Source organism: Roseomonas marmotae, from assembly GCF_017654485.1.
GTDB classification, from domain to species: domain Bacteria; phylum Pseudomonadota; class Alphaproteobacteria; order Acetobacterales; family Acetobacteraceae; genus Pseudoroseomonas; species Pseudoroseomonas marmotae.
Genome location: NZ_CP061092.1, coordinates 1 through 112,455 on the forward strand (window position 1 = coordinate 1; position 112,455 = coordinate 112,455).

Annotated in this window: 97 protein-coding genes and 17 pseudogenes (1 of these 114 only partly in view); 55 read left to right on the top strand and 59 right to left on the bottom strand. The window is 65.5% G+C overall.

The window, feature by feature from the left end; translation table 11 throughout:
- Window positions 1-378: 378 nt before the first annotated feature.
- Complete coding sequence (locus tag IAI58_RS16900; RefSeq protein WP_208776092.1) at window positions 379-1,041, top strand: ParA family protein; 663 nt, start codon at window positions 379-381, stop codon at window positions 1,039-1,041.
- Window positions 1,038-1,424, top strand: coding sequence for a hypothetical protein (locus IAI58_RS16905; RefSeq protein ID WP_207451502.1), 387 nt, complete (start codon window positions 1,038-1,040; stop codon window positions 1,422-1,424). Before IAI58_RS16900 ends, IAI58_RS16905 begins: the two co-directional genes overlap by 4 nt.
- Window positions 1,425-2,325: 901 nt before the next feature.
- Here the strand turns inward: IAI58_RS16905 and IAI58_RS16910 are convergent.
- Window positions 2,326-3,912, bottom strand: coding sequence for a tripartite tricarboxylate transporter substrate-binding protein (locus IAI58_RS16910; protein ID WP_336512706.1), 1,587 nt, complete (start codon window positions 3,910-3,912; stop codon window positions 2,326-2,328).
- Window positions 3,913-4,667, bottom strand: a protein-coding gene (locus tag IAI58_RS16915) for an IS5 family transposase (protein ID WP_208776015.1) whose coding sequence is annotated in 2 segments (ribosomal slippage) — window positions 3,913-4,334 and window positions 4,334-4,667 — 756 coding nt in all. Because the reading frame shifts where the segments join, the coding sequence is not laid out codon by codon here.
- A gap of 151 nt (window positions 4,668-4,818) precedes the next feature.
- On the opposite strand from IAI58_RS16915, the pseudogene IAI58_RS16920 reads away from it, so the two are divergent.
- The 10 genes and pseudogenes from IAI58_RS16920 (at window position 4,819) to IAI58_RS23510 (ending at window position 12,385) form a co-directional block, all read left to right on the top strand.
- Window positions 4,819-5,583 (top strand): annotated as a pseudogene (locus IAI58_RS16920) (IS5 family transposase).
- A gap of 288 nt (window positions 5,584-5,871) precedes the next feature.
- Window positions 5,872-6,276, top strand: coding sequence for a hypothetical protein (locus IAI58_RS16925; protein ID WP_207451342.1), 405 nt, complete (start codon window positions 5,872-5,874; stop codon window positions 6,274-6,276).
- A 74-nt stretch (window positions 6,277-6,350) separates the two neighbouring features.
- Window positions 6,351-6,584, top strand: coding sequence for a hypothetical protein (locus tag IAI58_RS16930; RefSeq protein ID WP_207451340.1), 234 nt, complete (start codon window positions 6,351-6,353; stop codon window positions 6,582-6,584).
- A gap of 145 nt (window positions 6,585-6,729) precedes the next feature.
- Entirely contained in the window at window positions 6,730-7,200 is a 471-nt protein-coding gene (locus IAI58_RS16935; protein ID WP_207451338.1) for a terminase small subunit-like protein, read from the top strand.
- An 819-nt stretch (window positions 7,201-8,019) separates the two neighbouring features.
- A complete protein-coding gene (locus tag IAI58_RS23500) occupies window positions 8,020-8,292 on the top strand; it encodes a DUF1643 domain-containing protein (RefSeq protein ID WP_419555859.1) in 273 nt (90 codons plus the stop codon).
- Between the two features lie 118 nt (window positions 8,293-8,410).
- Entirely contained in the window at window positions 8,411-9,805 is a 1,395-nt protein-coding gene (locus tag IAI58_RS16945; protein ID WP_207451334.1) for an amidohydrolase family protein, read from the top strand.
- Window positions 9,806-9,822: 17 nt separating this feature from the next.
- Complete coding sequence (locus IAI58_RS16950; RefSeq protein ID WP_208776095.1) at window positions 9,823-11,397, top strand: ABC transporter substrate-binding protein; 1,575 nt, start codon at window positions 9,823-9,825, stop codon at window positions 11,395-11,397.
- A gap of 89 nt (window positions 11,398-11,486) precedes the next feature.
- A pseudogene (locus IAI58_RS23505) lies at window positions 11,487-11,546 on the top strand (imidazolonepropionase-like domain-containing protein); the annotation flags it as partial.
- A 21-nt stretch (window positions 11,547-11,567) separates the two neighbouring features.
- A pseudogene (locus tag IAI58_RS16955) lies at window positions 11,568-11,747 on the top strand (transposase); the annotation flags it as partial.
- Window positions 11,748-11,902: 155 nt separating this feature from the next.
- Window positions 11,903-12,385 carry an amidohydrolase family protein gene (locus IAI58_RS23510; RefSeq protein WP_408906222.1) on the top strand — a complete coding sequence of 161 codons (483 nt, stop codon included), beginning with the start codon at window positions 11,903-11,905 and terminating at the stop codon, window positions 12,383-12,385.
- On the opposite strand, the gene IAI58_RS16965 is transcribed toward IAI58_RS23510, so the two are convergent.
- Window positions 12,271-13,185: a LysR family transcriptional regulator gene (locus IAI58_RS16965; protein ID WP_207451316.1), complete on the bottom strand. Its 915-nt coding sequence runs from the start codon at window positions 13,183-13,185 to the stop codon at window positions 12,271-12,273. The two genes, IAI58_RS23510 and IAI58_RS16965, sit on opposite strands and share 115 nt — an antisense overlap.
- A gap of 319 nt (window positions 13,186-13,504) precedes the next feature.
- Here IAI58_RS16965 and IAI58_RS16970 point away from each other — a divergent pair.
- Window positions 13,505-13,675: pseudogene (locus IAI58_RS16970) on the top strand (transposase); the annotation flags it as partial.
- Window positions 13,676-13,784: 109 nt separating this feature from the next.
- Here the strand turns inward: IAI58_RS16970 and tnpC (IAI58_RS16975) are convergent.
- Window positions 13,785-14,648, bottom strand: a complete 864-nt coding sequence (gene tnpC, locus IAI58_RS16975; protein WP_208776096.1) for an IS66 family transposase — start codon at window positions 14,646-14,648, stop codon at window positions 13,785-13,787.
- Between the two features lie 35 nt (window positions 14,649-14,683).
- Window positions 14,684-15,855, bottom strand: a protein-coding gene (locus tag IAI58_RS16980; RefSeq protein WP_208776098.1) for an IS3 family transposase whose coding sequence is annotated in 2 segments (ribosomal slippage) — window positions 14,684-15,591 and window positions 15,591-15,855 — 1,173 coding nt in all. Because the reading frame shifts where the segments join, the coding sequence is not laid out codon by codon here.
- Window positions 15,856-15,949: 94 nt separating this feature from the next.
- On the opposite strand from IAI58_RS16980, the gene IAI58_RS16985 reads away from it, so the two are divergent.
- From IAI58_RS16985 to IAI58_RS17010, 4 genes are all read left to right on the top strand, one after another.
- Complete coding sequence (locus tag IAI58_RS16985) at window positions 15,950-16,771, top strand: IS5 family transposase (protein ID WP_208776004.1); 822 nt, start codon at window positions 15,950-15,952, stop codon at window positions 16,769-16,771.
- Between the two features lie 1,364 nt (window positions 16,772-18,135).
- Window positions 18,136-18,324, top strand: a complete 189-nt coding sequence (locus IAI58_RS16995) for a CsbD family protein (protein ID WP_237182708.1) — start codon at window positions 18,136-18,138, stop codon at window positions 18,322-18,324.
- Window positions 18,325-18,379: 55 nt separating this feature from the next.
- Window positions 18,380-19,324: a hypothetical protein gene (locus IAI58_RS17000; RefSeq protein WP_237182709.1), complete on the top strand. Its 945-nt coding sequence runs from the start codon at window positions 18,380-18,382 to the stop codon at window positions 19,322-19,324.
- Window positions 19,325-19,692: 368 nt separating this feature from the next.
- Window positions 19,693-20,670 carry a Bug family tripartite tricarboxylate transporter substrate binding protein gene (locus IAI58_RS17010; RefSeq protein ID WP_207451248.1) on the top strand — a complete coding sequence of 326 codons (978 nt, stop codon included), beginning with the start codon at window positions 19,693-19,695 and terminating at the stop codon, window positions 20,668-20,670.
- Between the two features lie 386 nt (window positions 20,671-21,056).
- Here IAI58_RS17010 and IAI58_RS17015 read toward each other — a convergent pair whose 3' ends face one another.
- Window positions 21,057-21,878 carry an IS5 family transposase gene (locus tag IAI58_RS17015; RefSeq protein ID WP_208776004.1) on the bottom strand — a complete coding sequence of 274 codons (822 nt, stop codon included), beginning with the start codon at window positions 21,876-21,878 and terminating at the stop codon, window positions 21,057-21,059.
- Between the two features lie 268 nt (window positions 21,879-22,146).
- On the opposite strand from IAI58_RS17015, the gene IAI58_RS17020 reads away from it, so the two are divergent.
- The 3 genes from IAI58_RS17020 (at window position 22,147) to IAI58_RS17030 (ending at window position 23,371) form a co-directional block, all read left to right on the top strand.
- Entirely contained in the window at window positions 22,147-22,458 is a 312-nt protein-coding gene (locus tag IAI58_RS17020) for a hypothetical protein (protein WP_207451251.1), read from the top strand.
- 77 nt (window positions 22,459-22,535) lie between these two features.
- Window positions 22,536-22,724 (top strand): excalibur calcium-binding domain-containing protein, encoded by a 189-nt coding sequence (locus IAI58_RS23395; protein ID WP_336512709.1) that lies wholly within the window; start codon window positions 22,536-22,538, stop codon window positions 22,722-22,724.
- A gap of 59 nt (window positions 22,725-22,783) precedes the next feature.
- Window positions 22,784-23,371: a hypothetical protein gene (locus tag IAI58_RS17030; protein ID WP_207451255.1), complete on the top strand. Its 588-nt coding sequence runs from the start codon at window positions 22,784-22,786 to the stop codon at window positions 23,369-23,371.
- A gap of 495 nt (window positions 23,372-23,866) precedes the next feature.
- On the opposite strand, the pseudogene IAI58_RS17035 reads toward IAI58_RS17030, so the two are convergent.
- The 5 genes and pseudogenes from IAI58_RS17035 to IAI58_RS17055 all read right to left on the bottom strand — a co-directional run.
- Window positions 23,867-24,163: pseudogene (locus IAI58_RS17035) on the bottom strand (HNH endonuclease); the annotation flags it as partial.
- A complete protein-coding gene (locus IAI58_RS17040) occupies window positions 24,163-24,480 on the bottom strand; it encodes an HFCD family protein (RefSeq protein WP_207451257.1) in 318 nt (105 codons plus the stop codon). The gene IAI58_RS17040 and the pseudogene IAI58_RS17035, both read right to left, overlap by 1 nt.
- Window positions 24,480-24,836 (bottom strand): hypothetical protein, encoded by a 357-nt coding sequence (locus tag IAI58_RS17045; protein ID WP_207451259.1) that lies wholly within the window; start codon window positions 24,834-24,836, stop codon window positions 24,480-24,482. The genes IAI58_RS17040 and IAI58_RS17045 overlap by 1 nt, the downstream gene beginning before the upstream one ends.
- Window positions 24,836-25,552, bottom strand: coding sequence for a recombinase family protein (locus tag IAI58_RS17050; protein WP_207451261.1), 717 nt, complete (start codon window positions 25,550-25,552; stop codon window positions 24,836-24,838). Before IAI58_RS17050 ends, IAI58_RS17045 begins: the two co-directional genes overlap by 1 nt.
- 472 nt (window positions 25,553-26,024) lie before the next feature.
- Window positions 26,025-26,360 (bottom strand): hypothetical protein, encoded by a 336-nt coding sequence (locus tag IAI58_RS17055; RefSeq protein WP_207451263.1) that lies wholly within the window; start codon window positions 26,358-26,360, stop codon window positions 26,025-26,027.
- Window positions 26,361-26,524: 164 nt separating this feature from the next.
- Here IAI58_RS17055 and IAI58_RS17060 point away from each other — a divergent pair.
- Window positions 26,525-27,289: pseudogene (locus IAI58_RS17060) on the top strand (IS5 family transposase).
- Between the two features lie 2 nt (window positions 27,290-27,291).
- Here IAI58_RS17060 and IAI58_RS17065 read toward each other — a convergent pair.
- Window positions 27,292-28,230: a LysR substrate-binding domain-containing protein gene (locus IAI58_RS17065; RefSeq protein ID WP_207451496.1), complete on the bottom strand. Its 939-nt coding sequence runs from the start codon at window positions 28,228-28,230 to the stop codon at window positions 27,292-27,294.
- A gap of 116 nt (window positions 28,231-28,346) precedes the next feature.
- Here IAI58_RS17065 and IAI58_RS17070 point away from each other — a divergent pair, with 116 nt between their 5' ends.
- The 3 genes from IAI58_RS17070 (at window position 28,347) to IAI58_RS17080 (ending at window position 30,332) form a co-directional block, all read left to right on the top strand.
- Window positions 28,347-29,213: a pirin family protein gene (locus tag IAI58_RS17070; protein ID WP_207451494.1), complete on the top strand. Its 867-nt coding sequence runs from the start codon at window positions 28,347-28,349 to the stop codon at window positions 29,211-29,213.
- A 124-nt stretch (window positions 29,214-29,337) separates the two neighbouring features.
- Window positions 29,338-29,973, top strand: a complete 636-nt coding sequence (locus tag IAI58_RS17075; RefSeq protein ID WP_207451492.1) for a hydrolase — start codon at window positions 29,338-29,340, stop codon at window positions 29,971-29,973.
- A gap of 62 nt (window positions 29,974-30,035) precedes the next feature.
- A complete protein-coding gene (locus IAI58_RS17080; RefSeq protein ID WP_207451490.1) occupies window positions 30,036-30,332 on the top strand; it encodes a putative quinol monooxygenase in 297 nt (98 codons plus the stop codon).
- Between the two features lie 311 nt (window positions 30,333-30,643).
- Here the strand turns inward: IAI58_RS17080 and IAI58_RS17085 are convergent, their stop codons facing one another.
- On the bottom strand, window positions 30,644-30,943 hold the full coding sequence (locus IAI58_RS17085; protein ID WP_207451488.1) for a hemerythrin domain-containing protein: 300 nt from the start codon (window positions 30,941-30,943) through the stop codon (window positions 30,644-30,646).
- 202 nt (window positions 30,944-31,145) lie between these two features.
- Complete coding sequence (locus IAI58_RS17090) at window positions 31,146-32,174, bottom strand: IS110 family RNA-guided transposase (protein ID WP_207446459.1); 1,029 nt, start codon at window positions 32,172-32,174, stop codon at window positions 31,146-31,148.
- Between IAI58_RS17090 and IAI58_RS17095 the strand changes: the two genes are divergently transcribed.
- Together IAI58_RS17095 and IAI58_RS17100 are read left to right on the top strand one after the other, a co-directional pair.
- A complete protein-coding gene (locus IAI58_RS17095; protein WP_408906195.1) occupies window positions 32,112-32,714 on the top strand; it encodes an IS5 family transposase in 603 nt (200 codons plus the stop codon). The two genes, IAI58_RS17090 and IAI58_RS17095, sit on opposite strands and share 63 nt — an antisense overlap.
- Window positions 32,715-32,990: 276 nt before the next feature.
- The gene (locus IAI58_RS17100; RefSeq protein WP_207446457.1) at window positions 32,991-33,842 is read left to right on the top strand and encodes a pirin family protein; all 852 of its coding nucleotides are present in this window, start codon (window positions 32,991-32,993) and stop codon (window positions 33,840-33,842) included.
- Window positions 33,843-33,863: 21 nt separating this feature from the next.
- On the opposite strand, the gene IAI58_RS17105 is transcribed toward IAI58_RS17100, so the two are convergent.
- Window positions 33,864-34,763 (bottom strand): LysR family transcriptional regulator, encoded by a 900-nt coding sequence (locus IAI58_RS17105; RefSeq protein ID WP_207446455.1) that lies wholly within the window; start codon window positions 34,761-34,763, stop codon window positions 33,864-33,866.
- A gap of 157 nt (window positions 34,764-34,920) precedes the next feature.
- On the opposite strand from IAI58_RS17105, the gene IAI58_RS17110 reads away from it, so the two are divergent.
- Window positions 34,921-36,048, top strand: coding sequence for an NAD(P)-dependent alcohol dehydrogenase (locus IAI58_RS17110; protein WP_208776102.1), 1,128 nt, complete (start codon window positions 34,921-34,923; stop codon window positions 36,046-36,048).
- Window positions 36,049-36,076: 28 nt separating this feature from the next.
- Window positions 36,077-37,156: an MBL fold metallo-hydrolase gene (locus tag IAI58_RS17115; RefSeq protein WP_207446453.1), complete on the top strand. Its 1,080-nt coding sequence runs from the start codon at window positions 36,077-36,079 to the stop codon at window positions 37,154-37,156.
- 84 nt (window positions 37,157-37,240) lie between these two features.
- Here IAI58_RS17115 and IAI58_RS17120 read toward each other — a convergent pair whose 3' ends face one another.
- Together IAI58_RS17120 and IAI58_RS17125 are read right to left on the bottom strand one after the other, a co-directional pair.
- Entirely contained in the window at window positions 37,241-38,572 is a 1,332-nt protein-coding gene (locus IAI58_RS17120) for an IS701 family transposase (RefSeq protein WP_208776159.1), read from the bottom strand.
- A 158-nt stretch (window positions 38,573-38,730) separates the two neighbouring features.
- A complete protein-coding gene (locus tag IAI58_RS17125; protein ID WP_207451448.1) occupies window positions 38,731-39,336 on the bottom strand; it encodes a glycoside hydrolase family 16 protein in 606 nt (201 codons plus the stop codon).
- Window positions 39,337-39,819: 483 nt separating this feature from the next.
- Here IAI58_RS17125 and IAI58_RS17130 point away from each other — a divergent pair, with 483 nt between their 5' ends.
- The 3 genes and pseudogenes from IAI58_RS17130 to IAI58_RS17140 all read left to right on the top strand — a co-directional run bounded on the left by IAI58_RS17130 (window position 39,820) and on the right by IAI58_RS17140 (window position 44,304).
- Window positions 39,820-41,607, top strand: a complete 1,788-nt coding sequence (locus IAI58_RS17130) for an HlyD family secretion protein (RefSeq protein ID WP_208776104.1) — start codon at window positions 39,820-39,822, stop codon at window positions 41,605-41,607.
- Between the two features lie 5 nt (window positions 41,608-41,612).
- Window positions 41,613-43,049: a glycosyltransferase family 2 protein gene (locus IAI58_RS17135; RefSeq protein ID WP_207451451.1), complete on the top strand. Its 1,437-nt coding sequence runs from the start codon at window positions 41,613-41,615 to the stop codon at window positions 43,047-43,049.
- Window positions 43,050-43,171: 122 nt separating this feature from the next.
- Window positions 43,172-44,304: pseudogene (locus IAI58_RS17140) on the top strand (IS110 family RNA-guided transposase).
- 302 nt (window positions 44,305-44,606) lie between these two features.
- On the opposite strand, the pseudogene IAI58_RS17145 reads toward IAI58_RS17140, so the two are convergent.
- The 3 genes and pseudogenes from IAI58_RS17145 to IAI58_RS17155 all read right to left on the bottom strand — a co-directional run.
- A pseudogene (locus IAI58_RS17145) lies at window positions 44,607-45,592 on the bottom strand (DDE-type integrase/transposase/recombinase); the annotation flags it as partial.
- A gap of 539 nt (window positions 45,593-46,131) precedes the next feature.
- Window positions 46,132-46,977: an MBL fold metallo-hydrolase gene (locus IAI58_RS17150; protein WP_207451089.1), complete on the bottom strand. Its 846-nt coding sequence runs from the start codon at window positions 46,975-46,977 to the stop codon at window positions 46,132-46,134.
- A gap of 184 nt (window positions 46,978-47,161) precedes the next feature.
- The gene (locus IAI58_RS17155) at window positions 47,162-47,932 is read right to left on the bottom strand and encodes an SDR family NAD(P)-dependent oxidoreductase (RefSeq protein ID WP_208776161.1); all 771 of its coding nucleotides are present in this window, start codon (window positions 47,930-47,932) and stop codon (window positions 47,162-47,164) included.
- A gap of 69 nt (window positions 47,933-48,001) precedes the next feature.
- Here IAI58_RS17155 and IAI58_RS17160 point away from each other — a divergent pair, with 69 nt between their 5' ends.
- On the top strand, window positions 48,002-48,685 hold the full coding sequence (locus IAI58_RS17160) for a TetR/AcrR family transcriptional regulator (protein ID WP_237182948.1): 684 nt from the start codon (window positions 48,002-48,004) through the stop codon (window positions 48,683-48,685).
- Between the two features lie 870 nt (window positions 48,686-49,555).
- On the opposite strand, the gene IAI58_RS17165 is transcribed toward IAI58_RS17160, so the two are convergent.
- The 4 genes from IAI58_RS17165 to IAI58_RS17180 all read right to left on the bottom strand — a co-directional run bounded on the left by IAI58_RS17165 (window position 49,556) and on the right by IAI58_RS17180 (window position 54,202).
- Entirely contained in the window at window positions 49,556-50,131 is a 576-nt protein-coding gene (locus tag IAI58_RS17165; RefSeq protein WP_207451095.1) for a hypothetical protein, read from the bottom strand.
- A gap of 352 nt (window positions 50,132-50,483) precedes the next feature.
- Window positions 50,484-52,019: an ABC transporter substrate-binding protein gene (locus IAI58_RS17170; RefSeq protein ID WP_207451097.1), complete on the bottom strand. Its 1,536-nt coding sequence runs from the start codon at window positions 52,017-52,019 to the stop codon at window positions 50,484-50,486.
- Window positions 52,020-52,078: 59 nt separating this feature from the next.
- Window positions 52,079-53,116: a D-2-hydroxyacid dehydrogenase gene (locus tag IAI58_RS17175; protein ID WP_207451099.1), complete on the bottom strand. Its 1,038-nt coding sequence runs from the start codon at window positions 53,114-53,116 to the stop codon at window positions 52,079-52,081.
- 297 nt (window positions 53,117-53,413) lie between these two features.
- Complete coding sequence (locus tag IAI58_RS17180; RefSeq protein ID WP_207451101.1) at window positions 53,414-54,202, bottom strand: IclR family transcriptional regulator; 789 nt, start codon at window positions 54,200-54,202, stop codon at window positions 53,414-53,416.
- Window positions 54,203-54,678: 476 nt separating this feature from the next.
- Between IAI58_RS17180 and IAI58_RS17185 the strand changes: the two genes are divergently transcribed.
- A complete protein-coding gene (locus tag IAI58_RS17185; protein WP_207451103.1) occupies window positions 54,679-56,292 on the top strand; it encodes an ABC transporter substrate-binding protein in 1,614 nt (537 codons plus the stop codon).
- A 359-nt stretch (window positions 56,293-56,651) separates the two neighbouring features.
- Window positions 56,652-57,095: a hypothetical protein gene (locus IAI58_RS17190; protein WP_207451105.1), complete on the top strand. Its 444-nt coding sequence runs from the start codon at window positions 56,652-56,654 to the stop codon at window positions 57,093-57,095.
- Window positions 57,096-57,098: 3 nt separating this feature from the next.
- Here the strand turns inward: IAI58_RS17190 and IAI58_RS17195 are convergent, their stop codons facing one another.
- The 19 genes and pseudogenes from IAI58_RS17195 to IAI58_RS17285 all read right to left on the bottom strand — a co-directional run bounded on the left by IAI58_RS17195 (window position 57,099) and on the right by IAI58_RS17285 (window position 70,164).
- Window positions 57,099-57,320, bottom strand: coding sequence for a transposase domain-containing protein (locus IAI58_RS17195; protein ID WP_207451106.1), 222 nt, complete (start codon window positions 57,318-57,320; stop codon window positions 57,099-57,101).
- A pseudogene (locus tag IAI58_RS23105) lies at window positions 57,245-57,949 on the bottom strand (IS66 family transposase). Before IAI58_RS23105 ends, IAI58_RS17195 begins: the two are co-directional and overlap by 76 nt.
- Window positions 57,915-58,019: pseudogene (locus tag IAI58_RS23515) on the bottom strand (hypothetical protein); the annotation flags it as partial. The pseudogenes IAI58_RS23105 and IAI58_RS23515, both read right to left, overlap by 35 nt.
- A gap of 25 nt (window positions 58,020-58,044) precedes the next feature.
- Window positions 58,045-58,104: pseudogene (locus IAI58_RS23520) on the bottom strand (hypothetical protein); the annotation flags it as partial.
- A gap of 15 nt (window positions 58,105-58,119) precedes the next feature.
- Window positions 58,120-58,299: pseudogene (locus IAI58_RS23525) on the bottom strand (IS66 family transposase zinc-finger binding domain-containing protein); the annotation flags it as partial.
- Between the two features lie 54 nt (window positions 58,300-58,353).
- A pseudogene (locus tag IAI58_RS17220) lies at window positions 58,354-58,620 on the bottom strand (integrase core domain-containing protein); the annotation flags it as partial.
- Window positions 58,621-58,666: 46 nt separating this feature from the next.
- Window positions 58,667-59,887, bottom strand: coding sequence for an IS256 family transposase (locus tag IAI58_RS17225; protein WP_208776107.1), 1,221 nt, complete (start codon window positions 59,885-59,887; stop codon window positions 58,667-58,669).
- A 46-nt stretch (window positions 59,888-59,933) separates the two neighbouring features.
- Window positions 59,934-60,832, bottom strand: a pseudogene (locus tag IAI58_RS17230) (IS3 family transposase); the annotation flags it as partial.
- 135 nt (window positions 60,833-60,967) lie between these two features.
- Window positions 60,968-61,486 carry a helix-turn-helix domain-containing protein gene (locus IAI58_RS17235; RefSeq protein WP_207451397.1) on the bottom strand — a complete coding sequence of 173 codons (519 nt, stop codon included), beginning with the start codon at window positions 61,484-61,486 and terminating at the stop codon, window positions 60,968-60,970.
- 424 nt (window positions 61,487-61,910) lie between these two features.
- Complete coding sequence (locus tag IAI58_RS17240; protein WP_207451399.1) at window positions 61,911-62,195, bottom strand: hypothetical protein; 285 nt, start codon at window positions 62,193-62,195, stop codon at window positions 61,911-61,913.
- Between the two features lie 3 nt (window positions 62,196-62,198).
- Complete coding sequence (locus IAI58_RS17245; protein WP_237182723.1) at window positions 62,199-62,837, bottom strand: nucleotide-binding protein; 639 nt, start codon at window positions 62,835-62,837, stop codon at window positions 62,199-62,201.
- Window positions 62,838-63,740: 903 nt separating this feature from the next.
- Window positions 63,741-63,983: a hypothetical protein gene (locus tag IAI58_RS17250; RefSeq protein WP_207451409.1), complete on the bottom strand. Its 243-nt coding sequence runs from the start codon at window positions 63,981-63,983 to the stop codon at window positions 63,741-63,743.
- A gap of 1 nt (window position 63,984) precedes the next feature.
- A complete protein-coding gene (tnpC, locus tag IAI58_RS17255; RefSeq protein WP_207451413.1) occupies window positions 63,985-65,634 on the bottom strand; it encodes an IS66 family transposase in 1,650 nt (549 codons plus the stop codon).
- Window positions 65,635-65,692: 58 nt separating this feature from the next.
- A complete protein-coding gene (tnpB, locus tag IAI58_RS17260) occupies window positions 65,693-66,040 on the bottom strand; it encodes an IS66 family insertion sequence element accessory protein TnpB (protein ID WP_208776110.1) in 348 nt (115 codons plus the stop codon).
- Complete coding sequence (tnpA, locus tag IAI58_RS17265) at window positions 66,037-66,432, bottom strand: IS66-like element accessory protein TnpA (RefSeq protein ID WP_207450348.1); 396 nt, start codon at window positions 66,430-66,432, stop codon at window positions 66,037-66,039. The genes tnpB and tnpA overlap by 4 nt, the downstream gene beginning before the upstream one ends.
- Before the next feature lie 352 nt (window positions 66,433-66,784).
- The gene (locus IAI58_RS17270; protein ID WP_207450350.1) at window positions 66,785-67,672 is read right to left on the bottom strand and encodes a glycoside hydrolase 5 family protein; all 888 of its coding nucleotides are present in this window, start codon (window positions 67,670-67,672) and stop codon (window positions 66,785-66,787) included.
- Complete coding sequence (locus IAI58_RS17275) at window positions 67,672-68,433, bottom strand: TIGR04290 family methyltransferase (protein WP_208776112.1); 762 nt, start codon at window positions 68,431-68,433, stop codon at window positions 67,672-67,674. The genes IAI58_RS17270 and IAI58_RS17275 overlap by 1 nt, the downstream gene beginning before the upstream one ends.
- On the bottom strand, window positions 68,430-69,071 hold the full coding sequence (locus IAI58_RS17280; RefSeq protein ID WP_207450354.1) for a histidine phosphatase family protein: 642 nt from the start codon (window positions 69,069-69,071) through the stop codon (window positions 68,430-68,432). Before IAI58_RS17280 ends, IAI58_RS17275 begins: the two co-directional genes overlap by 4 nt.
- Before the next feature lie 10 nt (window positions 69,072-69,081).
- Entirely contained in the window at window positions 69,082-70,164 is a 1,083-nt protein-coding gene (locus tag IAI58_RS17285; RefSeq protein ID WP_207450356.1) for an inositol-3-phosphate synthase, read from the bottom strand.
- A gap of 436 nt (window positions 70,165-70,600) precedes the next feature.
- On the opposite strand from IAI58_RS17285, the gene IAI58_RS17290 reads away from it, so the two are divergent.
- The 9 genes from IAI58_RS17290 to IAI58_RS17330 all read left to right on the top strand — a co-directional run bounded on the left by IAI58_RS17290 (window position 70,601) and on the right by IAI58_RS17330 (window position 80,076).
- The gene (locus IAI58_RS17290; RefSeq protein WP_207450358.1) at window positions 70,601-71,713 is read left to right on the top strand and encodes an NAD-dependent epimerase/dehydratase family protein; all 1,113 of its coding nucleotides are present in this window, start codon (window positions 70,601-70,603) and stop codon (window positions 71,711-71,713) included.
- A 17-nt stretch (window positions 71,714-71,730) separates the two neighbouring features.
- The gene (locus IAI58_RS17295; RefSeq protein ID WP_207450360.1) at window positions 71,731-72,807 is read left to right on the top strand and encodes an SDR family NAD(P)-dependent oxidoreductase; all 1,077 of its coding nucleotides are present in this window, start codon (window positions 71,731-71,733) and stop codon (window positions 72,805-72,807) included.
- 51 nt (window positions 72,808-72,858) lie between these two features.
- Window positions 72,859-73,989: a glycosyltransferase gene (locus tag IAI58_RS17300; protein ID WP_207450362.1), complete on the top strand. Its 1,131-nt coding sequence runs from the start codon at window positions 72,859-72,861 to the stop codon at window positions 73,987-73,989.
- Window positions 73,986-75,098, top strand: a complete 1,113-nt coding sequence (locus tag IAI58_RS17305; RefSeq protein ID WP_207450364.1) for a CgeB family protein — start codon at window positions 73,986-73,988, stop codon at window positions 75,096-75,098. Before IAI58_RS17300 ends, IAI58_RS17305 begins: the two co-directional genes overlap by 4 nt.
- On the top strand, window positions 75,095-76,198 hold the full coding sequence (locus IAI58_RS17310) for a CgeB family protein (protein ID WP_207450366.1): 1,104 nt from the start codon (window positions 75,095-75,097) through the stop codon (window positions 76,196-76,198). The genes IAI58_RS17305 and IAI58_RS17310 overlap by 4 nt, the downstream gene beginning before the upstream one ends.
- On the top strand, window positions 76,198-77,364 hold the full coding sequence (locus IAI58_RS17315) for a CgeB family protein (RefSeq protein WP_207450368.1): 1,167 nt from the start codon (window positions 76,198-76,200) through the stop codon (window positions 77,362-77,364). The genes IAI58_RS17310 and IAI58_RS17315 overlap by 1 nt, the downstream gene beginning before the upstream one ends.
- Window positions 77,351-78,367: a UDP-glucuronic acid decarboxylase family protein gene (locus IAI58_RS17320; RefSeq protein ID WP_207450370.1), complete on the top strand. Its 1,017-nt coding sequence runs from the start codon at window positions 77,351-77,353 to the stop codon at window positions 78,365-78,367. Before IAI58_RS17315 ends, IAI58_RS17320 begins: the two co-directional genes overlap by 14 nt.
- A 120-nt stretch (window positions 78,368-78,487) precedes the next feature.
- Window positions 78,488-79,006 carry an NUDIX domain-containing protein gene (locus IAI58_RS17325; RefSeq protein WP_208776163.1) on the top strand — a complete coding sequence of 173 codons (519 nt, stop codon included), beginning with the start codon at window positions 78,488-78,490 and terminating at the stop codon, window positions 79,004-79,006.
- A gap of 470 nt (window positions 79,007-79,476) precedes the next feature.
- The gene (locus tag IAI58_RS17330; protein ID WP_207450374.1) at window positions 79,477-80,076 is read left to right on the top strand and encodes a PEP-CTERM sorting domain-containing protein; all 600 of its coding nucleotides are present in this window, start codon (window positions 79,477-79,479) and stop codon (window positions 80,074-80,076) included.
- A gap of 105 nt (window positions 80,077-80,181) precedes the next feature.
- Here IAI58_RS17330 and IAI58_RS17335 read toward each other — a convergent pair whose 3' ends face one another.
- From IAI58_RS17335 to IAI58_RS17345, 3 genes are all read right to left on the bottom strand, one after another.
- The gene (locus IAI58_RS17335) at window positions 80,182-80,586 is read right to left on the bottom strand and encodes a type II toxin-antitoxin system death-on-curing family toxin (RefSeq protein ID WP_207450376.1); all 405 of its coding nucleotides are present in this window, start codon (window positions 80,584-80,586) and stop codon (window positions 80,182-80,184) included.
- Window positions 80,583-80,810, bottom strand: coding sequence for an AbrB/MazE/SpoVT family DNA-binding domain-containing protein (locus IAI58_RS17340; protein WP_207450378.1), 228 nt, complete (start codon window positions 80,808-80,810; stop codon window positions 80,583-80,585). The genes IAI58_RS17335 and IAI58_RS17340 overlap by 4 nt, the downstream gene beginning before the upstream one ends.
- 69 nt (window positions 80,811-80,879) lie before the next feature.
- On the bottom strand, window positions 80,880-81,779 hold the full coding sequence (locus tag IAI58_RS17345) for a LysR family transcriptional regulator (protein ID WP_207450379.1): 900 nt from the start codon (window positions 81,777-81,779) through the stop codon (window positions 80,880-80,882).
- Window positions 81,780-81,939: 160 nt separating this feature from the next.
- Here IAI58_RS17345 and IAI58_RS17350 point away from each other — a divergent pair, with 160 nt between their 5' ends.
- Both IAI58_RS17350 and IAI58_RS17355 read left to right on the top strand, forming a co-directional pair.
- Entirely contained in the window at window positions 81,940-83,013 is a 1,074-nt protein-coding gene (locus IAI58_RS17350; RefSeq protein WP_207450380.1) for a tartrate dehydrogenase, read from the top strand.
- A gap of 50 nt (window positions 83,014-83,063) precedes the next feature.
- A complete protein-coding gene (locus IAI58_RS17355; protein WP_207450383.1) occupies window positions 83,064-84,044 on the top strand; it encodes a tripartite tricarboxylate transporter substrate-binding protein in 981 nt (326 codons plus the stop codon).
- 51 nt (window positions 84,045-84,095) lie between these two features.
- On the opposite strand, the gene IAI58_RS17360 is transcribed toward IAI58_RS17355, so the two are convergent.
- Complete coding sequence (locus IAI58_RS17360) at window positions 84,096-84,413, bottom strand: hypothetical protein (protein WP_207450385.1); 318 nt, start codon at window positions 84,411-84,413, stop codon at window positions 84,096-84,098.
- A 463-nt stretch (window positions 84,414-84,876) separates the two neighbouring features.
- Between IAI58_RS17360 and IAI58_RS17365 the strand changes: the two genes are divergently transcribed.
- The 3 genes from IAI58_RS17365 (at window position 84,877) to IAI58_RS17375 (ending at window position 89,298) form a co-directional block, all read left to right on the top strand.
- The gene (locus IAI58_RS17365) at window positions 84,877-85,791 is read left to right on the top strand and encodes an SMP-30/gluconolactonase/LRE family protein (protein ID WP_207450387.1); all 915 of its coding nucleotides are present in this window, start codon (window positions 84,877-84,879) and stop codon (window positions 85,789-85,791) included.
- Window positions 85,792-85,906: 115 nt separating this feature from the next.
- Window positions 85,907-87,724: a S9 family peptidase gene (locus IAI58_RS17370; RefSeq protein WP_207450388.1), complete on the top strand. Its 1,818-nt coding sequence runs from the start codon at window positions 85,907-85,909 to the stop codon at window positions 87,722-87,724.
- A complete protein-coding gene (locus IAI58_RS17375) occupies window positions 87,721-89,298 on the top strand; it encodes an ABC transporter substrate-binding protein (protein WP_207450390.1) in 1,578 nt (525 codons plus the stop codon). Before IAI58_RS17370 ends, IAI58_RS17375 begins: the two co-directional genes overlap by 4 nt.
- 30 nt (window positions 89,299-89,328) lie before the next feature.
- Here IAI58_RS17375 and IAI58_RS17380 read toward each other — a convergent pair whose 3' ends face one another.
- From IAI58_RS17380 to IAI58_RS17410, 7 genes are all read right to left on the bottom strand, one after another.
- Window positions 89,329-90,543: a methyltransferase domain-containing protein gene (locus tag IAI58_RS17380; RefSeq protein ID WP_207450392.1), complete on the bottom strand. Its 1,215-nt coding sequence runs from the start codon at window positions 90,541-90,543 to the stop codon at window positions 89,329-89,331.
- A 264-nt stretch (window positions 90,544-90,807) separates the two neighbouring features.
- Window positions 90,808-94,164, bottom strand: coding sequence for a glycosyltransferase family 4 protein (locus IAI58_RS17385; protein ID WP_208776115.1), 3,357 nt, complete (start codon window positions 94,162-94,164; stop codon window positions 90,808-90,810).
- A 119-nt stretch (window positions 94,165-94,283) separates the two neighbouring features.
- Window positions 94,284-95,621, bottom strand: a complete 1,338-nt coding sequence (locus tag IAI58_RS17390) for an HlyD family type I secretion periplasmic adaptor subunit (protein ID WP_207450396.1) — start codon at window positions 95,619-95,621, stop codon at window positions 94,284-94,286.
- 2 nt (window positions 95,622-95,623) lie between these two features.
- Window positions 95,624-97,363: a type I secretion system permease/ATPase gene (locus IAI58_RS17395; RefSeq protein ID WP_207450405.1), complete on the bottom strand. Its 1,740-nt coding sequence runs from the start codon at window positions 97,361-97,363 to the stop codon at window positions 95,624-95,626.
- Between the two features lie 48 nt (window positions 97,364-97,411).
- Complete coding sequence (locus IAI58_RS17400; protein ID WP_207450398.1) at window positions 97,412-99,274, bottom strand: hypothetical protein; 1,863 nt, start codon at window positions 99,272-99,274, stop codon at window positions 97,412-97,414.
- 5 nt (window positions 99,275-99,279) lie between these two features.
- Entirely contained in the window at window positions 99,280-99,591 is a 312-nt protein-coding gene (locus IAI58_RS17405) for a helix-turn-helix domain-containing protein (protein WP_207450400.1), read from the bottom strand.
- A 279-nt stretch (window positions 99,592-99,870) separates the two neighbouring features.
- On the bottom strand, window positions 99,871-101,841 hold the full coding sequence (locus IAI58_RS17410; RefSeq protein ID WP_207450402.1) for a DUF4214 domain-containing protein: 1,971 nt from the start codon (window positions 101,839-101,841) through the stop codon (window positions 99,871-99,873).
- A gap of 442 nt (window positions 101,842-102,283) precedes the next feature.
- On the opposite strand from IAI58_RS17410, the gene IAI58_RS17415 reads away from it, so the two are divergent.
- Window positions 102,284-103,162, top strand: a complete 879-nt coding sequence (locus IAI58_RS17415) for an alpha/beta fold hydrolase (protein WP_207450403.1) — start codon at window positions 102,284-102,286, stop codon at window positions 103,160-103,162.
- On the opposite strand, the pseudogene IAI58_RS17420 reads toward IAI58_RS17415, so the two are convergent.
- Window positions 103,157-103,360: pseudogene (locus tag IAI58_RS17420) on the bottom strand (IS5/IS1182 family transposase); the annotation flags it as partial. The gene IAI58_RS17415 and the pseudogene IAI58_RS17420 sit on opposite strands and share 6 nt — an antisense overlap.
- Before the next feature lie 78 nt (window positions 103,361-103,438).
- Here IAI58_RS17420 and IAI58_RS17425 point away from each other — a divergent pair.
- Window positions 103,439-104,769 (top strand): annotated as a pseudogene (locus IAI58_RS17425) (IS701 family transposase).
- 64 nt (window positions 104,770-104,833) lie between these two features.
- A complete protein-coding gene (locus IAI58_RS17430) occupies window positions 104,834-105,640 on the top strand; it encodes an IS5 family transposase (protein WP_208775912.1) in 807 nt (268 codons plus the stop codon).
- Window positions 105,641-105,665: 25 nt separating this feature from the next.
- On the opposite strand, the gene IAI58_RS17435 is transcribed toward IAI58_RS17430, so the two are convergent.
- The 4 genes and pseudogenes from IAI58_RS17435 to IAI58_RS23110 form a co-directional block, all read right to left on the bottom strand.
- A complete protein-coding gene (locus IAI58_RS17435) occupies window positions 105,666-106,997 on the bottom strand; it encodes an IS701 family transposase (RefSeq protein WP_208776159.1) in 1,332 nt (443 codons plus the stop codon).
- Window positions 106,997-107,260: a transposase gene (locus IAI58_RS23530; RefSeq protein WP_207451208.1), complete on the bottom strand. Its 264-nt coding sequence runs from the start codon at window positions 107,258-107,260 to the stop codon at window positions 106,997-106,999. The genes IAI58_RS17435 and IAI58_RS23530 overlap by 1 nt, the downstream gene beginning before the upstream one ends.
- A gap of 143 nt (window positions 107,261-107,403) precedes the next feature.
- Window positions 107,404-108,460: pseudogene (locus tag IAI58_RS17445) on the bottom strand (IS5 family transposase).
- A 26-nt stretch (window positions 108,461-108,486) separates the two neighbouring features.
- Window positions 108,487-108,741 (bottom strand): transposase, encoded by a 255-nt coding sequence (locus tag IAI58_RS23110; RefSeq protein WP_408906221.1) that lies wholly within the window; start codon window positions 108,739-108,741, stop codon window positions 108,487-108,489.
- A gap of 176 nt (window positions 108,742-108,917) precedes the next feature.
- On the opposite strand from IAI58_RS23110, the gene IAI58_RS17455 reads away from it, so the two are divergent.
- The 4 genes from IAI58_RS17455 to phnC all read left to right on the top strand — a co-directional run.
- Window positions 108,918-109,703, top strand: coding sequence for a DeoR/GlpR family DNA-binding transcription regulator (locus tag IAI58_RS17455; RefSeq protein ID WP_207451189.1), 786 nt, complete (start codon window positions 108,918-108,920; stop codon window positions 109,701-109,703).
- Window positions 109,704-109,789: 86 nt separating this feature from the next.
- Window positions 109,790-110,611 (top strand): HAD-IIB family hydrolase, encoded by an 822-nt coding sequence (locus IAI58_RS17460; protein ID WP_208776117.1) that lies wholly within the window; start codon window positions 109,790-109,792, stop codon window positions 110,609-110,611.
- Complete coding sequence (gene phnD / locus IAI58_RS17465; RefSeq protein ID WP_207451193.1) at window positions 110,608-111,693, top strand: phosphate/phosphite/phosphonate ABC transporter substrate-binding protein; 1,086 nt, start codon at window positions 110,608-110,610, stop codon at window positions 111,691-111,693. The genes IAI58_RS17460 and phnD overlap by 4 nt, the downstream gene beginning before the upstream one ends.
- Before the next feature lie 15 nt (window positions 111,694-111,708).
- Window positions 111,709-112,455, top strand: partial view of a phosphonate ABC transporter ATP-binding protein gene (gene phnC, locus IAI58_RS17470; protein WP_207451195.1) — the 5' portion only. It continues 33 nt past the right edge of the window; 747 of the gene's 780 nt are visible here — the first part of the coding sequence; its start codon is at window positions 111,709-111,711; its stop codon lies beyond the right edge, outside the window.

Genomic DNA, 112,455 nt, shown 5'->3' on the forward strand with positions numbered 1-112,455 from the left:
AAACAGATGTTATAATTCCCTTCAGTCTTAACTGCCTCAACGCCTCAACGCCTCAATGCCTCATTGCCTCATTGCCTCACTGCCTCACTGCCTCACTGCCTCACTGCCTCACTGCCTCACTGCCTCACTGCCTCACTGCCTCACTGCCTCACTGCCTCACTGCCTCACTGCCTCACTGCCTCACTGCCTCACTGCCTCACTGCCTCACCGCGTTAAGGCGTTAAGGCGTTAAGGCGTTATACACCAGCCAAACCGTTGATATTACGGTTGATTTCGCTCAGTCCAATTCTTGTACAAAACGCCTTGAAGCGAGTAGGAGTTGCTGCTAAGTTACTTTAAGGCCATGGTGCCCCATCGCTTTCAAGCAGGAAGGCATCCATGGCAACCATCTCCGTCGCGAGTGACAAAGGAGGCCCGGGGAAAACCACCACGGCCATCCTGATCGCATCCGAACTGGCCCTCGACGGCTACCGTGTCACGGTCCTCGACACCGACGTTAATCAGCAGGCCGCCGCATTCGGCCGGAAGGCCGAGATTGTCGGATTGACGGTGGTCGGCGACGTTCGAGAGGACAACATCCTGGCTGAGTTACGTAAGGCGGAGGCGGCGAGCGAGATCGTCATCGTCGATCTACCGGGCGGATCCTCCACGCTGGCGCTGAAGGCCATGCATCGCAGCCACTTTGTGCTCGTGCCGACGCAGGCGGCGCTGCCGGACGTGAAGGCGGCGATGAAGACCATCGCTCAGATCGACGACGCACAGGAACTGTCGCGCACGCCCATCGCACGCGCCATCATCTGGACCCGCGTCCTGCCAGGGTTCGAGAGCCGCGGCGCCCGGCACGTGCGCCAGTCGGTCGAAGCCGATGAGTCCCTGCCCATCCTGAAAGCGTCAATGATGGAGCGCGCCGCGTTCCGCGAGATCCACATCACGGGCAAGGTGCCCCGTCAGATCGACCCGGCCAGCGCGGCGTCTGCCAATGTCGCCGCCGTCACCGCCGAATTGCTCCAGCGTATCGCCCAGTTGGCCGAGGCCGCATGAACAAGCTTCCTCCGATCACCGACGAGATCCGCCAGGCCGGCAAGAAGCTGGACCTCAACCTGAAGCCGCGCCTGGAACTGGACGACGCCGCCATCGAGGCCAACTCACGCTCGATTGGAGAGCGCTACGGCTCAAACACGCAGATCTCGTCGGCCGACCCCGTGCGTCCGGCCGCTCGCCCTGCCGCCCCGCCACCCCCGGCGACGGCGCGACTCACTAGCGTGCGGTTCGACTGTCCCAACTACCTGGACAAGGAACTGGCGATCCGGGCGGCGGAGGAGGGAGTGACTAAGACGTACCTCATCCTCAAGGCGCTAGGCGAGGCCGGGTATCGGCTTGATCAGACCGACCTAGTCAAGGACCGGCGGCGCGTACGAAGGTAAGGCAACAGCGCCCAAAGGAATCATGTACAAGATGCCTTGTTACTTTTTATCCGTAAGGCAATTTTATTTTTAAGACTGGTGTGGGTGGACGCCTGTCGGCAGCCCGTCGGACCGGGCTGCCGGTGCCCGCATTGTCGTCGCGAAGAAGGACCAGCCGGTTCGACTGCGCAGGCGCGAGGCAATGGCAGGTCACCCGCGGCTCGATGGGGCCGACGTTGAGTTGGACGCCGAACCGCTGCCGAGGCTGCATAGTTCGCAGCACGCTCAGCTGATCCAGACCAGCCACCACGATCATGGCGCCGAAGGCACAGAAGCGGCAGAGCGGACAGATCGAACGGGGGGCCGGGGAGGGGAGGGGGCCGCGCTCTGCGGATCCAATCGGAAGCTATCCGGCGACAAGGCTTCTTCACAAGATTTTGGCGACAGCGCTAGCAGCAGGCGCTACCGCCACCACCGTCACCGGAGACGCCGACCGCTTCTCCAGAAACGAACGTATGGGACCTCAAGCGGCCCTCACCAGGCAGGTAGACGAGGTAGTGCACGAAGCCCGGAAGGCCAAAGAGTATCCCAACATCACCAGCAAGCCCATCATGGTGACCTCCGCAGATGCGCAAGGCGGGTTGAGCCTGACCTGCGTCTGCGCCTCGGCGGCTATGGCTGCCAAGTGTGGCGTTCGATCGACCCGGTCCGCGACAGCACGATAACCAACGATTATAGTTCCTGAGTCTAGCTGCGCTGACAGCTCAGCACAAAAGCTCGCAGGCCTTCCCATCCCAGAATCTCCCAGATCACCGCCGGCAACCCAGGGGTCATGGCAGCACGCCCTTTGTCGAGCTCCGCTGGGACTCCCCCCCGCGGGTCGCACTGATTGGCCTGCAATTCCTGCTTTGCCGGAGCCGCGTTAGCCGGCCCGCAACACGCCAGCGGCACGCAGCAACCGCTCGTATTCCTTGCCCTCTTGCCTGATCGTGGCGTCCACTTCCTCCGGCGTCCGCGCGTCGGGCTCGATCCCAAGATCGGCGAGGCGGCGAAGCACCTCCGGCTCCCTGGAGATGGTCAGCATGTGGCCCGACAGCAGGGAGACGACCTGCGGCGGCGTGCCGGCCGGGGCGAACATGCCGTTCCAGGTGGTGAAGATGGCGCCGGGAAAGGTCTCGGCGATGGTCGGCACGTCCGGAAGCTGTGGAACCCGATGCGCGCCGGTGAGCGCTATCGCCTTCACCGCGCCGGACTGAACAAGCTGCAGCATGTCCGCCGGCGAACCGAAATGCGCATGCACTCGGCCACTCACTAAGTCAGCAACGATTTGCGGTACGCCAGGATAGGGAACGATCGTCAGCTCGATCCCCGCAGCTGTCGCCAGGGTAAATGGCGCCAGGTGGCTGGAGGTGCCGAGGCTGGAGGATGCCGTGTTCAACCGCCCAGGATTGGCCCGTGCCCATGCCACCAGCTCCGGCAGCGTGGAGGGTGGGAACTCCTTGTTGACCACCAGCAGGATGCCGTTGCTGCCGACGATATTGACACCCATGAAGTCGCGCAGGGGATCGTAGGAGACGGATTGCATCTTCGGCGTGGCAGAGAACACGCCCGGTCCGGCAAAGAGCATCGTGTGCCCGTCACGCGCGCGGAGGACCGCCTCCGCGCCCAGCACGGCGTTTCCGCCCGGCCGGTTTTCCACCGGGAAGGGCTGGCTCAGAACGGCCGAGAGGCGGGCGCAGAACAGGCGGCAGAGCGTGTCCGTCGCTCCCCCCGCGCCATAGGGAACGATGACGCGGACCGGTCTCGACGGCCAGCCGCCCGTCTGCGCAAACGCTGGCGATGCCGCAGCCACGGCGGCCGCGAAGCCCAGAGCCCTTCGTGTGATCATTCTCTCGTTCTCCATCGAGCAGCAGACACAGAACCGCCACCGCGGCAGGGCGCCGAGGGCGTCAAACAAGGCCGCACTGCGCGATCGGCCACCCGCATCCCGTGCCGCCGCGTACTGAAGTCGCTCGTCTCCTCCACCCTCGCGCGGCCAGCTCCTGCCCGGGATGCACGGCGTCCGTCTGCCGAAGGCCCTGGCCTCAGCCTGCCTGGATGACGTTCTCGCCGCTCTTACTGAGAGAGGCCGCGCGCGGCCTCTGTGGTAAGCGGCGATATGGATCACCGCTATCGGCCTACGCTGCCGGTCATGTACGACGGCGGCAAGCATGATTTCGTCCAGCAGCCCTTCTTCCAGTGCCAGCGCGCAGCCATCCTGCCGCGCTGTGGCCCCTTTTGCCCGCAAGGTCGGCAGGTCGGTGATTGTCTTCGGCGTCGGCGGCCGGGGCCCGCTCCGCGCGAGAATGCTCTCCACCTCCTCGTCGGGCATGAGCGCCATCATGGCCCGCCCTCCGACGAACTGGCCAATAAAATGCGCCGGCCGACGAGGGTAGCGAAGAAGCTCTTCCATTCGCTCTGGAGCTGGGTGGCATAGATGATCGGCAGGTTGTCTAGGTAGGGGACTCATTCAGATCCACTCTGTGACGGCGGCGATCAGCGCGAGTGAGGCCAGGTAGTTCTGGGCCAGGCGGTCGTAGCGGGTGGCGACGCGCCGCCAGTTCTTGAGGCGGCAGAACAGGCGCTCGATCTGGTTGCGGCGCCGATAGGCCTGGCGGTCGAGTGGGTAGGGCCTGGTGCGGGTCGCGGTGGAAGGGATGACGGCCTTGATGCGGCGCTCCTTGAGCCAGCGCCGCAGGCTTTCGGCGTCATAAGCCTTGTCTGCGATGAGGCACTTCGGTGCGGCCACGGCCCCGAGCAGTGGCAGCGCCATGCTGATGTCGGCGGTGTTGCCCGGCGTCAGCGCGAAAGCGACCGGTCGGCCGCGATCATCGGCCAGACAATGGATTTTCGAGGTGCGGCCGCCGCGCGAGCGGCCAACCGCCTGCGTCCACTCCCCCCTTTTCCACCCGCGGCCGAGCGGTGCGCCTTCACGTGGGAGCTGTCCAAGCTGAGTTCCTGAGGTATCTCGCCGGAGGCGGCCATCTTCGCGAACAGGCGCTGCCACAGACCACGTCCGGACCACCTGTTGAAGCGATTGTAGATGGTGGTCGGCGGACCGTAGGCCGCAGGCACATCGCGCCAGCGGCAGCCGGTCTTGAGCACGTGCAGGATGCCGCTGATCACCCGCCGGTCATCCACGCGGGGCTTGCCTGGCCTGCCGCGCGGCAGGTGTGGCTCAATGGCAGCCCAAGCCTCATCCGACAGCCAGAACAACCGCGCCATCTCAGCCTCCTGAGCCGTTCAAACCCGTTCAGGAGATAAAACACCAGCAGCGCCAATAAGTTGTATGGGTTCCCTACCTAGGCTCAGGACCTATTAATGATCCTCTTGCGCTTTGATCCTGCTGTGATTCCATGGCGGCGGAGGTGCTGCCATGGCTGACCTGTTCTGGCTCACAAAGACACAGATCGAGCGGATCTCGCGCTACTTCCCGCTCTCGCATGGCGTGCCGCGGGTGGACGACCATCGGGTCGTCAGCGGCATCATCCACGTCATCCGCAACGGGCTGCGCTGGCGCGATGCGCCTGCCGAGTACGGCCCACACAAGACCCTCTACAACCGCTTCATCCGCTGGAGCCGCATGGGCGTCTTCAACCGCATCTTCGCGGGGCTGGCCGGACGAAAAGGGCAACCAGACCGGCTGATGATCGACGCCACTCACCTCAAGGCTCACCGCACGGCGGCCAGTCTGCTCAAAAAGGGGCTGTTCCCCGTCGTATCGGACGCTACCTGAGGTGGCCTGAATTCCAAGCTGCACGCCGTCACGGATGGTCAAGGCCGCCCGATCATCATGCTGCTCTCCGAAGGTCAGATGAGCGACCATAAAGGCGCAGCGCTGATGCTCGGCGCCCTACCGCCCGCCCGCATCCTGATCGGCGACAAAGGCTATGACAGCAACCGCTTCCGCCAGGCCCTGACCGCGCGCGGCATTGAGCCCTGCATTCCGTCACGCCGCGGACGCAAGCAGCGCATTCCGCATGACAGGATGCTGTATCGCCAACGGCACCGCATCGAGAACATGTTCGGCAGGCTCAAGGACTGGCGACGCATCGCCATGCGCCATGACCGCTGCGCCCACACCTTCATGTCCGCCATCTGCCTCGCCGCCGCCGTCCTCTTCTGGATCAATGAGTCCTGAACCTAAACCCGGCAAATTCCGACTATGGAGCTCTGATTTAGATATTTTCTGATCGATGACAAACTATGGGGATGAACACCTTGCCCAGGGCATGCGTCCCCGCGCCAGTCCAAGCTCCCGACCCACAGATCGAAGCCGAGCCGGCCGGCGACCCTACCGCCCTGGCCGCCGGCATGCGCCGTGCCCGCCGCGACGCGGCTGGCGCCCGATACACCAGCCGCACCACCACACGCGGCACCGGCATCATCATGCGCGTGGCTAGCATGTGCCGGCCTTCCGGCCGCGCTCATGCGCATATTTATCGTTCAATATCAGAAGAATACCGGCTTCATGCCGCGCATGGAGGAATTGCCGCTGCGGTCGATCCTGTGGGATACACCGCGTCCAGAAGATCGCTGGGAGCTTGTCCCCGCCGATGAGGCGGCGCGTGGACGCACGGCAACCGCACCGGACATCCCCGAGCTGGTGCCGCGCGGTCGACCCACGCATTTCCTGATCCGCAAGATGGAAGTCGGTGACGAGTTCTACGAGCGGCTGTGCGATAGCGAGGACTGGAGGCAGGATCAGCGTCGGATCTGGTCGGCCATCAGCTACCACACCAAGACCCTGCCGGGCCCGAAGTCGAAATTCGTCTGCCGCCGGGAGGCCGCGGCTTCACCGAGGCTTCGCCTGCACCAGGATCAAGTCGCTTGAACGCCCACACGCCCCCAGGGAGGGCCAGGCGCCCCCCTTGCCGCAAGGGACCCAGGAAGCGCGCGGAGCGCCATATGCAGCGCGAGCTGATCCGCTGGTTCGAGCCATCCAAGCACCTACATGTCGTCGCCATGCATGTGCCGGTGGAGAACACCTCCGGCGCCGGCATCGCCGGCCACCGCGCCAGAGCCATGGATGGCGTGCTGGCCAGATATCTATCGAAGTGTTCGGCGGCCTTGCCGGGACAACCTCTATCAGACGGGAAGAGAAGTTCGTTAAATGCCTCCGCCTGTTTGAATCAGACCTGAGGCCTGGCGGGATCCTCAATGAGTCTCGTTCAAAGAGACTTGGTATGAGACGGTGCAAAGGCCCGCTCCCACCGACATCCGATGCGGATGGCAGCAGCAACGAACGAAACCATCGCCCATCTCGTGGCATGCATTGGAGAACAGTATGAGCAAGCGACCTGCGCGCCTCGGACGGCCCAGCAGCTATACGCCGGAACTCGCTGCCAGCATCTGCGCTCGGATGGCAGATGGACAGACACTGACTGCCATCTGCCGTGAGGATGGCATGCCGGACCGTGCCACGGTATTTCGGTGGACGGAAACCTATCCAAATTTTTGCAGCGCATACGCACGCGCGCGCGAGGCACAAGCGCATGCCCTTGCAGAACTTGCGTTGCTCGAGGCGATGAGGGCAGGCGCGGACCTCGATCCAGCCGCCGCCCGCGTGCGCTTTGACGCAGCTCGGTGGTTAGCCGGGAAAGTGGCGCCGCGCTTTTATGGTAACCGGGCCGACCAGACGCAGCAGGTGGCAGCCGAGAACTCTCTTGTCCTCCTGCTTAGCCAAATAGGCCAGCGTAGTGCCATGCCAGTGGCTAACTTTGGCAATCCAGCCATTGAGGTGCCTGAGGAAAAATAGCGGAGGTTGGGCGCCTGTGGCGGCAGAGCGGCGAGCCTGGCTTTAAGCCATCTCCCTGCCCGTCGGTCAGGCTGCCCAAGTCCTCCAGCATCATCCCAAAAGGTAGCAGGAAATTGTCAACGGCTACCTTGCCTACCCGAGCCGCAGGACGGCGGGCGCCATATCGCCATGTTGCAAGGCCACCCAAAGGCAGCTCGGCACAGAGCCGCTGCCAATGGAGTTGCTGGCGCAGCACATCATGCAAGAGCCGACCTACCAGATCGTGCCGGGCCTGCAAGAACTCGCTCATGCGTAACCAGAAAGCGGCTGGCTAGGGCAATGCCGGATGGCGGCTTTACGAAGCCTGGAATGAAGAAATTCTGGGGAGGGACGTGCATACCTGCAATGATGGCTGCGACCCTTGTCCTACCTGTTGGGGCAAGGCGATCGAAGACCGCGAGGTAGAGCACTGATGACTGGCCAGCAATCAACGCCACCACGTCGCATGGTGGTGGAAAAGTGGAATATACCGGAGGACGGGCCATGGCAGCCAGTGATGCCTTCTGGATGGGTGGAAGTGGCCGATGGAGTGTGGCGTTCGCCAGACGGCGAGCTGGTGCAGCCGATCACACTCTCCGAGGTGGGGGAAGGTAGATGAATCCTGAAACTACCAGAACAATACTTATCAGGAGCGAGGATCGCCACGACCCGGGTGGCCGCCGGCGACCCAAGTGGCCAGCGGATAGCAGCATCGACCCACGCTTCTCCGAGTGTGGACTTTATCGCAGTCAGCTTTGGGAAGTGTGGGACGTCCACCGCCCAATCTAGCTTTGGCTCATGATGAATCCATCCGTCGCTTGCACTGATTACAGTGATCCGACCGTGCAGAAGACTGGCCGCATCTCTCGTTTAGGGAATGCTGGCGGGCAGGTCATTGTGAATACAGCGTCGTACCGCAGTACAGACCCCCAGGGCTTGCTGTCCGTCGATGATCTCATTGATCCAGAAAACCAAGCGACCATCGCTCGCGTTGCGAGCGAACCTAGAGTTTCGAAGCGGATTATTAGAGAGCAGGACGAGCCCGCCCCTTTACGCCATATCATTATGCTATGACCGGCCGGCAACTGCGCATTGGACCAATCGGTCGTAAGCAGAGAGCATGGTTTTCAAGGTACCAGGACGCCTTGCAGCGGCCCGGGCCACGTGAACCCTTGCTGTGAGTAGTTGCAAAATGGATCTTCTCATTACCGACACTGTCGTCCTGACTTGCGACGATGAACGGCGTGTCATTGAACATGGAGCCATTGCGGTTCAGGGCAACCGCATCATGGCGGTGGGGAACACGGCTGACCTCGAGCGGGATTACCCTGGGCTGGAGCGCTTCTCCGCGCGTGGCCTGGCTGTACTGCCCGGATTCATCAACGCTCACACCCACACGGCGCTGACGGTGCTGCGTGGCACGGTGGAGGATTGGGACGGCAATGCAGTCTATGGCTACATGTCACCGGTCTCCTACGAGATGTCGGCCGAGGAGCGCGCCATCATGGTGCAGCTCGGTTGCCTGGAGGCGATCCGCAGCGGTTGCGCAACGCTGGTGGATCCCTGGCGGCATCTGACCTCCTATGTGCCAGCGATGGCGGCGACGGGCCTGCGGCTCTGGGTGTCCGAGAACTGCGCGGATATCAACACGCTGAAGATCCGGGCCGGTGACTATTCGGAGGATCGCGCCTTTGGACAGGTCTTCCTGGATCGGACGATCGAGGGGATCGAGGCCTATCACGGCATGAACAATGACCGTGTGCGCTGCCAGATCGCGGCCCATGCGCCGGATAACTGCACGCCCTGGATGCTCGACCAGCTCATGCAGCTGTCTCGTAAACATGGCCTGACCCGCACGGTCCATCTTGCCCAGAGCCTAGATGAGCTTGACGCGGTGAAGGCAGCCTATGGCCTGACTCCGGCCGAGTATCTGGATCGGGAAGGGTTCCTGGGGCCGGATCTGGTGGGTGCGCATTGGAGCTACTGCACGCCCTCGGATGTTGAACTCCTGGCCTCCCGCGGCACGCAGATGGTGCACTGCCCCGCCAATTCTTCCCGTCGTGGTCCGCATGTGGCGCCTGTGGGGCTGATCCGTGATGCCGGTATCAATGTCGCGATCGGCACGGATAATATGACGGAGGATATGTTCCACGCCCTGAAAATCGGTCTGATTCTGCATCGCGGTGGGCGCGGGCTGGAAAAGGAAGGCGGCGTGAATCCGCAGCCGCAGGCGCTGCTGGACGGCATCACCCGCAACGCCGCCCGCTCCGTGGGCGCGGAGGCCGAGATCGGCACGATCGAAGTCGGCAAGAAGGCAGATTTGACTTTCCTGGATCTGAACATGCCTTCCATGCGGCCCATCATCCGGCTGGTGTCCAACATCGTCCATTACGGCCATCCGGGCATCGTGCATTCAGTGATGACTGACGGCACCTTCCTGATGCGGGATCGCAAGGTCTTAGCGCTGGATGAGTCCTCGCTTTTGCAAGAGGCTCAGGCTGTCACGGAGCGCGTGTGGAAGCGCATGATGGCGAAGAACCCCGACATCGCGGCGCCGCCGGGCGGGCTGCAGTGGATCGACGCGTGAGCCGGAGGAAGCCTGCCATGCCCCCTTTCAAAAGAGCCCTGGCCTCTGCCATCCTGACTTGCGGATTGCTGGCTGCTCCGGCCAACGCCGCCGATGTGACCATCGCCGTGGGTGGTGCGTTCACCTCGCTGGACCCGCACTACCACAATCTAATTCCAAACAGCTCGCTCACGCAGCACATCTTTGATCGGCTTGTGAATCCGGATGCCAATTTGCGGCCGGAGCCCGCGCTGGCGCATTCCTGGGTCGCAGTGGAGCCGAATGCCTGGGAGTTCCGTCTCCGTGAGGATGCACGCTTCCACGACGGCACGCCTTTCACGGCGGATGACGTTGCTTTCACCCTCGCTCGTGTGCCGGAGGTCAAGAACGGCCCTGGTGGCTATGCGCTGTACACTCGCCCGGTGCGGGAGGTGGTGGTGGTGAACCCGCACACGGTGCGGCTTGTCACCCACTCCCCCGCGCCGCTGATTCCGGCCTTCATGGCGGCCCTGCCCATGGTGGGGCGGCGCAATGGCGAGGGTGCCTCCACCTCAGATTATAACAGTGGCAAGGCAGCGGTCGGCACCGGCCCATACCGGCTGATCTCCTACACGCCGGGGGACCGCGCGGTCTTCACGCGCAATGACCAGTATTGGGGCGGCAAGCCGCATTGGGAGCGTGTGACCGTCCGCCTGATCGCCAATGATGCCACGCGGCTGGCCGCTCTCAAGGCCGGGGATGTGGATCTGATCGATCAGGTTTCCACCCGTGATTCCGCTGAGCTCAGCAAGGACGCGCGGGCCGGTGTGTTCGTCATGCCCGGCGTCCGCAACATCTATTTGCACCTCGACATGTTCCGGAACGACACGCCCTTCGTGACGGATCTTCAGGGCAACCGCCTGCCGCAGAACCCTCTGCTCGATTTGCGGGTGCGGCGCGCGCTGTCCATGGCAATCAACCGGCAAGGTATCGTCGCCCAGGTGATGGACGGCCAGGCTTCGCCCTCCGGCCAGTTCCTGCCGAATGGCACGATGGGCAGCGACCCGTCATTGGCCCCGGATGCCTATGACCCGGTGGGCGCGCGGCGCCTGCTCGCCGAGGCAGGCTACCCCCAGGGTTTTGCCGTCACCTTGCACGGGCCGAATGATCGCTATGTGAACGATGCCAGGGTCCTCCAGGCTGTTGCTCAGATGTGGACGCGGATCGGTGTTCGGACCCAGGTCGAGGCGCAGCCTTCCAACGTCTATTTCACCCGCTCGGCACGCGACGAGTTCAGCATAGGTTTGCTGGGGTGGGGGACGGGCACGGGTGAGGCGGACAGCCCGCTGACCTCCCTTGTCGCGACACGTGATCCATCTCGGGGACGCGGTGCCTCCAACCGCTCTGGCTATAGCAGCCCCCAGCTCGATGGGCTGCTCGATCAGGCCTTGGCGACGCTGGACCCAGCGGCACGCGAGGAGACGTACCGGCAGGCGACGCGGGTGGCGATCAACGATCTCGCCATCGTGCCGCTGCACCACCAGATCAACATCTGGGCGGCGCGGCGAGGCCTGACCTATGATGCCCGCAATGACGAGCGGACCATGGCGATGTCGCTGCGGCCCGCGCAGTAACCGGGGACGGCTTCATGGCGACGCTCATCCACGACACCACCATCATCACCGGCAACGCGGCGGGGATGATCCACTACGACGCCGCAGTGATGGTGGAGGCGAGGAGGATTGTCGCCATAGGACCCACGGAGGCGCTGCGGACCCGCTTCCCGCAAGCGGCGCTGGTGGAGATGGAGCCGCTTCTGCCATCGCGGCCCAAGCACCCGCTGGGCTGCCATAACCCGCGGGGGCCGGACCGGACTGCGATGGACGCCATCTTCTTCGTGCTGCGCACGGGGTGTCAGTGGAATGCGCTTCGGGAGACTAAGCTCCGCTCGTCTTCCTCGGTTCACCGGCGCTTCCGTCGCTTTCAATTCCTGCCTCGCCGCGCGGCGGGGGCTGAGCCCACGAATCGGCCGGTTGCGGGACTGCGGCTGCAACATCTCCATCGGCACCGACAACATGGCCGAGGACATGGTGGACGCGATGCGCATCGCCATGTTCATGGAACGTGTCCGCACCATGGATGGCCGCCAACCTGCGCCGGAAGAAAGAGGTGCTGGGTTGGGCCACGCAGGGCGGCTACCGTGCCCTGGAGGTTCCAGATGGCGGCACGCTGGAGGCCGGTAAGCGCGCGGACCTCATCATGATCCGTACCGACCGGCCGCATCTCGTGCCTCTCATGCGCGTTGCTTCCAGTTTTGTGCATCAGGACCAGGGCGCGGACGTGCAATCCGTGATGTTCGATGGCGAGTGGATCATGCGGAACAGCCTGGTGCTGGCCATGGATGAAGCGACTATCGTCGCGGAAGCGGATTGCATTGCACGCCGCGCCTGGGCACGCCTTTTCACGGAGCGGCCGGATCTGCCTGTCCTGCCGGCTTCGCGCTGCGCCTATAAGGCGAGGGCAGGCGAGGGAGACAGGATCGGTTTGAGGGCCTGCTCCAGCAGGCTCAGCAAAAGTTTCCGCGCTCCGCTCGAAGGGGTCTGGGGATTCCATAGTGCATAGACCGCGAAATCGAAGGCGGGTTCGATAGGGCGGATTACGATGTCTGGGTTGCCATACATCGTCAAGGTGGTGAGTCCTCCACCGATGGCGAGGTAGCCGAAATTCCGCACGGCTTCGTAGCAGAGCAGAGGAGAGCCCAGCGTAACCCGGACATCGGGGCGGATTCCGGCGTGGGTGAACTGCTCCATGACCAGCCCGCCGATCGGGTCGTGCCCCGATCCGAGGATGCAAGGGTAGCGGGCATAATCCTCGAGATGCACGACCTCACGCGAGGCCAGTTCGTGTGAAGCTGGCATGATCGCGACGAAGCGTGACCGACCAAAGACTTTGGAATCGACGTTGGTGGGCGGCGCAAAGCCGGTTGCTAGGCCCAGATCCGCCGCGCGGCAGGACAAGGCGTAGAGTTGCTCCGCTTGCCCTTTGGTATCCAAGCCAAGTTCTAAACTGGGATAACGTTGGTGGAGGGTGGCCATGACACGTGGCATAATTATCGGGGCCAGAGTGTGGACACAGACAACAGCCATGCGTTCGCCGCCGCCATGGGCCAGTCGCTTGGCCACCGAACTGGTTTGTTGGACACGAAGGAAAATCTGATCGACGTCCTGGATCAGGATTTTTGCTTCGGCTGTCGGCTGGATCCGGCCATCCAGCCGATCGAAGAGTGCGTACCCAAGTTGATCTTCAAGGTGACGCAGCATTCGGCTCGCCGAAGGTTGGGACATCCCGACCCGGCTCGCGCCTCCAGTAACGCTGTTTGACCAGTAAATCTCTTTGAAGAGAGCAAGTGCACGAAGGTTCATAAAAATTCCATCATATATTATAATAATATCTTATGATTTCATACAATCATTCGTAGCATGGACTGCCTACTACTACTTGGACGCTATGTGAGAGCCCGCTTCATAACGGCTAATACCAAGTCCCTTTGATCAGAACCTATAGAGCGCTGGGGCAGCTCCTCACCGCTGCTGGAGGCAGCTACAGCTATGGGTTCTAATCACAGAAACTTGGTATTATACCAAGTCCCTGTGAACGAGAATCATTAGGCGGCGTGGACAAAGGTGCTTCACATCCTGAACCTGAGGTGATTCAAGGCTGCCTCCTGAAGGGAGGCAGCCAGTGCTGCGAGGTTTGCTGGCGGACGAGGAATGGGCCTTCTTCGAGCCCTTCGTGGTCGAGACCGGCCCTTTCCGCGGCCGCCCACCTGGCAGTCACCGCCGGGTGCTGGATGCCATCTTCTGGGTGGCGCGCACGGGCATTCCCTGGCGCGACCTGCCGCCTGAACTAGGCAGCGTGGACAAAGCTGATCCATAAGCGGATGGCGGCGAGTTGGACAAAGCCGAGGGCGACAGCACGGTTAGAACTGCGTTGACGGTGGGTGGCGGTTGAGCCTCGGCGGCTATGCCGCGATAGCGGATGCCGTAGCAGGGCTGCTGCGCTTCCACTGCCACGGCAGCAGCATGTCCAGTTCGGTAGCCTTGGTCTGCCCGGAGACGATGCGTTCCAGCACATCGATGAGCCAGGCCATCGGGTCGACACCGTTCATCTTGGCCGTCTGAATGAGCGTCATCGCAATCGCCCAGTGGCGGGCACCCCCATCGCTTCCGGCGAACAGCGCATTTTTGCGCCCGAGGGCGACGGGGCGAATGGCGCGCTCGACCACGTTTGTGTCCATCTCAATCTGGCCATCGTCGAGGAACGCCGTCAGGCCCGGCCAGTGCCGCAAGGCGTAGCGGATGGCCTTGGCGAGGTCGGAGGCGGCGGAGACGCGCTCCTGCTGTGCCTGCAGCCAAGCCTGCAGGGCCTCGACGATCGGCCGACTTCTCTCCTGCCGCGCTCGGTGTCGGTGTTCGGCGGAATGGCCACGGATCTGGCTTTCGACCGCATAGAGTGCCTGGATCTGGGCCAGCACCTCGGCTGCGAGCGGTGACTGGGTGGAGGCGTGGAATTCGTAGAAGGACCGCCGCATGTGCGCCCAGCAGAACGCCAGGCGGACCGAACCATCGGCGCGGTCGCCCGCCAGCCGTTTGAACCGGGCATAGCCATCGACCTGGAGCATGCCCTTGAACGCCGCCAGATGCCCGGCGGGGCGGGCGCCCTTGCGGTCCTCGGTATAGACATAGGCTGCCATCGGAGCGCCTGGGCCGCACCATGGCCGGTCATCGACCGCGTAGCACCAGAGCCACCCGGTCTTGGTCCGGCCACGGCCCGGGTCGAGCACCGGCAGCGTCGTGTCGTCGGCGAACAGCTTGGCCGTGGACAACTGACCAGCCCCCATCGACTGGTCCGGGCAAGATTTTAGTGGATCATGGGCAGTGGCGGGGTCGATGAACCGCTGGAACCGGGATGGGACATGGGCCCGGCTTCTCCTGGCATGATCACCTCCGGGGCGGGTGGTCTGTAGCCGAGCGAGGAATGAGGGCGAGCGGTGTTGTAGTGCACCCGCCACTGCTCGATCAGCACCCTGGCTTCGGCCAGCGAGTTGAACACCTCGCCGTTGAGCAGCTCATCGCGCAGCTTGCCGTTGAAACTCTCCACGTAGCCGTTCTCCCAGGGGCTGCCGGGATCGATGAAGGCGGTCTTCGCGCCCACGCCGTGTATCCAGCTCTGCACGGCCTTGGCCACGAGCTCAGGGCCGTTGTCCGACCGAACATGCGCGGGCGTGCCGCGGGCGATGAACAGGTCCGTCAGCACGTCGATGACGTCGAAGGAGTTCAGCTTGCGCGCCACCCGGATCGCCAGGCATTCGCGGGTAAACTCGTCCACCACGTTCAGCATACGGAGCTTGCGCCCGTCGCGCGTCCGGTCCTCCACGAAGTCGTAGGCCCAGACATGCTGCGGACGCTCGGGGCGCAGCCGAATGCAGGAGCCGTCGTTCAGCCAGAGCCGTCCGCGTTTGGGCTGCCGGCCCGGCACCCTCAGTCCCTCACGGCGCCAGATGCGCTCCACCCGCTTGTGGTTGCAGCACCAGCCCTCCACCCGCAGCAGCGCCGTGATCCGCCGGTAGCCGTAGCGGCCGTACTGCCGGGCCAGGCCAGTGATCGCCGCCGTCAGCGCCGCCTCGTCGTCCGGCAGACCTGGCGCCTGCCGCTGCGTCGAGCGATGCTGGCCCAGCACGCGGCAGGCGAAGCGCTCCGAGACGCCCAACGCCGCCCTGACATGCCCCACCGCCGCCCGACGACGCGCGGCGCTCAGAAGTTTCCCGAGGCGGCTTCCTTCAGCACCAGCTTCTCCAGCGTCAGATCCGCCACGGCCTTGCGCAGGCGGCCGTTCTCCTGCTCCAGCTGCTTCAGGCGCTTCACCTGGTCCAGCTTCAGGCCCCCATACTCCGACCGCCAGCGGTAGTACGTCGCCTCCGTGACCCCGATCACCCGGGCACCCTCGGCCACCGTCTTGCCCTGCGCCACCAGAACCTCGACCTGGCGCAGCTTGGCCACGATCTCTTCCGGCTTGTGCTGCTTCTTCGCCATCTCCGGCCCCTCTCCGCGTCCACCAATCTCAGAGCCCGTTTGAGAATGCTGCGGGTGAGGTGTTCAGGCGTCCTCGCGTGCCCAGATGGGCTGGATGTGGACCAAGGAACATCGCGCACGGCAGGCTGGCTTTGAGCGGCGCCGCTACCCGACCGATCTGACGGATCAGGAATGGCGGGTTATTCGGCCTCTGCTGCCGCCCAGCAGCACCCGCGGCAGGCGGCCAGGCGTTGACCTGCGCGAGGTGCTGAACGCGATCCGCTACCTGGCACGGGCCGGGTGTGGCTGGCGCATGCTGCCGGTCCATTTCGGACCATGGCAGACGATCTATTGGTGGTTCCGGCGGCTCGCACGACGGTTCCTGTTCGCCACTCTGCACAACATCGCGCTGATGCTGGATCGTGAGCGGGTGGGGCGCGAGGCCAGCCCTTCCGCCGGGGTTCTGGACAGCCAGACGGTCAAGTCGCCCCAAGCACTGGGCGGCGGCGGCTTTGATGCCGCCAAGCGCCTCAAGGGCCGCAAGCGCCACATTGCGGTCGACACTGATGGCCGCCTGCTGATGGTCAACCTAACGACGGCCGACGTGCAGGATGCTTCCGGGGCGGAGCAGATCGTCAAGGCGATCCGCAAGCGCTGGCCCTGGTTGAAGCACCTCTTTGCCGACGGCGCCTATGACCGCGGCAAGCTGATGAGCGCTGCCGCCTTCCATGACTTCGTCATCGAGGTGGTGCGCAAGCTGACGGACCAGCAAGGCTTCCAGGTGCTGCCACGCCGCTGGGTGGTGGAGAGAACCTTTGGCTGGATGACCCGCTGGCGCCGCCTGGTCCGCGACTATGAACGCCGCTGCGACGTCTCCGAAGCCATGATCCACGTCAGCATGGGCGCGCTCCTCGTCCGGCGCATCGCTCACCCATGACCATTCTCAAACGGGCTCTTAGAGGGCGCACGACAGCCGGTCCTCCAGGCGGCTACGCGCCACCTCATAGACGTGAGCGGCCAGCCTTCCAGCCGGACCTCGACATAGGGGCCGGCCATACAGGCCGTGGCGCCTGCATGGAGGCGCGCTTCGACCTGCCGCACCAATGGTTCCCAAGGCTTCGACGGAGGCCTAAGTTCGGTCTCGAAGCAAAGGTGATTCATGATTTCGCTGTCGGCAGCCTGCGCAACCAAGCCGCCACAACCCGCAGATCCGTCTGCTGATCGCGTTGCGCCTGGGTGCGGCCCCGGAGTCCGATGTAGTCGGCCTCTACTGTCTTTCAGCACCCAATCGGGACCCCACCCTGAATAACTCATAACCTGTTGGATCTGCTTGCAGATTATGTTGTGTGCCGGGGTCCCCGTCGGCGCCGATTGGGACCCCGCCCTCTGAGCGAAATCAGCAGAAACCTCAAAGGTATAGGAGCAGTTTTCACGGGGTCATGGTTGGACGCCTATTCACAGCCCGAGACCAGCCTGCCGCCGCTCGCGGCATTCCGGTTGGGCCGATCTCTACTTTCCAAAGGCAAGCCTATTCTGGGCTTTCTCACCGCGGCGGAGGGCAGTGGGCCATCCACGGTCGAGATCACGCGTGGCTTGGCGGCAATCCTAGGGTCTTACACGGAACTGCGGGGAACTGACGCATCCCGCGAGATGCTCCGGTTGTTCCTCGGCCCTCCTCGGCCCTTGTGCCGGTGCTAGAGCCGGAAGGACCGTGCCGGAACGGCCAGCGGTTGGTCGCGGGAGGTCGCGGAGGCCATCGAGATGACAGGGCACGAGAAGGCCATGACGAAACTGTGAACCGGCGAACTGGTTACCCGTAAGCGCACATATTGGCCTTTTTGCCCCAGTTGTCTGGGATCTCGATAACGGCCATGTGTTGTGAATGAAAAACCGGCCCGCCTGCGGCGGCCCGGTGCTGCCCTGGCAGCTTTGTCAGCGAGGTCGAGGGCCTGCCCCAGCGTGCGCAGGAGGTTCTTGGCTTGGTGTACCAGGGCCTCATGACCCGCCATCGCGAAAGGCTAGGGGTCGCCCGAAATAAAGTCCGCAACCACTTGGCAAGCCTCTACAAGCGCACGAACGCTCGCAGCCGCTTCGCCCTGATCGACTGGGCGCGCGAGCACGCGTCTTCAGCAAGGAAAGATGAGCGGAGAGGTCACGCGGCACTGACTAGTGTGATGGGAACAGAGGCCGGTGCAGATCAACCACCTCAAGCTGTGAACCTGTGACGCCTTTGCTGAACTTTTCCTGCCGAGGGCCGTTGAGGCGCCAGTGACCCCGCTACCCTGTCCGCAGGCCAGCGGCATGATGCCTCTCCATCAGGACGCCGAACATGACAACGATCACATTGCTGGCGCCGCCAAGGAAGCCATGGGCAAGATCACCGGTGACACCAAGACGCGGGTTGAAGTTGCGGCCGAGAAGACGGCGGGCAAGGTTCAAAGCAACGCCGGTGATGTGAAAGACACTCTGCGCGGCACCACGAAAAAATAGCGGCTCTTACCTGTGGTTCGTCCCAACGCATTAAATAAAGAGGGGATACTCGACAATGCAAACCAGCGTTTCAGGATCCGGCTACGAAGGGTCCGCCACGGCCGTGTTACCGGAAGGCGCGCCTTCTCTCCGCTCCCGCGTATCATGGGGCGCCGTGTTTGCGGGCGCCGTTGTGGCGCTGACCATTGGACTGATGCTGAACGCCCTAGGTGCGGGCATCGGGGCCACGACGGTCGACGCCGCAGCCCGTGACACCCCATCCGCCTCGTCCTTCGGCATCGGCGCCGCCATCTGGATGCTGGTATCCAACCTGATTGGTCTTGCAGTCGGCGGCTACACCGCCGCACGTCTGTCTGGCACTTCCGACAACACCGACGGCACGCTGCACGGCTTGGCCGTGTGGGGCACTACCTTCCTGATCTCGGCGGTGCTGCTGGGCAACTTGGTATCCGGCATTGCCACCACCGCCACCACCGGCGCCTCCAACCTGTTAGGTGGCGTTGCCCAGGGTGCCGGGTCTTTTGCCTCCGCCGCGGGGCAGCAGGTCGCGAACCGCACCAGCACCAGCACCTTGCAGTCGGCAAGCCAGGGCGTGGTTGACCGTATGCAGGGCGCGCTGAGCGGCTCGGGTGGTGATCCGGCGTCAATGACATCCGACCAGCGCAAGGCCGAGATCGGCACCCTAGCGACCCGCCGCGTGACCGATGGCCCGCTGTCGCAGCAGGACCGTGACCGCCTGAACCAGCTGGTCGCCGCTGAGTACGGGATCAGCCCGCAGGACGCCCAACAGCGCGTGCAGCAGGCTGAGCAGCAGGCGACCCAGGCGGCACAGCGAGCCGAGGAGACGGCACGCCGCGCAGCAGACGGCGCCGCGCGGGGTGCGTCAATCGCGGGCTTCTCGATCTTCGGCATCATGCTGCTCGGCGCCATCGCCTCGGTAATTGGTGCGCGCCGCGGCACCCGCGACCTGCTCGCGTTCCGAAACACGCGTGTCGCGTGACCCCGACAGTGGAGGACGAGGTGGTGACGCCGCCTCTCCCTCCGGCGCCCGACAGGGAGCGGAGCCGGTCGAGTAGGTAATCCCCTCGCCGGGGAAGTTCTCCGAGTCGGCAAGCGGACGGTGGAATCCGGCCGTGTGCACGTGTCGGTGAGCACGGAGATGGCAGAGGAGGTCGTCCGCGGGGCCTTGCGAATACGCCGCGCAGAAGTCGAGCGCGTCGCGCTTGGCCACGAGGTGAGCGAAGCGCCGCAAACCCACGAGGAGGGCGACTGCACTGCTACTCGGGAAAGCCACTGGTCATCGGGGCTGAAGCTCCGCATTCTTTCTTTTCCAAGAAAGAAACGAACAAGTCCGAAAGGAAAGTTTGCATGATCACACGCCGCACCGCCTTCACAGCTCTCGCTGGCGCCACTGTTCTGCTTCCGGCTGACATTCGAGCGCAGGATAATTATCCTGCGCGCAGCGTGACCATTCTGGTTGGCTTTGCTCCGGGCGGTGGTACGGACATCATCGCGCGACTGCTTGCGCCGTCGCTGCAGGCCGAATTCGGCCAAGCCGTTGCAGTAGAGAACCGCGCGGGCGCCAGCGGAACCTTAGCCGCTGCGGCGGTCGCCCGCTCTCGACCCGATGGCTATACGTTGCTGATGGGAACTGTGTCGACGCAAGCCGTCGTGGCGCCTCTCATGCGGAATCCGCCATACGATCAGGATAGCGATTTCACGCCGATCGCCCTTGCTGGCACGGTGCCGCTGGTGGCCGTTGTACCCGCCAACGCGCCCTACCAGGATCTGAAAGGTCTAATCGAATTTGCCCGCCAGAATCCAGGCAAATTGAACTATGCGTCTTCAGGCATTGCGACGCAACAACACCTGGCAGCGGAGATGCTGTGCCAGGCCGCTGGCGTCCAGATGACGCATGTGCCCTATCGTGGCACCGGCCCTGTCCTGAACGACCTGATGGCCGGGACGCTGGATCTGGCCATCGACACCTTGCCGACGCATCTGCCTCATCTGCGCAGCGGCGGCACGCGCGCGTTGGCCGTCACTACGGCTCAGCGGGTGCATACTCTGCCGGACGTTCCGACCGTGGCAGAAAGCGGCTTTCCTGGATATGAGATTACTGTCTGGTACATGCTCCTTGGTCCAGCCGGTCTGCAGCCGCAGGTGACGCAGCGTTGCGTCCAGGCCATCAACAAGGCGCTTCAGGACACTACTAACAGGACCCGGTTGGAAGAAGCCGGCTTTATGCCCGGCGGCGGAAGTGCTGCGGATGCGGCCGATCTCGTGCGGCGGGAGGCGGCCCGCTATGGCGCTCTGGTGCAACGCGCCGGCATTCGTGTTGACTGATTAGTCTTTTGTGGCAGGAGCACGGCGTGCCTTAGCGCAGCGGCGCGGCCCGAAACAGCATGCATTGAGACGCAGGCTGAGATTATTTGCATCTGGAGAAATGCCGCAGCAGGAATGCGACCCATCAGCACGTTCTCTGCCAGGGAGCCTTCCACTTGCCTGCGGTATCCGCCGCATGCCGTGCATGTTAATTGCCACTGAGAGCTGAGCCGATTTGGGTGAAGTTGCCATTGAAATTGACCCATGTTCGGACGCTAGCCTTGGCCTTGTGGGCAGGGGCAGCGTCTTTGCCATGCCCGTCGCCCCTTCACCTACGGTCGGGACTCATAACCAGCGCCCTCCTCAGGCGCCTGAATCACTTCACCTCAGAGCCCGTTTGAGAATGGTCATGGGTGAGCGATGCGCCGGACGAGGAGCGCGCCCATGCTGACGTGGATCATGGCTTCGGAGACGTCGCAGCGGCGTTCATAGTCGCGGACCAGGCGGCGCCAGCGGGTCATCCAGCCAAAGGTTCTCTCCACCACCCAGCGGCGTGGCAGCACCTGGAAGCCTTGCTGGTCCGTCAGCTTGCGCACCACCTCGATGACGAAGTCATGGAAGGCGGCAGCGCTCATCAGCTTGCCGCGGTCATAGGCGCCGTCGGCAAAGAGGTGCTTCAACCAGGGCCAGCGCTTGCGGATCGCCTTGACGATCTGCTCCGCCCCGGAAGCATCCTGCACGTCGGCCGTCGTTAGGTTGACCATCAGCAGGCGGCCATCAGTGTCGACCGCAATGTGGCGCTTGCGGCCCTTGAGGCGCTTGGCGGCATCAAAGCCGCCGCCGCCCAGTGCTTGGGGCGACTTGACCGTCTGGCTGTCCAGAACCCCGGCGGAAGGGCTGGCCTCGCGCCCCACCCGCTCACGATCCAGCATCAGCGCGATGTTGTGCAGAGTGGCGAACAGGAACCGTCGTGCGAGCCGCCGGAACCACCAATAGATCGTCTGCCATGGTCCGAAATGGACCGGCAGCATGCGCCAGCCACACCCGGCCCGTGCCAGGTAGCGGATCGCGTTCAGCACCTCGCGCAGGTCAACGCCTGGCCGCCTGCCGCGGGTGCTGCTGGGCGGCAGCAGAGGCCGAATAACCCGCCATTCCTGATCCGTCAGATCGGTCGGGTAGCGGCGCCGCTCAAAGCCAGCCTGCCGTGCGCGATGTTCCTTGGTCCACATCCAGCCCATCTGGGCACGCGAGGACGCCTGAACACCTCACCCGCAGCATTCTCAAACGGGCTCTCACATTCATCAACCGAGGTTGAGTACAGAACCTGGCCGGGAACGGCAGCACGAAGCAGAAGGTGACCCAACAAGATCGCGCGCGACAGGCATACATGGCTGCCATGCGACAAGAATAGTCGCGCGCGATTTAATAGCGGAGTATTAAAGACCCAGCGGCGCCCCAGGGCGCCACCCCAGAACCGCACACCAAAGGATCACGTCCATGTCCCGCTTCCTCACCGCCGCTGCCGCCGCCCTGATCAGCCTCTCCGCCGCCAGCGCCTTCGCCACCCCGCTGACCGTGCTCAGCCAAGGCGAGACCTTCGCCGTCCAGTATGACCCCAGCGACACCGGCAGCATCGTCGGCGGCGGCGCCGTCCGCGTCATGGGCCAGGGCGAGAGCCAGCAGATCACCCATGTCGAGGCCCGCTTTGCTCACCGGATGGCCGGTATCCCGGTCTTCACCGGCGGCTCGGAAGGGGGCATCGCCTACCTGCCCGCCGGAGCCTCCTCCTCGGTGATGGCCTCCCGCTGATCCAGCCATCCGCCACCACCCGTCACGACAGACGCCAGGGGACCCGCAAGGGCACCCTGGCGTTCTGCTGTCAGCCCATCAGCGGCGTTGCCGGCGCAGGTGCAGCGGCGAGAGGTGCTGAAGGAGGCCATGCCGGTCAGCAAGCTCGTCAGTATTGCGGTGAGATGCGCGACTGTGCCGAGGCACGCTTTTATCTGCAGCAGTGCGGGCTGCGGCGACTGGACGGCGATGGGGACGGGGTGCCCTGCGAGCGGCTCTGCCGTTAAGCTCGAGTTTCTGTTTTGGTCTTCTGGCGCCGTAACACCCCGGACGCCATGGAGGCGGCATGCTAACCCGTGCCGCAGATCCGCCCGACCTTCCCCAGCTGGAGGCGATGGCAGCGCAACTGGCGGCCAGCGGCCACTATCGTGTGCTGCGCCGGATCACGCCCCGACCCGCGGTGACGCCGCCCCCAGGCATGCCCACCCGGCTCGGCCTGCTGCTGGATCTGGAGACCACCGGGCTCGATGCCGCGCAGGACGAGATCATCGAGATGGCGATGCGGCACGGGCTGTTCTTCGAGGGACACCGGGCGCGGCACGACTGCGAGGCGACGCTGGAGATCCTGGCGCGGCCGCTGCCCGTCTCCGGCATGCCTGGCTTGGCGCGGCTGCTGGAAGGGGCACGGCAGCCGCGCTGGCGGATCTGGGCTGTGGAGGCGCCTTTCCACCACAAGGACCGCCTGAAGGCCCGCGGCTACCGCTGGAACGCGGAGGAGAAGGGGGCGGCGCAGCCGCGGGCCTGGTTCATCGAGGTGGCGGAGGCCGAGCGCGCGGCGGAATGCGCTTTTCTCTGCCAGGAGATCTATGGCCGGGAGCTGGAGCCGCTGATGCAGCGGATCACCGCCCTCGAGCGCTACTCGGTCCGCGGCTGAAGCCAATCGGCTGCGGCGGCGATCTGCGTTGCACCGCACCCCGAAACAACCTGCTCGGCTCTCCACACCAACGCGGTAGCGCGGCATGATGTCGGCTCTGGCGGATCGGCCGGCTCCCTGCCGAACGGTGGTGGGCTTTGACGCCGCGGCGGCGATGATCCAGCTGAGCCGGGCGCGGGTCGGCCGCCGCGCCACCCTCCACCACATACCCTTCGAGGCGGTCGCCTGCCAGGCGGCGTTCGAAGGCCGGTCAGCGGCCGAGGCAGCGCGGCTTCCTTTTATAGGCGGGAAAAATTCTGTGCGTGCGCCCCATAGCGGTCCCCCCCTCCCGACCCCCAGGGATCCGACCCCCCCAGGGGGGGCTGGGGCTGGGGGGTGGGGATGGAGGGGCCAGAGCCGGCCACGGCCGGCCAGAGGCGGGGCTGTGGGCCGGTCAGGGCCGTCGCTGGAGGGTGGCGGGGTGCGCTGCCGCTCGGCCCTGACGCGCGCCGTCTTGGCCGAGTGGCAGGCGCCGCAAAGGGCCTGCCCATTGGCCAGGGCGAGGGGCGCGCCGCCGTCCTGCAGCTCGACGATGTGGTCCGCATAGAGGCGGGTGCCGGTGCGGCCGCAGCCCGGCCCCTGGCAGCGCGAGCCCGCCCGGCGCAGCACCGCCGCAGCCCAGGCGCGATGCTCGGGCGTGCCGTAGTGGTTGCTGGCCTGCTTCGGCGGCGGCCGGGCGGTGCGCAGGTCGGCGGCCGGCAGCAGCTGCGTCGCCATCTTCAGCGGGGCGCGCCGGCGCGCCGGGTTGCCCATCAGCGCGCCGCGGCCGACAGCCGCGGCATCCGCACCAGCGGCAGCGGCGCCCGCACCAGGTTGCCGATTTGCAGCAGCCCGTCGATGCGGCGCCAGTCGTCGCGCAGCTGCCAGCTGTCGAGCAGGTAGATGCGGGTGCCGAGCGGCAGGCCGATGTGGAAGCTCGACCGATCCGCGACCGCCCGCACCTCCTCGCCCTCGGGCGTCAGGTAGTGGTCCAGGGCGATGCGGCGCCAGCCGAAGTCGAGGGTGGCGATCCGCTGCGCGACCGCCAGGCTGCGGCCCGCCAGCAGGGCGGGCCGGCGCGGCTCGGCCATCACTGCACCGCCAGGGTGGTGTAGCCGGCCCGGCCAGCCTTGCCCGGGATCACCTGGCCGATCATCTCGCGGGTGATCACCTGGTTCTGCCCTTCCGGGGTGGCCTCGGTGACCGAGAGGTTCAGGATGCGGGCGCCGGCATAGGCCACCGGCGCACCGTCCATCGCCGCCTCGAGCACCGGCTTCAGCTCCTTCAGCCGGCGCTCGATGCGCGAGGCGTCCTTCTTCAGCGTGGCGTATTCCTCGGCCGCTGCGATGATCTTCTTGTCCTTGATCACCGGGTGGTTGGTGCCGGCCGGCGCCGCCGTGGGGGCGGGCTCGGCCTTGGCAGCGCGGGGCTTGGCGGGGGTGGCCATCAGGGGGAAGTCCTCTTCAGGATGCGGGACACCTGCACGGGGTGCCAAACGTCACCGCCGGCAGGGGTGCGGATGCCGCGCGCGGTCAGCGCCTCGGCAATCTGCGAGGGGTTGGCGCAGCCGGCCTTCTGCGCCGCCAGGATGGCGGGCAGCACATCGCGGGCGTGCTGCGCGGCCTTGGCGATGCGGATCTGGGTGGCCTGGCTGACGGCACCGCCGTCGCCGGCACGGAGATGCGGGTTGCCGAGGCGCACGCCGCGCGCCTTGGCCGCCTGCAAGGCCGCCTTGGTGCGCGCCGAGATCATCTCGCGCTCATGCTCGGCCACGGCCGCCAGGATATGGATGGTCAGGCGGCTGGCATGCGGGTTGTCGCAGGCGACGAACTCGATGCCGGCCTCCATCAGGTTGGAGACAAAGGCGACGTTGCGGGCCAGCCGGTCCAGCTTGGCGATCACCAGCGTGGCGCGGCGCGACCGGCAGGCAGCGATGGCCGCTGCGATCTCGGGGCGGTCATTCTTCTTGCCGCTCTCCACCTCCCGGAACACGTCCAGGATGCGGCCCCCGGCGGCGCGCACATGGCGCTCAACCGCCTCCTGCTGGGCCTCTAATCCGAGGCCGCTGGCGCCCTGCTTGTCGGTCGAGACGCGGTAATAGGCGATGAACCCCGGAACGCCGTCCCCGCCCCCCAGCCGCTTCAGCGGGGTTTTGCGAGCCATTCTGGCTCCCGATCATGGGTCGGAGGGGGTGAACACTACGAAACGTCCGTTTGACGAAATGTGCAGGCCACCAGGCGCAGCCGGGCCGCTCATCCGCACACGGGCGTGGCCGCCGTTGTCACATCAGGCGGCGCCGGCGGCGCGGGAGTCGGCGTAACGACGAGCCCCAGCGCCTCCGGCGACAGCCCTTTCAGGGCTTCGCAGTTGGGGTGGTTGACCGCACAGATCCGCCCCTGCAGGCCCCGGCTGGCGGGGCAGGTGCAGTCGAACATCAGGCCACCGCCTCCAGCTGACGCGCGACGATGCCGCGCTGCTCCAGCGGAAAGCGCAGCCGGTCGAGCGCTTCCCGCCATAGGCGATGGTGCCCATGGTCGAGCCGCGGATCCGGCACTATCGCGGCGCGCGCCCACACGCGCTCCGCGGCGCCTCGGTGGGGAGGGGCATCGGAGGTTGTTCCAGGTGGGGCGCCAGCTCAGGGCCTGAACAGCAAAACGCCCGGCCTCGCTCGGCACCGGGCGCAGCGATGGCGGTGCGAAATTGCCACTGCGTGAGCGGCTGTGGCGTCCAGTCCTATCGCTATCCCAGCGCTGCGCCAGGTGGCGCAGCCCGACACCAGCGCCGCGGTGCGGGCGGCCTGACCGCGCAGCGTCAGCTCGCCCTGGCATAGGCTGATCAGCAGCGCGTCGCCGGGATAGCCGATCTCGGCCATCAGCCGCTGCCAGGTCACATGCGCCGCCGCCATGGCATCGCTCATCTCGGCAGGGCCGCTGCCGCTGCGGCCGATCAGTGCCATCTTCGCGGCCGGCATGCCGGCCGCGTCGCAGAGCGGCAGGGGCTGATCGGCCGTGGCGTGTTGCCAGTCGTGCAGCTAGCCGGCGTCCCACATGCGGTGGATCAGCTAGGCTCAGGACCTATTAACGAGTCTCTTGCGCTTTGATCCTGCTGTGATTCCATGGCGGCGGAGGTGCTGCCATGGCTGACCTGTTCTGGCTCACAAAGACACAGATCGAGCGGATCTCGCGCTACTTCCCGCTCTCGCATGGCGTGCCGCGGGTGGACGACCATCGGGTCGTCAGCGGCATCATCCACGTCATCCGCAACGGGCTGCGCTGGCGCGATGCGCCTGCCGAGTACGGCCCACACAAGACCCTCTACAACCGCTTCATCCGCTGGAGCCGCATGGGCGTCTTCAACCGCATCTTCGCGGGGCTGGCCGGACGAAAAGGGCAACCAGACCGGCTGATGATCGACGCCACTCACCTCAAGGCTCACCGCACGGCGGCCAGTCTGCTCAAAAAGGGGCTGTTCCCCGTCGTATCGGACGCTACCTGAGGTGGCCTGAATTCCAAGCTGCACGCCGTCACGGATGGTCAAGGCCGCCCGATCATCATGCTGCTCTCCGAAGGTCAGATGAGCGACCATAAAGGCGCAGCGCTGATGCTCGGCGCCCTACCGCCCGCCCGCATCCTGATCGGCGACAAAGGCTATGACAGCAACCGCTTCCGCCAGGCCCTGACCGCGCGCGGCATTGAGCCCTGCATTCCGTCACGCCGCGGACGCAAGCAGCGCATTCCGCATGACAGGATGCTGTATCGCCAACGGCACCGCATCGAGAACATGTTCGGCAGGCTCAAGGACTGGCGACGCATCGCCATGCGCCATGACCGCTGCGCCCACACCTTCATGTCCGCCATCTGCCTCGCCGCCGCCGTCCTCTTCTGGATCAATGAGTCCTGAGCCTAGCTTCGAGGGTGCAGCCCAGGCGGCACAATCTTTTCAGCGCGCGCGCGCTGGATGGCACATTCACGAGCAAGGAAATCGACCAACGCCCGCACTGATGGCAGGAGCCCGCGGCGCGATGGAAAAACGGCGTGAACAATGCCTGATTCTGGTCGCCAGCCCGGTAACACGTCGACGAGCCGGCCAGTCTCGACGTCCTCGGAGATGGATATCGTCGGCAACTGCACCACACCCGCTCCCGCCATCGCTGCATCACGGAGCACCGACATATCGTCGGTCACCAGACGCGGCGCATGTGGCACCGTCGCCACCTTGCCGTCGGCATGATGGAGTCTCCACGTGTGCTCGCGGGTCGGCCGCATCTGGTCAAGACTGGGCAAGCCATGAAGGTCGGCCGGCGATTGCAGCTGCTCGCGGATCAAGGTCGGAGCGGCAACTAGGCACTGAGCGCTCTCATCGAGCCGTCGCATGACCATGTCGGTCGAGTCGAGCGGGGGAACGCGCACACGAACCGCTAGGTCGAGGCCCTCGGAGATCACGTCGACGCGGCGATTGGTGCTCTCCAGAAGGATCTGGACACCGGGCTTGAGCATCATGAAGCGCGCGATCAGCGCGCCAAACTGGAACGACAGCAACCCGGTGGGGCAGCTCATCCGCACCACGCCGCGCGGCTCTCCCTGGACCTGCGCGGCGACCTGCTCGGCAGCTTCCGCCTCGACGAGCATTGCTACGCACCGATCGTAAAAATCACGCCCGACCTCGGTCACCGAGAAGCGGCGGGACGATCGGTTGAGAAGTCTAACGCCTAGCCGCTCCTCGAGAGCCAGGACACGGCGGCTGAGCAACGACTTCTGGACGCCGAGCGCGCGGCCGGCGGCCGAGAAGCCACCATGGTCCACCACGGCTGCGAAATAGCAGAAGTCGTTCAGATCCTTCATCGTCCTTTCGATAGGACGCTGCGTCTCTTTCCGCAACCTTTCCGTTCTATCGTCTCGCCGTAAACTGCACTCGACACGCACACGCCTTGCGGCGCATCGCAAATCGGAGAACGAACATGGCCCAAGTGATTGGCCGGTACGGTAACGAACGGCAGCATTGGGTAGGCGACGGTTTTCCCGTCCGTTCGCTATTTTCGTACAACGATCTGGGCGCGCACGTCAGCCCATTCCTGCTGCTCGACTATGCCGGGCCATATGTGTTCGCACCAACTCGGGAACAAAGGGGTGTCGGCAAGCATCCCCATCGTGGCTTCGAGACCGTCACCATCGTCTATGACGGTGAAGTCGAGCATCGGGATTCCGCCGGCAACGGCGGCGTGATTGGACCTGGCGACGTTCAATGGATGACCGCAGCAGGTGGGATCATCCACGAGGAGTATCACTCGCCCGGTTTCGCTCGAACGGGTGGTCCCTTCCGCATGGTGCAGCTGTGGGTCAATCTGCCCGCCAAGGACAAGATGGCTCCTGCCGGGTATCAAGGCATCTCGCAGGCCGACATTCCGGTTGTAACACTCCCGAAGGACGCGGGCACTGCGCGGATCATCGCCGGCGACTATCGAGGCACGACGGGCCCGGCTCGCACCTTCACGCCGATCAACGTCTGGGATCTGAGCCTGAGTGCTGGCGCAGACCTGAACCTCGATCTACCCGAAGGTCATACCGCCATGATCGTCGTGCTCACGGGGCACGTCACGATCGCGGAAAGCCAGACGGCCGGCGAAGCGGAGATGGTGCTGTTCGGCCGCGATGGCGGCAAGATCGCCGTTCGAGCTGACGGCGATGCCAAGCTGCTGGTGTTGACCGGCGAACCCATTGACGAGCCGATAGTCGGTTACGGGCCCTTCGTGATGAACAGCGAAGCGGAAATCCGCCAGGCGGCGGAAGACTTCAACGGCGGACGCTTCGTGTCCGCCGCAACATGATCAAGGGGCCGGACACACATCGCCTCCGGCCCCTTTTTCCTGCGGATCGGTAGGCACTCGCCCGTCCGCTTGATGAAGGGCGTCAGCGCGCCTTCGCATAACTTCAACAGCAAAGGGACCAGCCATGACTAGTGAAACAATCCGCAACCCGCAGACTGATCATCTTCTCACCCCCGACAATGCCGCCTTCATTATCATCGACTATCAGCCGGTCCAGGTCTCCTCAATCCGCTCGATGCCGCGCGATGAGCTGGTGTTCAACATCGTCAGCGCCGCCAAGGCAGCCCTGAACTACAATCTCCCGATCATCCACTCGACCGTGAACGTGCAAACCGGTCGCAACAAGCCGCCGATCCAGGAGCTGCAGGACGTGCTCGGCCACCTGCCAACCTACGACCGCACCTCGATTAACAGCTGGGAGGACGCCGGCTTCAAGGACGCGGTCAAGGCCCTCGGCCGGCGCAAGCTCATCATGACCGCGCTATGGACGGAGGCTTGCCTCACCTTCCCAGCGCTCGACGCGATGCAGGAGGGGTATGAAGTCTATGTGCCCATCGACGCGGTCGGTGGCACCTCGGTGGCCGCGCACGAGGCAGCGCTTCGTCGCGTCGAACAGGCCGGCGCGAAGCTGATCAGCCGGGTTCAGATGTATTGCGAACTCCAGCGCGACTGGGCGCGGGAAGCCACCGTTCCCGGCTTCATGGACGTCTTCGAGAGCTTTGACGGCTTCAATCCCGAGAAGGCCGCACAGGCCGCCTGACCGCGAACGCGGAAGGTGGCGGCGGCTCAACCGCCGCCACTCTTTTCGCAAGGAGATAGCAAATGAGTGAACTGTTCATTGTAGTTGGTCTGAAAGCGAAGACCGGCAAGGAGGATGAGTTGCGTCGAGATTTATCAGTGCTTGTCGAGCCATCGCGGGCTGAGGATGGCAACATCCGGTACGATCTGTTCGAAGATCAGGATGAGCCGGGCCGCTTCGTGTTCGTCGAGGCGTGGGCTTCTGTCGAGGCCCAAAACAAGCACCACGAGCGCGGACCGCATATCCAGCATTTCCACGCCAATGGCGCGAGCAACGTGGACCACCGCGAGTTCGCGCACATGCTGAAACGCGTCGCCTGACGCCAACCGTATAGCGGGCGCTTGACGTCAGCCTGGTTCCGCCCTGCGGATGGAGAGCCGCTGCTATTGGGTGCCTCCGCACTGTTGGGCACATCGAAGAAGCCCGGCTGATCCGCCATCGCTACCATCTCCGCTGACCAGCGGCCGTGAATCAGTTTCGCGTCTCAACAGCGAGGTTCTTCGAAGTGTCCCGTAGGCCCGGCGGTGCGTCCTGCGGATGTGCAGCTTCGCCGCTCCGCCATAAGCGGACCTTGGTGATGGCAGGACGGGTGCCGGCTTTCCGGGGAATGACGCCGCCCAAACCGCAGACGTTATGCCACCCTTACGAAAACAGCACGATAAGTCTTGGCCAATAGATCGGATAGTTGACGGTGCTCGGAATGCTCGATGGGCACATCTTCGCTGACGGGGCGGACTGCAGGATAGAAGATGTGGTCCTCGACATACTCGTGGATCTCGAGTTCCGAGGCGAGTATCCGCATGAGATCACGGCGCTGCGGATCATCACGGGGCGTGTTCTTGATCGCCTTGAAAAGCCGCAGCATCGGGGCCAACGTATGGCCCGCCCCGTCGGCAAGCGGTTTCTGAGATCTGGCGCAGGCAGTCTGCATCAACGTATCCGGTCTCAGGGTCGAGCCCTGGCCAAGATGGAGATCCGCGCGTCCCAGGCCTCATAAAGGGGCCGGCATCAGGTGCAATTTTGCGCCATAGGCTTGTGGGACACCGGTGACTGTCAGGCCATCTCACGTCCACCACCCGCAGACCTCCTACAGCCTCCTGAGCGCGGGTGCGTGTCAGGGGCCGATCTTGTTTCTAGGCTTTTGCGGGCTGCATGGCGACGAGCTCCGACCTGTTCCGCAGCAGGGCCCAGGCGATGCGCGCCATCTTGGCCGCGAGGGCAACCACGACCGTGTTGCCATGGGCGCGGGCGAGGAGACCTCGTAGCCAGCCGCCCAGGGGAGTTGCGGTCCGGGACAACGACGGCAGGGCTGATCGTGCTCCCTGGATCAGAAGCTTGCGCAGGTATTTGCTGCCGCGCTTGGTGATGCCGAGCAGCTTCGGCCTGCCGCCGGTGGTCGCCTGCCGCGGCACGAGGCCGAGCCAGGCCGCGAGGTCGCGGCCGCGCCTGAAGGTCTCGCCGCTGCCGATGGCGGCCACCAACGCGGTCGCGTTCAGCACACCGATGCCTGGGATCGTCGCCAGGCGCCGGGCCGCAGGATCGTTGCGGGCCATCCCGGCGAACTCCCCGTCGAGCGAGGCGATGCGCTCGTCGAGCCGCCGCCACTGCTCCGCCATGTCCTCCAGCAGCTGCCCCACCCTGGCGCTCACGAATGGAACCTCCGCGGCGAGGACGTCCGCCAGGGTGTCCCTGAGCTTGCGAACCCCCTGCGCGACGGTGATGCCGCGCTCGAGCAGGATGCTGCGCATCTGGTTCATCAGCGCGGTGCGCTGCCCCACCAGACGATCGCGCGCCCGGTGCAGGATCTGCACGTCGAGCTGCTCCTCGCTCTTGAGGGCGACGAACCGCATCGTTGGCCGGGTCGCAGCCTCAGCGATCGCCTCGGCATCCCGGTCGTCGTTCTTCTGCGCCTTGACGTAGGGCCGCACGTATTCCGGCGACATCAGGCGCACCTCGTGACCCTGGCCTGCCAGTTGCCGGCCCAGGTGGTGCGCCCCACAACACGCCTCCATCGCCACGATGCAGCCCGGCGCCTTGGCCGCAAAGGCCGCGATGCTCTCCCGCCGCATGCGCCGCCGCACCACCACACGGCCAGACGCATCCAGCCCTACCAGGCTGCAGCTGTTCTTGCCGAGGTCGATCCCGAGAACCTGAACGTCCATGTTCCGCCTCCCTTTCCGGTTGCCCCAGACAGGCTACGCGAAAGAGGGGCGGGCCATTCCATAAAGGGGAGCGCGGAGATCGGCCCCAACCCGACGGACCGCGGCAAGCCGGGCACCAAGCGTCACCTCGTCACGGACGCCCGCGGCAAGCCGCTGGGCCTGACACTCAGCGGCGCCAACCGCCACGACAGTCGCATGTTGGCCGCCACCCTGGATGCCGTGCCGCGCGTTCGGACTGGAGGACGGGGACGCCCTCACCGCAGGCCCGGCAAACGGCACGCCGACAAGGCCTACGACCATCGCCGCTGCCGAAGCGACTGCCATGCGCGCGGCATCATCCCGCGCATTGCCCGGCGTGGGATCGAGAGCAGCGCCTGGCTGGGCCGCCATCGCTGGGTCATCGAGCGTACCTTCGCGTGGCTGAACCAGTTCCGGCGCCTGGTGATCCGCTACGAACGCCGCGCCGACCTTCACCACGCGCTGACAACACTCGCCTGCGCCGTCATATGCCTGCGCCAGATCAGACGGTTTTGTCCTTAGCTTTAAGAAAGCCAATCCTTCGCCGTTCGTTCCGCTGGAGAATGACACAGAATGGACGGTGCCTGAGGTCGTCCGAGGGATCGTAAGCTGGTCCGCCCTCGAGCCGACATAACAGATGACAGGGTCCGTAGAAGCGTTCCGGAATCCGGAACTCTGCCTGCAAGACAACGCACCTAGCCCCGCCTGCTCCCTGGACCCGAGATTCATCACGTCGCTGACGACCTTTCAGGGCCTTTCCGCGACGCCAGATGTTCGCCCCAGACAAGGTTCTCGACGATGCATGACAGACAGATCAACGAAGCGACTGCCATACCCCCGCTCGGGCCCGGCTTTGCCGGTAATCAACACACGGCGGCCCTGGTGATCGCACCGGGTGACCTGCCGTCGACGGACCCGTTCTTCCTGATGGCGGACGACAACGTCACGACGGCGGGCCCGTTCGGCGAAGCCCATCCGCATGCCGGGCTAGAGACGGTCACCTTCATGTTGAACGGCTTCATGGAGGACGGCGCGGGACGCGTGGAAGAAGGCGACGTCGAGTGGATGACGGCCGGCAGCGGCATCATCCATAATGAGGAGACGGTCGTCTCGGCCGGGATGCGGCTGTTCCAACTGTGGCTCATCCTTCCCGAGCACGATCGGAACATGCCCCCCCGCGTTCAGATCCTGAAGCGCGACGAGATGCCGGTCCGCCTCGAACCCGGTGTCGAGGCCAGGGTCTACAGCGGTCGCTCAGGTGACGTAGCTTCCACGACCATGAACGCCGTCCCGGTGACCCTCATTGACATCCGCCTGCAGCCGGGCGCGGGCTTCGAGCAGGATCTTCCGGCGTCCTACAACGGCTTCGTGGTCGGACTGGAGGGCGAGGCGCTCGTTGGAGATCGCTCGTCGGTGATTTCTGTCAGATCCGTCGGCTGGACGCATCCTGTCGCCGAGGAGGGTGAGAGCCGACTGCGGCTGACCGCAGGTCCATTGGGCGCGCGCATCCTGGTCTACGCAGGCCAGCCCCAGAATATCCGGGTGGCCGCGCGAGGCCCGTTCATCGCTGGATCCGCGCAGGAGCTGGAAAGCTACTACCGAAGCTACCGTCACGGCGAGTTCCCGCATGCTGAGTCTCTTTCGGGATAAATCGGTCGCGACGAACGGCCGTCAGATCACGGGTCCGAACTTGTCGACCAGAAAGGCCACCAGCGCCCGCACACGGGCGATGCTGGCGCGCGCGGGCGGCATGAGGAGGTGCAGGCCGCCGCCCTCGTGGGGATGCTCGGGCAGGACATGCTCCAGGTCACCCTCCTCCACGGGACGTTCCACCATGAACCAGGGGAGGATGATGACGCCGAGCCCCGCGCAGGCTGCGGCGAGCATCATCTGCCCATTGTCTGTGCGCAGCCGCGAGTTGACCCGGACGTATTCCCACCCGTCCGGCCCTTCGAAACGCCACTGGTTCGTGGCGTTCTCGTAGAGAATGACGTCATGCCCCGCCAACTCGCTCGGGCGGGCGGGACGGCCGCGCGCGTCCAGATAGGTGGGGCTTGCCACCACCGCCGCCCGGACGGTTGCGAGCCGGCGCGTGATCAGGCTCGAGTCAGGCAGGTTGCCGATCCGCACCGCGAGGTCATAGCCCTCGTTGATCAGATCGGCCTTGCGATCCTCGAAACGTATCTCAAGCTGGATCTTCGGGTGCAGCGCGGCGAAGGCGGCGAGCAGCGGTGCCAGACAGAACTCTCCGAAGGCCAGAGGCACCGAGATGCGCAGATGGCCAGAAATCTCGGTCGTCAGTTGCCCGACGGCCTCTTGAGCGGATTCCAGTTCCGCCAGCGCCGCCGCCGCCCGGAGATAGTAGGTCCGCCCGGCATCGGTGAGCGAGGTGCCTCGCGCGGTCCGCGTCAACATCACCGCGCCCAGGGTCCTTTCAAGCTGGCTGACCCGGCGGCTGACGATGGACTTGGCGATGCCCAGACGTACGGCGGCCTGGGCCATGCTGCCTGCCTCCACGACACAGGCGAACGCCCGGACGTCCAGAAGGTCTACGGTCTTGGGTTCCGGCATTAGCAACTCTCCATTCCAGCGAGATGCACTTTAGGGACGTCGGCAAGCGTGGCTAGTTAGCAGAGCCGCAGCCCGACCCTAGCCCCCCGCAGGTTTCGGCACTTCGTGAGGAGAGCGCATTGCCGAATCTGTTCGAATCCAACTTGGAGGGCGGCGTTTGAGCGTCCTCGCCCGGGCCGCGGTCGTCGAGGAGAAGGACGCCGCCTTCACCTTCCGCAAGGTAATCGTCGAGGAGCCTCGTGCCGACGAAGTTCTTGTCCGCATGGTCGCGACCGGGATCTGCGCGACGGACGCCCATGTCCAGCACCAGCATCTTCAGGTGCCATTGCCGGCCATCCTCGGGCACGAGGGCGCAGGCGTCGTGGAGCGCGTCGGATCCGCGGTGAGCCACCTGAAGTCCGGCGACCATGTCGTGCTGTCCTACCACTCCTGCGGTCAATGCAAGCCCTGCCTCTCCTCCCACGCCGCCTATTGCGACCACATGTGGGAGACGAACTTCGCCGGCGCGCGTTTGGACGGATCAATCGGTGTCAGATCCGAGGACGTCGAGGGCCTGCACGCCCACTTCTTCGGCCAATCGTCCTTCGCGACCTACGCGCTGGCGCATGCCCGCAACACCGTCAAGGTTCCTGACGATGTTCCGCTGGAACTGCTCGGTCCGCTGGGCTGCGGTTTCCAGACCGGCGCCGGCGCAGTCCTGAAGGCGATGGCGGTCACCGTCGGGGCATCCATCGTTGTCTTCGGGGTGGGGGCTGTCGGACTGGCTGCCATCATGGCCGCCAAGGTCGCCGACGCCGCGACGATCATCGCCGTCGACGTCAGCGCCGAGCGACTGAACCTGGCCGTCGAACTCGGCGCCACCAACGCGATCAACGCGCGCGAGATCGCGGACGTCTCCGCGGCCATTCGGGACGTCGTTCCCAGAGGCGTCGAGTACGTCCTCGATACAAGCGGTCGCAAGGAGAACCTGGACGCGGGCGTCGCCGCATTGGCACCTATGGGACGCTTCGGCTTCGTCGCCTTCAACGATCATTCGGGCGCGGTTGTGGACGCGTCCCGGCTGATGGTCGGGCAGCAGTTGCAAGGGGTCATCCAGGGCGACGCCGTGTCCGCGCTGATGATCCCCGAGTTGATCGGCCTCTACCGCGGTGGCCGGTTCCCGTTCGATCGCCTGATTACCTTCTACGACTTCGCCGACATCAACCAGGCGTTCGAGGATGCCGGTGCGGGGCGCGTCATCAAGGCAGTGCTCCGGTTCGATCCCCTCTGTCCGCCTGACAGATAACTCACAGCCTTGAACGAGGAGACAGACGATGTGCGATAACCATCAGAAGCCCATCACCGCTACCGACACGCCGGCCTTCTTCGGCATCGACCGCTACGGCTTTCCGGAGGCGGGCGAGCATCCGCTCGACCCGCCTGAATACTACCCGCCGTATTTTTGGGGCGAGCGCTTCCGAAAGCTCGGCTACCACTGCGAGGAGCTGCGTGACGGGTTCTACTGGGTGACCAGCGGCGGTTACGACGCGGCCTTCGTCGTGACGGCCAACGGCGTCATCGCCATCGACGCGCCTCCGACGCTTGGTGAGAACATGCTGGCCGCTATCGAGGAGGTGACCGACAAGCCGGTCACCCATGTGATCTACAGCCACTGGCACACCGACCACATCGGCGCGGCCTCGATCTACGGGCCGGACGTCGAGATCATTGCCCACGAAATCACCAAGGAACTGCTCGAGCGCTTCCCCGATCCGAATCGGCCTGTTCCGACGCTGACGTTCGACAAGGCACATACCCTCATCGTCGGTGGAGTGACGTTAGAACTGTCCTACAAGGGCGAGAACCACTGTCCGGGCAACATCTTCATCTACGCTCCGGCCCAGAAAGTACTGACAGTGATCGACATCCTCAGTCCGGGTAGCGCCACCTTCATGCACTGCGATGCGTCCCAGAACATCACCGCCTGGTACGAGGCCCAGCACCAGATCATGGAATACGACTTCGACTTCCTGGTGGCCGGGCACCACATGAAATACGGAACACCAGAGCTGGTGAAAGAAGGCATAGAGTATTTCGCCGATGTCCTCGAGGGAGCCCAGTTGGCCATCGATCGCTACTCCCGATCGGACCGGTTGATCGACATCCTGCTGAAGCCTGGCCTCGATCGCTTCTGGGTCGGGTCGGAGAACTGGATCAACTCGATGGCCAACTACGCGACCAAGCACGTGCTCGAGAAGAAGACCAGCAACGGCAAGCTCTGGTCTGAGCGCCTCGCCGGCGTTACCACCCAGACCAAGTACCACGCCTACACAGTGCTTGAGTCGATCCGCCTTGAGCGACCGCGTCCGAACTACCGCCTGAGGGGCGAAAACTCTCCCCCGTTTTACGCCTGATCGGCCCTGGTCATCTGCCCCGTGACCAGTCCTTTGGACTGGTCCGGGCAAGATTCGAGTAGGGCATAGCACTACCTGGGCATTTTATGATGAGGTGACAGGAACCTGCGTCGGCAGTGCGGACATCGGATCGGCGTGACGAGATGGCTGAACAGGCGGTCGAGAATGGCGCGTCGCACGGCGGGCAGGCTTGGTGAGGGTGGCGGGCCCGGCATTGGGGGCCGCATTTTCCCCCCGCCTCGTCCGGCGGTGCGCGGCGAGGCGGAGGTGCTGCAGGTAGGCACAGGCGATGCAGCTCATCAACGCGTGTCGGTGCAGGCCTGTCCAGGACCGTCCCTCGAAGTGGCCGAGCCCGAGTTCCTGCTTCAGCTGCTGGTGCGCCTGTTCGCAGATCCAGCGTCCTTTGATGGTGGCCGCCAGCGCCCGCAGCGGTGTGTCGGCGGACAGGTTGCTCAGATAGTACTTCCGCTCGCCGCTAGAGCGCCATTCGCCGACCAGCCAGGCTTCATCACCCGGCAGATGCCGGTTGTTGCCCCAAACCGCGCCGTCGCCCACCCGGATGCGCGCCGCGGCGAACCGGGCCGCCAATGCGCCCTTGGTACCCTGCCGCCAGGCGATGCGGCGCCAGGTTTGCGAGGCCAACACCCTCTCCGCCTCTGCTGGCTCTTCGTTCGGCACTGGCTTACGAGCCCGTCCCTGCGGCGGCACCAGCTGCACGGCGGCGCTGTAGACCTTCTGGTTGCGCGGGATGCCCACCGCCCAGCGCAGATCCCGAGCATCCAGGCCCTGCCGGAACGCCGCACTTGCGCCATAGCCCGCATCGGCCAGCACAGTGCCGAACCGCACGCCCGCCGCCCTCAGCCGGTCGAGTTCGTCCAGTGCGATTTCGGCCTTGGTTCGCGGCGCCATCGCCGCCTCCGGCACGCCTGCCTGGGCACAGCGTGCAGGGTCATCGGTCCACTTCTCCGGCAGGAACAGCCGTAGACCGACCGGAACAGGCACCTCGCCCTGTGCCAGGGTGAGCGACACCAGCGATTGGCAATTGGCCTTCTTGCCGAGTTGGCCGCAGTACTGCGGCAGCACGCCGACTGACATCGTGCCTTTCTTAGGCAGCGCCGTGTCATCGATCACCAGCCAAGCCTGCGGACCGCCGACCAGCTTGTCGGCCTGCTGCGCCAGCACCGACCACAGCGGCGCATCATCCCAGGCGGGGCTGGCGATGAAGTGCTGCAGCTGGTCGTGGCCGCCCAAGCCAAGCCGGGCGGCCATCGGCTGCAGGCTCTTGCGCTCGCCGGGTCCGAGCAGACCCCGCAGGTAGAGCGGTGCCCAGGTGCGGCGGGTCTTGCGCCCCAGAACCTCCAGGAACGGCGCTAGCCAGCGATCCAGATCTGCTCCACCACCAAGGATGCTCGTCATCATCGTCGCCTCCAGCAGGAGGCGTCGCACACCATCAGATCATACGCAAACAAAATGCCCAGGTAGTGCTAACTCGCCGCCATCGCCAGCTACTGGTTATGAGGCCCCACCGTAAACCTGTATCCAGGTCAAGTAGAAAGCCGCCAGTGCACCGTCCTTTATCGGATAAGGCCCCCCTCATCGCTGCTCGAGATTGACGCTCGGGGAGGCGCAGGTGTGAACCTAACCCAATCTACCTGCACCACTGCAGTACCATTGGTTGTGAGGCCACCCCATTCAGGATTGTCGGTTGGCCAGATATTAAACACTAAGTGTGCAGGGGTGGAGGGAAGGATACCGCGGTGTTGGGCGACCAACATGTCGTTGACAAAGAATTCGACTCCCGTTTCCTGCCATTCGTACCTGAGCCTGACCCAAGTACCCGTAAAGGCCTTATCATGGATGTGCAGACTGTGTTCCTTGGTGTCTGGAGAAATCCAGGTCACGGTATGCAGTGCGGCAGGGTCGCGGCCCTCGAACTCGAAATCAATTTCTGTCCGCGAGCCATCTACGTAGGACATCATTGCGATGATCGTCCCGTTGAGATTCGGCAGCATTACCAACGCTTCGTAGGTCCCGAACCCAAAGCGCTCGCAGGTATAGGCCTCCGCTGCGGCCACTCTGCGATCCTGAACCCCTATCTTCAGCACAAGGTGCCCGTTTTCAACCGACACGGACGCCGCATCCCAGCGGCCACTCAGTCCGTCCTTGGCCCAGAACGGCATGTAGGAATCGCCGCTGATGCACCAACGGGACTTATTGAGGTCATCGAAGGAGTCTGCCCAGCCACCAGGGCCGGGGTCCGGAGGCGGTGATGGCGTCGACTGGCCGGAACTCCCAGGCTGCAGTGACAGCGAAGGAGCTGGTATCGCACTAGCCGCAACGGCGATGGCCAATGACAGTGTCGGCGTCCACCTCATGTCGACCTTGGCATTCGTATTTTCCTTCCGTCCATGGATTGTTGGGTCATCTTGCCTCCTCCGGCCAGTCCAAATTCCAAGCCTGTACTTTGCAAAAATAAATCATAATCTCTGCAATTGCTTGCGCGTTATCGTGTAAAGATCATAAATACTTCAAGGTAAGTTCCATCTGTGCGCGAGATATTAGGATTTTCCTACGTTATCACACAAACATCGGTTGCATTATCGAAACTATGTGCAGAATGTAAGCCCACGACTGCGAATCTGAATGTCCTGAAGGTCTTTAAAATGAATGGTATTGAAGCAAGCGATGTGCTGCGCGTCGCGGTGGTCAGCGGCCTTATTGGTTTTGGTGTCTTCTGTGCATCCTACAGCCTGGCCGTTTGGTTTCGGCGCAACAGGTCCAGGCCAAATAAGCTGACCCGCTTCAGCTTCTTTGCTCTGACTCTTGGTATTTTCGGCGCGGTCGGAAACTGGGCTTACAATGAGTTCAGTCAGCGTAACGGCATCGTCGGCGGCCAAGATTTGTTTGTCATTCATGCCAAGCGCAACGTGGCGGTCGAGAGACTGGTTACAGAAGGACAGGTCAAGAAAGGTGACAGCATCGCTGTTTTTCTTCCACCATCACTTGATGAGCAGTTGGCAGTGATCGACAGCCACATCAAGCAGGCTTATTCGAAGATTGAATACTTCAATCTTCGAACTTTGCCAGTGGATGCATTGTTGCTTCAAAAGCAGGCCCAAATCCGCCAGCAGATTCAACAAGTCCAGATGATGACGCTCGACATTCAAAAATCGCGCCGCGAAACGGAGCGTGCCTATCTGGATGCAACGACGCAACATGCTGAGAAGCGGAGCCAGAATGATCTTCAGATTGCGGCAGAGAAGCAGGCATTGGCAGCATCTACGCAACAGACCAGTATTGCGCAGACCGCCCTGAACCGTGCCTTAGATCTCCGGAACCGGGGTGGGATCGGCACAGTGGTCGCGGTAGAGGAGAAGGCTAGCAATCACCTGACTCAAAGCCTCGCTCTCAACCGCGCGCAGGCTAACCTCGCATCGCTTGCCGATTACCGCCGGGTACTGGACGAGAGCTACGGGCGTACCCTCGGTTCGCTCTCAGATCAAATGGCGAAACTCGACGGCGATTTAACGGCTAAGCAGCAGGCCGCGGCTGAATTGGCAGAGCAGGTGGTAGCCAACGAGGAGGCTGTCAGCAAGGATCGACAGCGCGCCGCAAACGAAACTGCGCGGGAGCGCGAAGCTGCTATGCACGAGCACGAAGCCTTGCGAGCCGAGCGCGCCAGCATGCTGGCCGTGACGCAGGTGAAGGCACCCTTCTCGGGCGAGGTGGTATACCGTCATCCTGCTCCCGGTTTTGCGCCAGAAAACACACCCGTTCTTGCACTCTCTGCAGGCAGCGGCTTCATCGCCCGGATCTGGGTTCCGACTGAAGAAATCGACTCGATCAAGGCAGCTGGCAAGGTCCAGCTTGCTCTTGAGCAGCCGATACTAAACAAATTCTTTCAGGGCGAATTTCGTCGCTTTGAGGAAGCACCTTATGAGAAAAATCGCGTCATCGCGGTTTTTGATGTCAAGCTTCCGCTCGAGGCCATCACCCTTCTTGCCGGCGCAGGAAACCCCGTACAGGCCAAGCTACTCTGGCGACCTGACCTAATGGCAAGCTATCCCTTCCGGGGAAGCTTAGTTCTCGCCATAGCAGGCTGCGTCGGAATGTTTGGGAGCGGCCTGCGGCGCAGGGCGACCGACGAGTTCCCACTTGCTGCCCAACTTGAGGAGGCCCTGCTTGAAGACCGCCTGCACGAGGCCGCTTTCCGCTTCCACGCTCTGCTGCGCCAGGGACGGCTTGATGACGACCCGGATCTTGTCCGCACTGTGATCCGCCTTGCAGAGCGTATAGGCGAACCAGCACTCAGCGCCTTGCGTGAAGAGATCGTGTTCGACGAAGAGTTCGAGAACGCGCTCCGCGAGTGGAGCCGCCGCAGTTATGACCCTGCTCTTATCGCTCTTCTCGACCAGGTCCGAAATTCTTCTGTTCTCACAGCCATATCTTAAAGACAATGGCAGAGGCGACAGCACCCGCCGGAGAGTTCCGGGCGAAGCCCAGAAGCTATCCTCGCTGGGTCATCAATTTTCTTGCGATCGTCACCTTCTTCTACGGCCTCGTGCTCAGTTTCACGTTGCCTTGGACCATTCATGAAACGCTCTTTTCCCCGGACACTGGACTTGCGAACCGTGGTCCAATAGCGGTGATCTTGGGCTGCGCTCTGATCATCATAGCGGCGCTGATCCTGCTCCGCTGGCTTATGGTGCAAGGATTAGCCTTCTATGAGCACGATCGGCTGCGCCGTAACCCTTGCCAAGCTCTCACGAAGGCGCCATTTGTCTCCATTCTTGTCCCAGCCTTCAATGAATCAGAGACAGTGATTGGAGCTCTGAAGTCTCTGATCGGTCTTGACTATCCGAACTATGAAGTCATTTTCGTTGATGATGGATCCACTGACGACACTTTTGTGAAGGCTTTTCCACTGGCAGGGCAGTATGCCAACTGCACTCTCCGCGTCTACACGAAGCCGAACGGGGGCAAGTGGAGCAGCCTGAACTTTGCCTATCACAAGGCGAAGGGAGATCTTCTCCTCTGCGTAGACGCTGACTCCGGGTTGGCTCAGGATGCTCTCCGCACCATGGTGCCCAGAATTCTTGAGCCGGGGGTAGTCGCTGTCTCGGGCCAAGTTACCATACGGAACCGTTACAACTTCCTTACGCGCCTGCAGGCCGCTGAGTACCTCCTCGGTAACGGTGGCATGCGCATGGCCCTGAGCGCATTAGGCGCTGTAACCGTCGTGCCTGGTCCTATAGGCCTTTACCGGCGCGAGATCATGGAAAGGGTTGCCCAGATCCCAGACACAGGGCCGACAGCCGCAGCCCACCAGGGCCCGGGGGCTGTGCAGGGCCCGCTGTCAGGGGAAACCTTCGCCGAGGATTTCCAGCTTTCGCTATCGGCGCTGGCGCTCGGTGGGCGTGTCGTCTACGAACCTCGGGCCTACGCCTACACGAAGTGTCCAGACGACATCGCTGCGCTCATGAGCCAACGCTACCGCTGGATGCGTGGAACCTGGCAAGTCTATGGGATCTACCTGCGGACTCTGCGAAAGCTTGTCAGATCGGAGAAGAAGGCACTGCTGCTACCAGTTGTAATGACTGTGCTCTACCCTCTGGACATCTATCTTGTCCCGCTGCTGAATTTTTTCTTCTGGGGTGCGATCGCAGCCTCGCTGGCCCTGGGTGAGTCGATGGGTTTCGTTATCGGCTGGATCTGCTCCGTGTCACTCCTGAATGTCATGACCGCGATGATCTACATCCTGGAGCAGGATGATGATGTTGCCCTGGCACCGCTGATCCCCATCCTCGATCTTTACCAGAGCATCCTGGTGAACAGCGCTTGGGTGATTGCTGCCGTTGACGAGGCCCGCGGTACCCGGATGCGCTGGTCGTAGTGAGCGTCCTCCACCTAGACCAGATGTCCGTCTGAGGCGGGGTGGCCCGCCTTGAACTGTGCAGGAATGACGAGGGTTGCGCCGCGTGGGCCGGCGCCTTGCCTCAGCACAGGAGACGGGCCGTGGGAGAGCATATCAGTTTTGTTTGGCTGGACGTGCGCAAGGCGACGACTGCCGTGTGTGTTGCGGAGGCCGGCCGGGATGGCGAGGTGCGGTTCGCGGGCGAGATCCCGAACGATCCCGTGGCTCTCGACAGGCTGGCGGCTCGGCTCGGCCGGGGCGGCCGGGCATTGCGCTTCGTCTATGGTCGAAGGCACTGCCTTCGACGGCCCATGCGGCTACGGAGTGTACCGACACCTCCGGAGCCGCGGCCATGAATGCGTGGTGGTCGCGCCGAACCTGATCCCGCGCAAACCTGGCGATCGGATCAAGACTGACCGACGGGACGCAACGGCACTCGCCCGCCTGCATCGGGCCGGCGAGCTGACGCCGGTCTGGGTGCCGGACCCAGAGCACGAAGCCATGCGGGATCTGGTCAGGGCGCGGGCCGACATGGTGGAGGCGCTGCGCAAGGCACGGCAGCGGCTGATGGGATTTCTGCTCCGGCACGGGCGGAGCTACGACGGCAAGCGCTGGACCTGGCCGCATCGCAAGTGGCTGATGGAGCAAACCTTCCCGCACCCCGCCCAGCAGGTCGCCTGCCAGGAATACCTCGATGCGGTGAACGAACTGGAGGCGCGCATTGAGCGCCTCACCGGCCGCATTCGTGATCTTGTGCCGGCCTGGGGCATGGCGCCCGTGGTTGAGGCATTGCAGGCAATGCGTGGCATCTCGCTGATCGTCGCCTCGGCCTTGGTGGCCGAAGTCGGCGACATGCGGCGGTTCGACAACCCTCGCCAGCTGATGGCATATCTCGGCCTCGTGCCGTCGGAGCATTCCAGCGGAGCCAGACGCCGCCAGGGCGCGATCACCAAAGCCGGCAGCGCCGCTTGCGCGGCGCATGCTGGTCGAAGGTGCCTGGACCTATCGGCTGCCCGCTCGAGTATCCGCGCAGATGAGGCCCCGCCTGGCTGGACTGCCGCGGGAGGTGCGCGAAGCCGCGTGGAAAGGACAGCTGCGCCTTTGCGCCCGGTACCGGCGCCTCCAGGCTGCTGGCAAGCGGCCGAAGGTCGTCGTGACCGCGATCGCGCGCGAGATGGTGGGGTTCGCCTGGGCGATAGGGCGCATGGTCGCGCCGCCAACCGTGGCGGCTTGAGGCATCCGTCAAAGAGACAGCAGAGGAGAAGTCGCCAAGCAGACGAGACACTCGGGCGAGGAGGTGGAACGGTCAGGGGAACCCTCGGCAGACACTACGGGGAGGCTTCGCACCGATCCCCGCCACTAGACAGAGGAAGCCCCGCGACGATCAAGGTCATGCGGTACCCAACCCGCGCATCAGAGCTTGATCAACCGTCGCTCGTCATCCGCCTCCTCACCCGAACGCCTCTGAATCGAGAGCAACGCCTGCACGGCGACTGGTGACGCGCGCCCACCCCTTGAATGGACGGGCATCAGAGCGTCCGGTTGTAAGACTTCCTTGGCATTCTCGGCGATGATGCGGGCCTTGGCGATGTCTTGCGGCCCGGCCTGCCCGGCAGGCTTGGTGCCGCGCGGCTTTCGTCGCGCGGCAAGGCGCTCGACGACAACCTGGTTTGGTGTCCGGCCCTGCAGGACGCGCTGCGCCGGGCGTTGTAGGCGGCGTTGAACCCGCGCAGCATCTGCTCAAGGTCGCGATGGGAAGAGATCGTGATGCCCAGCACTTCGCTCTCGATACGGCCGTTGAAGCGTTCCACCATGCCGTTGGTCTGCGGCGTATAGGGACGGGTGTGACGATACTCGGCACCCAGCTTGGCACAGGCCTTCTCGAAGGTCGGCGAGAAGCAACCGCCATTGTCGGTCAGCACATGGGTGATGCGGAATGGAAAGGCAGCCGCCGCCTCGCGCAGAAAGGAGACCGCGCTGTTCGTCGTCAGGTCGTCCTTCACGGCCAGATGGACGGAGCGCGAGAAGCGGTCGATGGCCACAAAGAGGTAGCGCTTGCGGCGCTGAAAATCGGCCGTTTGCAGCATGGGCAGCTGCTTGATATCAATATGAATGAAGCCGAAATCGTAGTCCTGGAACTTCTCCGCACCTCTGGCGGGACGCTCCGAGGCTGCGGGACGACGTCGGTTCAGCCCCTCGGCCTTGAGGATGCGCCAGATGCTGTCGCGGTTGAGGTGCGGCAGGAAGTGCCGGACGACGAAGGTCAGGTCGTCGAGGGCGAAGCTGGTCCTCTCGCGCAGCAGGCAGACCACCGCGCGCTCCCCTGCGGTCGCCTTCCAGGGCAAGCTATGGGGGCGGGCGGAGCGGTCCAGGCAGTCGGCGGGCCCGCGCTGGCGCCACTTGCGGATGGTCTCGGTGCTGACGCCGTAGCGCCGGGCCAGCAGTCCGGTAGGCGCCGAGGAGCGGCCGATCTCGGCACGGACGGCCGGAGTGGTGCGGGCATTCGCGTGGATCTGGTGCATAACTCACCTCCGCCCCAGGACAGCGCGTGGCAGGCACTCGAACCGGCGGCGATGGTCCAGGATCGCCAGACCAACCGGGTCCCAACAATGTTCCGCGACCAGACAGCTAGGCACGGAGGCATCACGAGGCAAGGAATGACGTCACCTCGGGGGGCGGAAAAGCTGATGGGCTCGCATCAGCTCTTTTCGAAGGTGGAACCGTGAGGCCACATTCTCCAGCGGATCTTACGAGAGAGCCGGCCTCGATGGGGAGAAGAGGCCGTGAGGGTGTCGGGACGGGACAAAGGGCAGGCTGACGTCCCACCTCGCGGTGGGCCGGGTGCCTGGGCCAGCGCGACCGTCGGCGTTCCCGTCAGCGTCCGCGGCTCAGGCCCGCCCCCCCAGCACCTCAATGGAGGGGGAGCGGGGGTCCATAGACCGCAGCCTGGGAAATTCGGGATCGTCAGTTAACTTGGCCGGCCAATCACCGTTCCAATGTCGTTGCAAGATAGCTTCTCGGTGAGAATCAACAGGCTCACGCTAAAGCGCCAGCTGAACATTCAGACGGCAGGTTTGGCAGATCTTGCTGCCGCCCATAAAGATCCTGGGTTCATCCGATCCGGATATCGCGCAAGCATCTCGTTGTAGAGATCGAGATGGGTCGAGGCCCTTAGCAACACGGCGTTGAAGTCCTGAATGTAGCGTCGTGTGGCGTCGATATGGCGCGGGGAGTTGTCCGGACTCGTGACCGCGTGTCCCGCGACAACCGCCTTGGGTTCCAAGGCTTCGATGACATCGAGCGCATGCAGCCACTCTGACCGCGCGGCTGCATCGCATTCAGCAAGATAAAGGTGTGTTTCATTATAGACGGCATCACCGGATACAACCAATCCAAGAGACGGTATGTGCAATGCGGTGGTCTCTGACGTATCGGTGTGGCCAAGAGGAACAATCAGCAGTTCCTCGCCTTCCAGTTCGAACCTGTCCCCTTCAAGGGCCTGTGGCGCCGCGAAGCTTGCTGGAAGCTGTCCCGCGAAACGTGGCTCCCAGAAGGACTTGATGAACGCGGGCTCGATTTGCTGCTTGATGGCCTCTGCCACCGGCCTCGCCGCGATGGCCCTTGCAGCCGGGAACCGCCCTAGCAAAAGGGCCAGCCCGAAATAGTGGTCGCCGTGAGCATGGGTGACATAGATCGTCGTGAGGTTCTTGCCGCTTTCCGCGACCCATTCGACCAGTTCCTTCGACTGCTGCACCGGCAGGAAGGTGTCGATCAGGACCGCGTCATTGTCTCCGGTGATCAGGGTGACAGTGTTGTTGACCCATGCGAGATCCTCCTTGCCGGGCGGAATCCCCTGGGTCGAGCTACCACGCTTCTTGGTCAGGATCTTCCAGTCTAGCTTGATCATTTGGCTGCCTTTCGAACGATTGAGGCAAGGTTCAGCTCATGAGGGGTGGACGCAGCATCGGCTGACAGCATCGCCCATGGAAATGTCGATCTGGCCCAGGCCAGGGCCGGCATGCCCATCCCTGGTCCGAGGATCGCTTCGGCTTCAAGCCCGCTTGCGACCGTGCTTCACCACTTCGTGAAGCTCAGACGTAGCGGTCGGCCGGCTTGCCGTTGGCGAAGTTCGGCCGCATCGCCAGGCGGGCGGCCTCGAACGCTTCCCATTGCCGGACATCAGGCAGCGGGGGGATGGTCACCGCCTCTCGCCGGTCGAAGCCGGCCAGAGCGGCGTCCACCAGGTCATCAACCTCCATCAGGCCATCGATCTCATCGATGTTGCGGCCAGAATGCCGCCAGATGTCGGTGCGGGTGGCGCCCGGCAGCACCGCCTGCACATAAACGCCGGCAGGCCCGAATTCATGAGCGAGGGATTGCGAGAAGGTGAGCATATAGGCCTTGGTAGCCCCGTAGATGCCCGAGGTGAGTTCGGTGGCAAGGCCAATCACGGAGCCGATATTGACGATCGCGCCCGTGCCGCGCGACGCCATGCCGGCAATGGCGGCGCGGGCCAGAAGGGTCGGGGCCGTCACGTTCAGCCGGATCAGCGCTTCCAACTCCGCATCGGCGACCTTCGCGAAGCTGGACGCGACATTCGCACCGGCATTGTTGATCAGAATGTCGATCGGCGCACCCGACCGGATGCGGTCCACGACCCGGGCGACCTGCGCCGGGTCCGTGAGATCGGCGGTGATCATCTCGGCCTGGATGCCGTATCGGGCGCGCAGGTCGCGGGCAAGCGCCTCAAGCTTATCCGCGCTGCGTGCAACGAGCACGAGATCGTGGCCACGGGCCGCGAGGCGATCGGCATAAACGGCGCCGATGCCGCCGGAAGCGCCGGTTACGAGAGCGGTGGGCATCATAATAGTCTCCCTGGTTGATCCTGACGGTCTGCGTCAGTAATAGATGATGATCGTCATCTTGATTAGATGTTTATCATCATCTATGTGTCAAGGCACGAGGAGTTAAACATGCGCAACAGCCAAGCCATGAAGGACAGGAACCGCCGCCGCATCCTCGACGCCGCCGCCCCCCTCTTCCGCGGGCGCGGCGTGCAGGGCGTGTCCGTCGCTGACGTGATGCAGGCGGCGGGAATGACCCATGGAGGATTCTACCGGCACTTCGCCGACAAGGACGATCTCGTTGCCGAAGCGCTCGTCAACAGCGCGGCACAGCGCGCGGAGGAGCGGCAGAAAGCCGGGCTGAACGATCTTGCGGCCTATGCCACGGCCTATCTCTCGCCCGCACACCGCGAACGGCGTGCCGAAGGCTGCATGTTCGCCGCGCTCGGTTCGGAGGTCGTGCGGGGGCCGGATGGTGGACGGCACGCCATGACTGAGGCGATGCGCAACCTGGTCGAGACGCTTGCCGAAACCGCTACTGGGCGGAATGCACAGGAACGCCGTCAGGCAGCGCTGGCCAGCTGGTCCGCGATGGTCGGCGCGCTGACCCTGTCGCGGCTCAGTGACGATGCTGCGCTCGCCGACGAGATTCTCGATGCCACCCTCAAGCTGATCGTCACTCGCCTGAGCCGCAAGGTGCCGCCGACCGGTCTGACGGCGGCAACGACCTCGTCATCGGCACCAGCCGAACCGCAGGATTCACCCTGCTAACCTTCGCAGCGCTTCGGTAGCGGTTCCCGTTTCAAGATCACCAGAGATGGATGCTTCCGCCCTGTTTGGCTCATTCCTCTTTGGCTCGATCGAGTGGCCGAATCGGGTCGTCATGAGGTCAGTGGCCCACTGTTCCAGCCTGTCCGGGATTCCGAGTGAGGCTTCGGCGGTTATCGGGCGAAGGGCGGTGTCGGTCTCATAGGCTGTGTGGCACGATTCAGCCTGGCGATCTGGCTGGATTAGGCTCTTGAGGAGGCGGCAGTCCGTTATCCACCAGGAGAGCCAAGTGCGACCCGCCCCAGCGCTGCAGCCGAGACGGTGCCAACCCAGCGCGACCAGCACCTCCGGACCATCGCGGAGCGCAATGCATGGGTGGGCAGAAGGCCTCTGCTTACAACACGCACGCTTTGGCCGAAGCGAACATCAGCAGACTCAAGCGCGCCATCGGCGGCGCGTTGCATTCGGGCACCGACGAGCACCGTGGGGCCGAGGTGGCCGTCGCTGTAAGGGCGCTGAACCGTATGCTTGCGCTTGGGCGCTCGAAATATGTCCGCATCGCGAGATCGTGCATGCCCCGCAGTTCGATGTGTTGAGAGGCCGGTCCATGCAACGCAGTCGAGCGGGTCCGATGTTCACAAACCACTTGCCGCTAACCTCCTGATTTGACCGTCGCGCCGCCGGCTTTTGAGAATGGCCGGCGTCTGGATCCACTCGGATCAACCCCTAGCTGTCTGGTCGCGGAACATTGTTGGGATCCGGTCGGGCTGGCTATCCTGGACCATCGCCGGTTCGAGTGCCTGCCACGCGCTGTCCTGGGACGGAGGTGAGTTATGCACCAGATCCATGCGAATGCCCGCACCACTCCGGCCGTCAGCGCCCAACCGTGCCAATGTTGCCGTCCAAAGGCGCGCCATAATGCACCGCACCAGGCTCAGAGCCATAGCGCAGGATGTACACCGGGCCGCCGGCATGGGCCGGCTGACCCTTCCCATACGTCACTCTGTAGCTGTCACTTCCAAGATTCTCGACAGTCGCGACATCCCCGCCGATGGCCGGTTTGCAGTTCATGTTGTAGGTGATCCCTCCACCTTCCCCGCCGGTATTGCCGGCTACCTCACAACTCATCAGCACTCCGGTTGTTTGGGCGCTGGCCGGGGCAAAGAAGCCTAGCGCAAGAGCCATGGGAGCGGCGCTCAGAGCGCTGCAGGTTCTCATCGTCTTCATCCTTTTCTTGTATGATGAACGAACGTCATTCGGGCGGCTATTCTCATCCCCTCCCGGCAGAGGAAGCTCAGAGGCTGGTGCCTGAACTCCGCTCGCGGCGCCAACCAGGGAGGACGCCTGTGCATGAAGGATGCAGGCAACCGAGCATCCGAAGATCCTCATCCGGGTCAGCCCCGAGTAGCCCTCATCGCCTGCTATGAAGATCAGGCTTTTCTGACTCATCGAGGCTGACGTCGCTTATGCCGTGCCGCGCCGCGCCCCGCCATTATGCTATGGTATTGCCGGTATCAGCCGTATGGACACTTCGAAGAAGCTGGCTGTTGAGATGCTGCGCCGCTTCAACAGCCCTGGGGAGTGGAAGCCGGGGAATGGCGGCTCAGCCTGGCTTCTCCGATGCCGATGAGCGGTATGCAGCCCTTTCTGCGACGGGAGGCCTCGATACCCCAGCTCGAGTTCAAGCTGGGGATCGATGACCCTTGGCCTGCATAACGCAGTACCGGACGCCGGGACGATCTGGCTCTACCGAGGACGGCTCGGACAGGCGCCCTGCAGGCATATGCGTCGCTCCGCCGTGTCAGCGTGTCCTGACCTCGACGGCCAGAACCTCCTCGTCGGCTCGTGCCTGGTAGCTGAAACGGGCTTGCCCGGCATTGACCGAGCGCAGCAGGCCAACGCCGATGATCAGGCTCTCGTCCACCGTGCGCTGCATCAGGCCACGCAGTTGCTGCGCGCGTGAGGCGTCGTCCAAGGTCGCACGGGCACGCTGGATCAGCGCATCCGTCTCCGGCGAGCCAAGCCCGGTGAAGTTCAGCGTCCCGAGGCCCGGCACCGTACCGGCAGAGTGCAGCTGCGAGCCGAGCAGATAGGAGGTCTCGCCTGTCAGGGAGCCGAAAGCCGTGACGAAGGCCCCGTATTCACGCTTGTTGCGGCGGGTCAGGAAGGTGGCCTGCGGCACGATCTCGACCGTGGTACGGATGCCGATACGCGTCCAGGCGGAAGCCATTGCCTGGCAGATCCGCGGCGTCCGGGTCGGAGAGCAGAACAGGTTCAGGCCAAAGCCCTGCGGGAAACCCGCCTCGGCCAGCAGGGCTCTGGCGAGGTTCAGGTCCTGGCCTGGCACCTGGCGGTCAGCAAGGCCACCGAAGATGAAAGGCGGCGCCGGCTGGTCCGTCGGGTCGGCATACCCCTCCATGATCTGCCGTGCGATCGCTTCCCGGTTCAGTGCCAGCGACATAGCGCGGCGGACCCGGATGTCACGCATGGGGTTGCGGCCTTCCGCCTCGACGCCAGGCGGGTTCGGCCGCTCCACGTCGAGATAGAGATTCGCCGCATAGACGGAAGGGCCGTCGAACAGGGCGAAGCGCTGGTCGCCCCCGATGCGGGGTGCGTCCTGCAACGGGACGTTGTTGATGAAGTCGACGTCACCCGCCAGCAGGGCCGCGACGCGGGCGCTGTCCACCGGAATGGGAACCAGGCTCGCGGTTTCCCAGGGAACCGTGCCACCCCACCATGCGTCGTTGCGGCGCATCACCAGCGGCGCGTTGGTGGACCAGCTTGCGACCCGGAAGGGGCCGGTGCCGATGGCGGCCGCGCCACTGTTGAACTCGGCATTGCCCTTCTCCGCGACCGAGCGCGGGACGATGAAGATCTGCGTCAGGTTCGTCGGCAGAATCGGCAAGGGCCCGTTGGTGCGAACGCGCAGGGTCAGATCGTCCACCGGCTCCACAGCCGTCACACCGGCCAGGTAGATGGTGTAGGGATTGGGGTTGCCCGGCACGCTTGGCACCCGCTGGAAGGAGGCCGCGACATCCGCCGAGGTCAGCGGGGAGCCGTCGTGGAAACGGACGCCGGGGCGCAGCCGGAACTCCCATGTCGTGTCGTCCAGCACCCGCCAGGACTGCGCCAGGCCAGGCTTCAGCTGCATCCGCGCGTCGCGGGTTACCAGCGTCTCATAGATGTTCCGCAGGGCGCCGGTATTGGACAGATTCAGCAGCCAGTGCGGGTCCAGCGTACTGGGCGGGGACTGGATCCCGATCCGCAGGTCCTGCGCCATGGCCGGCGCGGACAGCAGCATGGACAGGCCAAGGGCCAGTCGTGGCAGCATCTTCATGCCATCATCTCCTTGTTCATGCCGGCAGTCCGATTTCCGCAGGGCATCATGCAGGCCGGTCAGTAGAGCTGGCCGGGTGCCAGGACGTTACGCATCTCCGCAAGCCGGCCGTCGAGCCAGCACAGCAGATTCTCCCGGAAGATCGCCGCGATGCGCGCATTCTCGCGCGAGACGGTGCTGGCGGAGTGCGGGCTGATCAGCACGTTGGGCATGGCCCAGAGCGGGTCCTCCGGCGGCAATGGCTCGGGCTCCGTGACGTCCAGCGCGGCAAAGCCGACCTGGCCGTTGCCCAGGGCGGCGCGCAGCGCCGCGTGATCCACCACGGCACCGCGGCCGATGTTCACGAAGGCCGCGCCGGGGCGCATGGCGGCAAAGGCGCTGGCGCCGAACAGCCCTTCCGTCTCCGGCGTATGGGGCACGGTGACGACCACGGCATCGGCCGCCGGCAACAGGTCGAGCAGGCCGGACACCGGCGCGATCTGATCGAACAGCGCCGCATGGGAACGCTCCTGCCCGGGCCGGCGGACCAGTGCGACCACCCGCATGTCGAGCGCCTTGCCGATGCGGGCGCAGCCACGCGCCAGGTCGCCGCCTCCGATCAGCAGCAGCGTGCGGCCGGCCAGGTCCTCTCCGCAATAGCGTATCCAGCGCCTCGCCTCCTGCTCCCGCCGCAGGTGCTCCAGGCCACGGACATGCTGCAGAAGCGCCATGAAGACCCATTCCGCCAGCGGCCCCGCATGGACGCCGCGCGCGGTGGTGACGGTGACGCCACGCTCCGCCAGGCGGAGCTTCGCCGCCAGAGGTCCGACACCCGTGCTTGTCGCCTGGATCCAGCGGAGCCCCGGCATGCCGTCCAGCAGTTCAGCCGGCGGAAAATCCCACAGGATATCAGCCCGCGCCAGCAGCGCCCGCCAGGCTCGCTCCTGTGCGGCATCGCGGGTGAACGGCGCCCCTTTGTGGTCGGCGGTGTAGCGGACAGGCGGCAGCAATCCAGGCTCGTGCAGCACCTCCAGCCGATCGGGCGCGACCTCACGCAGGGCCGCGACATGCTCCGCCTCCAGTGGGCTCGCGATGACGATGGTCTGCCGCCCGCTCACCGCCAGGCCTCCGGCAAGAGGTCGTGCCCGGGTGCCGCAGTCTTCTGTGTCGGAGCGCTCGGCGCCGGCCTGCTGGCGCCGGTGGTCAGGATGCCGGCGCTCACGCCCGGGTCCACCTGGCCACGACAGCATCGGGCAATTGTCTCAGTCATGGCCGGCTCCTCTCCGCCGCGGATATGGTCACGCGCCGCCATGCTCGGCCCGGCCGTGTGTCCAGAAAAGGGGGCCGTAAGCCCGAAGTTTCCCGGTATGTGGAAAGCCGCTCCTGGTGGGAACGATAACGGCGTACCCGGCGGCTCAGCCGTGGCAGGCAGCGACGATCTCATCCGCAGTACGGCGCATCTCGTCGATCAGGCGGTGCGGGTGGATGGCGTCGATCTCCGGCCCGACGAGGCCAAGCGACAGCTCCGGCTCGCCCGCCGCAGCAGGGATCACCAGGCCGAGGGCGTTCACACCGGGATGCCGGAAGCTCTCGGTGACGGCAAATCCATCCTGGCGTGCCCGATCCATCCGGCGCCGCAACAGGTCGGGCGCATGACGGTGAAAGCGGCGGTAGCGATGGTCATTGGTATGCAGCAGCTCCTCGGCTCTGGCCATGTCCATGCTCGCCAGCAAGGCCACGCCGCCAGCGCCGATGCCGATCGGCAAGCGCGTGCCGACCGTTCCCCTGATGGCCATTCCCGAGGCCGGAGGAGTCACTCGCTTAAGATAGACGGTCTCCCAGGCGCTTCGCTGGTTGAGCACGGCGACAGCGCGGACACGGGCAGCAAGGTCGCGCAGAGGTTCCTCGGCCGCGGCGTAACGGTCCATCCGCGCTGCGGTGACAAGGCCGAGTTCAAAGAGCTGAGGCCCCAGCATGTAGCGCTTGCTGTCCAGCTTCTGCAGGAAGCCTTCTTCGACCAGGCAGGCGAGCAGGCGATGAGCGGTCGATGTCTCCAGTCCCGTGCGACCGACTAGTTCTGTCAGCCGGAGCCCAGTCTCATCGGCCGAGCCGACTTCTTTCAGAAGGATCAGAGCACGCCGAAGGCTTCCTGTTCCCTCCTGGCGGGAGCGGCACGATAGGGTCTTTGGCATCAGCGTAACCACCGGGCATTCCATACGATCTACTCTGGCTTCAGCCAGGATGAAGCAAGGGGGATGAGAGCACGCCGGCAATGCGCCGCAAACGCCCAATCCAGGGTGACTGCCCGCTGACGAGAGGGGCTTCACGCACGCCCTGGCGCCGCGCGCCGGCCGGCTGGTTTCCAAAACCGCCGCCCCCTGCCCTGCACAGGCTGTCCACCCGGTCATCCACAGCTCTGTCCCCGTGATCTGGGGACAAGTCCTGGCCGGTGCGGCGGGACAGGAACCCTTCGGTGCGGGGCCGGGCCTTCCAGGCACGCGTCAAGTGGATAGAAGCTGGCGGATCGGAGCTTACGCTCTGGCGGTGCCTCCCGCCTCATGTCCTGGTCCGGGCCGCGATACTGCCGCTGTCACCATGAAGATGGTAAGGTCTGGCATATCCGTTGCATGCGATAGCGCGTGCGGCAGAATCCGTCGCTCACCTCTGAGAGGCCACCATAATGCGTATTTCCTTGGCCAGCCGGCACGGGCTGGCACGACTGGCCCTTGCCGCCACTTTTGGCGTCACGCTGGCGGCCACCGCGGCCTCCGCCCAGGGCCAGCAACCTCATCAAACCCTGCGGGTGGTGCTGATCAACGACCTGACGGCCATCGACCCGGTCCTCTCCCAGGCCGCCCTGGTACGGAACCATGGCTTCTTCGTCTATGATCAGCTCTTCGCTTTCGACAGCGAAGGGAAGGCGAAGCCGCAGATGGTGGATCGCTACACCGCCTCACCGGATGGCATGCACTATAGTTTCGTCCTGCGCGACGGGCTGGTCTTCCATGACGGGCAACCGGTGCGCGCGGCGGATGCGGTGGCCTCCATCAGGCGCTGGGCGCAGCGGGATATCGTGGGCCGGGCGCTCGCCGCCGCCACGGCCTCGATGGATGTCGTGGATGAGAAAACATTCACCATCACCCTCTCCCGCCCCTTCGCCCTCGTTGTGGAGGCGCTGGCCCGCCCCACTGGCAGCGCGCTGTTCGTGATGCCGGAGCGGATCGCCAGTACGCCGGCGAATGTGGCCATCACCGACCCGACCGGTTCAGGCCCCTTCACCTTCAGCACCAGTGACTGGCGCGTGGGTGACCGTGCCATCTACCGCCGTAACCCGGCCTACAAGCCGCGGGCCGAGGCGGCGGACGGGCTGGCCGGAGGCAAGGTGGTGAAGTTGGAGACCGTCGAGTGGCTGGCCATGCCGGACCCGGCCACGGCCGCCGCCGCCCTTCAGAATGGCGAGATCGACTTCATCGAACAGCCGACGCCCGATGTCGTGCCCACGCTGGAACGAAACCGGCAGGTGCGGACGATGGCCTATAACCCCGTTGGCTTTCAGGTCTGGCTACGCCTCAACCACGCCCAGCCTCCCTTCAACGACCCTCGTGCCCGGCAGGCACTGTTGCACGTCATCAAGCAGCAGGATGTGCTGGACGCCATGGGCGTGCGCGCCTCCGAGCAGATCCCGGACTGTCCGGCGTTTTTCTTCTGCGGCACACCTCTGGAAAGCCGCGCGGGCGCCGTCGGGCTGGGGACGCCTGACCTGAACCGCGCCCGTGCCCTGCTGAAGGAGGCGGGTTACAATGGCGCGAAGGTGGTCTTCCTGAATGCCACGGACACGCCCCTGAACAACGCATCCACCCTCGTGCTCGCCGATGCCATGCAGCAGGCGGGCCTGAACATGGACGTGGCCTCCATGGACTGGGGCACGCTGACGCAGCGCCGTAACCGGCGTGAGGCGCCGGAGGCCGGTGGCTGGAACCTGTTCGTTACCGTAGCGAATGTTCTGGACGGGCAGAATCCGCTGACCAACCAGTATCTCGCGAGCACGGGTGACGCCGCACCTGCGGGCTGGCCAAAGGATGAGGAGCTGGAAGCCCTGCGCCGCTCCTGGTGGGAGGAAAGTGACCCGGCGAAGCGCCAGACCATCCTGGCTCAGGTGCAGGCACGAGCTTTCCAGGTTCTTCCCTATATCCCTGCCGCGCAATTCCGCACGCTGGCTGCTTATCGCAGCAATGTCGAAGGGCTGCAGCCGACCACCGTCCCGGTGTTCTGGGGTGTGGAGAAGAAGCAGTAGAAGGCGGGGACGGGGGGGTATTCCCCCCTCCCCTTCCCCGGGCTCTGCCAATCTTTCAAGGTCCCTTCCGTGTATGAGAGGCACGGCGCGCAGCTGTGTATGGCGACATCTACTCCGCCTGGCTGTTGCTCAGGGAAAGAGATGCGGCCACTCGATTGCTGCCGGAGCAAGCCTGTAAGTCGTGCCATCCGGTATCGCGTCGCCAGAGACGCCTCGTGTTGCACAAGTGCTCGTTTCACGGCGTAGCGGTTCCTCAGTAACCGTCGTCTGGTCCCCCTCCAGTTCAGCGCTTGACGTGACCTGCTGCCCTGGCCGTCTGTGCCGGGTTATCCTGCATGCCGGTTGGGGGTTGAGGCGGGATGGCGGGCGAGGACGATCTCCGGGAGCGGCTCCGCAAGATCGAGGCGTTGATCGCAGGTGCAGGAACGGCGGGTGAGCGGGAGGCAGCCGGGGCGGCGTTGGAGCGGGTCAAGGCGCGCCTGGCCGAGCAAGCCCGCTGTGACCCGGCCGTGGAGCAGCAGTTCTCGATGCCGGACAGTTGGTCCCGGCAGCTCTTCGTCGCCCTCTGCCGCCGCTACGGGCTGAGGCCCTGTCGTTATCCCCGCCAGAAGCGCACGACGGTGATGCTGCGTGCGCCCAAGGGCTTTCTTGATACGGTCCTCTGGCCCGAGTTCCTGGAACTGGAACTGGAGCGGGCGCTGCGGGCGCACCTGCAGGGCGTGGCCATGCGCATCATCCATGACGCGGTCCATGCCGATACCAGTGATGCGGAGGAGGTAAACCCCGCCTTGCCGGGGTTCTGATGGCTACGCCGCTGCGGCGGTGTCCCGGCCCCAGTTCCAGGGGAGAAGGGCATCAAGCCCGTTCGAGCGCATGTCGCCGCGGACCATCCGCTGCAGCACGTCGGTCAGCCACGCCTCGGGTTCAACGTCATTCATCAGGGCCGTCCGGATCAGCGTCGCGATGGCCCAGTTCGCGCCACCTGCCGCGCTGCCCGCGAACAGCGCTGCCTTGCGGGTGACGGCCACGGTCTGATCTGCCGCTCCACCGTGTTTGTATCCATCTCCAGCCTGCGGTCCTCGAGGAACCGCACGAAACCGCCCCAGTAGCGTAGGCCGTAGCGGATGTCCCCGGCGAGTTTGGAGCCCTGGCTGAGGCGATCCAGCTGTGCCCGAAGTCAGGTCTCGAGGGCGGCGACCAGCGGCGCGCTCCTCTCGCGACGGATGGCGCGACGCTGCTCCGCCGAGCGGCCGCGGATCTCGCGCTCGATCCGGTAGAGCTCCCTGATGCGCAGCAAGGCCTCGGCGGCGATGGGCGACTTCGTGCCCGCATGAACCTCGAAGAATCGTCGGCGCAGGTGCACCCAACAGAAGGCCAGCGTCACCGAGCCGTCGTGGCGCTCCCGCCGCATGGCCTTGAACCCGTCATGGCCGTCGACCTGCAGCACGCCCCAGAACCGGCCGAGATGAGCGGCGGGTCGCGCTCCCTTGCGGTCCGGTGCGTAGGCATAGGCGACCGCCGGAGGAGCCCGCCCCAGCCAGGGGCGGTCATCGACGGCATAGGCCCGGAGGGCACCCTTGCGGGTTCGCCCGCGACCGCGCTCCAGGGTGAGGAGCGGCGTGTCATCGGCAAAACACCCGTCCTTGTTTCCTGATATGCTCCAGGACCCTCTCGTAGAGAGGCCGGAGCCACCAACACGCCGCCCCGACCCAGTCGCAGAGGGTTGAGCGGTCGAGCCCCCACCCCGCTGCGGCGGAGGATCGCCACCTGGCGGTACAGCGGCAGGCCATCACCGTATTTCGAGACGAGCACATGCGCCAGCAGCGCCTAGGTCGGCAGCCCGCGCGTCACCGCGTGCTCCGGGGCAGGCGCCTGATGAACACCGCCCACGCAGCCACGACAGGCCAGGCGCGGGCGGACGGTCACCAGCACCCGCAGCCTCGCGGGCACGACGTCGAGCCGCTCTGACCGGTCCTCGCCGAGGACGCGCATGTCGCTGCCGCAGCAAGCACAGGTCCGGCTGGCGGGTTGACCTGAGCCCTGAAGTTCCTCCGGTCTGAGCTAGAGTCCTTGGTAATTGTTTGCCGCCGCGGGAGTGGCGTTGGCAAGGGCTTCTATCATCCGGGGCGTGATGGCTCGGCTGCCGATCTCGGCGGGTGTGGCGCCCTGGTGGGCCGAATGCGGCCGGACGTGGTTGTAGTCGGTCTGCCACCTGGCCAGCACAGCCCGGGCGTGAGCGAGCGAGGTAAACAGGGTCTCGTTCAGGCATTCGTCGCGCAAGCGGCCGTTGAAGCTTTCAACGAAGGCGTTCTGTTGCGGCTTTCCAGGGGGGGAGTGTCAGAAATTTCGTGTGCGGCGGAGCGGTTAAACACGCTCAGGCCATGGCGCGGGTGAAGCGTTCGCCGAACAGGACGGCGAACTGAGCCTTGGCCATGGACCATTCCCGCGGCGGCATGGTCCACTCCTTCTCCGCCCGGTGCAAGACCAGATACAGAAGCTTCAGGGCAGCCTCATCCGTGGGGAAGTGCCCTCGGCCTCGGACCGCCCGGCGCAGCTTTGAGTTCAGCGCCTCGATGGCATTCGTGGTGTAGAGAAACCGCCGGATCTCGATGCTGAACGCGTAGAACGGCACCACCTCGGTCCAGGCACGGCGCCAGCTCTGGCCAATGGCGGGGTACTTCTGGCCCCAGAAGCCCGCTTCGAAAGCGGCCAGGGCCGCCTCGGCGGCTGTGGCGTCCACTGCCTGGTAGATGGCCTTCAGCGCCGCGGCCACCGCCTTGCGGTCCTTGTAGGCGACGAAGTCCAGGCTCTGCCGCAAGAGGTGGACAATGCAGGTCTGCACCACCGCTTCCGGGAACACCGCCACGATCGCTTCGGGAAAGCCCTTCAGCCCGTCCACCACGGCCAGCAGCAGGTCCTCGACACCCCGGCCGCGCAGCTCGTTCATCACCCGGAGCCAGAACTTCGCGCCCTCATTCTGCTCCAGCCACAGGCCCAGGATCTCCTTGCCGCCGTCGGCCCGGACGCCGAGCGCGATGTGCACGGCCTTGTTGCGTACCAGCCCTTCGTCCCGGATCTTCACCCGCAGCGCATCAAAGAACACCACTGGATAGACGGGCTCCAGCGGCCGGTTCTGCCAGGCGGCAATCTCATCAAGCACGGCATCCGTCACAGCGCTGATCAGGTCCGGCGAGACGTCGATGCCGTAGAGTTCGCGCAGGTGACCCACGATCTCCCGCGCGCTCATGCCACGGGCGTACATGGAGATGACTTTGTCATCGAAGCCGGGGAAGCGCCGCTGATACTTGGCGATCAGTTGTGGATCGAAGCTCGCCTGCCGGTCCCGCGGGATCTCCAGCGCCAGCTTGCCGCTGTCGGTCACCACCGACTTCTGACCATAGCCGTTGCGGCTGTTGCCCTCGCCACCCTCTCCGGCAAGGTGGTGGTCCATCTCGGCGTTCAACGCCCGCTCGGCGAACGCCTTTTTCAGCTCATCCAGCAGGCCGCCCTGCTCGAAGGCTGATCGGGCATCGGCACCGGCCAACAACTGGTCCAGGATCGCATCCGGAATCCGCGGCTCTTTCCGTCGGGCCATGGGAGGTCTCCTTTGTCCCCACTATGCCCCGCCGCACACGAAATTTCTGACACTCCCTTCCAGGGGCGATATAGTGCCACTCCACCTGCCGGTTCTGGCTCCACTTCAGGATGGCGTTGCTGGTGAGCTCGGTGCCGTTGTCGCTGACGCACACCAGGGGACGACCTCGGCGCGCCATCACCCTATCCAGTTCGCGGGCCACCCTGACGCCCGACAGCGAAGTGTCGGCCACCAGCGTCAGGCACTCACGGCTGAAGTCGTCGACAACCGCAAAGATGCGGAACCGTCGCCCATCGGCCAGCGCATCAGACACGAAGTCCAGCGACCAGCGCAGGTTCGGTGCCTGCGGCAACACCATCGGCGCCCGCGTGCCCACGGCCCGCTTCCGGCCACCCCGGCGTCGCACCTGCAGCTTCTCCTCGGCATAGAGCCGCCGTAGCTTCTTGTGGTTCAACCGCGTGCCTTCGCGCGCCAGCAGAATGCCCAGCCGCCGATAGCCAAACCGGCGGCGCTCAGCCGCCAGTTCCCGCAGCCTTGCCCGAACCGGCGCATCGTCAGGACGCCGGGCTCGGTAGCGGATCGACGTCCGGTCGGCGCCGAGCAGCAAACACGCCCGCCGCTGGCTGATCCCGTGCACCTCTTGGGCATGGGCCACCGCCGCCCGCCTGGCTGCGGGCATCAGTACTTTTTTGTGGCGAGGTCCTTCAACACGGCGTTGTCCAGCATCGCCTCGGCCAGCAGCCGCTTCAGTCTGCCGTTCTCGTCCTCGAGCGTCTTCAGCCGCTTGGCTTCCGACACACCGAGACCGCCATACTTGGCCTTCCAGGCATAGAAGGTCGCTTCCGAGATCCCGTGCTTGCGACAGAGATCCGCCGTCTTCAGCCTAGCCTCCTGCTCCCGCAGAACCCCAATGATCTGCTCTTCCGTGAACCGTCCGCGCTTCATGTCCGTCTCCAAACGGGTGACAGACTCTACCTCGCCTTGGCGGAAATCTTGGGGCTCAGGTCAGGACATCTGGTCTAGCGTCAGTTCATTCCAGGTGAACAAGCCTTGAGAAGGCCGGGTTCACGCCTTGCCTTTCTAGAAGCCCCATTTCGTCACCAGCGCCATGCATTCAGCCGCAGGCAGCGTATTCACGGCCCCTCTCCTCCCCTGCTCTATGGCTTTACTTTTTCTATAAGAGACTTCGGCTGACCGATCCTCGGTATCGCTCATCTCGGATGCCCAGCGCGCCGGTGACGCAAAGAGGTAGGCGCTGGTCCACTGGCACCAGCGCGCCGTGCCGTGCAGTGTCACGACCACGCCGCGGCGGACGTGGCCCATGATGCCGGCGGCCTCGATGCGGGCGATGGCGAGTTGCACAGTAGAACGCGCACAACCCGACCAGCGGGCCAGTTGCTCTATGCTGGGGTCACAGACGCCGTGCCGGGACGGGCCGCGATAGAGCAGCGTCCAAAGCACGATGATGCCGGTGCGGCGTAGGCACCCACCATGCAGGCCCGGTTTATGGCTTCGGCGCTCCAAGCGACGGGCGGCTTCCATGATGCGGCGTCGGTCGGCGTCGCCCAGGCGCTGGCGCTGCCAGGCGGCGATACGCACGGACCCGGCACGGGCCGGACGTGTGGAAATAGGCATGGCCTTCGCCAGCCTGCGACAGAATGCAGTATCCCATCACCGCAAAGAGCTTAGAAAGCTTGCGATGTCGGCCGCAAACGGATAGCCTGTGGTTGTCACGCCTTGGGGCTATACGCTCTGAGATGAAGGGGTCAGTCTGGCGGTTCTGCTGCTGGGCTGGCCCTTTCTGTTTCTGGGCGAATCAAGACCACGCACCATGCGCGGCCGGGACCATGATTCCCGCACCGCGCGCGTATAGCAAGTCTTTGCTTTTAGGTGGAAAAGCTAGAAAGATAGCTAGCTTTCTTTTCCGCGCGAGGCATTTCCAGGAAAGTTAGAAAGCTAGCTTTCTCCGAGAGAAGGACATCAACCCGTTGACTCGGCTATAACACGGCCTTTAGCTAGCTAGCTAGCTTTCTGGCAGATCCAGCGACCGTAGCTGCTTCTGAACCCAGTTCCGCAACGCCTCCTCGATAATGGTCTGCTTGGGCCGGCTCAGATTTTTATGAAGATATTCGAGCTGGAGCATCAGCGGCTCTGGCAGTTTGGCGTTCAGTTGCAGGCGTAGGTCGGGACGTACCTTGGGGTCGAGCCAGGGCAGATCCGGCCGCTGCGGTGACGACGGAGCCGCGGAAGCATCGGCAATGAAGTCCTCAGGCCGCTGGGGACGGCGGCTAGGCATCCTGATAGCCATGACTCAGGCCTTTCCGAACAGCTCGTCATGCAGGAAGGCGATCTCGCTGCAGGCCTTGGGATCGCGGCGCGCCATTTCATCGACGGTAAGCCCCTCACCTGCAGAATGGTTAAAGGCCGCCCGGAACACGGTCATGGTGTTCAACAGCCGGAAGCGCGGCATTTCCGCCAATACCTCCTGCGCCTCGCGCCGAGCCCGGTCGGCCGCTGTCGGCGGAACCTGGGACAGGACGACAACGGCTCGCAGGTTGTCGTTGAAGCCCTCGGCCAGGGCCACGACTTCCTGCATCTTCAGCAGCGTCCAGAAATCGAAGGAACCCGGCCGCAAGGGCATCAGAAGAGTGTCGGCTGCCAGCATGGCGGCACGGAATTCCTGACTGTCGGCGCCACCTGTATCAACCACGACGTCATTATAATGGCGAGCCAACTCTTTCAGCTCGACATGCACCTTCCCCCCACGCAGAGAGACGCATGGTACCTGCGGTACTTCGGGATGCTCCTTTCGGGCATCACTCCAGGTCGAGGAAGTGCCTTGGCTATCAGCATCCACCAGGACCGCGCTCCGGCCGAGCGCCTTGCGAGCGACGACCAGATGCGTCGCCAGCGTCGTCTTGCCGACACCACCCTTTTCTCCGCCAACCATTAAAATCACGTGGCGACTCCTTCACCCCGACATTAGCTAGCTATCTAGCTTTCTTTCTTCGCATTTTGCAAGAACCACCTCAGATTCTGTCGGCGCATGTGGGGCAGGATGCCTATCCTTCTTGCTGCACATGGAAGCTCATCCAGTCAAAGCTAGAAAGCTAGAAAGCTAGAAAGCTAGAAAGCTCTTCAACAGCTGGATTCTACAAAAGCTTCTAAGGTCCCGAGGGATGGACAAGAATGATATGTCCCGGCATCGGAGGCTCCGATGCCGTAGTTCGTGTCCTGCGGCCGTCTCCTGCACAGGGTGCTGCCTGAATCTGAGCGCATAGCGAGCGTATCATCCCGGTTATCGCAATGGCGTTCGCTGGCACGAAGCTGCTGCCGGATGTAGCCCGCACAAGACACGCCACCACCGCTTCATTTGCTGGGGTGGTAGGGGTGTCTTCAACCACATCGTTGCGGGTCGACCGGCCGTAAGGGAATGAGCCAGATCGGATCTGGTCGATGATCAATGTCATGATCGCATATGGTCGCCCATGGGAAGACCATCCTCGCGCCACGGGTATGCGGCCGTCATCCTGATGCTGGCCCATCGCCATGCGCCTGCATCCTGATCAGTAGCACGTTTCGACAGCGCCCCTTCCTCCGATGGGATTCTCCGTATGACAGAGCATTTCTTGCGGCGGCCCCGTATCAAGAACATGTCCTGAGGGCTCAAGGGGCGGCCGACGTGCCCGCCTGTTCGAGTCTGCCGTTTGTCTCGCCTTCAACATCTTGGACGAAGCTAGGAAGCTAGGAAGCTAGGAAGCTAGCTTTCTCAATTAAACGTTTAAAAACAACAGATTTCTGAAATACTTCAATTAGAAATTTCGTATGCATCCGGCGAGCACCGCGGTCCTGCCTATTTGGTATCGCCGGGCTGAGGAGGGGCTTTCCCCGCTACCCGTTCATCCTCGATGATCTGTTTCAGGTTATCGATGCCGTCCTGGGTGAATGCGGTCACGCCATCCTCGCCGACGCCGTAGACGTGCAGGCAGCCGTCTTCGGGGAACATGTCGATGGAAAGGTCGTGCAGCCAGTCTTCGTCCTCACCGAGCAGGGCGGCGACATGGCCGATCGTGAATACGGCCGAGATGGCAGCCACCTCAGGCTGCCTGGTCGCGCCGCGCCTGGCGGGCCTGCCAGTTCCAGGGCAGCAGCTCGTCGAGCTTGCTGGCCGGGTGCTCTGCGATTCGGTCCAGCACATCGGCCAGCCAGGCCTGGGGGTCGACATCGTTCAGCTTGGCGGTGACGATCAGCGAGTACATTGCCGCGGCACGCTGTCCCCCGCGGTCCGAACCTGCGAACAGCCATGACTTTCTGCCCAGGGCGATACCGCGCAGGGCGCGCTCGGCCGCGTTGTTCGACAGGCATATCCGGCCGTCGTCGAGAAAGCGGGTGAATGCCACCCAGCGCTTGAGCATGTAGTCCATGGCGCGCGCCAGGTCGTTCGTGCGTGACAGCCTCGCACGCTGTTCGCGCATCCAGAGCTCGAGATCGGCCGCCAGGGGGGCGCTCAACGTCTGTCTTACGGCACGGCGCCGCTCGGCACTCTCGCCGTTGATGTCACGCTCGATATCGAACAGGGCGTCGATCCGCCGAACCGCCTCCAAAGCGATGGGCGAGATCACCCCGGGCGACTTGCCCGCGGCAACGCGCCGGGCGTTCTGCGCCAGATCCGCCAGCGCAAAGAACGGCCGCCGTGCATGCACCCAGCAGGCCGCCTCCAGGATCGGTCCCGGCTGGCGATTGGCCTCGTAGAGCTTGCCATAACCGCTATAGGCGTCGGCCTGAAACAGCCCGGCATAGTTAGCCAGATGCGCCTGCGGATGCGTGCCGCCGCGATCGCGCGAGTAGTAGAACATGGCCGCCGGCGCCGCCGTGCCGCCAAATGGCCGATCGTCGCGCACATAGACCCAACATCGCCCCGTGTCGGTCTTGCCGCTGGCCAGCACCGGCACGGTCGTATCGTCGCCGTGCAGACGCCCAGCGGCCAGGACATGCGCCTCGAGACGCTGCGACAGGGGCGACAGCACCGCGCAGCAGGCCCCCACTTGGTCGGCCAGGGTCGAGAGGCTGAGCGGTACGCTCTCCCTGGCGTAGCGCTCGGCCTGGCGGTTCAGTGGCTGGTGCTGGCCGAACTTCTCGAACAGCACCATCGCCAGCAGGTTGGGGCCGGCCCAGCCGCGCGCAATCACATGGAACGGCGCCGGCGCCTGGCTCACCTTCTCGCAGGCCCGGCAGGAGAACTTCTCCCGCACGTGCTGGATGACCTTCCAGCTGCGCGGGATCACCTCCAAGGTCTCGGTGATATCCTCGCCCAGTTTGCGCAGCCGCGCGCTACCGCAGCACAGGCAGGTGGTGGGCGCGGGCTCGACCACGCGCTCGCGCGGCAGATGGGCGGGAAACGGCTGGCGTGCCGGGCGCCTGCGGGTGAAGGGTGCAACATCCGTGGTCCGCGCGGCCGCTTGCTCGGCAGCCATCTCGTCCGCGGTCGCGGAGCTCTCCAGTTCATCGAACCTCAGGGCCAACTGATCGAGCAGCCGCGCGCTGCGCTCCGACCGCTGGCCATAGAGTTGATGCCGCAGCTTGGCGATCTGCAGCTGCTGGTGTGCGATCATGGCCTGGTCATCGGATGCCCGGGCAGTGGCAATCGCCAGATCCGCCTCAATCTGCAGGGCGTGCGCCGTCGCTGACAGCAGCGCCGCCTTTAGCGCATCGATATCGTCCGGCAGGGCATCGGAGGGTCTGACCACGGCGAGGATGGATTTACAAAATCCCACCGCCTGCCTCTGAAAACTGCGCCGCCAACCATCACCCAGCGCAAACTGGCCGGAAGGTGTGGCGCGGGTTCCGCCAGTCGATGCCGTCGAGCATGTAGCCCAACTGAGCGGCGGAAATCCCCACCACCCCGTCGGTTGGCGAGGGCCACAACAAACGACCCTTCTCCAACCGCTTGGCGTAGAGCGACATGCCAATGCCGTCGTGCCAGACGATCTTTATCAGGTCGCCTCGGCGGCCCCGGAAAACGTAGAGATCGCCGGCATGAGGGTCACGCCCGAGCGCCTGCTGTACCTGCAGCGCCAGGCCGTTCATGCCGCGCCGCATGTCCGTATGGCCCACCGCCAGCCAGACCCGGACACCAGAGGAAACCGGGATCATCCGCGCAATGCCGCCATTACGCGCCGCAACGCGGTGGAGCTGATCGCCTCGCTGACGCGGATGACCGTGCCGTCCGGCGGGGCTATTTCGATCCGGCCGGCGGCGATTGTGTCGAGCACCGCCGGTGCAGCCGCCGGTACCACATCGACCTTGGAGGACGGCGCCGGCAGATCCGTCGTGACCTGCAGCGGCATGAACATGGGGGCAGGCTCGGCCACCAGCATTCCCTGGCGCGCCTGCTTGCGCCAAGCCCACAGCACGCTGCGGCTGACCTCGTGCTGGCGTGCCACTACGGCAAAGCACGCCCCGGGACGTTCAGCCTCCGCCACGATCCGGAGCTTGTCCTCCACCCGCCATTGCCGCCGCCGCTCGACGCCGCTGATGATCTCCATGCTCCAAACCGCCCCCGTCCTTAACGACGCTCCTACGAGCGTCGATAAGATCAGAAGACAGATTTGGCCCCCTGCCAGAAGGCGGCCGTCACCGGAGGGCTACGAAATTTCTGAATGAAAACTTTTGGTCCGGATGATTACCAAGTCCGCGAGCTTCAAGAAAGCTACGCACCCGGCGCCACGAGACCCACCGCCACTGCCACATAAATATTGCCGGTGAAGTCATCTCTATCAGTCGAGCAGGAGATGGCGTGATCATGACCACCCATCGTTACACGCCGCGGTACCCACTGAGGATGCCAAGGACATCATGCCGCATGGGGCAATCGCCTGGGCTTCGGCCTGGCCTGGCCTAATTCGCGTAGCGGCGGGTCATGCTGGCGCAGAAGGCCGCGAATTCGTCGATGACCTGCGGCGGGCTGGTATGGTGTGGCGCAATGCCGCGATGCTCCGGCGTGAAGCAGAAGGTTATGGTGACGTCGAAATCCTGCAGAGCCGTCATCTGCCGGTCGAACCAGCCCAGCGCACCAGGGCGGAAGCTGTCGGCCCAGGAGATGCCGGTACGCAGGTGCCTGACGCCCAGCCGCTTCAGCCAGGCTACGGCATCATCCAGCCGGTGATCGTGGTAATGGAACCACTGGCAGATGCCCATCTCAGGCGTATGTCCGGCGAACTGCTCCAGCGCTGGCTTAGGCGACCCGTCCTCCCGCAACAGTCCCATATAGAAGTGCCGGTAGTAGGAAGAGCCCTCTGCCTCGCGGTGCCGCGTTGTCGCCTCCCAGCTGCTCGGCAGGTCATAGAGGCTGTACCAGAGGATACGCGGGGCCAGACCCTTCAGCAGCCTGGACGTCTTGTTAACGCCCCAGGCTTGCACTTCCTCCGAACCGAAGGAGGAGACGCCGACCTCGGAAACCCAGACCGGCAGATCCGTCACTGCCTTGATCTCGTTCAGCTTGGCCGGCCATTGGTCGATCGGCCAAAGGTTCCAGTCGAGCGGGAACCCATGCACGGCGACCGCGTCCATCTGCGCCAGCACGCCACGCTGCTCCATCTTCATAATGAAGACAGGGTCGATAGGGGAGATGCCACCCAGGACCCTGGTGATACGGGAGTTCTCGGCACGGATGGCCTCGCCCGCCAGCCGCGCGGTGTCCGCGAAGATGGACCAGTCCGGGTCGATCTCCGGGTCCCAGTGCGACTTGTTATTAGGCTCGTTCCAGATCATCGCGGCTTTCATCATCAGCCGGGGGTCCTCGCAGGATAAACGGCGGCGGCACCGCTGGCCGGCATGGCGCGGCGACAGAGATAGACCTCGGGATCGGGGTTCTGGAGGATCTGGAATCCGCTGTTTCGCAGCATCGCCTCGGCGCAGGCACGGTTCGGCACCCACCAGTTGGTCGAATCCCCGGCGTAGCGATGCTCGATGAACTGCATGCGAGGAAGGTCGGGACGCTCGAACGGCGCAGTGTCGGTGAAGGCGTAGTTCTCCGCAACGGGCCCCACCTCAGCGCTACCGCGCTGCATGGACTGGAAGAGCAGCAGGTCGCGCGCCACATGCTCGTGGATCAGGTCCAGCGCCAGCAGCGGATGGCGCAGGTGATAGAGCACGCCCATGAAGATCACGAGGTCGAAGCGCTCCCCCAGCGCGCCAACATCATAGACTTCCATCTGCCGGAATTCGATCTCCTGGTTCAGGATGCGGGCGGCGAAGCGAGCCTGTTCCAGATACCGCTCGTCATGATCGATGCCGAGTACTCGCGCCGCGCCGCGCCGCTTCATCTCCAGCGCATAGAAGCCGCCGTTGCAGCCGATATCGAGCACGCTCAATCCCGTCATGTCCTGCGGCAGGACATGGGAAAACTGTTGCCAGAACTGCCCGGGGTGATTGCCCAGCGGGTGGTCGGGTGCCGTCCAGACGCCGTTGAGATCGATGTTGTGGAACCATTTGCCCAGCGCGGCCACGCCGGCGCGCACCGCGTCCTGCGAAGAATGCACGGTCATGCCGGCTCTCCCTTTTCCATTGCCACATGGCCATTGGCGGCGAGATGCGCCACATCGTTCAAGCCCAGAAGCTTGCCGCCTCCTGGCCAGAGCGCCAGGGTGCTGACCGAGGCCGGGCTGACCTCCAGCCGCTCATAAGCCTGCAGCGGCAGGCTCAGGAGATGCAGAACCGCCGCGCGAATGATCTCGGCATGGCTGATCAGGGCGACGCGCCCCTCCGGGTGCCGCGCCTGAAGGCCTTTCAGCAGCGCGACGACGCGCTGCCGCACCGCCGACATCGCCTCACCGCCCGGCGCCACGGCATGGTCGCGGTCGCTGTTCCACGCCCGCCAGCGTGGATCGGTCTCCAGCACCGTGAAGCCCAGCCCGGTCCATGCGCCGAAATCAACCTCTTCGGCTTCGGGGGCAGGGACCGGCTCCGGTCCGCCCGGTTGCGCGATGGCCGCGGCCGTCTCCCGGCAGCGTTGCAATGGGCTGGTATAAAGGGCGTCGAGCGTCCCTGGCGGGAAGCGGCCGGCCAGCCGGGCGGCCTGCCAGCGCCCGTGCTGGCCGAGCGGGACTCCGGGCATCCTGCCGCAGAGGAGGTCGCCTACGCGGTCATGCGCGGCATGGCGCAGCAGGAACAGGGTCAGAGCCATCGCCGCGGCGTCAGTCCAACCCCTGGATGAAGCGCATGGTGCGCTCCCGTGCCTCGTTATCGGTGAACTGCTGGGGCGGCGACTTCATGAAATAGCTGGAAGGACCTGTCAGCGCGCCGCCGATGCCACGGTCGAGCGCCAGCTTGGCGCAGCGCACCGCGTCGATGACGATGCCGGCGGAATTCGGCGAGTCCCAGACCTCAAGCTTCAGCTCCAGGTTCAGCGGCATGCCACCGAAGCTGGTACCCTCGATGCGGATCTGCGCCCATTTCCGGTCGGTCAGCCAGGGCACGAAGTCGCTCGGGCCAACATGGACATTGTCGGCTGGCAGCGGGGTGTCGAACTGACTGGTCACGGCCTGCGTCTTGGAGATCTTCTTGGACTCCAGGCGTTCGCGCTCCAGCATGTTCTTGAAATCGGCATTGCCGCCGAAATTCAGTTGGTAGGTGCGGTCGATGCGCACGCCGCGCTCGCGGAAGAGGTTCGCCAGCACGCGGTGCACGATGGTGGCACCGACCTGACTTTTGATATCATCGCCGATGATCGGCAGCCCGCGCTCGGAAAAGCGCCGCTGCCAGGACGGATCGGAAGCGATGAAGACGGGGATGCAGTTGACGAAGGCGCAACCGGCCTTCAGCGCCTGCTCGGCATAGAACTCCGAGGCATGCTGCGAGCCCACCGGCAGATAGGACACCAGGACATCCGTCCGGCTGCGGCGCAGCACCTCCGCCACATCGGTCACGGGGTCTTCGGCTTCCTCGATCTCCTGCCGCAGATAGTGGCCCAGGCCATCCAGCGTCGGGCCGCGATGCACCGTCACGCCGCTTCGCCGCAGTTCGGCGAAAATCTGCGTGTTGTTCGGCGGTGCCGCCAGGGCCTCCGAGAGATCCCGCCCGACCTTGGCCGCCGTGACATCAAAGGCGGAAGCGATCTCGATATCGCGCACGCGGTAGCCACCGAGATCGGCATGCATCAGCCCCGGCGGAGGCTCATTCGCTGCGGCATCCCGGTAATAGGTGAGCCCCTGGACGAAGGAGGAAGCGCAGTTGCCGACGCCGACCACACCGACGCGAAGTGATGCTGAACCCGACACGACACCTCCATCCCGACTCTTTGGTATGCTTGCCGTGCGCCCGATCCTGTGGCGTGATTTCCGCAGTAGCGCGGCCCAGGTGCAGCTTTCAACGACGGCGCGGCATCTAAGTTGATCCTGCCGTTGATAATATTTTGATTCCCCGTCACGTCTGGTCGTTTCTTGCCTGGAGAAACACGGCCGCTACGCTTCGAGCACAACTTCGTGCCTTCCATTGGTCCGTCGGATCACGACCAAGTGATCCCATGGGTCCTTATGCTTTCCTGCAACCTGGCGGGAACTGCCTGTGGAATTGCTAACTCCTGCGAAACCATGGCTATGCAGTAACGTTCTGATTTGGGATCATCTTCTACTTACCTACTCCGCCGGGTTCCACGTGCGGATGGGATTCATCACCGTGCCCGCTGTAACGGGCGCCTGCCACAAGGGCTAGTGCATGAAAGAAACCATCCTGATCACCGGTGGTGCGGGTTTCATTGGCAGTCATGTGGCACGGGCTCTTCTGGAGCGAGGGTACAAGGTCAGGGTCATCGATAGTCTGATTGATCAGGTTCATAATGGCCGTGGCCCGACTCTGCTGGCCCCCGAGGTCGAGTTCATCAAGGGTGACGTGCGGGACGAGGGCGCCTTGTCCCAGGCGCTGGAAGGTGTTGGCAGCGTCATTCACCTCGCCGCCGAAGTCGGTGTCGGGCAGAGCATGTATGCGATCGACCGTTATGTGTCGGTCAATGAACTCGGCACCGCGACGCTGTTCCAGCAACTGATCCGCCGCCCCGTGCGCCGCGTCGTCGTCGCCTCCTCGATGAGCATCTATGGCGAGGGGCTCTATCGCGACGCCGATGGCCGCCTCCATGAGGATGTGCTGCGCGCCCCGCGGCGCGATGCCTCGGCGGGGTGGGATCCGCTCGACCCTCTCGGGCGGCCGCTGCTGCCGGTGCCGACGCCGGAAGGCAAACGACCGCAGCTCGCCTCCGTCTATGCCATCAATAAGTATATGCAGGAGCGGATGACGCTGACCGTGGCGCCCGCCTATGGAATGGAAGGCGTCGCCCTGCGGCTCTGGAATGCCTATGGGCCCGGGCAGGCGCTCTCCAACCCCTATACAGGTGTGCTGGCCATCTTCGCCGCCCGGCTGCAGAACCGGCAGCGGCCGATGGTCTTCGAGGATGGGCAGCAACGGCGCGACTTCGTTCATGTCGGCGATGTGGCGCGAGCCTTCATGCTCGCGCTGGAGCATCCCCGCGCGGCAGGGCAGGTCTATAATGTCGCCAGCGGCCAGGACCGCACGGTCGAGGAGGTGGCGCTGGCCCTCGCGGCGGCCATGGGCTGCCCGGACCTGACACCCGAGATCACCGGCAAGGCCCGCAGCGGCGATATCCGTCACAACATCCCGGACATCACGCGCATTCAGAGCGAGCTGGGCTTCACCGTCGCGCGCGATTTCCAGAAGGACCTCGCCGAACTGGCGGAATGGGTGGCTGCGCAGCAGGCCGAGGACCGCGTGCTTCAGGCCCGACGCGAGCTGGAGATGCGGGGGCTGGTCGCGTGAGCGGGGCCGGCGGCGGCATGGGAAGGCCTGCTCTCACGGGGCGGCGCCCCGTCCTGGTCACAGGCGGCGCCGGCTTCATCGGCTCCAACCTCGCCGACCGGCTGGCGCAGCAGGGGCATGACGTGCTGGTCTTCGATGCCCTGGCTCGCCCTGGCGTCGAGGCCAACTTGGCCTGGCTGCAACAGCGCCATCCCGCCCGCATTTCCACGATGGTCGCCGATATCCGCGATGCCGCCGCCGTGGAGGAGGCGCTGCGCGACGCACAGGTCGTCTTCCATCTGGCGGGTCAGGTGGCGGTGACCACCAGCCTGGTGGCGCCGCAGGATGATTTCGACATCAACCTGCGCGGCACCTTCATGCTGCTGGAGGGGCTGCGGCGGCGCGGGGGCGGGGTACCGCTGGTCTTCGCCAGCACCAACAAGGTCTATGGCAATCTCGGCGATGTCGCGCTGGAGCAGGTCGGCGAATGCTATGTGCCGTCCGATCCGGCGGTCCGAGCTTCCGGCATCGGCGAGGCCCGGCCGCTCGATTTCCACACGCCCTATGGCTGCTCGAAGGGTGCGGCGGACCAGTATGTGCTGGATTTCGACCGCAGCTTCGGCGTGCCGACGGTCGTGCTGCGGATGAGCTGCATCTACGGCCAGCGCCAGATGGGAACCGAGGACCAGGGTTGGGTCGCGCATTTCCTGATCCGCGCCCTGAAGGGCGAGCCGATCAGCATCTTCGGCGATGGCCGCCAGGTGCGCGACGTGCTGCAGGTGGATGACGCGGTCAGGGCCTATCTGAACGCCTGGGGCCGCATCGGCACGGTGCATGGCCGGGCCTTCAATCTCGGCGGCGGGCCCGGCAATGCCATCAGCCTGCGGCAGCTTGTCGCGGCGATCGAGGAACTGCTCGGCCGCCGGGTCGAGCTGCAATTTGCCGACTGGCGGGCAGGGGACCAGCGCTACTACGTCTCCGACACCCGCGCCACGCGGCTTGAGCTGGGGCTGGCGGAGCCGACATCCTGGCGCGCGGGCGTCGCGGCGCTGGCCCAGTGGCTGGAGAGGGAAGGGGGGCTGCAGGCCGCGACCAAGCTGGAGGCCCTGACGTGAGGAGGCCTCCGCCCCCCTGCGCCGCCACGCATACTCAACGCCGGGTGCGGTATGTCGGCGCCCTCGACTGAACCCGCCGGACAGCCGCGGATCTTCCTGACCACCGACGCTGTCGGCGGCGTCTGGACCTATGCCCTGGACCTGGCGCGGGGATCGTCGGCGCGTGGTATGGCCATCACCCTGGCCGTGCTGGGTCCGCCTGCCAGCCCCGCGCAGATGGCCGAGGCAGGCTCCATTCCCGGCTGCCGTCTGCTGCCGACAGGACTCCCGCTGGACTGGGCGGGCGCCGATGCCGCCACTCTGCGGGCCGCCGGACGGGCCCTGGCCGCTCTGGCGGCCGAGGAGGGCGCGGAGCTGGTGCATCTGAACAGCCCGGCCCTGGCGGCCCATGCCGGCTTCGCCGCGCCGCTGGTCATCGGCTGCCATTCCTGCGTCGCCACCTGGTGGCATACCGTGCGCGGTACCGCGCTGCCGCCCGACTTTGCCTGGCAGAGAGATCTGGTGGCCGCGGGCTATCACGCCGCGAAGCTTCTGGTGGCGCCGAGCGCGTCTTTCGCGCGGATGACAGAGCGGCTTTACGACCTGCCGGTGCCGCCGCGCGTCGTCCATAACGGCCGCGCTGCCCGTAGTCCCACGCCGGCGGCAGCCTCGCGCGAGGGCATCCTCGCCGCGGGCCGGCTCTGGGACGAGGCGAAGAACATCGCCCTGCTGGACCGCATCGCGCCCCGCCTCGCCATACCGATCGAGGTGGCGGGGCCGCTGGTCGCCCCGCATGGCGGTACGGCCAGACTGACGAAGCTGCGCCATCTCGGCCTGCTGGGCGCCGAGGAGATGGCCCACCGCTTCGCCGCCGCCGGCATCTTCGTCTCGCCCGCCCGCTACGAGCCCTTCGGCCTGGCGGTGCTGGAGGCGGCGCAGGCCGGCTGCGCCCTGCTGCTCTCGGATATCCCCTCCTTCCGCGAGATCTGGGGCGATGCCGCCGATTACGCGGCCCCGGATGACGAGGCCGGGTTCCTGGAGGGGCTGCACCGCCTCTCGGCCGATGCGGCCCTGCGCGCCCGGCGTGGCGCCGCGGCGCAGCAGCGCGCCGCCCGCTACAGCGGGGACGCCATGGTGGAGGGCATGATCGCGCTCTACCGCGACATGCTGCCGCAACGCATTCGCCTGGAGGCCGCCGCGTGAAGCTGGTCTATTTTACGCATTCCCTCGGTTCCTGCTGGAACCATGGCAACGCGCATTTCCTGCGCGGGGTGCTGCGCGAATTCATCCATCGCGGTGACGAAGTCCTGGCCATGGAGCCAGCCGGCGCCTGGAGCCTGGCGAATCTACTGCAGGACCACGGGCCCGCCGGGTTGGAAGCCTATCATTCCGCCTATCCCGAGTTGAGTTCGCGGCGCTTCGACAACTTCACGGCCTGCGAGGCCGCGGTCGAGGATGCCGATCTCGTCATCGTGCATGAATGGAACGAGCCGGCGCTGGTCGAGGCCCTGGGCAGGCTGCGCCGGCAGGGCGGGCGCTTCACGCTCCTGTTCCACGATACCCATCACCGCGCTGTCTCCGACCCCGGTGCCATCCGCGCCTTCGACCTCGATGGTTATGACGGCGTGCTGGCCTTCGGCGAGGCGCTGGCGGAAGTCTATCGCCGCTGGGGCTGGGGCGGACGTGTCTGGACCTGGCATGAGGCCGCCGATACCCGCCATTTCCGCCCGCCGGCCCAGGAAGGCCCGCGCGAGGGATTGGTCTGGATCGGCAACTGGGGCGATGGCGAGCGCAGCGAGGAAATTGAATCCATGCTGCTGCGCCCGGCGCGGGATGCCGGCCTGCCGCTCGACATTCATGGGGTACGCTATCCCGAGGAAGCGCTGGTCACCCTGCGTGGCTATGGCGTGGCTTTCAAGGGGTGGTTGCCGAATGCCCGCGCCCCTGAGGTCTTCGCGCGGCATCTGGCCACGGTGCATGTGCCCCGGCGCTTCTATGTGACGATGCTGCCGGGCATCCCGACCATCCGTGTCTTCGAGGCGCTGGCCTGCGGCATTCCGCTGCTCTCCGCCCCTTGGCGGGACAGCGAGAATCTCTTCCGCCCTGGCGAGGACTTCCTCTTCGCCGCCGACGATGCAGAAATGACTGCGCATCTGCGGGCCCTCCGGCACGATCCGGCGCTGCGCGCCTCGCTGGCCAGGAAGGGGCTGGAAACCATCCGCAGCCGCCATAGCTGCGCGCACCGGATGCGGGAACTGCTGAACATTCTGGCCCAGCTGCGGCCCGGGGCCCTGGTGGAGACTGCCGCATGAAGATTGCCTTCTTTGGTTCCAGCCTGCTGTCCTCCTACTGGAACGGCGCGGCGACCTATTATCGCGGCCTGTTGCGGGATCTCGCCGGCCGTGGCTACGACATCACCTTCTTCGAGCCCGATGCCTTCGACCGGCAGAAGCACCGCGATATCGAACCGCCGGACTGGGCACGCGTCGTCGTCTATGACGCGACGGAAGCGGCGCTGCGCGAGGTCATCTCTCGCGCGGCTGAAGCCGATGTGGTGGTGAAGGCGAGCGGCGTCGGCGTCTTCGATGAGGAATTGCTGGAAGGCGTGGTGCGCGCGGCGCGGCCCGGCGCCATCCGCATCTTCTGGGATGTCGATGCGCCGGCGACGCTGGCCGAGATCGCCGGTTCGCCCGAGCATGTATTGCGCCGCGTGCTGCCGAAGCTTGATTTCGTGCTGACCTATGGCGGCGGCCCGCCGGTGGTCGAGGCCTATACCGGCTTCGGCGCGCGGCGCTGCCTGCCCATCTACAATGCGCTGGACGCGGAGACGCATCACCCCGTCCCACGCGACCGCCGCTTCGCCGCCGACCTCGCTTTCCTGGGCAACCGGCTGCCGGACCGCGAGCAGCGTGTCGAGACCTTCTTCCTGGATGCCGCCGACCGGCTGCCGGGGCGGGACTTCCTGATCGGCGGCAATGGCTGGGAGAGCAAGCCGATGCCGCCGAATGTGCGGCATATCGGCCATGTCTATACACGCGACCACAACGCCTTCAACTGCTCGCCCCTCGCGGTGCTGAACATCGCCCGCGACAGCATGGCCTCCACCGGCTACTCGCCGGCCACCCGCGTCTTCGAGGCCTGCGGCGCGGGCGCCTGCCTGATGACCGATGCCTGGGTCGGTCTGGAGATGTTCCTGAAGGAAGGCGAGGAAGTGCTGGTGGCGCGCGACGGGCAGGACGTCGCCGAGCAGCTTGCGGCGCTGACCCCCATGCGCGCGCGTGCCATCGGCGAGGCCGGGCGCAGGCGCATCCTGGCGGGGCATACCTACGCCATTCGTGGCGCCGAGGTGGATGCGCTGCTGCGGCGCCAGGCCGAAGCCCTGCGCGATGGCGTGGCCGAGAGCGTCATGTGATGAAGGATGCGCCGCTCGACATCGTCGTACTCGGCCTTAGCCTCTCCTCCTCCTGGGGGAATGGCCATGCGACGACCTACCGCGCATTGCTGCGCTCGCTCGCGGCGCGCGGCCACCGCATCCTCTTCCTGGAACGCGACGTGCCTTGGTATGCCGCGCATCGCGACCTGCCGGAGCCGGATTTCTGCCGCCTCGCGCTCTACCCGGATCTGGCCGCGCTGCGTGGCTGGTCCGATGCCGTCGCCCGGGCCGACGCGGTCATCGTCGGTTCCTATGTGCCGGAGGGTGTGGCCGTCGGCCGCTTCGTGCAGGAGACGGCGAGGGGCGTCACCGCCTTCTACGACATCGATACGCCCGTCACTCTGGCCAAGCTGCGGAACGGGGATACCGAATACCTCTCGCCGGAGCTGATCCCGGGCTACGACGTCTATCTCTCCTTCACCGGCGGGCCGACGCTCGACCTGCTGATGGAGTGTTATGGCTCGCCCGCCGCGCGGCCGCTCTACTGCTCGGTGGATGCCGGAGCTTACCGGCCCCGCGATGTCGGCTTCCGCTGGGATCTCAGCTATCTCGGCACCTATAGCTCCGACCGGCAACCGGTGCTGGAGCGGCTGCTGCTGGAGCCGGCGCGCCGCGCGCCGGAGCTGCGCTTCGTCGTCGCCGGCCCGCAATATCCGGCCGATATCGTCTGGCCCGCCAATGTGGAACGGCTGGAGCATGTGTCCCCGTCGGACCACCCGGCCTTCTACAGCGCCAGCCGATACACCCTGAACGTTACGCGCGCCGACATGGTGCAGGCCGGCTACAGCCCGAGCGTGCGGCTCTTCGAGGCCGCCGCCTGCGGCACGCCGGTCATTTCCGATATCTGGGACGGGATCGAGACGGTGCTGAGACCAGGGCGGGAGATCGTCCTGGCCCGCGACGCCGGGGCGGTGCTGGCAGTACTTCGGGAGCAGGCCCCGACGGACCGCGACTGCATGGCCCGGGCGGCGCGCAGCCGCATCCTGGCCGAGCACACCGCCGACCACCGCGCCGTGGAACTCGTGGCGCATCTGAACGAGGCATCGGCGCGCAGGTCCACGCCTTCTCCGCAGGGGGGCTGGTCCGTGGCTTCTGCCCGTGGCGTGCTCACAGCAAAGCAGGGGGAGCTCCATGAAGAAGGCTAGGACGAAGCAAGTTCTCGTGGCTGGCGGAGCGGGCTTCCTGGGGTCGCATCTCTGCGAGGCGCTGCTGGCCGATGGCGCGCAGGTCTGGTGCCTGGACAATCTGCAGACCGGCCAGAGGCGCACGCTGCGGAAGCTGGAGAACGAGCCCCGCTTTACCTTCATCGAGGGCGATGTCATCGAGCCGGTTCCGGCCCGCCAGCTGCCACGGCAACTCGATCAGGTCTTCAACCTCGCCTGCGCCGCATCCCCGGTGCAGTATCAGGCGGACCCAGAGCACACGATGCTGACCAGCGTGCTCGGCACCCGCAACCTGCTGCGGCTGGCGGAGAAGCACGGCGCACGCTTCCTGCTGACCTCCACCAGCGAGGTCTATGGCGACCCGGAGATGCATCCGCAGGCCGAAAGTTACCGCGGCAATGTCAATTGCACCGGCCCCCGCGCCTGTTACGACGAGGGCAAGCGCGCCGCCGAGGCCCTGGCCTTCGACTTCCACCGTGCCAGCCGCGCCGAGGTGCGGGTGGCCCGCATCTTCAACACCTATGGCCCGCGCATGCGGGCCGATGACGGGCGCGTCGTCTCCAATGTCATCACCCAGGCGCTGGATGGGGTGGATATCACCGTCTATGGCGATGGCAGCCAGACGCGCTCCTTCTGCTATGTCGATGACATGGTCGACGGATTGATGCGGCTGATGGGTTACGACGGCGAGCAACCCGGCCCCGTCAATATCGGCAATCCCGTGGAGCTGACGGTCTCCGAACTGGTGCAGCAGGTGCTGGCCCTGACCGGCTCGCGCTCCTCCGTCATGTACATGCCGCTGCCGGAGGATGACCCGCGACGCCGCCGCCCTGATATCAGCCGCGCGACAAAGCTGCTCGGCTGGTCTCCGCGCACCCCGCTCTCCGCCGGGCTGCGGGCGACGGTGGAGTGGTTCTCGGTGGTGGAGGCCGAGGTGGAGCCGGTGCGGACCGATGTGCCCGCGGCGCGTGTCCCGGCGGGCTGAAGGATCGGTTCCATTGCCCCGCTTCCGGCCACAGGCTCTACTGCGCGCCGGGTTGAGGGAGGATGAGGCTTGGCCGAGATCGTAACGACCGAGGTGACGCATAGCCGCTGGTCGAGGCTGATGGTCGCGACGATCCGCCTGCCGGACGGACAGGTGACGAAGCGCGACATCGAGGATCACGGCGAGGCGGCGGTGGTGCTGCCCTATGATCCGGAACGGCGGATGGCCATGCTGATCCGCCAGTTCCGCACGCCCCCTTTCTATGCCGCCGGCGACGGCATGATGCTGGAGCCCCCCGCCGGAAGGCTGGACGAGGCGGACCCGGAAGCCTGTGCCCGGCGCGAGGCGATGGAGGAGATCGGGCTGCGGCTGACGCGGCTGGAGCCGGTTGCCCGTGTCTGGACCATGCCGGCTCTCTCGACCGAGCGCGCCTGGATGTATCTCGCGCCCTATGCCCAAGGCGACCGCGTGGCGAGCGGCGGCGGGCTGGCGGAGGAGCACGAGGAGATCGAGGTGCTGGAGATGCCGCTGGCTGAACTGGCGGCCATGGCCGATGCCGGGACACTGACGGAGCTGAAGCTGCTTCTGCTGGTGCAGACGCTGCGCCTGCGCCATCCCGGGCTTTTCACGCCCGCCTGACGCCCCGCTCACCCTGCCTCTTCCGGGAAGACTTCCTGCGGGCCTCCCCATACTCTCCTCCTCAGGAGGCAGGGGAACGCGCCCTTCGCCGATCCTGAGGCTCCGCGCATCCTTGTGCGGGCTCCGCTCCTCGTGAGCGCGCCCTGAAGGCGCTGCCGGGCGGGCCGGGATATCGCTATGGCCCCCGGCGGCACCGCTTCTCAAGTCCTTCGGAGAGCCTCTGGCGGTTGTCCGGGCACCTATGCCCCCCTTCATCCGCCTCACTTTCCCAGGGCTTCCACCGCCTTCCAGATCAAGTCTGTTCCACAAGCACAGAATTTTCAGTTCTAAAAAATAGTAAGATTAGCTGCCTAAATATCGAAAAACTTTACTTTCTCGTGGCGGCAGAACCATAAGTCGTTGATTTTTATATGTGGCACGGAATATGCCTGTGACACCACGCCTCCTGTGTTTATGAGGGTGTTATACTTATGAACTGGAAAGTGGGACTTCTTTTCGGTGGTATCATGGCAGCCGTTGCGGGTTTCGCGCCCAATGCGGAAGCGGCTCTGGCGCCCTGCCCGGATTCCTGGGTGGCGGACGAAACAACCCCTCTGGTGCATAATAACTGGCAGAGCGCGGCAAGCGCTTGCCAGTACCTGACTAATCCAGACCAGCATAATGCCGCCAGCATCGACAACATCAATGCCGCTGGTTTCTTCGGGTTCAGTGACTGGGAAAGCAACGGCCAGACCCAGATGGGCAACTATTCAGGGCTGACCGGCACGTGGTCGATCGCCGACGCGAACTTCGATCTTTACGACTACATCATTGTCTTCAAGGACGGCAAGAATACCAATCTGGTCGCCTTCCTCTTCAATGAGGAATTCAGCTCGGGCCACTGGAACACCCCGTTCCTCAACCCGCCCTTCAACCTGCCTGGTCAGTCCCAGGCGCATAGCGTGAGCCATGCGACCATCGCACGGCGGCCGAGCCTGCCTGTGCCCGAGCCCGCCAGCTTGGCGGTGTTCAGCGTCGGGCTTGTCGGGCTGGCAGTGGCGCGCCGGCGCAAGGCGATCTCCAAGGCCTAACCGCATGGATTGCCGGAAGGAGTGAAGGAGGCGACCTGCCCCGGACATCCGGGGCAGGCCTTCCGGCAACGCCGTGGCGCCCGCCGCTTCCGTGGCGGGCGCTGGCTATGAAACCCCGGCAGTCCGCCGGTGCTGCCGGAGCCAGTGGGAGAATGCGGCTTCATCGATGACGCCATTCACCAGATCCAGCATCCGCTGCACGACATCCGCCGCCGTGACATCCAGTTCGATGCCATTGACCTTCAGGAACAGCACGCAGCAGGACCAGCCCGTGCGCTTGTTGGCATCGTTGAAGGCGTGGTTGCTGGCGATCCCGAAGGCATAGGCGGCAGCGAGATCGAAGAGATCGATCTCCCCCGCCCCCGCATAGGCCAGCTTGTTCACGGGCCGTCCCAGCGCGCTCTCCAGCAGGCCCGGGTCCTTCAGCCCCTGGGCGCCGCCATATTCCCGGAGTGCCTGGTCATGCAGGAAGGCAACCGCATCGGCCTCCAGAAACTCCGGCTCAGTCACCGCTTGGCAAGTTCCTGCAGCGCATCGGCCTGCTCACGCAGCACCTCACGCGCCAGTTGCAACTGGCGCTCCAGCTTGAGGTTACGCTTCACCAGCTTCACGCCATCCGCCAGTTCGACCAGCGTCAGGTCCTGCCCGACCTCGAAGCCCATGCGGATGCGTGTCTCGGACGGGAAGGTGATCCCGACGGAATTACCTTGCTTGCGGACGGTGACGACGCTCATGACAGCCTCTCGTCTTACATTTCGTAAGACGAGGATATAGCGCTTCTAAGTGGAGAAGGGTAGGGGCCGTCAGGCCGTGCCATCCTGCTCCAGCATGGCCAGGAACAGGTCCCGGGCCGCGCAGGCGGCATGGCCGTACCAGGCCATGCCCAGGCCCCATTCCGGCAGCGTGGTGCCTTCCGGAAGTTCCAGCGGGCGGAAGACCACGCCCGGCACCCGCATCCGCGCGGCCCATTCCGGCAGCATGGCGATGCCGATCCCGGCGGCGACGAGGTTGACGATGGTCTGCTTCTCCTCCGCCTCCTGCACCACGCGCGGGGAGAGGCCAAGGCTGGCGAACAGCCGCATCACCCCGTCATGGCTGTGCGGACGGGCGTGGCGCGGCGGAAGGATCAATGGCAGCCCAGCCAGTTCCGCCAGATGCAGGCGGCGGCGGCCGGCCAGCGGATGCCGGCGCGGCAGCACGGCCACGGGATGTTCCTGCAACAGCAGCCGGAAGGCCAGGCCCGGCTCGGGCGCCGCCGGGGGACGGATGAAGCCCAGGTCCAGGCGGCCACCGCGCAACTGCGGCAGGATCTCCACGGATTTCGCCTCGACCAGCCGGATCTCGATCCGGGGGTGCAGGGCCCGGAAGCGGGCCAGCAGTTCCGGCAGCAGCCCGGCGGCCGCGCTGTCGATGGCACCGATCCGCAGCGTCTCATCCGGCATCTGCGCCAGGCCGCGCACCATCCGGCTGGCGGCGGCGGCGTGTTCCAGGATGGCGCGCGCCTCGGCCGCCAGGGCCGCGCCGGCTACGGTCAAGGTGACCTGCCGCGTGGTGCGGCGCAGAAGCGCGGTACCCAGTTCCTCCTCCAGCAGCCGCACCTGCCGGCCGAGCGCCGTCGGCAGCATGTTCAGCCGGACGGCGGCACGGCCGAAATGCAACTCATCTGCCACCGCCAGGAAGCACCTGAGCTGCTTCAGCTCCAATCCATCCTCCTGCCGGCCTTCCGCCTGCAGACTATCCGACCGCCGCCGGGCCGATAGCGCCCTGGAGAGAATTATCTCCTATTTTTGCATAATTTTTTGGATGCGGTCTCCGGCGTCACTCGGTTCTAGCCTGCCTGGTAACCACAGGAGGACGCCCAGCATGCGCGAATACAGCATCGCCGCCATTCCGGCCGATGGCATCGGCCCCGAGGTCGTCGCCGCCGGCCTGCAGGCCCTTGAGGCGCTGGAGCGGCGCATGGGCAGCTTCAGGCTGAATGTCGAGCAATTCCCCTGGGGTTCCGAATACTACCGCCGGCATGGCGTGATGATGCCGGCCGACGGGCTGCAGACGCTGAAGAAGTTCGATGCCATCTATTTCGGTGCGGTCGGCGCGCCGGATGTGCCGGATCACGTCACCCTCTGGGGGCTGCGGCTGCCGATCTGCCAGGGCTTCGACCAATATGCCAATGTGCGCCCCACCAAGATCCTGCCGGGGGTGACGCCGCCGCTGCGCGACTGCGGCCCGGGAGACCTGGACTGGGTGATCGTGCGCGAGAATTCCGAGGGCGAGTATGCCGGCCATGGCGGCCGCGCGCACAGGGGCCTGCCCGAGGAAGTGGCGACCGAGGTGGCCATCTTCACCCGCGTCGGCGTCACGCGCATCATGCGCTACGCCTTCCGGCTGGCGCAGGCGCGGCCGCGCAAGCTGCTGACGGTGGTGACGAAGTCCAATGCCCAGCGCTTCGGCATGGTGATGTGGGACGAGATCGCCGAGGAGGTCTCGCGCGAGTTCCCCGATGTCACCTGGGACAAGATGCTGGTGGATGCCATGACCATGCGGATGGTGCTGAAGCCGCAGAGCCTGGACACGATCGTCGCCACCAACCTGCATGCCGACATCCTCTCCGACCTCGCCGCCGCGCTGGCGGGCTCGCTCGGCGTGGCGCCCACCGGCAATGTGGACCCGGAGCGGCGTTTCCCCTCGATGTTCGAGCCGATCCACGGCTCGGCCTTCGACATCGCCGGCAAGGGTATCGCCAACCCCGTCGCCACCTTCTGGACCGGCGCGCAGATGCTGGAGCACCTGGGCGAGCCGGAGGCCGCCGCGCGGCTGATGCGCGCGGTGGAGCGGGTGACGGGCGCGGGCATCCTGACGCCCGATCTCGGCGGCAAGGCCACGACGAAGGAGGTCACGGAGGCGGTCTGCGACGCCATCCACAGCGCCAATATCTGAGCCGGCCAGCCTGCGGACCTAACTAGAACAAAACAGGAGGAATTCCGTCCATGCTGCAACGACGCACCCTGCTGGCGGCGGGCGCCAGCCTGCTCGCCACCCCCGCCCTGCGCTCCGCCCGGGCGCAGGGCTTCCCCGACCGCCCCATCACCATCACTGTGCCCTTCACGGCCGGCGGGCCCACCGATGTCATCAGCCGGCTGGTGGCCGAGGGGATGTCGAAGGATCTGGGCCAGCCGGTGGTGGTGGAAAATGTCACCGGCGCGGGCGGCACCATCGCCGCCGCCCGTGTCGCCCAGGCGCGGCCGGACGGCCACACGCTGCTGATGCACCATATCGGCCATGCCAGCACGGCGACGCTCTACCGCAAGCTGCCCTATGACGTGCAGGAGAGCTTCGCGCCGCTGGGCCTGGTCTCGGATGCGGCGATGACCGTGGTGGCGCGACCGGACTTCCCTGCCAGGGATCTGACGGGCGTTCTGGCCGCCATCAGGGAGCAGGGCGATGTCCTGACCCTGGCGCATTCCGGCCTGGGCGGGGCCAACCAGCTCTGCGGCATGCTGCTGCAACGCGCCGCTGGACGGGCGCTGACCAGCGTGGTCTTCCGCGGCAGCGCACCCGCCATCACCGACATGATGGCGGGCCGGATCGATCTCTTCTGCGACCAGGCGACCAATACCGCCCCCTTCATCCGGGATAACCGGATCAAGGCCTATGCCGTCACCCTGCCGCAGCGGGTGGCAGGGCTGGACCTGCCGACCACTGCCGAGGCCGGGGCGCCGGACCTGCTGATGAGCACCTGGCACGGCCTGTACGCGCCGCGCGGCACACCGGCGGAGGTCCAGGAGCGGCTCTCCACGGCCATACGTGCCGCGCTGCGCGATGAGCGGCTACTCGCCCGCTTCAGGGAACTGGTCACGGCCCCGGCCAGCCAGGACCGCGCCACCCCCGCCTATCACACCCGCTACCTGGCGGAGGAGGTGGCACGCTGGCGCCCCATCATCCAGGAAGCCGGTCAATACGCCGACTGAAGGCCGCCTTCCTGCGGAAAGGCGGGATCGCCCCGGACGGTGCCGTTCCGGCTATTCGGCATCGTCCTCCTCGCCTTCCTCGTCCTCCTCCTCGTCGAGCGGCACGAGGAACAGGATGGTCGCGGCATCCTCGTCCTCTTCTTCCTCTTCTTCTTCCTCGTCCTCTTCGCTCTCCTCGAACTCGGCGATTTCCTCTTCATTCGAGGGGCGCAGGTTGAGCGGGGCCTGGCCGTCCCAGAGAGGGGCGTTGTCCGTCCGGAGGCGCATGAGGTCGGCCTTGAAGCCTTCGCTCTCGAGGATGGCGCGCGCATCCTCTTCCTCGACATTCATGATGGCCGTCGGCTGGCCGCCGATTTCGAGCGTGAACATGGTTCCGATACCTCAGCAGGGATGATGGCCTCTTCAACGCCGCCACGGAGGGATCGTTTGCCGTGCCCCATGTCAGGGGCGCGCCGGGAACGCCGTGGAGAGCCATCCGCCGGACCCCATACAGGCAGGAGCGGGCATCAGCCAGCGCCCGGGCGGATATGGCGTGGCATTTCATGCTCCCGGAGCACGCTGGGGTCGTGCTCGCCGCATGCCAGGCGGGCCTGGATCCGCTCCTGCCGGGTGCCGTGCATCCGGGTGCCGAAGCCGGAATATGGCGGCCCGGCGGGTTTTCCCCAGATTACGGGGACAGGGCTGTGGATCACCGCGTGGAGAACTTGTGCCGGAGGCCGGATGAACGAGGACCGGGCGATATCACCGGGGCGAGCAGGGCTCGGGCGGGGCAGAACGGCGGGCTGGCGGCCCGGTGCCGCCCGACGCATGGTGTCTTCGGGAGGAAAAACACATGTCCGCTTCCGATTACGAGGTACTGGACGAGCGTTTCGCGCGCCTGCCCAACATGACGGCCCATGTTCACCGCCTCTATGACAGGTGCCACTGGGCGGAAGGGCCGGCCTATTTCCCGGCAGGGCGCTACCTCGTCTGGTCCGATGCGCCAAACGACCGCATGCTCCGCTACGACGAGACCAGCGATGCCGTCAGCGTCTTTCGCCAGCCCGCCCACAACAGCAACGGCAATACGGTGGACCGCCAGGGCCGGCTCGTGACCTGCGAGCATGGCACACGGCGCGTGACCCGCATCGAGCATGACGGCAGCATCACCGTCATCGCCGACCGCTACCGGGGTAAGCGGCTGAACAGCCCGAATGACGTGGTGGTGAAATCCGACGGCTCGATCTGGTTCACCGATCCCACCTACGGCATCGATTCCGACTATGAGGGCAACAAGGCCGAGAGCGAGATCGGCGCCTCCTATGTCTATCGCGTTGATCCGCAGTCGGGCGGGATCACGGTGGTCTGCGATGACTTCGTGAAGCCCAACGGGCTCGCCTTCTCCCCGGATGAAAGTCTGCTCTATATCGTCGATACCGGCCGCACCCATGGGCCGGAGCATCCGGCGCATATGCGGGTCTTCCAGGTGGAAGAGGGCGGCAGGCTGAGCGGGGGCAAGGTCTTCGCCGACTGCACCGCCGGGCTGTTCGACGGCTTCCGGCTGGATGACACAGGCCGGATCTGGACCTCGGCCGGCGACGGCGTGCATGCCTATGACCCTGACGGCACGCTGATCGGCAAGGTGCGCGTGCCGGAGGTGGTGGCCAATCTCTGCTTCGGCGGGCCCAAGCGGGACCGGATGTTCATCTGCGGAACCACCTCGCTCTACTCGGTCCGGATGTTCGTCAACGGCGCCAGGACCTTCTAGCGGGGGCCGTGGCGCGCCCTCGCGGGATGAACTGCCGTTGCCGGGCCGGTCTTCGTCGGGAAGCCGGTCCGTCGTCCCCCTTGATCTCGTGGCGGAACGGGTCTGACATGACAGGATGTCTGACATCTCCACACGCCTCGATAGCCTGCTGGCGGCCCCTGCCGCCGTCGGCCCCTCCTACGCGGCCGATGGGCGGCTGTATTTCCTCTGCGATGCCGGCGGCTCGGCCCAGGTCTGGGAGCTTCCGGCCGATGGCGGCGCGGCGCGGCCCCGGAGCGCGCACCGGGATGCCGTGGCCTTCGTGGCGGGCAGCCCCGTGGATGGCGGGGCCGTCTTCGGGCGTGACCAAGCGGGCGATGAGCGTGTGCAGCTCTACCACCTCCCCGCGGAGGGTGAGCCACGGGCCCTGACGGCGGACCCCGGGACCATCCATGGCTGGGGCGCCTTCTCCCCGGACGGGACGCGGCTGGCCTGCACCGCCAATGGCCGAGACCCCGCCCATACCGACCCCTGTGTCATCGATCTGGCGACCGGCCGGATCACGCGCGTGCTGGAGGTGCAGGGGCCGCATGAACTGCCCGCCTGGCACCCCGATGGCCTGGCCATCATCCTCTCCACCGCGCCCGAGAGCTTCGAGAGCGATCTGATCAGCGTCGACCTGGGGAGTGGCGCGACCACGCCGCTGACGCCGCACGAGGGCAAGTGGCGGCATATGAAGCCCCAGTGGCGACAGGACGGCGCCGGCTTCTGGCTATTGACCGACCGCGGGCGGGATTTCCTCGGCCTGGCCTTCCAGGCTCCGGGCGGCACGCCTGAATTCCTCTTCACCCCCGATGCGGATGTGGAGCAGCTGGAGGTCTCGCCCGACCAGTCGCGCCTCGCCGTGGTGGTGAACGAGGCCGGCTATTCCCGCCTGCACATCCTGGATGCCCGCACCGGCGCCGTGCTGGAATCCCCCGCCTCTCCGCCGGGCGTCATCACCAAAATCACCTGGCATCCAGGCGGCACGACCCTGGCTTTCGACCTGGCCTGCCCGACGCGCCCCGGCACCATCTGGCAGCACCGCCTGGGCGAAGCCTCGTCCAGCCTGATCTTCGCTGCCAGCGACGCCCCGGCCGATCTGCGTGACTGGAGCCTCGTGCAGTTCCCCAGCAGCGACGGCCGCCAGCTGCCGGCCTTCCTGGCCTTGCCGGAAGGCGCGCCGCCGGCCGGTGGCTGGCCGGTGCTGGTCTGGGTGCATGGCGGCCCGGCCGCGCAGGCACTGCCCAACTGGCGGCCGGACCTGCAGATGGTCCTCTCCCTCGGCATCGCCGTGCTGGTGCCGAATGTCCGCGGCTCCACCGGCTATGGCCGCGACTATGCCGCGCTGGACGACCGCGAGAAGCGCCTGGACAGCGTGCGCGACCTGGCCAATGCCCATGCCTGGCTTTCGGCCGACGGCCGCTTCGACCATTCCCGCATCGCCATCATGGGCCAGAGCTATGGCGGCTGGATGGTGCTGGCCGCCGTGACCGAATACCCCGAGATCTGGGCCGCCGGCATCGACTATTACGGCATCGCCCGCTGGAAGACCTTCTTCGAGCGCACGGGGCCCTGGCGCGTTGGCCATCGCGCCGCCGAATACGGCGACCCCCTGCGGGACGCCGAGCTGCTGGAGCGCCTCTCGCCGCTGCACCGGGTCGACCGCATCCTCTGCCCGATGCTGGTGGCGCAGGGCATGACCGACCCGCGCGTGCCGCCCCATGAAAGCGAGCAGATCGTCGAGGCGCTGCGCCGGCGCGGCATCCCCGTGGACTACATCACCTTCCCCGACGAAGGACACGGCTTCCTCAAGCGCGACAACCGGCGACAGGTCTATCTGGGCGTGCTGCGCTTCCTGGCGCGCTACTTGCTTGGCGAAGCGGTGCCTTCCACCCAGGAGTCCCCACCATGAAGCGTAGAACCCTGCTGGGCGCCGCTGCCGGCGCCACGACCGCCGCAGTGCTTTCCAGGCCGGCGCTCTCCCAGGGAAAGGCGCGGGTCCTGCGCTTCGTGCCGGAAGGGAACCTCGCCAATCCCGATCCGGTCTGGACCACGACCACCATCGCCCGCAACCACGGCGCGATGATCTGGGACACGCTTTATGGCCTGAACAGCAGGTTCGAGCCGCAGCCGCAGATGGTGGCGGGGCACGAGCTTTCCGACGACCGGCTGACCTGGCGCTTCACCCTGCGCGAGGGCCTGCTTTTCCACGACGGGGAGCCGGTGCGGCCGGTCGACTGCATCACCAGCATCCAGCGCTGGGCGCGGCGCCGTCCTCTCGGGCAGACGCTGCTGGCCCGCACGGAGGAGATGCGGGCGCTGGACGATCGGCGCTTCGAGATCCGCCTCAACAAGCCTTACGGCCTGATGACGAATGCCCTTTCCGACACCTGCTTCATGATGCCGGAGCGGATCGCGCGGACCGATCCCTTCCAGCAGATCTCCGAATATGTCGGCAGCGGCCCCTATCGCTTCATCCGCGATGAATGGGTCTCCGGTTCCAAGGCCCTCTATACACGCTTCGACGCATACCAGCCGCGGGACGGGGCGCCGGATTTCCTCTCCGGCGGCAAGGTCGCGCATTTCGACCGGGTCGAATGGATCGTGATGCCGGATGCCTCGACCGCTGTCGGGGCGCTGCAGAATGGCGAGGTGGACTGGGTCCAGCGGCCGGATTTCGACCTTCTCCCCATGCTGCGCCGCATGCGGAACGTGCAGGTCGCGGTGAACGACAAGGTCGGCGTGATCGGCATGCTCGCGCTGAACCACCTGCACCCGCCCTTCGATAACCCAAAGGTGTCGCACGCCGTCCTGTCCTGCATCAACCAGGAGGATTTCATGGCCGCCGCCGTGGGCGCGGAGCCGGAGTTGTTCCGCATCCCCGCGGGCGTCTTCACCCCCGGCCTGCCGATGGCGAATGAAGTGGGGATAGAGGTGCTGACCGGGCCGCGCGACATCGCGCGCGGCCGGCAGATGATCCAGGAGAGTGGCTACAAGGGTGAGCCGGTCGTGCTGATGTCGCCGTCCGACTACCCGATCCAGGCGGCCTTCGCTCAGGTCACGGCGGATCTCTTCAAGCAGCTCGGCCTGAATGTGGAATATGCCAGCATGGACTGGGGTACTCTGGTGCAGCGGCGCACCAGCAAATCCCCGCCCGACAAGGGTGGCTGGAGCGCTTTCCCCACCACCTATGAGGGGCTGACGGTGGCAGATCCCTCCAGCCACGTGCCGCTGCGCGGCAATGGCGAGCAGGGCTGGTTCGGCTGGCCCACCAGCCCGCGCCTGGAGGCGCTGCGGGAGGAATGGCTCGACGCGCCGGACCGGGCGGAGCAGAGGCGTATCGCGGGCGAGATGCAGCGCATCGCCTTCGAGGAGGTGCCCTTCATCCCCCTCGGTCAGCTCTTCAATGCCACGGCCTTCCGCACGGATATCGTGGACATCGTGCCGGCGTCCTTCCCTATCTTCTGGAATGTGAAGCGGGCCTGAGAAGCGGGGAGGGGATGACGGGGCGGCCGTTCATCCCTTCCGCCCGTAGATGGCATAATCCTGCGGACCGAAGATCAGGTCGTTCAGCAGATTCTCGGCCGGTCCCTCCGCCCGCAGGCGCATCGCCTGCGGATAAGGATGCAGGCGGACGATCTCGGTCTGCGCGAAGCCGCGTTCCCGCACCAGCAAGGAGAGCACCTCCGGCATCAATGGCCGCATGTGGGTCGGGTCGAAGTGGAATGTGCGGCCGCCCACCATGAGGCTTTCCGGGTTGGGTGTCTCGAGCAACAGCAGGCCACCCTCGGCCAGGGCCCGCAGCGCCTCGTCGATCAATGTCACCATCACTTCCAGCGGCAGGTGCTCGACGAGATGGAAGGCGCTGACGCATCCCAGGCTGCCATCCGGCGCCGCCCGCAGCGCGGCGATCGCATCCTGCACCTGCGCCTGCAGGCCCAGCCCCGTGCAGAGCCCGACATTCACCGCATTGAGGTCGATGCCGCGTGCCTGCCGGCCCTCGTCGCGCAGCACCTCAAGCCATTCGCCGCGCCCGCAGCCCAGGTCGAGCACCGGCCGCGACGGCGCGCCGGCATCGGTCAGGCGCACGATGTCCAGGTGGGCCTGGAGGCGTTGCTTGATGTCTTCCCGCGTGCCGCGGAAGCGGTCCTCGAATTCCAGGAAGAAGGCATCCAGGTCAACCATGGGGACCGCCGGGGCAGGGGGCGCGGCAGGGGCTGGCGCGGCGACCGCGGCGGCACGCTCCAGCCGCTGCCGCCATAGCGCCATTTCGCTCACAAGCCGGCCGAGGCGGCGATCGAGCTGCTGGCCCTTGTCGCGTTCCGTCTCCAGGGCCGCCTGAAGCTCGCGGATCCGGTCCTCTATCTGCCGGCCCTGCACGGCCATCTCGATGCGGGCCAGGCGGGCCGAGGCATTCCCGCGGAGGCATTCGATGGCATCGTTCAGCGCCTTCATGGCACTGTCGGTCGCCTGGCTCTGGTCATGGGCCTGGGAGCGGATCAGGTCGATCTCCGCCCGCAGCCCCACCAGCACGGCATGGGCATCGCGCAGGGAAACCGCGAGTTCGCGATGCGCGTCTTCCATGGCCGTGACGCGGCGCCGGAGGGCCGCGATGTCCTGCATGACACGGGTGCTGGCATCGCGCGTGCCCTGCAGCTGCAGCAGGCTGCGGGCCCAGAGGAGACCCTGCCCCACAAGAGGAATACGGGCCAGGCTTTGCAGTCTGCTCATCGGGGCATTCTCTCCATAGGCACGCGGAAGCGGGATGGGATTGGCGGATAGCGGCACCGGGCCTTCTGCCCATACGCCCGCTGGCTGCGGAGCGACCATGCCGCCTGCCGGCGGGGAAGAGGGTGGCATGGCTCGCCTGCAGCGCATGAGATCGCGTTCCGCCTGCAGCCGGTTGGCCAGAACATCGTTCGGGAGGTCGGGATGTTTGCTGACCGGCCGGTTCATGGGGCTTATCCGTGTCGCGTTGTGAAGGATCGCGCGGTGCTAGCGCGGCGCGCGCATCAGGTCCCAGGCGTGGCGGGAGACCTGCTGCCACCGATGCGCGCCGATCCAGCGGGCCTGTGTCGCGGCGATGGCATCGATCTCCTCCCGCCGCTCGCCCCAGGAGGCGAGGAGCCCGGCCGCCAGGCTGTCCGGGTCGGTTCCGGGCAGACGGTAGGTGACGTCCATCACGTCATCGAAGATCGACAGGGGCGTCACGGCCACCGGGCGTCCGCTGGCCAGGCCCATGCGTACGGCCGCGCTGCTGGATTCCTGGGTGGACTGGTAGGCATAGACAATGCGGTCGGCCATGCCGAGCAGGCGGAGTATCTCCGCCTCCTCCCGGTAATCCGGGAGCAGGGTGATGTCGTCGCACAGGCCCAGTTCGGCGATCAGTGCCTTGCAGGCTTCATGCTCAGCGGCCGAGACCTCGGCCGGATACAGCGCATTGACCATCAGGAGATGCGGCGCCGGCAGGCCGGCGGCGGCGCATTGCCGCAGCAATGCCGGCATCGCCTGGATCATCTCCCGCAATCCCTTGTGGGGAAGCAGGTAGCCGAAGGTCGCGATGACCCTTCGCCCTTCCAACCCCGGCCAGGCCGGCGGCGTGGCGGTGCCCGGTGCCGCCGGGGCCTCCGGCGCGCCATGCGGGAAAAGCTGCACATTCTCCGTCAGCCCGAAGCCGCGCAGCCGCTCCAGATCCTCGATCCCATGCACCAGGAGCCGCGTGGCGCAGGCCAGGTCTTCCGCGATCTCGGCCAGCGAGATCCTCATGTCCGGGCGAAGGACATCGGCGGTGCTGTGCAGCACGACATAGCTGCGCTTCTTCTCCAGCGCACGCCGGCGCAGGATGCGGCCGAGCGCATCCAGCCGGAAGAAGCCGAAATTGAACTGGAAGACCGCCACGTCGTGAGGCGCCATGGCGTCCTCCAGGGCCTGCAGGTCATCCTGCCGGCCGGTGCGCCAGACCCGCTGGACGAACTCCTCGTCGGGGCCGAGAAGTGTGGCATCCGTATTGGCCAGCACCGTCAGCCGGCTGGCGGGAATGCCCGAGGCGAAGGATTTCGCGTAAGCGGCAATGCCGCAGCGGTTGTTCCAGCTCGTGGCCATGGCGACGGAGGGCGGCATCAACGACATGCTGTCCTCCGCCTCGACCTCCTCCACCGCCGCCCGTACGCGCTGCGCGACCCGGTCCCAGGTGAAATCCCGCTTCAGCAGCGCCTCCGCCGCGCCCAGGCGCGGAGCCAGATCCTCTGGCGCTGCGCCGGCGACTTCGCGCATGCAGGCGACCAGATGCGGCAGGCTGGGCTCGGCCCAGGCCGAATTGAAGACGCCAAGATGGCTTCTGGCCGCGACCAGGCGATAATCTACCAGCCAGGCCGTGGCTGGTGTGCAGAAGGAAAGCTGCCCGCCCCATCCCGTGGTGATCACCGGTCGTCGGGCCAGCATCGCCTCCGCCAGCGGCAGGCCGAAGCCCTCTGCCCTGGCCGGCGCGACGAAGGCGTCGCAGATGGCGAAAAGGCCGCGCAGCGTGGCGGTGGGCAGGTCTTCCTCGATCAGCACCACGGGGCGCAGCGCCGGCTGGCACGCCTGCAACTCCTCCAGCTGCTGCCGGATCTGGTGCGGCACGCCGGGCGAGGTCTTGATGACCAGGCTGGCATCGCGGCCCGTCCCGGCCGAGAACTCGGCCCATGCCTTCAACAGCACATCCACGCCCTTACGGGGCAGGGCCGAGGAGACGTGCAGGAAACGGAACCCGGGCGCCCGCCCGGCCAGCAGCGCCTCCGCCGCGGCGAGGTCCGGTGCCGCACCCCGCTGCAGATGATCGGTGCCATTGCCGACAACGCGCACCGGCAGATGCACGCCGGCATCTCGCAGCACCTTCGCCACATGCGCGGAGGTGACGGTGATCAGGTCCAGATTGCGGTTGAAGGCTTCCGCGTGGAAGCGGGGGAAGCCGCTCTCTTCCCAGGCGTAGCAGGCGAGGCCGCGCAGACCGGCCGGCCTGATGCCTTCCACATAGGGGGGGTAAAGGTTCCGCAACACGACGGAGGTATCGTCTCCGGCGATGTCAGACGCCTCCACCATGCGCGCGGCGACATCCGGAAGCGCCACGAGTTCCTCGGGAGCCGGCGGGAAATCGCCGCTGCCGCCCTCGGTGGAGCGGAAGGCCACTGGCTCGCCTGCCCGCGTGAGCGCCAGGCCGAGTTCCCGGTTGACGATGGCCAGGCTGTAGGAGGAGGTGATGGGCCCTTCGATGCGGTAGCCGGGCCGCGGCACCGGTACGGGTTCCGGTTCCGGCAGCGCGATGCCATGGCCCAGCTGGCCCAGGAAATCCGCCAGTCCCCGCAGCAGCTGCGGCCGCTCGAAGCGCGCCAGGTTGCGCCATTGCGCTTCCACAATGCGGCGGCGCAGCAGGGGTTCGTCCAGCACGGCCGAAATCGCCGCGGAAACGGTATCGGGATCCTTGCTCTGCAGTATCAGGCCGCCCTGACCCAATGTCTCCCGCACAGCGCCCGCATCATAGGCCAATACGGGAATGCGATGCAGGCTGGCTTCCAGGAGCGGGATGCAGAAGCCTTCATGCTCGCTCAGGCAGACGAAGGCATCTGCCCGCGCATAGATACCGGCCAACGCCTCGTCGCTGATCTTGCCATGAAGATGCACGTGATCGGCGACGCCCGCCTGCCGCGCGGCCCGTTCCAGCAGGGCGCGGTAGTCCGCATCTCCTCCTCCAACGAGGTCGAGGTGGAGCGGCGCCGCGCGGTAAGCGGTGAGCCGTGTCAGGGCCTCGATCAGGTCATGCTGGCATTTGTGCGGAGACAGCCGCCCGACGAAGAGCAGGCGTTGCGGCAGAGGCTCCTGCTTGAGCCCGCGTGCGGGATAGGGGCACGCCAGGCTTCGGGCACGCTGCCGCAGCATGTCCAGATCCGCCAAAATGGGCAGCACCGCCATCGGCTGCCGCCCGAAGCCGAAACCGGCCTCCCGCAACTCGTCCAGACTGAAGGTCGAATTCGCGAAGCAGCCGGAGAACATGCCCTCCTGCACAGCCCAATGACTCAGCTGCTGCCTTCCGAGGTCCAGCACCCGCGCCAGCTCTGGGCTGCTGGCGAAGAAGCGGCTCGGCGTGATATTATGATAGACCAGCACCCGAGGACATGTGACCGCCCCAAGCCAGGCCAGCACTGCCGGGCTTATTCCGATGGAATGATGCACCAGCAGCAGTTCGTCCGGGCCGGCCAGGGCACCAGGGTGACGCAGATAGGGATGCAGCTCGCCCGCCAGCGCGGCATCCGGATGCTCGACAAAGATCTCGGACTCAAACCCGAGGTCGCGCAGCAACTGCCGGGTCAGCAGCATCCCGTTGGTAATGCCATCCGCCACACTGGACCCGGAGTGGAACTGATGGACCGCACGCAAGCCTGAAGCCATCTTTGGGCACGAATCCGTCGGTGAGAAGAGCGCTTGGCGCCCTTGAGTTAGCGTTCCCGCATGGAGCGCCCGACAGCGTGAAGCACGGGGTCCATGAAGTAGCGGAGGGCGGTACGTGCCCGGGTCTGGATGATGGCCTCCGCGGGCATCCCTGGGAGCAGACGATATGCGTGCAGCGCCCCGGCACTATCCTCATCAAGCATGACGCGCACTTTATAATACGGCGCGCCCGTCCGCTCGTCCAGCAGGCGGTCCGCCGAGATCTGCCGAACGGTGCCGGTCAGCGTCGGCAGGTCGCGCTGCGGCAGGGCCGAGAAGCGAAGCGTGGCGATCTGGTCCAGCTGAACGCTCTCGATATCCTGGACCTGCACGGAGACATCGACCGTGAGGGCGTCATTCTCCGGCACGATCTGCAACAGGGTGCGCCCCGGCGCCACGACCCCACCGACCGTATTGGCGGTCATCCCGACGACAACGCCATCGGTTGGCGCACGCAGCTCCAGCCGGTTGACCACGTCCTGGGCACCGACGCTGCGTTCCTGCAACTCGGCCAGCCTGGTCTGCGCCTCCTGCATCTGGCGCGCCACATCCTCCTGGAAGGTCCGGACCTGCTGCACGATCTGCAACTCGGCCTCGCCGATCGCCTGCCGGGTGCGGGCGACCGTGGCCAGATGCTCGCCGCGTTCGCCTTCCAGGCGCGCGAGCTCACGCTGCAGTGCCAGCGCCCTGGTACGCGGTGCAAAGCCACCGCGCAGAAGCTCCTCCACACCACGCAACTCGTCGCTGATCAGGGCGATCTGCCGCGTGCGCGCCTTCTCCTGCGCCATCAGGCCGGTAATCTGCTGATCAAGCTGCGCGATCCGCTGGCGCAGGATATTGACCTGCCCGGCGAGCGAGGCGCGGCGGGTATCGAAGAGCGACTTCTGCCCATCGATGATGTCACGCAGCCCGGCATCGGTGACAGCACGCTGCGTGATCCCGGGGTCCAGCTCGATGACCGGCCGGCCGATCTGCTCTGCACGCAGGCGGGAGACCAGAACCGACATGGCATCGATTTGGTTCTTCAGGACAGCAAGCGCCGATGTCGCCCGGGTCGGATCAAGCCGCATCAGCACGTCTCCGGCCGCCACCCTGCTGCCATCCCGCACCAGGATCTCGTGGATGATGCCGCCGTCGAGATGCTGCAGGTCGTGCCGGTTCGTCTCCACCACCACGGCGCCGGACGCGACGACGGCACTGTTGAGCGGCGCCATCGCTGCCCAGCCACCGAAGCCTCCGAAGGCCAGGGCGATGACGGTGAAGCCGATGAGCGCCGGGCCACGCACGGAAATGGGCGCCGCGGGCAGTGGCGGCATGGAGCCGGGAAGGGAAGCTGCGACTGACATGTTCATGCCGCTCCTGCAACGGCGTGGTACGGGGCTGCGCGGCTGGCGCGAGAGAACCTGGCGGTTGCCTCCGCCTGGGTGCCATAGAAGGCCACGGAGCCCGCCTGGAGGATCAGCACGTAATCAACATGCAGGATCAGGTTGGAACGATGGGTGATGGCGACCACCGTCTTGCCGGCCGCGCGCAGCTGCTGCATGGCGGCGACCAGGGCCGCATCGCCCTGCTCGTCGAGATTGGCGTTGGGTTCATCCAGCACGCACAGGGCGGGGCTGCCGTAGAGCGCGCGGGCCAGGCCGACCCTCTGCCTCTGCCCACCCGAAAGCCGGCCCCCATTCTCGCCGACCTGCGTGTCATAGCCATCCGGCAGGGCGAGAATCATCTCATGCGCCCCCGCGGCCCTGGCGGCCGCGATCACCTTCTCGCTCTCGATCTCGGAGAGCCGCGCGATATTCTCCGCCACGGTCCCTTCGAACAGTTCGACGCTCTGCGGCAGGTAGCCGATATGCGGGCCGAGATCGGCCGGCTTCCAGTTCCGCAGGTCGGCGCCGTCCAGGCGCACCTCCCCGCTTTCCAGCGGCCAGACGCCGAGCATGACGCGCGCCAGGGTCGACTTGCCAGCGCCGCTGGCACCCAGGACTGCCAGGGTGCTGCCGGCCGGCAGATCGAAGCTGATCCCCTTCAGTGTCGGCACCTTGCCGCCCGGCGGCTTGGCGGTGACGCTCCGCAGCGACAGATGACCGGACGGGGCAGGCAGGCGCATGCTCTCGGCCGTCTCCCCCTGCACCTGCAACAGGGTCTCCAGGCGCTGCCAGGCAAGCCGGAAATTCACCAGATTAGCCCATTGGCCGATCAGCATCTCGATCGGCGCCAGAGCCTTGGCGCCGATGATGGAGGCGGCGAACATCATGCCCGGAGAGATGCGGCCCTCGATCGCCAGCATGGCGCCGGTGCCGAGCATGGCCGACTGCAGCACGATGCGGACCGTCTTGCTGACGGAACTCAGGCTGCCGGCCCAATCGCTGGCCGTGCTTTGCAGGGCGAGATACTGCCGGTGACGGAGCAGCCAGCGCCCTCTCACGGCCGGCAGCATGCCCATCGCGGCGAGGGATTCGGTGTTACGCAGGCTGGCCTCGGTGAAGCCCATCGCCGCCGCGTTCTCGGCCGACGCCGCTTCCAGCCGCCGCCGCGAAACCCTTTCGCTCAACAGCGTCAGGCCCACGAGAATAACCCCGCCGCCGACGGTCAGGAAACCCAGCAAGGGGTGAACGAGGAACAGGAAGATCAGGAAGATCGGCGACCAGGGTGCGTCGAAGAATGCGAAGAGGCCCTGTCCCGCCACGAAGTTCCGCAGCGTGGCGAGGTCGGCCAGCGGGCGGGCCCGCTGGCCCTGTCCGCCCTGCAGATATTGCGTGAACAGCTTGTCGAAGACGGTCTCGGACAGGATGCCGTCGATGCGTGCGCTGATCCGCACCAGGATCCGCGACCGCACGGCTTCGAGCAGGCACATTACCAGGAAGGCACCCAGCATGACCACGCTGAGCATCAACAAGGTGGTTTCGCTGCGGCTCGCCAGGACCCGGTCATAGACCTGCATCATGTAGAGCGGTGATGCCAGCAGAAGGAGGTTGATCACGAGGCTGAAGAACGCCGCCGCGATCAAGGCTTTCCGGCACCGGCGCAAGGCAAGTTGCAGAAGAGAGGGACCTGACGGCGTGGAAGAAGTGGAGCCGGTAGATTGCATCGTCACCCAAGATCTCCATCGCCGGCCAGGGCACGAGGGCCGATGACATCAAACATGATTCAGTTCCAGAACGCCCAGTAGCGTCACGTCGTAATTGTCCGAGACATTCAATGTCACGTCTGTCCCGCTCGCCATGACCGAGGAAAACATGGACGCGCTCAGGGAGCTGTCCTCCACCATGGCGACGCCAGGGCCGATCAGAAAGACGGAGGCCTTCGCCTGGGGTGCATCGAAGAAGAGGACGCGCTGCACGTCCTTGAGAAAGGGATTGCTCTGGAAGGCATCGCGCATCATCGCGAAGTCGGCCGTGCTGAAATGCACCCGGGTATCTTCGGCGCGCAAGTAGGCTTCCAGGCGGCCGAACAGAACAGACGCCTCGTCATCCGCGCTCCGAATGAGCGACCCTGTCGGTGCCGCCGGGAACGTGCTTCCAGGGGATGATTCGGGAAGCTCCGGAGGGGCGGTTCCGCCAGTCCCCGCTGCCGCCCTGGCGATGTCTTCAGCCACGGCTTCCGGGTCGAGAATCCTGGCGTGATCATTCGTGATGACGCCGAGGGTGCTTGCCACCTTTTCCTTCGCTGCCCCCCAGTGCTGATAAGCGGGGTTCGCCATGGATGCATCGAAGCTCGCCAGGGCGTCGAATACCGTGAGCGCGCTGGCGGCCGCGGGCTGGGAGATGCCGGAGGCCGGCGCGCTGACTGCTGGACCCAGCGCCGGGACGTCGCGCGGTTCCATGGCGTGCGTCGCCACGAAGCCACTGACGGACGCGGCGGCGAACGGTGCGCCACTGCCCTTCAGAACGTCATGCGGGACAACAGCCGGAGGGGAGGCGGAATGGACCTCGTCCTGTGGCGGAAGGGCTGTTTCGGTCGTCGTGTTCACTTGCGGCCTGTCGTCCAGAAGAGCCACGACGGGCAGGGCTTCCGGCAAGGCCGGCGCCTGAGGCTGATGGGCCTGCGCCTCCGCCACGGCCGACCCCGAGGCCACTGGCACCCGGAAGGACATGTTCAGCGGCGGCGGTGCCGGGGCTGGTGCCATACCTGCTCCCGCGGCCGACGACGTGACGGCATGCTCTGCCGGGGCGGCCGGGGGCGGCAGGATCACCGCCTGCGCCTCCGCCACCAGCGGCGGGTTCAACCCCGCGGGCCATGCGGAGGGCACCTGGCCGGACAGTGCGTCCGCCACATGGCCCTCATGCCAGATGAAATCCTGGTCGGACAGGAACCAGACCATGGCGCTGCCGCCGGCCACCGAGGCCGCGGCCAGCATGGTGGCGACATTCTGCAGCACTGGCGCGACATCCTGCACCGATTGCACGGAACGCGGTGCCCGCGCTGACGGGCGCTCCAGATCCATCGCCAGATGGGACGCCCCCCCCTCTGGCACCACCGGCGCCACATGGGCCTGGTGCGGCCCGGCGGCCAGGTCCGTGACATAGGGATGACTGTCCTGGCCCAGCTCCGCGGCATGGGCCGGGGCGGAGCCTGCCATATCCAGCGCATAGGCTGTGGCGATCAGCGCAGCCAGCGCCGCCAGGGGATGCAGCAGCACATGCGGGCCCATCCGGCGGCCCGGCAGCATCATCGGCCGCACCTTCAGGACCGCATCGACGACATGGCGCAGCGTCGCGCCGCGCATCACCAGGTTATAAGGCTCGCTGGCAACGACATAGACACCCTGTTCCAGCGCGATATGCACAAGCACATCCTGCGTGTCGTTGCGGAGGACCGCCATCCAGGGGTCGCCCTCGTCGCTATGCCCCGTCTCCAGGGAGGTCGAGAGGCCGGACTGGGCCAGCAGGCCGATGACCCGGTAGCATTCCGCGAGGTCGCTTTGTGCCCAGTGGCGCAGTCTGGGTTCCGGCTGCGGCGGCAGCTGGCGTGCCCTGAAAGGAAGGATATGCGCTGACATAATGGTTACGCCTGAGGGGCGTTGTCTTCAAAAAGGATCTGGTAGGTCACGGGGTCGTAGAAGCGCATCAGTTCCCGCACGAAAACCTTCGGCTCGGCGCCGATGGCGCCGGCCCAGGCGATGTAGCGGTCCGGTGGAATGCGGCCACGGCCGGATTCCACCTGCGAGATGAAGGTGTAGTAGTCGACGCCGATCATCTGGGCCAACTGGCGCTGCGAGAGACCCGCGCGTTCCCGCTGCTCACGCAGCCATTCACCCGCCTCACGACGAAGGCGTCGAACGTCGGCATCGCCGCCCTGTTGTGGATGGGTATACATCGGTTTCTCCGTACTGCCTGATGCGCCGCGTCAGATAAACAACCGCAGGTATAATGCCCGCCCTGGTGCTTGTCGCACAAGGAAAGTCTTGCGACAGCAGAACAGGTTTTTGGTTTTATGGGCTTTGGCGGATGCCCTGAATGCCCGCCTGTCCACGGTTTTCCGTCCGGGCCGATGGGCGAGACGACCGCAGTTTTTCGTCGCGAAAGAACCCGCCACGGCCGGAGCCATGGCAGGCCTTTCAGTTGGCCGCGGCAGGACGATCCTGCCGCGCCCGGATCAAGCGGTCAGGACGTCGCCGGTGAGGCTGAAGGTGGTCACGCCGACCAGCTGGACCAGCCCGTCGAGATCATCGAGGCCGTTGCTGAACTCATTGTCGTTCACCAGCACATAGGTGCTATCGCCGAAGGCAAAGGCAACCGACTTGCCGTCGACGTTGTCGAGGTCCAGAAGGTAGTCCAAGGCAGCCACCAGGTCTTCCGCTGCGGCGGCCCGGGCCTGCTGCGTGCCGGTCAGCTCCGCGAAGGTCGCGCCGAGGAAAGCCACGGTTTCGCCAGCGGCGAGATCGGTAACCTTCGTGGCAGCTTCCACCAACGCGGCGGCGTCCTCCAGGTCCACATCCCCCAGCTGCATCCCGGCGATCATGAACTTGTCCGCGCCAGCGCCGCCGCTGATGCTGTGCACGCCATCGCCCATCACCGTGATCACGTCGTTGCCGGCTCCACCGGACACGGTATGATTGCCGTTGCCATAGACATTCAGGGTATCGTTGCCGTTACCGCCACCGACCGTGTGGTTGCCTTCGCCCATGACTGTGATGTCATCAGCGCCGTCACCGCCATCGACCGTCTGGTTGCCGTCGCCCATGACTGTGATGTCGTCAGCGCCGTCACCGCCATTCACCGTGTTGTTGGCATCGGCATAGACCGACAGCTCGTCGTCGCCAGCGCCGCCGTCGAGCGTGACGGCCTTATCGGAGTACAGCGTGATGTCGTCAGCGCCCGAACCGCCTGTGACGGTTGCGGCCTTGGTCAGGGTGGCGCCCTCCAGCGTCAGCGCGCCGGTCAGCGTGGAAGCGTCGATTACGGTGACACCGTCGTCACTATTGTACAGATTCAGTGCCGCGGAGCCGGAGATGTTCAGCGCCGTGTAGTCGCCCTCGGCAACGTCCACCCAGCTGGTCGTGCCGCTGGTCTTGATGTTCAGCCTCTCGATACCCTCGGCGGTGAAAATGCCGCCGTCGTTGCTGTCCAGCAGCAGGGTCGCGGCGTCATTCTTGCCAGACACGCCTGTGAAATTCACGGTCAGGCTGCTGCCCCCGCTGGAGCTCATGCCAACGATCACGCTGGTGTCGATGCCCACCACCTCCACGTCGCGCGAGGAGGTCGTGCGGTTGACGATCTGTTCGATGCCGGTGCTGTTGCTGGCGTCGAAGGTCACCGTGCCCCTGCTTGCCCCCGAGGTGATGTTCACCACCTCAACGTTCCGCAGCATGGGGGCCACCGTGCTGGGAACCAGGAAGGCGCCGCCCACGACGGCGTTCAGGGTGTCACGGCCAGCGCCGCCATCGATCACGTCGCCGTCGCCCAGATGGCCGCCGGACATGGCGCGGATGGTGTCGTCGCCCGCGGTCGTCCTGGTGCTCGCGGTATCGCCCGCCGGGGACAGGTAGTCATTGCCCGAGGTCAGGGTGAGGATGGCACCCGGGGTGCCGGTGCCGGCCTTCGCGGCGGCGACCAGTTCGGCGGCCAGGGCCTTGGAGGTGTCCACCGTGGTGGGATCGGCGGTCACGCCGCTCAGCACGGCCGTGGCGTCGTCACGGTCGCCTTCCAGCGTCCAGGGGGCCTGCTGGGTCACGACCTGGTCGGTGTAGAAGGCGGCGGCCTCGACCTTGTTGGCGACGATCGTCGCATCGTCGCCCTGGGCGCCGTTGATGATGTCCAGGATCACCTGGCCGACCGAGCGGCCAGAGGCGAGCTGGCCCTGCCAGTAGGTCATGCCCTCGGCATCGGGCGCGCGGTTGAACAGGTTCTGGTAGACCTGGGTGATGAAGCCGGCGGACGAAGCGATATTCGGCAGCGCCAGATACGGATAGTTCGTGGTGGCTTCCGTCTGCACCGCGAAGGAGCGGGCGATGTCAGCCAGCTGCATGCCAGCGTTTTCCTGGCCCACCCAGTAGTTCAGGCCCGCCGGATCAGCAGCGCGGCCAAAGTATCCGATATAAAGCTGGGTAATCGTCGCGACTGACATGGTGTTCCCCTTCTGAAGCCTGAGAAGACTTGGTCACCCAGAACTTCGGTTAACAATAAAGCACAAGCATACGCAGCCTGAAGCAGGCCCATATCCGCTCAAGGGGGATGGTCCAATTGCCACGATCACGCTGCCGTGCAGTGACCTACATACCCCTCGCCATTTCGTTGCCGCAAGAGAGTTTTATCGTAAGGAGAGATTAAATTGAGTCTAACGGCGCAAAAATTGAGTCTAACGAATTAACGATGAGTGAAGTTTTGTGCGGGTGCGAAAAGATGGAACTTAGTACTGCGGGGCAACGGTATGGGGGACCCATCTCCTCGCGGAGTAAGGTGCTGATAAGAAACGACATGGGGTTACTTCAGGAAATAGGGATGCCCCGACCGGCTCGACAGGTCCGGGGGTTGCCGGCAAGCTGCTGCCGCGGATTCCGAGAGGCGCCATGACCACCCTGCCGACACAAGCTTTTGCCCTGCCCGGCGGCAGTGCCCCGCGCCGGCGCGGCTATCTGCGGCGCCCGGATTGCCGCGTGTATTACGAGGCGACCGGCAGCGGGCCGGCACTGGTCTTTGCCCATGGCCTGGGTGGAAACCACATGTCCTGGTGGCAGCAGGTAGCGCATTTCGCCGCGACGCATTGCTGCGTCACCTTCAGCCACCGTGGCTTCGCGCCCTCCGACACCCCGCCGGGCGGGCCGGAACCGGCCGCCTATGCCGGGGACCTCGAGGCCCTGATCGCGCATCTGGAGCTCAAGGACCCGGTTGTGATCGGCCAGTCCATGGGAGGATGGACAGGCATCGACCTGGCGCTCTCACGGCCCGGCCTTCTGAAGGCGTTGGTGCTCTCGGCCACCTCCGGCCCGATCGATCCGCGGCAGACAGGGGCCGCCGGCGCGGCCGCCTTCGCGGCCTGGTCGGAACATGCGGCGGAGGCCCTGCGGGAGGGGGCCATGCGCGGTATCCATCCCGCCATCGGCCTGCGCGCCGCCGAGGAGCAGCCGGCGCTGCATTTCCTCTACCGCGCCATCGACGAACTGAGCGCCGAACTCGACAAGGAAACATTGCGCCGCCGCCTGATCGCGGGCCGCACCCGTCCTGCCAGCGATCTTTCCGGCATCACCATTCCGACGCTCTGGATCACGGGCGCCGAGGATGTGGTCTTCCCGTCGCCCGTCGCGCCCTATATGGCGGCGGCGATGCCCCATGCGCGGCATATCAGCGTCGAGAAGGCTGGCCATTCGCCTTATTTCGAACGCCCGGCAACCTTCAACACCCAGCTCGCGGCGTTCCTGGCCAGTCTCTCCTATGATCGGGACTCATAACCAGTAGCTGACGATGGCGGCGAGTTGGACGGCGGCCAGGAAGTTGGTGGCCAGCTTGTCGTATCGGGTGGCGACGCGGCGGAAGTCCTTGAGGCGGCAGAACATGCGCTCAATGGCATTGCGCCCGTGATAGAGGAAGGGGCTGAAGCAGCACTTCCAGAGCTGGTTCCGCTTCGACGGAATGTTGGGCACCGCGCCCTGGCTCTATCACTACCTGGGCATTTTGTTTGCGTATGATCTGATGGTGTGCGACGCCTCCTGCTGGAGGCGACGATGATGACGAGCATCCTTGGTGGTGGAGCAGATCTGGATCGCTGGCTAGCGCCGTTCCTGGAGGTTCTGGGGCGCAAGACCCGCCGCACCTGGGCACCGCTCTACCTGCGGGGTCTGCTCGGACCCGGCGAGCGCAAGAGCCTGCAGCCGATGGCCGCCCGGCTTGGCTTGGGCGGCCACGACCAGCTGCAGCACTTCATCGCCAGCCCCGCCTGGGATGATGCGCCGCTGTGGTCGGTGCTGGCGCAGCAGGCCGACAAGCTGGTCGGCGGTCCGCAGGCTTGGCTGGTGATCGATGACACGGCGCTGCCTAAGAAAGGCACGATGTCAGTCGGCGTGCTGCCGCAGTACTGCGGCCAACTCGGCAAGAAGGCCAATTGCCAATCGCTGGTGTCGCTCACCCTGGCACAGGGCGAGGTGCCTGTTCCGGTCGGTCTACGGCTGTTCCTGCCGGAGAAGTGGACCGATGACCCTGCACGCTGTGCCCAGGCAGGCGTGCCGGAGGCGGCGATGGCGCCGCGAACCAAGGCCGAAATCGCACTGGACGAACTCGACCGGCTGAGGGCGGCGGGCGTGCGTTCGGCACTGTGCTGGCCGATGCGGGCTATGGCGCAAGTGCGGCGTTCCGGCAGGGCCTGGATGCTCGGGATCTGCGCTGGGCGGTGGGCATCCCGCGCAACCAGAAGGTCTACAGCGCCGCCGTGCAGCTGGTGCCGCCGCAGGGACGGGCTCGTAAGCCAGTGCCGAACGAAGAGCCAGCAGAGGCGGAGAGGGTGTTGGCCTCGCAAACCTGGCGCCGCATCGCCTGGCGGCAGGGTACCAAGGGCGCATTGGCGGCCCGGTTCGCCGCGGCGCGCATCCGGGTGGGCGACGGCGCGGTTTGGGGCAACAACCGGCATCTGCCGGGTGATGAAGCCTGGCTGGTCGGCGAATGGCGCTCTAGCGGCGAGCGGAAGTACTATCTGAGCAACCTGTCCGCCGACACACCGCTGCGGGCGCTGGCGGCCACCATCAAAGGACGCTGGATCTGCGAACAGGCGCACCAGCAGCTGAAGCAGGAACTCGGGCTCGGCCACTTCGAGGGACGGTCCTGGACAGGCCTGCACCGACACGCGTTGATGAGCTGCATCGCCTGTGCCTACCTGCAGCACCTCCGCCTCGCCGCGCACCGCCGGACGAGGCGGGGGGAAAATGCGGCCCCCAATGCCGGGCCCGCCACCCTCACCAAGCCTGCCCGCCGTGCGACGCGCCATTCTCGACCGCCTGTTCAGCCATCTCGTCACGCCGATCCGATGTCCGCACTGCCGACGCAGGTTCCTGTCACCTCATCATAAAATGCCCAGGTAGTGATAGAGGTTGTTATGGACCTCTGGGCTGGTAACGACCAGGTTGCGGGGCATGAGTTCCCGCAAGCCGTATCCATCCGATGTATCTGATGAAGAATGGGCGCTGGTCGCGCCCTATCTGACGCTCTTGCCGGAGCAGGCTGGGCAGCGGGAGCATCCCCTGCGCGAAGTGTTCAACGGCTTGCGCTACGTGGTGAAGACCGGCGCGCCCTGGCGCTGGATGCCGAATGACCTGCCACCCTGGGCGGCGGTGTACCAGCAGACGCAGCGCTGGCTGACGGCAGGCTGCTTCGAGGCACTGGCCGAGGACCTCCGCACCGTGCTGCGGCTAGCTGCCGGACGGAAGGCGCAGCCCACCGCTGCCATCCTGGACAGCCGGACCTTGCGCTCCACGCCAGAGAGCGGCGAGCGGGCGGGCTACGATGGCGCCAAGCGCAAGAAGGGTTCCAAGCTGCACCTGGCGGTGGACACGCTGGGGCATCTGCTGGCGCTGCACGTTACGCCTGCCAGTGCCGACGACCGCGCTGAGGTTGGGCGGCTTGCCCAAGCCGTGCAGGCCTCGACGGGCCAGAGCGTCGATCTGGCCTATGTCGACCAGGGCTATACCGGCCAGAAGGCGGCCGACGCTGCCAAGGCGCATGGCATCGAGTTGGAGGTGATCAAGCTGCCGGAGGCCAAGCGCGGCTTTGTGCTGCTGCCGCGACGCTGGGTGGTGGAACGCTCCTTTGCTTGGGCTACTCGCTTCCGCCGTTTGGTGAAGGACTATGAGCGCTATGCCAGCACCCTTGCCGACCTGCACCTCGTCGCCTTCACGTGCATCATGCTCAAGCAGGCTGCTCAACTGGCCGCAGGTCCATAACAACCTCTATCACTACCTGGGCATTTTATGATGAGGTGACAGGAACCTGCGTCGGCAGTGCGGACATCGGATCGGCGTGACGAGATGGCTGAACAGGCGGTCGAGAATGGCGCGTCGCACGGCGGGCAGGCTTGGTGAGGGTGGCGGGCCCGGCATTGGGGGCCGCATTTTCCCCCCGCCTCGTCCGGCGGTGCGCGGCGAGGCGGAGGTGCTGCAGGTAGGCACAGGCGATGCAGCTCATCAACGCGTGTCGGTGCAGGCCTGTCCAGGACCGTCCCTCGAAGTGGCCGAGCCCGAGTTCCTGCTTCAGCTGCTGGTGCGCCTGTTCGCAGATCCAGCGTCCTTTGATGGTGGCCGCCAGCGCCCGCAGCGGTGTGTCGGCGGACAGGTTGCTCAGATAGTACTTCCGCTCGCCGCTAGAGCGCCATTCGCCGACCAGCCAGGCTTCATCACCCGGCAGATGCCGGTTGTTGCCCCAAACCGCGCCGTCGCCCACCCGGATGCGCGCCGCGGCGAACCGGGCCGCCAATGCGCCCTTGGTACCCTGCCGCCAGGCGATGCGGCGCCAGGTTTGCGAGGCCAACACCCTCTCCGCCTCTGCTGGCTCTTCGTTCGGCACTGGCTTACGAGCCCGTCCCTGCGGCGGCACCAGCTGCACGGCGGCGCTGTAGACCTTCTGGTTGCGCGGGATGCCCACCGCCCAGCGCAGATCCCGAGCATCCAGGCCCTGCCGGAACGCCGCACTTGCGCCATAGCCCGCATCGGCCAGCACAGTGCCGAACCGCACGCCCGCCGCCCTCAGCCGGTCGAGTTCGTCCAGTGCGATTTCGGCCTTGGTTCGCGGCGCCATCGCCGCCTCCGGCACGCCTGCCTGGGCACAGCGTGCAGGGTCATCGGTCCACTTCTCCGGCAGGAACAGCCGTAGACCGACCGGAACAGGCACCTCGCCCTGTGCCAGGGTGAGCGACACCAGCGATTGGCAATTGGCCTTCTTGCCGAGTTGGCCGCAGTACTGCGGCAGCACGCCGACTGACATCGTGCCTTTCTTAGGCAGCGCCGTGTCATCGATCACCAGCCAAGCCTGCGGACCGCCGACCAGCTTGTCGGCCTGCTGCGCCAGCACCGACCACAGCGGCGCATCATCCCAGGCGGGGCTGGCGATGAAGTGCTGCAGCTGGTCGTGGCCGCCCAAGCCAAGCCGGGCGGCCATCGGCTGCAGGCTCTTGCGCTCGCCGGGTCCGAGCAGACCCCGCAGGTAGAGCGGTGCCCAGGTGCGGCGGGTCTTGCGCCCCAGAACCTCCAGGAACGGCGCTAGCCAGCGATCCAGATCTGCTCCACCACCAAGGATGCTCGTCATCATCGTCGCCTCCAGCAGGAGGCGTCGCACACCATCAGATCATACGCAAACAAAATGCCCAGGTAGTGATAGATCTGCTGACGGACAGCATTGGTGTCAGAGGCACGATCGGCCATGACCAGGCTGCTGGTTGGCAGGCTCCGCACCAGAACCTCGGCAGCGCGACAATCGGCAGCTTGTCCTGGCGTCAGCACGAAGGCGAGCGGACGGCCCAGCTCATCACTCAGGGCGTGGATCTTGGTGGTGCGGCCGCCGCGGCTGATACCAAGCGGAGACCTCGAATTACCCGTCCCTGCGCAGCTTTCGCGAACAGGATCGTCGTCTCAGGCTGTGACGTGCCCCCTGCTGACCCCGGCTGGGTCACCGGCTTTGGACGACGGGTGCCACTTTCGTGGGCGCCGTCGGGTTATGCGGGCGCAGTTCGGGTGCTGAGCCAGGCGAGGCGGGTGAAGTTGTAGGCCGGGTTGGCCATGCCGATCTTCACCTGCGCCCGGGCCAGGCCGACGGTGCGCACGAACAATGCCATACGATGCTTCTGCGCGGCGAAAACATGCTCAATGCCGGAGCGAATTCGGGCACGTGAAGCATTGGCCTTCGCCTGCTGCTCGGAGAGCCCACGCCTTGGCGTTCGACGGAACTGAATGCGCTCGGCCAGCCCCCGCTGCTCCAGCACCTCCGGATTGCACCCGGTGCGATAGGCCGTGTCGGCCCAAACGCGGGAGGCGGTGTTCTTGGTATCCAGAAGGGTTGGAAAGCTTCGGCTGTCATGCTGAGCGGCATCGGTGACCATCCAGCGGCGGATCAACCCGTGCCGTCGGTCGATGCCGATATGGCTCTTGTAGCCGAAGATCGGCACCGCGATCGGGATGGCCTGGCGCGGCGCGCCTTCTGATTTGGGCTTGGCCCTGCCGCGCTTGAGTGTCCAGCGTGCATCGCAATCCTTCTGCGCCCGCTTGGCGCGAGACCAGCCCGCTGGGATGCTGCCTTCCCGGATGGCGGTCTTCTCCTCCAGGGGGAGCTTTTTGGGCGGCGATGATCTGCCCGCCCGTGCCCAGATAGTCCTTGCTGGCGAGCACCTCATCGAAGCGGCGGAACAGCCCGTCCATGGCACCGGCCTGCTTGAGCTGCTCGCGATAGAGCCAGATCGTCTTGGCGTCCGACACCGCCTGGTGCAGCCCGAGGCCGGCAAAGCGCATGAAGGACAGACGATCCTGCAGCTGGAATTCGGCCTGCTCCCCGGAGAGGCTGTAGAGAGCCTGCAGCGCCAGGATGCGGAACATCAGCACCGCATCATAGGGCGGACACCCGCCGCGGCTGCGGTCCGACCGCGCCAGCGCCGCATCCAGCACCGGACGGAAGACCTCGAAATCGACCACGGCCGCAAGGCGCTCCAACGGATCGCCCGCGGCGGAACGTGCCGCATACCGCTCATCAACATCAAAGAAGCCAGGCTGCCCCGCCATTGCCTCTGCCAACCGCGGCCAGTGAATCAGCTCAGCGCCTCAACCGCGAGGCTTCTAGAGGCGTCCAACTGCTTGAGCCGACTCACCTTGCCCAGCTTCAGACCGCCATACTCCGATCGCCAGCGATAGTAGGTCGCCTCTGTGACCCCGATCATCAGGGCGCCCTCGGCCACCCTCTTTCCTTGCGCCACCAGAACCTCAACCTGGCGTGGGTGGCTACGATCTCTTCCGGCTTGTGCTGCCTCTTCGCCATCTCCGCCTCCTCTCCGCGTCCCGCTCATCTCACGTCAGCGGCGGTCCACTTTTGAGGCAAGTCAGGCCTTCGCCCGAGACGCCTCCTCCGGCTGGGGAAAGGGGGAGGCCGGGAGAAGGGCGGCAGCCGGTGCCTGCTCCTCATAGTGTGGAAACTTCCACATTATACTCTTTCCATATACTCTTTCCATGCCATCATGGCGGCATGGCCAGACGTAAGCCCACCGCCCCAGGAAAGGCCGCCCGGCACGCCGCGATCCTGGAGGCGCTTTCCACCGACCCCACTGTGCGGATCAGCCAGTTGGCGGATGATTTTGACGTCTCCGCCGAGACGGTGCGCCGTGACGTGGAGGAGCTTTCCGCCCGCGGCATGGTGCGGCGGACCTATGGCGGCGCCTCCACCGCAGCGAGCCAGCCCGTGCTGGGCGAGCGCGAGCGCATCCAGGTGGCGGAGCGGGCGCGCATCGGCCGCGCCGCCGCCGCCCTTGTGCCGGAGGAAGCCGTGGTGATGCTGGACGCCGGAAGCACGACCACGCATTTCGCCCGTGCCCTGGCCCGCCGTGAGATCCGCGCCACGCTGCTGACAAACAGCCTGGACGCGGCCCTTGCCGCCGGCGCCTGCCCGACATTGCGCGTCGTCATCGCGCCGGGCGAGCTGAGCCTGGCCGAGCGGGGCGTCTATGGCCCGGAGACGGCGGCCTTTCTGCGGCGCTTCCATGTGGACATGGCGGTGATCGGCGCCTCCGGGCTGACCGAAGAAGGCCCCTGCGAGGCAGAAAGCCGCGCGGCCTGGGTCAAGCGCGCCATGCTCGAACGCGCCGGGCGCCGACTGTTGCTGGTGGATTCCCGGAAATTCGGCGCCGCATTCCTCGAATGCGTCTCTCCCCTGCAGGGGCTGACCGACCTGGTCACCGAGGCTGCCCCGGCCGGACCCCTGGCGACGGCGCTGGGGCAGGCGCGGGTCGCGGTGAGGATCGCCGGGGAAGACTGAGGCTATCCGCCGGATTTGTGTTTGACCCTCCACATGAAAAGGTGGAATGTCGGGCACGCAAAATGAGACAAAACTCTGGAAACGCCATGCCGCAGCCCTTGGCCGCCGCGCAGGCTTCGCGCCTCGCCACGATTCGCTATGTGCTGACTGATATCGACGACACCCTGACGACCGATGGCCGCCTGCCGGCCCGAGCTTATGCGGCGCTGGAGGCGCTTGATGCGGCGGGCATCGCCGTCATCCCCGTCACCGGGCGGCCCGCCGGCTGGTGCGATGCCATTGCCCGGCAATGGCCCGTGGCCGCCGTGGTGGGCGAGAACGGCGCCCTCTGGTACGCCATGGACCGCGGGGCCCGGCGCATGCGGCGCTGGCAGGCACAGCCCGAGGCCGAGCGCCTCCGTGGCCATGGCCGGCTGATGGCCCTCGCCGGCGAGGTGCTGCGCGCCGTGCCCGGCAGCGCGCTTTCCGCCGACCAGCCCTTCCGGCTTTTCGATGTCGCCATCGACTTCTGCGAGGATGCGGGGCCGCTCGGCCTCGAGGCGGCGGAACGCATCGCCGCCATTTTCGCTGAGGGGGGCGCGCAGGCCAAGATCTCCTCCATCCATGTGAATGCCTGGATCGGCGCCTGGGACAAGCGCGCCGGGATCGAGGCCCTCTTCGCCGCCCGTTTCGCGCCATTGGAGGCGCTGGAGGACCAGGTCGCCTTCATTGGCGACAGCGGCAATGACGCGCCCCTCTTCGCTGCCATAGGCTGCTCCGTGGGCGTGGCCAATGTCGCCCCCTTCCTGGCCGGCATGGAGACGCCCCCTGCCTTTATGACCCGTGCCGAAGGCGGCGCGGGCTTCGCGGAATTCGCTGACGCGCTGCTCAAGGCGCGCGGCTTTACTCTGGAGGAGAACGCCGCATGAAGACCCTTTCGCCCCTCAGCGCCATCCCGGCCCTGACCCTTCCCGCCCTGGCCCTGCTGGCGCTCTCCGCCCTGCCGGCGCCCGCCGCGGCTCAGGAATCCTGCGCCTTCCGTGGCGCGCTCGATGAAGGCTATTGCGACGCCAACCGGGACATGGTGGCCGATGCGCCGACCGACGCCTCGAAGCTGCGCGATCCCTCGACCATCGTCTTCACCTATACCCCGGTCGAGGACCCGGCGCTCTATGCCAGCCAGTTCAAGCCCTTCCTCGATCACCTGACGCAGTGCACCGGCAAGCGCGCGGTCTATTTCCAGGTGACCTCGAACGCCGCGCAGGTCGAGGCGATGCGCTCCGGGCGCCTCCATGTGGCGGGCTTCTCCACCGGCCCCACGGCCTTCGCCGTCAACCTCGCGGGCGCCGTGCCCTTCGCCGTGAAGGGCGATGCCGATGGCTTCGAGAGCTACCGTGTGGCCATGCTGGTCAAGGCGGACAGCCCCTACAAGACGCTCGCCGACCTGAAGGGCAAGCGCGTGGCCCATACCTCGGCCACCTCCAATTCCGGCAACCTCGCCCCGCGCGCCTTCTTTCCTGGCCTGGGGCTGACGCCGGACAAGGACTATCAGGTGGTCTATTCCGGCGGCCATGACCGCAGCGTGATGGGCGTGAATGCCGGCGACTACGATGCCGCGCCGGTCGCCTCCGATGTCTGGAACCGCATGGTGCAACGCGGCCAGGTGAAGCGCGACGCCTTCCGCGTCATCTGGGAGAGCGAGCCCTTCCCGACCAGCGGCTTCGCCGTCGCGCACGACCTGAAGCCCGAACTGTCCACCAAGATCCGCGAGTGCTTCCTCTCCTACCGCTTCCCGGAGCAGATGGCGAAGGATCTCGGCGGCAATGACCGCTTCTGGCCGGCCACCTATGCCGAGCAATGGGCGCCCGTGCGCGCCGTGGCCGATGCGGTGAACGCGCCCTACAACCGCGCCGCCTTCGACGCGGAAAGCCGCAAGGAGCTGGAGGCCGAGGCCCGCAAGCGCGCCCAGCAGCAGCCCGCTGCCCCCACCCACGTCGCGCCGACAAAGTAAAAGGCCGCGAAGACCATGTCCGCCACTCTCGCCGCATCCCCTGGCCCGGCCCTCCAGATCAGGGGGCTGGTCAAGGAATACGCTCCAGGCAAGCCGGTGCTGAAGGGGATCGACCTTGCGATCGGAGCGGAGGGGATTACCGCCATCATCGGCCCTTCCGGCACCGGCAAGTCGACCCTGATCCGCTGCATCAACCGGCTGGTCGAGCCGACCCGCGGCAGCGTCACGCTGCACGGCACGGAGCTGACGGGGTTGCGGGGCAGCAGCCTGCGGCTGGCGCGGCGGCGCATTGGCATGGTCTTCCAGGAGTACAACCTGGTCGAGCGCCTGACGGTGATGGAGAACGTCCTCAGCGGGCGCCTCGGCTACGTCTCCTTCTGGCGCGCCTGGCTGCGCCGCTACCCGCAGGCGGATATCGAGCGCGCCTTCGCCCTGCTCGATGCCGTCGGCCTGCCGGAGCACGCCACCCGGCGCGCGGATGCGCTCTCGGGTGGTCAGCGCCAGCGCGTCGGCATCGCCCGCGCCCTGATGCAGCGCCCCGAGATCCTGCTGGCGGACGAACCGACCAGCAGCCTCGACCCGCGCACCGCCATCGAGGTGCTGGAACTGCTGACGAAGCTGACGGCAGCGGAGAACGTCCCCGTCATCATCAACATCCACAATGTCGAGCTGGCCAAGCGCTATGCCCGCCGCATCGTCGGCATGTCCGATGGCAGCGTGATCTTCGACGGCCCGCCGGAGGATCTCCGCACGGACCATCTG

What these genes read in the sequence shown, in the direction of transcription:
- phnD (WP_207451193.1), top strand. Translation starts at nt 110,608, where the DNA reads ATGAAGACCCTTTCGCCCCTCAGCGCCATCCCGGCCCTGACCCTTCCC.
- IAI58_RS16900 (WP_208776092.1), top strand. Translation starts at nt 379, where the DNA reads ATGGCAACCATCTCCGTCGCGAGTGACAAAGGAGGCCCGGGGAAAACC.
- IAI58_RS17105 (WP_207446455.1), bottom strand. Translation starts at nt 34,763, where the DNA reads ATGCCGGAACCCAAGACCGTAGACCTTCTGGACGTCCGGGCGTTCGCC.
- IAI58_RS17040 (WP_207451257.1), bottom strand. Translation starts at nt 24,480, where the DNA reads ATGGCCGAGCCGCGCCGGCCCGCCCTGCTGGCGGGCCGCAGCCTGGCG.
- IAI58_RS17185 (WP_207451103.1), top strand. Translation starts at nt 54,679, where the DNA reads ATGCGTATTTCCTTGGCCAGCCGGCACGGGCTGGCACGACTGGCCCTT.
- IAI58_RS17165 (WP_207451095.1), bottom strand. Translation starts at nt 50,131, where the DNA reads ATGAGTCAGAAAAGCCTGATCTTCATAGCAGGCGATGAGGGCTACTCG.
- IAI58_RS17350 (WP_207450380.1), top strand. Translation starts at nt 81,940, where the DNA reads ATGCGCGAATACAGCATCGCCGCCATTCCGGCCGATGGCATCGGCCCC.
- IAI58_RS17225 (WP_208776107.1), bottom strand. Translation starts at nt 59,887, where the DNA reads ATGGCCCGACGGAAAGAGCCGCGGATTCCGGATGCGATCCTGGACCAG.
- IAI58_RS17075 (WP_207451492.1), top strand. Translation starts at nt 29,338, where the DNA reads ATGACTAGTGAAACAATCCGCAACCCGCAGACTGATCATCTTCTCACC.
- IAI58_RS17160 (WP_237182948.1), top strand. Translation starts at nt 48,002, where the DNA reads ATGTTTATCATCATCTATGTGTCAAGGCACGAGGAGTTAAACATGCGC.
- IAI58_RS17030 (WP_207451255.1), top strand. Translation starts at nt 22,784, where the DNA reads ATGCTAACCCGTGCCGCAGATCCGCCCGACCTTCCCCAGCTGGAGGCG.
- IAI58_RS17270 (WP_207450350.1), bottom strand. Translation starts at nt 67,672, where the DNA reads ATGATGAAAGCCGCGATGATCTGGAACGAGCCTAATAACAAGTCGCAC.
- IAI58_RS17325 (WP_208776163.1), top strand. Translation starts at nt 78,488, where the DNA reads ATGGTCGCGACGATCCGCCTGCCGGACGGACAGGTGACGAAGCGCGAC.
- IAI58_RS23510 (WP_408906222.1), top strand. Translation starts at nt 11,903, where the DNA reads ATGGCCGCCAACCTGCGCCGGAAGAAAGAGGTGCTGGGTTGGGCCACG.
- IAI58_RS17170 (WP_207451097.1), bottom strand. Translation starts at nt 52,019, where the DNA reads ATGAAGATGCTGCCACGACTGGCCCTTGGCCTGTCCATGCTGCTGTCC.
- IAI58_RS17065 (WP_207451496.1), bottom strand. Translation starts at nt 28,230, where the DNA reads ATGAAGGATCTGAACGACTTCTGCTATTTCGCAGCCGTGGTGGACCAT.
- IAI58_RS17275 (WP_208776112.1), bottom strand. Translation starts at nt 68,433, where the DNA reads ATGACCGTGCATTCTTCGCAGGACGCGGTGCGCGCCGGCGTGGCCGCG.
- IAI58_RS17320 (WP_207450370.1), top strand. Translation starts at nt 77,351, where the DNA reads ATGAAGAAGGCTAGGACGAAGCAAGTTCTCGTGGCTGGCGGAGCGGGC.
- IAI58_RS17390 (WP_207450396.1), bottom strand. Translation starts at nt 95,621, where the DNA reads ATGTCAGTCGCAGCTTCCCTTCCCGGCTCCATGCCGCCACTGCCCGCG.
- IAI58_RS17365 (WP_207450387.1), top strand. Translation starts at nt 84,877, where the DNA reads ATGTCCGCTTCCGATTACGAGGTACTGGACGAGCGTTTCGCGCGCCTG.
- IAI58_RS23500 (WP_419555859.1), top strand. Translation starts at nt 8,020, where the DNA reads ATGAATCCATCCGTCGCTTGCACTGATTACAGTGATCCGACCGTGCAG.
- IAI58_RS16945 (WP_207451334.1), top strand. Translation starts at nt 8,411, where the DNA reads ATGGATCTTCTCATTACCGACACTGTCGTCCTGACTTGCGACGATGAA.
- IAI58_RS17410 (WP_207450402.1), bottom strand. Translation starts at nt 101,841, where the DNA reads ATGTCAGTCGCGACGATTACCCAGCTTTATATCGGATACTTTGGCCGC.
- IAI58_RS17015 (WP_208776004.1), bottom strand. Translation starts at nt 21,878, where the DNA reads ATGTGGACCAAGGAACATCGCGCACGGCAGGCTGGCTTTGAGCGGCGC.
- IAI58_RS17070 (WP_207451494.1), top strand. Translation starts at nt 28,347, where the DNA reads ATGGCCCAAGTGATTGGCCGGTACGGTAACGAACGGCAGCATTGGGTA.
- IAI58_RS16910 (WP_336512706.1), bottom strand. Translation starts at nt 3,912, where the DNA reads ATGAGTCCCCTACCTAGACAACCTGCCGATCATCTATGCCACCCAGCT.
- IAI58_RS17100 (WP_207446457.1), top strand. Translation starts at nt 32,991, where the DNA reads ATGCATGACAGACAGATCAACGAAGCGACTGCCATACCCCCGCTCGGG.
- IAI58_RS17115 (WP_207446453.1), top strand. Translation starts at nt 36,077, where the DNA reads ATGTGCGATAACCATCAGAAGCCCATCACCGCTACCGACACGCCGGCC.
- IAI58_RS17150 (WP_207451089.1), bottom strand. Translation starts at nt 46,977, where the DNA reads ATGATCAAGCTAGACTGGAAGATCCTGACCAAGAAGCGTGGTAGCTCG.
- IAI58_RS17245 (WP_237182723.1), bottom strand. Translation starts at nt 62,837, where the DNA reads ATGGTTGGCGGAGAAAAGGGTGGTGTCGGCAAGACGACGCTGGCGACG.
- IAI58_RS17400 (WP_207450398.1), bottom strand. Translation starts at nt 99,274, where the DNA reads ATGTCAGCGCATATCCTTCCTTTCAGGGCACGCCAGCTGCCGCCGCAG.
- IAI58_RS17415 (WP_207450403.1), top strand. Translation starts at nt 102,284, where the DNA reads ATGACCACCCTGCCGACACAAGCTTTTGCCCTGCCCGGCGGCAGTGCC.
- IAI58_RS17290 (WP_207450358.1), top strand. Translation starts at nt 70,601, where the DNA reads ATGAAAGAAACCATCCTGATCACCGGTGGTGCGGGTTTCATTGGCAGT.
- IAI58_RS16965 (WP_207451316.1), bottom strand. Translation starts at nt 13,185, where the DNA reads ATGAACCTTCGTGCACTTGCTCTCTTCAAAGAGATTTACTGGTCAAAC.
- IAI58_RS17300 (WP_207450362.1), top strand. Translation starts at nt 72,859, where the DNA reads ATGTCGGCGCCCTCGACTGAACCCGCCGGACAGCCGCGGATCTTCCTG.
- IAI58_RS16995 (WP_237182708.1), top strand. Translation starts at nt 18,136, where the DNA reads ATGATGCCTCTCCATCAGGACGCCGAACATGACAACGATCACATTGCT.
- IAI58_RS17045 (WP_207451259.1), bottom strand. Translation starts at nt 24,836, where the DNA reads ATGGCCACCCCCGCCAAGCCCCGCGCTGCCAAGGCCGAGCCCGCCCCC.
- IAI58_RS17125 (WP_207451448.1), bottom strand. Translation starts at nt 39,336, where the DNA reads ATGCCGTTCTGGGCCAAGGACGGACTGAGTGGCCGCTGGGATGCGGCG.
- tnpA (WP_207450348.1), bottom strand. Translation starts at nt 66,432, where the DNA reads ATGGAGATCATCAGCGGCGTCGAGCGGCGGCGGCAATGGCGGGTGGAG.
- IAI58_RS16985 (WP_208776004.1), top strand. Translation starts at nt 15,950, where the DNA reads ATGTGGACCAAGGAACATCGCGCACGGCAGGCTGGCTTTGAGCGGCGC.
- IAI58_RS17315 (WP_207450368.1), top strand. Translation starts at nt 76,198, where the DNA reads ATGAAGGATGCGCCGCTCGACATCGTCGTACTCGGCCTTAGCCTCTCC.
- IAI58_RS17055 (WP_207451263.1), bottom strand. Translation starts at nt 26,360, where the DNA reads ATGCCGGCCGCGAAGATGGCACTGATCGGCCGCAGCGGCAGCGGCCCT.
- IAI58_RS17135 (WP_207451451.1), top strand. Translation starts at nt 41,613, where the DNA reads ATGGCAGAGGCGACAGCACCCGCCGGAGAGTTCCGGGCGAAGCCCAGA.
- IAI58_RS23110 (WP_408906221.1), bottom strand. Translation starts at nt 108,741, where the DNA reads ATGAGCGGGACGCGGAGAGGAGGCGGAGATGGCGAAGAGGCAGCACAA.
- IAI58_RS17010 (WP_207451248.1), top strand. Translation starts at nt 19,693, where the DNA reads ATGATCACACGCCGCACCGCCTTCACAGCTCTCGCTGGCGCCACTGTT.
- IAI58_RS16930 (WP_207451340.1), top strand. Translation starts at nt 6,351, where the DNA reads ATGCAGCGCGAGCTGATCCGCTGGTTCGAGCCATCCAAGCACCTACAT.
- IAI58_RS17020 (WP_207451251.1), top strand. Translation starts at nt 22,147, where the DNA reads ATGTCCCGCTTCCTCACCGCCGCTGCCGCCGCCCTGATCAGCCTCTCC.
- IAI58_RS17190 (WP_207451105.1), top strand. Translation starts at nt 56,652, where the DNA reads ATGGCGGGCGAGGACGATCTCCGGGAGCGGCTCCGCAAGATCGAGGCG.
- IAI58_RS17240 (WP_207451399.1), bottom strand. Translation starts at nt 62,195, where the DNA reads ATGGCTATCAGGATGCCTAGCCGCCGTCCCCAGCGGCCTGAGGACTTC.
- IAI58_RS17380 (WP_207450392.1), bottom strand. Translation starts at nt 90,543, where the DNA reads ATGAGCAGACTGCAAAGCCTGGCCCGTATTCCTCTTGTGGGGCAGGGT.
- IAI58_RS17395 (WP_207450405.1), bottom strand. Translation starts at nt 97,363, where the DNA reads ATGCAATCTACCGGCTCCACTTCTTCCACGCCGTCAGGTCCCTCTCTT.
- IAI58_RS17435 (WP_208776159.1), bottom strand. Translation starts at nt 106,997, where the DNA reads ATGACGAGCATCCTTGGTGGTGGAGCAGATCTGGATCGCTGGCTAGCG.
- IAI58_RS16905 (WP_207451502.1), top strand. Translation starts at nt 1,038, where the DNA reads ATGAACAAGCTTCCTCCGATCACCGACGAGATCCGCCAGGCCGGCAAG.
- IAI58_RS17460 (WP_208776117.1), top strand. Translation starts at nt 109,790, where the DNA reads ATGCCGCAGCCCTTGGCCGCCGCGCAGGCTTCGCGCCTCGCCACGATT.
- IAI58_RS17120 (WP_208776159.1), bottom strand. Translation starts at nt 38,572, where the DNA reads ATGACGAGCATCCTTGGTGGTGGAGCAGATCTGGATCGCTGGCTAGCG.
- tnpB (WP_208776110.1), bottom strand. Translation starts at nt 66,040, where the DNA reads ATGATCCCGGTTTCCTCTGGTGTCCGGGTCTGGCTGGCGGTGGGCCAT.
- IAI58_RS17295 (WP_207450360.1), top strand. Translation starts at nt 71,731, where the DNA reads ATGGGAAGGCCTGCTCTCACGGGGCGGCGCCCCGTCCTGGTCACAGGC.
- IAI58_RS17080 (WP_207451490.1), top strand. Translation starts at nt 30,036, where the DNA reads ATGAGTGAACTGTTCATTGTAGTTGGTCTGAAAGCGAAGACCGGCAAG.
- IAI58_RS17155 (WP_208776161.1), bottom strand. Translation starts at nt 47,932, where the DNA reads ATGCCCACCGCTCTCGTAACCGGCGCTTCCGGCGGCATCGGCGCCGTT.
- IAI58_RS17375 (WP_207450390.1), top strand. Translation starts at nt 87,721, where the DNA reads ATGAAGCGTAGAACCCTGCTGGGCGCCGCTGCCGGCGCCACGACCGCC.
- IAI58_RS16925 (WP_207451342.1), top strand. Translation starts at nt 5,872, where the DNA reads ATGCGCATATTTATCGTTCAATATCAGAAGAATACCGGCTTCATGCCG.
- IAI58_RS17455 (WP_207451189.1), top strand. Translation starts at nt 108,918, where the DNA reads ATGGCCAGACGTAAGCCCACCGCCCCAGGAAAGGCCGCCCGGCACGCC.
- IAI58_RS17050 (WP_207451261.1), bottom strand. Translation starts at nt 25,552, where the DNA reads ATGGCTCGCAAAACCCCGCTGAAGCGGCTGGGGGGCGGGGACGGCGTT.
- IAI58_RS17330 (WP_207450374.1), top strand. Translation starts at nt 79,477, where the DNA reads ATGAACTGGAAAGTGGGACTTCTTTTCGGTGGTATCATGGCAGCCGTT.
- IAI58_RS17385 (WP_208776115.1), bottom strand. Translation starts at nt 94,164, where the DNA reads ATGCTGCTGACCCGGCAGTTGCTGCGCGACCTCGGGTTTGAGTCCGAG.
- IAI58_RS17430 (WP_208775912.1), top strand. Translation starts at nt 104,834, where the DNA reads ATGAGTTCCCGCAAGCCGTATCCATCCGATGTATCTGATGAAGAATGG.
- IAI58_RS17310 (WP_207450366.1), top strand. Translation starts at nt 75,095, where the DNA reads ATGAAGATTGCCTTCTTTGGTTCCAGCCTGCTGTCCTCCTACTGGAAC.
- IAI58_RS17405 (WP_207450400.1), bottom strand. Translation starts at nt 99,591, where the DNA reads ATGTATACCCATCCACAACAGGGCGGCGATGCCGACGTTCGACGCCTT.
- IAI58_RS17000 (WP_237182709.1), top strand. Translation starts at nt 18,380, where the DNA reads ATGCAAACCAGCGTTTCAGGATCCGGCTACGAAGGGTCCGCCACGGCC.
- IAI58_RS16935 (WP_207451338.1), top strand. Translation starts at nt 6,730, where the DNA reads ATGAGCAAGCGACCTGCGCGCCTCGGACGGCCCAGCAGCTATACGCCG.
- IAI58_RS17355 (WP_207450383.1), top strand. Translation starts at nt 83,064, where the DNA reads ATGCTGCAACGACGCACCCTGCTGGCGGCGGGCGCCAGCCTGCTCGCC.
- IAI58_RS17280 (WP_207450354.1), bottom strand. Translation starts at nt 69,071, where the DNA reads ATGGCTCTGACCCTGTTCCTGCTGCGCCATGCCGCGCATGACCGCGTA.
- IAI58_RS17085 (WP_207451488.1), bottom strand. Translation starts at nt 30,943, where the DNA reads ATGCAGACTGCCTGCGCCAGATCTCAGAAACCGCTTGCCGACGGGGCG.
- IAI58_RS17340 (WP_207450378.1), bottom strand. Translation starts at nt 80,810, where the DNA reads ATGAGCGTCGTCACCGTCCGCAAGCAAGGTAATTCCGTCGGGATCACC.
- IAI58_RS17090 (WP_207446459.1), bottom strand. Translation starts at nt 32,174, where the DNA reads ATGGACGTTCAGGTTCTCGGGATCGACCTCGGCAAGAACAGCTGCAGC.
- IAI58_RS17370 (WP_207450388.1), top strand. Translation starts at nt 85,907, where the DNA reads ATGTCTGACATCTCCACACGCCTCGATAGCCTGCTGGCGGCCCCTGCC.
- IAI58_RS17130 (WP_208776104.1), top strand. Translation starts at nt 39,820, where the DNA reads ATGAATGGTATTGAAGCAAGCGATGTGCTGCGCGTCGCGGTGGTCAGC.
- IAI58_RS17360 (WP_207450385.1), bottom strand. Translation starts at nt 84,413, where the DNA reads ATGTTCACGCTCGAAATCGGCGGCCAGCCGACGGCCATCATGAATGTC.
- IAI58_RS16950 (WP_208776095.1), top strand. Translation starts at nt 9,823, where the DNA reads ATGCCCCCTTTCAAAAGAGCCCTGGCCTCTGCCATCCTGACTTGCGGA.